Raw genomic sequence first — 112,807 nt, 5'->3', positions numbered from 1 at the left:
AGATCCTCACTGATGCCATGTCGGCGCATGGCCCGCCGACGCAGGCGGGCGGGGCTGCTCTTGGCCTGTACGCGCGTTACGTGTCGGTGCACGGCATCCGGTGGCACGGCACCGATGTTTGTGATGGTCATATGGTCGCCCATACCATGCAGCCAATTGGTTACCATCAGTTCCTGCAAGGTGTGCGCGTCACCATGCAGCCGCAGGTGCGTCCCCAGCGTCGGTACGCGGTTGTCATGGCCGGGGAAGCTCACGCCGACCCTGGTGGTGTTCAATGTCACCAGGGCCCGGTGCAGGCGCGCGTACAGCGCGCCAAGCAACTGATAGGGCGCAAGCTCCGGGTCGGGGCGAAGGTGCAGATCGAGATAATGCTGCATCGTTTCGCCTCAGTTCGACTCGCCGAATACGCCGCCGCGAATCAACGTGGCGATGACGAAATGCTGTTGGTCCACGCTCGGCACGTTGTCCTTGATCACCCAGGCATCGAGCAGGTTGTAGAAGTCCTGCTTGTCCTTCGGTTGTCGATAGGCTTTGCCTTGCGTAGTGACCGAGCCGTAGGGTTCGACGGCAATCGCGCCATTTTCCTCGACACCCGGGTACCACGTGTCGATGGTGCGCAGTGCATTGCCGATCTTCTGCGAGTGAATGGCTGCCACGGCTTTGTCGCCTTCGCCGACGGCGTAGAGCGTCTTGCTTTTGTCGCCGCGACCGCGATCGAGGATCAGCTCCTGCGAGGGGAACACTTCCTGCCCGGCGCCGATGCGGACGAAGGCGGTGACTTGCAGCAGCACATGTGTCTTGCCGGTCAGGCCGTCGGCGATGATCGCAGCCAGGGTGTTTAGGCTGTCGGCTGCATCATCGGGTGCGGACAATGTGCGGAGTGCATGGTCAAGCGCCTGGAAGGTCCACTGAGTCGCTGGACTACCGTCGCGCAGGTGGGCGACATGCACTTCCACCTGTTCTGCGCCGATGCGGTTACGCCAGAGAAAGCGGCCATTGGCGAGATTGGCCGCGTAGCGCCGTGCCAGCTCTCCGAAGCCATGCTGCTGGAGGTAGCCGCCGACGGTGGCGCGGAGTTTGTTGCGATAGTCGATCTTGTTGCACGCGGAAGGTTCGCCCGTGCCACCAAGCACGCGCAGGGTGAACTGCACTTTCAGCGTGTCCGCGTCCAGCGGGAGCGCGGCGACATCCACGGTCTGCAGGTTGGGGCTTTGAATGGCGGCGTCGAGTTTGGCGGGGTCGGATTGTTCCTTGCTCTTGTCCTTGAGCCGGTTGGAAATGGTGCCGCGCACCGATTTTGCGCGGATGCGCACCGGTTGCCAATCGTGAGCAGTCTTACGCGTAGGCCAACTGCCGGAGAAGAACAGCGCGTCGGACGGATCGAGTTTGCGCTCGAAGGCCAGGACGGATGCGGTCTTGAGGGTATCGTGAGCCATGATGGAATTCCTTGTCGTGCGTGTGGTCAATCGAAGTTGTGGGTGGTGGCGGGGCAATAATCGTTACGGCAGCGGTACAGGTCGGCAGCGGGTTGGCTATCGGCGTACCAGAGCAGGTGGTGCGGTGATTGCAGGCGGTGCGGGCTGATCCATTCGCCGACCGAGTACAGGCTCTCGACGAAGCGGAACGGGGTGGTGGCATCGCGCGCGTTGGCGACGCTGCCAGCGTCGTGCACGGCTCCGAGCGCGCCGTAGCCCACTGGGATGGGTACGATCCAGCCCTGGCCGGTGCGATCGTGTTGCCACTCGCCTTTGCCTGCCGCCGCATCCGGCACATGACGCCAGTTGATGCGTGACAGTGAAAGCCAGGCGTGCAGGCCGGTGGCCTCGGGCGTGTGCGCTTGCAGTTCGGCTAATCGCGTGCCGAGCAGATCGTCGCGTGCCACCAGCGCGAAGCCGGGCAACAGCCGCAGCCGCAGTTTGCGGAACAGCGTCTGCTGGTCGGACGGCGTGCCAGTAAAGGCGATGATCTGCGCTTGATGGCGTGGACGCTGCGGGTGCGGTGGCGGCAGCACGCTGCCCCCGGCGACGCGCATGCCGGCCAGCAAGTCGGTCACCACGGCCAGATCCGCAGCGTGGGTGGCCGGGTCGCTCAGCCAGCGTTTGCTGTGTACCGCGAACACCAGGCTCAGTTCCAGGTGGATGCGGCCTTCCTCGACAATGGCGGCGGTTGCACCGTCTTTGTTCACCGGGTTGCGGGTCAGGTGGAAGCTTTTGACGAAGCCGCCTTCGGTGACCTGCTCCTGATGGTCGTGGCAGATCACGCCGACCGCGTTGAAGGCCAGATCCAGCCCGGCGTCGATGGTCTTGCGTTCCAGCGCCCACATCAGGCCCAGGAATGCGGTGATCGACGGAAAGCCGTGGGTGAGCGGGCTTGAAACGGCATTGGCGTTCTGCACGCGCAGGTGCGGTACCACCACCAAGTGGTCGAAGGGCGGGCAACTGCTCATGCCGCACCTCCGGCCGGTGCGCGGCGCTGCATCGGCACGGGCCAGGCGGCATCGACGATGGTCAAACTTGCCCAATGTTGGTACTGGTCGTCGCCGAGGCCGACGATGCCGGCGGTGCGCAGTTGGTCGTTGAGCCAAGTGGCGAACTGTCCGGCGATTTCGTCTTGCCAATCACCGAGATGGTAGGTCTCCACGAAGTTGCGATCTTGCTGTTCCCACTCTGGATGCTGTGGATCGATGCGCATTGGCAGTTCCACGCGTTCGGCGTCCAGCCATAGTTGCTGCGAGAGTGGCAATACGCAGTCCGGGTTACGACTCCAGCCCGGTTCGAATCGCACGGCGGTCTCGGCGGCGAACAGTGCCAGTTTGTTGATCAAGTCGTTTTCCATGCCCTCGCGCTTTTGCCGAGTTGCATCGTTCTTTGGCGGATCGGTGGCGAGGAAATCGGCCAGCTTCTTGATCAGCGTCGGCACCTCATCGAAATAGGCGAAGCGATCCAGCGCCGAGTCCAGTTTGAGCAACGTGCGAGGACGCTCTTCTTGGGTCCAGCGCGGTGGCAGCGAGGCCAGCAGGTAGTTGATGCCACCGCGCTCGCTATTGAGCTGACTGATGTTCTGCGGCTTGGTGCCACCCAATTTGCGTGCGACCAGATTGCGGTAGTCGCGGTAGGTGCCGTCGAACGGGCGCCTGTCGCGGTATGCCTGGCGCGCCTGTTTGTTGCTTTCTCCAAAGATTTCCCCATGCACCGCGTGGGCCAAGCTGCTGGAAAACAGCGGTTGCAGCAGGTGGTAGTGGGTATCGTCTTGCGGCTCGTCGCCGATCAGCCAGTACACTTGTTTGGCGGCCTGGTGCGAGCTGGGTTGGGCATCGTGACGCACCAGATTGCAGAATGCCCCGATCCAGTCCGAGGCGACCTTGGTATTGTCATGCAGTGCCGCACGCAGATCTTCGTCGCCTTCCTGCATCCAGTCGAGCAGGCGCCGACCGTCGACTTCGAGTTTGAGTAGTTTGAACACGTCCAGCGCTGCGGCGTTGCCGACCACGTCTTCGGCATAGTCCGTGCCGAGCATGTGGGTGCCGATTTCCGTGTGCGTCTGTAAGCGGGCAGGGGCGACGTGTAGGCTGCTGCCGCGCGCGTCGGGGTGGGTCGCTTTGAGTACATGGGTCACGGCCTGGATCTGGCCGACCCGGCGAGCGGCATCCGACAGCCAGGTGGCGTAGTCGTACTTGGCGTCTGTGTCGCTATCGCCCTCATTGCCCTTCAGCTTGGCCTCGCGCCGCGCGTCGATAAACGCGGCGATGGCCGAGCGGAAACGCGCGGAGCGGCTGAGATGTTGCGGGTCTTCTGTCATGTGGAATCCTTTCGTTCGCTGGAGTGAACCTGCATGTAGAATCCCCACGGCAGCAAGCCACCGTGGGGTGTGTGGAGGGGTAATCCCCTCAATCGGCTCTTCTGAAAAAGTGTCGTGAGAGCACTTCCTGCATCCTTCTTTGCACAGCAGTCCTTTGTGCGTAGGTCCGGGGTCCAACCGGCTTTGCTGCTTCGGCCCGTCATCGTTCGCAGCGATGACGGGTTTTTTTAACCAGCTGTATGAGATTGTAAGTTCGAAAAATTGGCGCTGTTTTTTGATACTCTAGCTCAAGTTTGGGGAAATGCAAACTTAGCTGTTCACTGCCGCATAGGTAGCTCAGAAAAGCTGGATGAGCTAATAAGTTCGTCCTTTTACTGCCGTATAGGCAGCATGAGGGCACGGAAGCCCTTCTCATTCCTCCGACGTGAAGCCCAGTAGAGGGTGATACCCCCATTTCTTCCCGTGCTTGCACTCCTGCACGTTCACCGTCGCCAGCCGCTTGGCACAGTCCTGCAACGACAGGCCGAGCTGCTCGGCCTGCTCGGTGAGTAGCGTCATCAGGTCGAATTCGCCCCAGGGCGTGATGCCTGGGCCGGGTTCGAGTGCGAGCGGCGTGCATGCGCTGTGCTCCACTTTGGTGTATAGCCTGTCGCCGCGATGGCGATCACCGGCTTCGATGCGATGCAGGACCAGGCGCTCCTCGTCGTCGTCGGGCAGAAACACCAGGGTGTCTGTCGGCGTGGTGTCGTGCCGGAACGGCTGTTGTTGCGGCAGCACGCCGGTGAGCATGGCGTGCGGGTATTGCCACGCGCATGCCGCATCGAGCGAGAACGGCGGGGCGCTGCGCCGGGATGGCGGAGCGGCGTCGCGCGATTTGGGCAGCATGGCCTCGCTCAATCGTGCATGTTCCAGATCGCACAGGCGTTCTTGAGGATGCCAGGGTGGCTCCGGTGGTTGGATCCGGGGCAGGGCGGTGAGCACGCGGTACTCGTCCTCGCGCAGGAGTTTGCCGAGGCGATGGGTTTGCAGGCGGAAGCGTCCAGCACGCGTGCCGTCGGTGCCGTCCTGTTCGAACCCGGGTTTCACATAGGCCGGTGCGTCCTGGTTGAGCTTGCGGAAATGGCGCAGGTTGGTATCGAAGATCAGCATGTTCGCGGCGGTGCCAGGGGTGCGCCGGTGGCGTTGCACGCGACCACCCAACTGGATGAGCGAGCGTAGCGAAGAGGGTTCGGCGATGGCCCAGTCTGCATCCCAGTCGCGCCCGATCTCGCACACCGGAGAACCAAGTACAACGAACACATGCGCCTGCTCCGGATGTGCATCGAGCGCGGCGCGCACGCTGGGCAAGCGATACACCGCATCGGCTTGGCGGCGGTCGAACGCGGCATCGAGCAGGTGTTCGATTGCCGAGCGCACGAGCAGGGGAAAGCGCGCGTGGTAGACGCACAGATGGATGCGCAGGTCAGAGGGTGCGCCGAGTCGGTACAGTGCCTGTGCCACGTCGATCAGCGGCCCGATATTGGCCATGCGCACCAAGCCGAAGCTCACTCGCTTGCCGCTGACCGGGTCGGTTTGCGCGTGTGCATTGTGCAGGCGCTGGATCGCGTCGCGCACATGTGCTGCGAACTCGGCATGGATCTGCTCCGGTTGCCGCGCCTGGATCTGTAATTGAATCAGTTCGCCGCGTCGCAGTGGCTCCGTTGTGCGCAATTTGGCCGCACGCTTTGCGACGAATTGCGCGTGCTGCGCGGCGAATGTGTCGGCATCGATGCAGTGAGCGCTATACGCGCCGAATTCGTCGGTCCACAGGCAAGGCACCTCGATGCTTGCATCGGTGCGTCCGCCATCGACACCGCGATTGCGTCGGTAGTGCGCGCGTCCGGCGCGATAGGCGGCGAACATGCCTTCGACCAAGGCCGGTGGCAGCGTTGCCGAGGACAACAGCACACGCGTGCCGAGCAGGCCCGCCCAATGCACCAGCCGCGTCAGCGCGGGCAGGTCGTCGATGTCGTAGTCGTCCAGTTCGTCGAGAATCAGGTCGGCGCTCATCAGCCGCAGCATCGGCGCGATCTGGCGGCCGGCACGCAGCGATTCGGTGGCCGGCACCATGTGATCGACAGTGCAGACCAGCATCGGTGCCGATAGCAGTTTGCGCATCTGCGGGTCATGCAGGGCGCGCGACAGCAACGGATGGTCGGTCACGACGCCTTCGTAGAGGACGTGGCTGTCCTCTACGATCAGCGCTTGCGCCGAGGCCGAGCCGTCGGCGGTGGCTTTGCGTTTGTAGTGATCGAACAGCGGGCGGCTGGACGAGCCGCCGACGAGCATGGCCAGCGTGTCCTCGTCCAGGTGCAGGTCGCGCCGATAGCTGTCGCCGGTTTGTCGGGTGAGGGTGCGCAGGCCGAGCGCATAGGTCAGGCGCAGGCCCAGTTGCGGGTCGGCCAGTGCGTAGAGGATGCGCGCGTTGCCCAGGGTCTTGCCGCAGCCGGTGGAGGCCATGTTGACGATGAAGGCGCCGTGCTCGCGCGCGGACTCGCGCAGCGCCGTGGCCGCGTCGGCGGCCTTGTTCTGCCAGGCGAAGTGGGAGTCGGCGCTGCGCTTGCGCAGGCCGCGATGTTGCGCCAGCCGCGGCAGAAACCGCTCGAAGCCGGGCAGCGCGTGTGCGACCAATCCCGCGGTATGCGCGACGCCGAGCAGATGTTCCTCCAGTGACTGATTGCGGACGATCTCGCCGGCACGGTTGAAGGTGGTGTTGGCGGCAAGCGTGGCGTCTTTCTTTAGATCCGGTTCTTCGTCGCGATTCATCACCAGACGCGAATAGCTGTGGTCGGCCAGCATCAGGCTGAGCCGCGCCAGGTGCATGACGTAGGGATTGTCGAGCCAGCCTTCGGCGCGGCGCAGGCGTAGCGCGTCCAAGCGTTTGGCCAGCCGCGCCGCCTGTGCGCGCCAGGCTGGCGTGGCGACCGGCAATGGACCGGCGAGTGTCCAGTACGCGGCGATCCTGGCAGGTTCGGCTTGTACGCGGATTTCGTTCCAGTCGTGCTCGACCAGAGACAGCGGCCGTTCCATCCAGGTCGAGAAGGTCTGCTCCACGCGCCTGCCCAGCCAGTCCTGGTGGCTGTCCGTCTTGAAGGGCGCCAGCGGCAGGCGGTGATGGGTCAGGATCAGCCAGGCGACGGCGGCGGCCAGCGGCGGCAATGTGCGGAAGGGATGTCCGGGCTCTGCATCCAGGCCATCGCGGTGGTAGCGTCCTGCGGCTGTCCACGCGTGCGTATGATCGTGTTCGGGATCGGCCAACCGCCGCAACCAACCAGCATCGTCATCGTCGCCGACGAAGGCTTGGAACAGGCGCAAGGACACCCATTCGTGGCGGTAGAGGTTGCGTTCTTGCAACTTGCCACGCAGGCGCGCCTGGAACGCCAGGCTGGCTTTGCCGAGGTCGTGCAGCAATGCGGCCAATTGCGCCAACAGGCGAATGTCTTCGGCGCAGTGCCAGTCGTTTTCGTCTTCGCGGCGCAAGACATCGCGCGCGGTGCTGTTGGTGGGCACGGCGCCCTGTGGGTTGAACCGGCTGGCATCGCCGACCACCCACAGCAACTCGCTGTGGTCCAGGCCACGAATCCAATGACAGGCCACGGCGGTGTTCTTGCGTGCGGTGCGGCGCAGCAGTTTGCGCAAGGTGTCCAGACCGGCGCGGGTGATCGGCGTTTGCCAAGTGCGATCGCCACGCCGTTCGGCGAACTGGTCCAGGATGCGGCGGCTTTCTTTCAGTGCACGCTTGTCGCATTGGGAGACCAGCAGGATATTCATCGCGTGTGCTCGCGTTGCAGTGTCTGGGTCGCCAGTGCCACGTCCTTGAGTGTGTCGATCATGAAATCCAGGGATTCGCTGCGCGCGAGTGCTTCGATGCAGTGCTGCCGGAAGGTTTGCTCGTCCTCGCCACGCATGGCGGACAGGAACGCCTGCGGCAGGATGCTGGCATCCTTGACCAGATCGGCGGCATCGAACACCAGGCCTCCGCGCCGTGTCTTGCCATGCAGGACAGCAAGACCATGCGGCAGGCCCAGCACCCAGGTCGCGCTTGCCGCCAGCCCGTAGGCCAGGTAATTGCCGTGATCGAGAAAACGGTTGGCCGCGTCGCTGCCCGTCCCGCGTTTGGCACGGGTGAAGTCGCCATATCCCACGGTGTCCACCGCCAGTTTGAACAGTGCCTTGGTCAGGCGCGCCTCCTCGGTGAGCAGAGCGGTGTTGTCCTGCGCCAGTGCGATGGCGCTGGCGGTGCGTTCGAGCAATGTCTGCAAGCGCGCCAAGTCAGGCGCGAATCCGCCATCGTGCAATGCCCGTTGTTGCCATTGCGCGCCGATGCGGCGTGCACGTGCGTGCTGGAAGGCTTTGGCCGCGCTCAGGCGAAGCGCGTCATCGAACCAGAACCCGACCCATGCCTGCAGGTATTCGGTGGGGCGGTACTCGCTTTGTGGCGAGAACCAGGCGATCTCGACATCCATCTCGTTGGCGCAGAACAAGGGCGTGCCGCCGCCGCCGCAGAAGCCCACCAGCACGCCGGCCTTGGCGAGTTCGCGCATGGCCGCCTGGGTGATCGATGTGCCGGTTCCGAGCAACAGCGTCGTCGTATTGGCGATCGGGATGTTCCAGTACAACGAGCGCTTGCCCGCGTCGGTGACATATTCGACCCTGCCGCCATTGACCAGCACCCGGCAGTGTTGCAGGTAGTAAAGATTGGCGCGTTTGGAATGCAGGATCGTTTTCAGATCCGAAGGCGATAGATCGTCCATGTCGTCCCCTGCGGGCCTGAGAGTGGTTGCGATGTATCCGATGTGCAGCGGTTCGCCGTAATACTAGCCGTGATACGACCTGTTCGCGATCATTGTTTGTGAACAAAATACGGCCACAACCATCGCGTCTGTTACACGGCGATGCACTCAGGCCGATGAGCGGCTTACAGTGGCGAACAAAACCTCGTTGTTGGCTCATCTTAGATGCGCTCTTCTATGGCGACACGGGGCGGTCAAAATTGCGCGATAGTGTGTGGCATCCTGCCGCTCATGCGGGAAGAGGGTCGTGCCAGGGTTCACGCCGGTTTTTCCAGTGTTGGTATAAATCTGTCTACCGGATTGGAGATGGGCGCAGAAAAAGACACCTCTCGCCTGCGGCCCTGCGCTTTCTCCGCCGAGAAATCGTCTGTGACATCGTCGTGAGCGTGGTAGGCCGATGCTATGCTGACCACATTAAGACCAGCGACACACATCAATGAGGGGCAGCATGAATTGCGCTAGCAACGCAACAAACATACGCAGCATGATGCCGAAGGTAGCGGCGGTCGTTTCAACGGCGAAAGGGCCGGCGATATTGACGGCGGCCGAATTGCGTTTGTTTTCCGAGTTCGGGCGCGCGCGCGCGGTGCGTGCTGGTGAGGTGTTGTTCCGACGCGGCGATGGCGGCCGTAGCATGTTCGTCATCAGCAGTGGCGTGATCGACCTGGATTTAGGTGAAGATCTGTTGGTCAAGCATCTGGGGCATGGCGAGTTCTTCGGCGAATTGGCCATGCTGATCGGGAACCATATGCGCAGCGCCGATGCCATTGCCGTCAGCGATGGCGTTCTGGTGGAGTTGGATCACGAGCACTTCCAGCTTCTGGTGGAGCGCGATCCGGTCATCGTCGCCTATTTTCTCCGCCGTACCATCATGGACGTGGTGACGAGCGAGCAAACGCTGATTCGCCAGTTGCGCCGGCGCAACGATGAATTGGAAGCCACGCTGGATAACGTGTGCACCACCACCTATCAACTCAATCAGGCCGAAGAGCTGGTACGTACCGACGAACTGACAGGGCTGCACAACCGCCGTGGGCTGGTCGTGCGCATGCAGGAATGCTGCCGCGATAGTCGATCGCCCGGCCCGGGCCTGTTACTGATCAACTGCGATGGCTTCAAGGAAATCAACGCCGTCCACGGTCATGGCGTCGGCGACCGCGTGTTGCGGAATGTCGCCAACATCCTGCGCTCGGTGACGGGGCAGGGCGACATCGCCTGTCGTCTCGGTGACGACGAGTTCTGCTTGTTGGTGGCCAACGCGACCGTTGAGGACCTGCGCCGCATCGGCGAATTCGTGATCGCCACTGTGCAGAATCTGCTCGGTGTGCCGCATACGGTGCCGCAGATTTGTCCGGTGAGCATCGGCATCAGTCAGGTCGATCCGCATTCTGACTGGAACGATTGGTATGCCAACGCCGATGCGGCGCTTTACGAAGCCAAGCGCCAGGGCGGTAACCGTCTGTACTTGCAGGCATTGGTCTCGGCTGCCTGAACTGCCGGCATGAGCGCGCACTCAGCGAGTAGCGCGCAGTGCCGCGAGCCCCGCGAGCCGTCTGCGCCGGGTCGGGGCGCAGACGCATTCGGGCGCCGCTTCAGTGGAACGCGACGGCTTGCGCGTCGTCACGGTGGTGGATGCCCAGGCGGCCGACCATCTTCGCGCTGGCCGGGTTCAGTCCCTCCACCTGCACTTGCGCGCCGTGACGGCGGAACTTCAGTACCACTTTGTCCAGTGCGCCAATGGCGCTGATGTCCCACACATGCGCATGCGACAGGTCCAGGGTGACGCGCACTGGGGCGTGGGCGAAATCGAACGCATTGGCGAAGCCGGCGGAAGACGCGAAGAACAACTGGCCGCGGATGCGGTAGGTGTGGCCACCATCGGCGTCTTCGATTTTTTCGATATCGAGCATCCGCTCGACCTTGCGCGCGAAGAACAGTGCCGATAGCAAGACGCCGGTGAGCACGCCGCGCGCCAGGTCGTGGGTGGCCACGGTCACCGCGACGGTGCCCAGCATCACCACGCTGGAACTGGCCGGGTGCGTGCGCAGTTGCGCCAGCGAGCGCCAGCTGAAGGTGCCAATGGAGACCATGATCATCACCGCCACCAGGGCGGCCATCGGAATCCGCCGTACCCACGCCCCGGCGAACACCACCAGCAGCAACAACACACTACCGGCAACCAACGCGGACAGGCGTCCGCGCCCGCCGGATTTCACGTTGATCACCGATTGTCCGATCATCGCGCAGCCGGCCATGCCGCCGATCAGCCCGCTCATGAAGTTGGCTACGCCCTGGCCGATGCACTCGCGGTTCTTGTCGCTGGGCGTGTCGGTCATGTCGTCGACGATCTGCGCGGTCATCATCGATTCGAGCAGACCGACCACGGCCATCGTCGCCGACACCGGGAACACGATCTTCAGTGTCTCCAGCGTCCACGGCACGGCCGGCAGCAGAAAGGTCGGCAGACTGTCGGGCAATTGGCCCTTGTCGCCGACGGTGGGGACATGGATGCCGAAATACAGCGCAAGCCCGGTCAACAGCACGATGGTCACCAGTGGCGGCGGTAATGCCAGGGTGCGGGTCCAGCGATGGCCCAGCAGCAGCGCCGCCGTCCCGATTCCCGCCACCGGCAGCAGGGTCCAGGCCGCGAGACTGCCCGCGGTGAGCGCGGCGCCCAACAACAGCAGCCACAGGCCGATACCGGGGAAGCTACGCTGCGACAGCCACGGCAGGCCGTAGATCAGCAGCAATCCCAATGCGACCAGCGGATAGACCGGCACCGGCACGCCGATCAACTCGGGTAGCTGTGCCATGAAGATCAGGATCGCCAGCGCATTGACGAAGCCGGTGATGACCGAGCGCGAGACGAAGCGCATCAATGCGCCGAGTTTGAACAGTCCGGCGAGGATCTGCAGCACGCCGGTCAGCAGCGTCGCGGCCAGCAGATAGGGCAGGCCATGCTGCTTGACCAGGCCGACCATCAACAGCGCCATTGCGCCGGTGGCGGCGGAAATCATGCCCGGGCGCCCGCCAGCGAAGGCGATGGTCACGCAGATGCAGAACGCGGCATACAGCCCGACCTTGGGATCGACCCCGGCGATGATCGAGAACGCGATCGCCTCCGGAATCAGCGCCAAGGCCACGACCAAACCGGCGAGCACGTCGCCACGGAGATTGCCGCACCATTGCTGGCGCAGCGAAGGATACAGTTTCACGGTAAACACTCCTGACGCCGCCCCGGCGGCGGGACGACGCGATTCACGAAGGAAAGCCAGCAACTCGTGGCCCGCCGCAAGGGGCAAGCCGGTGTGGAGTGCGAGGGTCAGGGTGGCGTCATGGTGGGGCGCGAAGAACCGAACATGCGCACGGAAGATGCGCGGCGGCATAGTATAAAACACACACCCCGAGCGTGTTGCGCGAGCGCGATCACACCCCCGCGCACGATGCGCGCGGTGCCAACGGCGTGTCTGGCGCTCAGGCAGGCGCTGCCATTCCATGCTGCGGTGCAGCTTGCGCCAAAACAATGATGACCTATAACTATTATCGAAGCGAAGAGATCGTCGCTCCCCTCCCCCCGCGCTCTCTCCCCCACGTCACCTCCCCCGCAGGCATGTCCATGAGCAACTACCAAGACCGCTGGCAGACCGTCCAGGTCCAGATCGACGCAGGTATCGCCTGGGTCACGTTGAATCGTCCCGAAAAGCGCAACGCGATGAGTCCCACGCTCAATCGCGAGATGATCGACGTGCTGGAAACGCTTGAACTGGATAGCAGCGCCGAAGTGCTGGTGCTGACCGGTGCGGGTGAGTCGTGGTCGGCGGGCATGGATCTGAAGGAATACTTCCGCGAGACCGACGGCAAGGAAGAAATCGTGCAGGAGCGCATGCGCCGCGATTGCTCGCAATGGCAGTGGCGGCTACTGCGCTTCTACAGCAAGCCGACCATCGCGGCGGTCAACGGCTGGTGCTTCGGTGGCGCGTTCTCGCCACTTGTGGCCTGCGATCTGGCCATCGCGGCGGACGAAGCGGTGTTCGGGTTATCGGAAATCAACTGGGGCATTCCACCGGGCAACCTGGTGAGCAAGGCCGTCGCCGATACCATGGGCCACCGCAACGCGATGCTGTACATCATGACCGGCCGCACCTTCACCGGGACCGAGGCCGCGCAGATGGGGCTGGTCAATGCCAGCGTGCCGCGCGCGCAACTGCGTGCGGAGGTGACCAAGCTGGCGCAGGAGCTGCAACAGAAGAATCCGGTGGTGCTGCGCTTCGCCAAGCACGGTTTCAAGCGCTGCCGCGAGCTGACCTGGGAACAGAGCGAGGATTACCTGTACGCCAAGGTCGACCAGTCCAACCACCGCGACCCGGAGAAGGGCCGCCAGCAGGGCCTGAAGCAATTCCTCGACGATAAAACCATCAAGCCCGGTTTGCAGACCTACAAGCGCTGACCCTGGCCGCAACGCGGTGGCGTTCCGTCGCCGCGTTGCCCGTCACGATGCCGTTTCCTTAATTCCGGATGGTTTCGATGATCTCTGCACAGCACGATGTATCTGTCGCCCGCTATCGTCCGGTCGGGCTCAGCCATGCCGATACCGAGGTGCATCGCGATGCCAACGGCGTGCTGCGCATGCGTGCCCGCGAGCCGCTGGCGCCACTGCCGAGGCATCTGCTGCTGCGCTTGCAGCACTGGGCGCAACACACGCCCGAAACGACATTCGTGGCGCAGCGCGGCGAAGACGGACATTGGCGTGGCCTGAGCTATGCGCAGATGCTGGAGCGCACCCGCCGGATCGCGGCGCATCTGCTGGACATGGGGTTGTCGGCGCAGCGTCCGTTGGCGATCCTGTCCGGCAACGATCTGGAACATCTACAACTGGCGTTCGCGGCGATGTATGCCGGCATTCCGTATTGCCCGGTGTCCCCAGGTTACGCGTTGCTCTCGCGCGATTTCGCCAAGCTGCGGCATGTCGCGCAGGTGTTGCGGCCGGGGCTGTTGTTCGCCAGCGACGGCGCGGCATTCGCGACCGCCATCGCGGCCGTGTTCCCCACGGATGTGCCGGTGGTGTGCGTGCGCGGCAGGGTGAGTGACCGTGCGTGCGTGCGCTTCGAAGACATGCTGGCGCCACGCGCCTTGGATGCGGCCGATGCCGCATTCGCTGCCACCGGCCCGGACAGCATCGCCAAATTTCTGTTCACATCCGGCTCCACGTTGCTGCCGAAGGCGGTCATCACCACGCAACGCATGCTGTGCGCCAATCAGCAGATGTTGCTGCAGACGTTCCCGGTGCTGGGCGAAACACCGGTGTTGGTCGATTGGTTGCCGTGGAATCATACGTTCGGCGGCAGCCACAATATCGGCATTGCGGTGTACAACGGCGGCAGCTTCTACATCGACGATGGCAAGCCGACCCCGGCATTGTTCGCGCAGACCCTGCGCAACCTGCGCGAGATCGCGCCCACGGTGTATCTGAGCGTGCCGCGCGGCTGGGAACAGTTGGCGCAGGCGCTGGAACAGGATCCGGCGCTGCGCGAGACGTTCCTGTCGCGCATGCGGATGTTCTTCTTTGCCGCCGCGGCGTTGTCGCAGGATATTTGGGACCGTCTGGAGCGCATTGCCGAGGCGCATTGCGGTGAACGCATCCGCATGCTGGCCGGTCTGGGCATGACCGAGTGCGCGCCGTCGTGCACCTTCACCCATGGCACCAGCAACACGCCCGGCGAAGTCGGTGTGCCGGCGCCGGGCTGCGAGGTCAAGTTGGTGCCGGTGGGCGACAAGTTGGAAGCGCGCTTCCGTGGCCCGCACGTGATGCCCGGCTACTGGAACGCGCCGCAGCAGACGGCCGAGGTATTCGATGAAGAAGGCTTCTATTGCTCCGGCGATGCGCTCAAACCGATTGATCCGCAGCATCCCGAACGCGGCCTCTTGTTCGACGGGCGGCTGGCAGAGGACTTCAAACTATCCTCCGGCGTTTTCGTCAGTGTCGGTCCACTGCGCACGCGGGTGCTGATGGAAGCTGCCGCATACGTGCAGGATGTGGTGGTGACAGGGGCCGACCGTGGCGACATCGGGGTGTTGCTGTTCCCGCGACTGGACGCGCTACAGGCGCTGGCTGGATTGCCGTCAGCGGCGCAGGCGATGGAGATTCTGCAAGCCGCGCCGGTGCGTGCCTGGCTACAAAATCTGCTCGCGGTGCTCAACCGCAGTGCTACCGGTAACGCCAGCCGCATCGCGCGCGCGGCGTGGCTGGAACAGCCGCCGAATCTGGAAGCCGGTGAGATCACCGACAAGGGTTCGATCAACCAGCGCAACGTGTTGCGTAACCGCGCGGCGTTGGTAGAGCAGTTCTACGCCGGTGTTGCGCCAAGCGCGGTCGAGGCACCGCCGTGATGCGATAACGCGTTGGCCTGTGCGCCGGCGGTGCGAAATTGCCGCCAGCGCGGTGGTGGCACTACTCCACTGGCTTGGAGACTTGGGAGGGAATCATCGATGACGGTGTTTCATACGCGTGTTCACTGCACGCCGGACAGACGCGGTTTGAGCGTGTCCAAGCGCGTCGTTTCCAGCCCGACCGGCGCATTCGTGCGCGATGCACGTCGCCATGTCCGCGACGGCGTTTGCCCGGGCTCACCCTGACCCTGCGCTTCTGAGCCGCCACGGAGCAGTCCCATGCACGATCCACTGCCATCACCGACGCCGTATCGCCCGCTGTACGCCTGGTACGTGACCGTGTTGTTGTTGGCCTACACGCTGTCCTTCGTCGACCGGCTGCTGGTCCAGCCGATCAAACGCGATCTACTGCTGTCGGACGCGCAATTCAGCCTGGTCCACGGCCTTGCCTTCGCGGTGTTCTACACCTTGATCGGCGTGTTGCTGGGGCGCGTCGCCGACCGCCACAACCGGCGCAACCTGATCGTGCTGGGCATCGTGGTGTGGATCGTGGCGACGGCAGCCGGTGCCTACGTCACCAGTTTTTTCACCCTGTTCATGGCGCGGGTGTTCGTCGGTGTCGGCGAGGCGGCGCTGTCGCCGGCGGCGTACTCGATGCTGGCCGATTATTTCCCGCCGCCGCGGCGCGCGCGGGCGATGAGCGTATATACCTCCGGTGTCTTATCGGCTCGGCGACAGCGTTCATTGTCGGTGGCCTGGTGATCGCGGCGACCAGCAAGCAGAGCCTGGTCGTCTTACCGTCACTGGGCGGCTTCCGGCCGTGGCAGGTGGCGTTTATCCTGGTGGCGCTGCCCGGTCTGGCGGCAATCGCGTTGATGGCCACGGTGCGCGAACCACTGCGACGTGAGCAAGCCGTGGCGACGCCAAGCGCGCGTCCGAACCTGGCGCATCTGCGCGACAACGCGCGGATCTACATTGCGTTGTTTCTGGCCAACGGGGTGATCGCGATGATTACTTTCGGCATTACTGCCTGGCTACCGGCGACCTTCATCCGTCGGTGGGGATGGACGCCTGGTGAAATCGGTCCGGCGTATGGCGCGATCATCCTCACCTTCGGCATCGCCGGCATGTTGTTCAGCGGCTTCCTCAGTGATCGTTTGCTGGCGCGTGGATACCGCGGCATGGCGCTGCGCATTTCGCTGATCGGAGCGCTGTTGCTGAGCGTCAGCAGCGCGCTGTTCGCGTTCGCGTCAGGACCATGGATGGCGTTGGCGGCGATCGCGCTGACCACATTCTTGCTGGGCATGCCGGTGGCCTTGGCCCCGGCGATTCTGCAGGCGGTCACGCCGAACCGTTTGCGTGGCCAGGTCACTTCGATCTATCTGCTGTTGGTCAATCTGATTGGATTGGGACTGGGCCTTTATCTGGTGGCGTTGGGCACCGATTACGTGCTCGTCGACGAGCGTCAGGTTGGCTTGTCGCTGGGCGTGGTGTGCATGGTGGCGGCGCTGCTTGGCGCGCTCTGTGGTACGCGGCAGCACCTTACCGGGCGTTGCTGCGGCGTTTGGATCCGGAGTTGTGACGATGCGCGAGCGTATCCTTACAATGCACAGACGATGGCGTTGTTGGTCCGTGCCAGTGGAAGCTGCGTGCGGATGCGCCGCAGCGTTGTCGCAAGATTCCCTTTGCAGGAAGCCTCGTGCGCTTAAAACAGATTCCCGAGATCTCCAGCAGCGTGCTGTCCGCCGACGCGAACACGGCGGGCAGCGTGGATCAGCGCCGTCTGACCAGCCTGCTCGGTTACCGCATTACCCGCAGCGAATTGCAGATTCGGCGTCTGTTCCAGGAGTGCGTGCGTGGCTTCGATCTGAAGCCGGTGGAGTATTCGCTGTTGGTGCTGGTGGATGCCAATCCCGCCATTCACCAGCGGCAACTGGGCGAGGTGCTGAGCGTGTCGCCGCCGAACCTGGCCATCGTGGTTGCACGTCTGGTCAAACGGCGTTTGCTGCGCCAGGTGCGTGGACGTCAGGATCGACGCATGCAGCATCTGCATCTGACCGCGTCCGGCAGCGCGCTACTGGCGCAGGCCGAGGTCGAAGTGGTGCGGATGGAGCAGCAACTCGTCATGGCGCTTGGCACGAACCAGGCGCGTGCACTGTTGCGCGCGCTCGACCGGCTAGAGGCGCTCTAACCGCTACATGCGTGGCCGTTCCCGGCTTGCGCATGCCCTGTTGCTTTGCTGATTTGCGTGTTGTCGTCAGTGTGATGATGCCGTGCGTTGTCGTGCGATCACCGTGCTGCGCGGGCGTAGACGTTGGCGCGCGCCACCATTCCCCCGCTTCATGTCGTATTCCCTTTGCCTGGAGTACCTGTCCATGAATCGTTCTCGCATGCGTTTCCCGTTGCCTTCGCGCATTCGCCAGCGGCTGCTGTCCGTGCTGGCCCTGCTGTCCATGGTCTATGCAGCGCCAGCGTTGGCGCAATCCGTACCGCAGAGCGCCACGCTGCCGACGGGTCTGGATATCGGCGGTACCAGCTTCTTCGATGGCTTCACCAGTACCAAGCCGGGCTGGGCGGCGATTCAGTACCTGCGACGCTAAGACTTCGATGCGATCAAGGACGCGCACGGCGATGACGTACCGGTGTTCCGCGATCCGCACATCGGTTCATCGGTGTGGGTGACTCAGGTGGTCTACGTCAGTCAATATAAGCTGTTCGGCGGCGCGCTGGGCTTCAACGCGTTGGCCGCGCTGGTCGATCTGGATGCGTCTTTCGCACGCAACAGTCCGGTGGCCTTGCGCGCCAATGGGCTGGGTCTTGGCGACCTCACGATTGGCCCATATTTACAGATGGATCCGGTGATTCGCGATGGGCGCCCGGTATTTTCGCAACGTTTCGAGCTGGATGCACTGGCGCCCATCGGCAAATTCGATCAACACCGCGATATCAACCAGGGGTCGGGTTATTGATCGGTATTGCCGAGTTGGGCGTTCAGCATCCTGCCCACACCGCGCTGGGAGATCAGCGGACGTCTGAATTACATCTACAACTTCCGTGCGGACAAGGCATCGAACGTGCCGCAGTTCGGTGGTTTCGTCTTCCACAACGGCCAGGCGGGCGATGCGGCGTGGCTCAACTTCGCCAGCTCCGTGGAATTGGTGAAGGATCTGCACGTCGGTATCAATGGTTATTACCTGAAACAGCTACGCGACAACCGGACCAACGACATGCGTGTGGCCAATTTCTACATGCCGGTGCAGGTGAAGAATGCGCCCTCCGGCGATAACGTCAATTTTCAGTATGTCCATGTGTTCTGATGCCACACCGCGCATAGGAGTCAGGTTGCCATGCGTTGGCATGCCAATCTGGCTCGCCACCGCTGTCGTTCCGGACATCGGTGCCGATGCCGTGGGTCAGGGCACTGGCTTGATTGCCTCATCGGTGTGAGCCGGGCGTTTCTTCCAATCGATGAGAGCATATTCGATGAACAGTACCCACAGCGACGTGCTGGCATCGTCCACTAGTTGGAGTGGAAGGATCTTCAATGGCGAGTGGATCGCCGCCGAGGGCGGCACGCTCGAAGTGATCGAACCCGGCAGTGGCAAGCCGCTGCACCACACTGGTCACGCCAATGTGGCGGATGTGGCGGTGGCGGTGGCGCAGGCGCGTGTCGCGCAACGCCAATGGGCCGATCTCCCACCGCGCGAGCGCGCAGCGGTTTTTCACCGTGCCGGGCATTTGCTGCAGCAGCAAGCTGCGGTTGCGGCGGCGCTGATCGCGCGAGAAACCGGCGGTATTTTGCCCAAGGGCGAACACGAAGTGCGCGAAGCGATCCTGCTCTTTCAGCAGGCGGCGGCGATGCCGCTACAGGCGCAAGGTCAGTTACTGCCGAGTGTATCGGGGCGAATGAGCCTTGCCCGGCGCTTGCCCTTGGGCGTGGTGGCTGTGATTTCTCCGTTCAACTTCCCGTTGATTCTGTCGCTGCGCTCGGTTGCGCCGGCGTTGGCTGTCGGCAACGCGGTGATCCTCAAGCCCGATTCGCGCACACCGTATGCCGGTGGCTTCCTCATTGCCGAGATATTGCAGTTGGCGGGTTTGCCGAAAGGGCTGTTGCACGTGTTGCCGGGTGGCGCCGATGTGGGGCAGGCATTGATCGAGGCGCCGGGAGTGCAGATGATTGCCTTCACCGGCTCCACCGCCGTCGGCCGCCGCATCGGTGATGCTGGCCGGCAAGCATCTGAAGAAGGTTGCATTGGAACTGGGTGGTAAAAATTCGTTGATCGTGCTGGAAGATGCCGATCTCGACAACGCCGTCTCGGCGATTGCGTTCGGTGCTTACTTCCACCAGGGTCAGATCTGCATGGCGACCGGGCGTGTACTGGTCCAGCGCCGCATCGCCGTCGAACTGAACCGGCGCCTGGTCGAGAAAGCCCGACATCTGCCGGTGGGCGATCCGGCGACCGCGCATGTCGCGCTCGGGCCGCTGATCGATGCGCGTCAGTTGCAGCACGTCAAGGACGTGGTCGATGCGTCGGTCGCTGCCGCTGCGGTGCTGGAAGCGGGCGGGAACCACGATGGTTTGTTCTACGCGCCAACCGTGTTGTCGAATGTGCGGCCGGGCATGCGCGCGTTCGAGGAAGAGGTCTTTGGCTCGGTCGCCAATGTGATTGCCTTCGATACCGACGACGAAGCGGTTGCGTTAGCCAATCAGACCGACTATGGCCTGTCGGCCGGCATCCTCTCCGCTTCTGTCGGTCGTGCGATGGCACTGGGCGAACGCTTGAACACGGGCATGTTGCACATCAACGACCAGACCGTGGTCGATGAGGTCATCAATCCGTTTGGCGGCACTGGTGCTTCCGGCAATGGCACCAGCATGGGCGGTCCGGCCGATTGGAGCCAGTACACGCACTGGCAGTGGGTGACGATTCGCGACAGCACGCCACCGTATCCATTCTGACTCGGCGAGTCTGTGCTGCCGGCATCTGCGTCTGCAGCACAGGCATGTGATGGTGTGTGGATGCACTGATGCAAGTCGGTGCGGCGAGCTTTCGTATTGCAGTGCAAACGCTGGGTCATGGGCAGGACAATCGCTATCGCCCCGAATCGGAGCGCGGATGCTCGCAGACCATCCGCGTTTTCTCACATGCGTTTCTTTTGTTGCGCGCGCTGGCGCAATTGAATCGGCGAGCAGCCAGCGTGGCGGCTGAAACAGCGGCTGAAATAGGCGGCGTCGGCATAACCGAGCATGGCGGCGATTTGTTGCACGGTCATGGTCGTGTACACCAGGCTGCGCCGTGCCTCCAGCAGGATGCGCCGCTGCAACAACTGTAGTGCCGAGGCGCCTGCCAGGCGTCGGCACAGTGCATTGAGATGGCTGCTGCTCAGCCCCAATCGGTCGGCGTAGCGGGACAGCGGCCAATGTTCGCGGTAATGCGCGTCGATCAGTGCGGCGTAAGCACGGACATGGCGTGCGCCGCGGTCGGTGTCGCGTGCATCCGTCGGCGCGTGTGCCAACGCACCGCGCGCGGCCCACAACAGCGCCTGCGTCGCCAGCGCTTGCAGCATCGGCTCGCGTCCGGGGCGCTGTTGCGGGTACTCGGTTGCGATCGCGGCGAAGCAGGCATCCAGCATCGCGTGCTGCTCGCCGGCGATCAGGCACAACGGCTGTGCCAGCGTTTCGTCCAAGCTGGGCCATTGCGCCGCCAGGCGCTGCCACAGTGGCGCGGACAACGTCACGATATGACCGCGCACGTTGCGCTGGAAGCGGAAGCCATGCACGCACAGCGGCGGCAACAGCAGCAGACAGGGGCCGCGCAGACGTTGCGCAGTGCCGTCCAGATGCACCTCGGCGCTGCCGCGTTGCAGATAAAGCAATTGCAACAGGTCGTCGTGGCGATGTGGACGAATATGCCAATCGTGCAGATGGCTGCGCGTGGCGATGGATTCCCAGTGCAACAGGTCGGGAGTTTCGCGGTCGTCGGTTTCCCCGTACAGGCGAAACGCGGGCACAGCGGGCGATGGCGCGGTGACGGTGCGAGGCATCGTCGGAAAGTACAGGAATTGGTCGCGATGATCCATGTTCTTGTGGTGCCGGAGCGCAAATACTGGCAGACAGGCACAAACGCTGCGGAGCTCCCATGCGTACTCAAGTCGCGATCGTCGGCGCCGGTCCCGCTGGCTTGTTGCTTGGCCAGTTGTTGCATCGCCATGGCATCGACAACGTCATCCTCGAACGCCATACCCAGGAACATGTGCTCTCGCGGATCCGTGCCGGGGTGCTGGAGCAGGGAACCGCCGACCTGCTGTGCGCCGCCGGCGCCGGCGCGCGCATGCAGCGCGAAGGCATCATCCATCATGGTTTCGAGTTGGCGCTGGAGCAGCGCCGCGAACGCATCGAGCTGAGTGTGGCCACCGGTGGCCGTGCGGTGACCATCTACGGTCAGACCGAAGTCACCCGGGATCTGATGGAGGCACGGCAGGCCGTTGATGCGATCAGCGTCTACGAGGCGCAGGATGCGCAACTGCACGACATCACCGGGCCACGGCCGTGGCTGAGTTTTGTGCGGCATGGCGCTGCGCAGCGGCTGGATTGCGAATACGTGGTCGGCTGCGATGGTTTCCATGGCGTCAGTCGCCAGGCGATCCCCGCCGAGATTTTGAAGGTCTACGAACGGGTGTATCCATTCGGTTGGCTCGGGGTGTTTGCGGACACGCCGCCGGTTGCCGAGGAGTTGATCTATGCGCGCCATCGCAGGGGCTTCGCCCTGTGCAGCATGCGTTCGCACACGCGCTCGCGCTATTACGTGCAAGTCCCGTCGCAGGAGCGTGTGGAGAATTGGTCGGATGATCGTTTCTGGGACGAATTGCGGCGACGCTTGCCCGACGATGTCGCCCAGGCCATGGTCACCGGTCCCTCCTTGGAGAAGAGCATCGCACCGTTACGCAGTTTCGTCGCCGAACCGCTGCAATATGGGCGCCTGTTTCTGGCCGGCGATGCGGCGCATATCGTGCCGCCGACCGGCGCCAAGGGGCTGAATCTAGCTGCCGGCGATGTGGGCCTGCTGGCGCATCTGTTCGTGCAGGCGCAGCAGGAAAATAGCCCGGCACCATTGCAACGCTATTCCGAATTGGCGTTGCAGCGTATCTGGAAAGCCGAGCGCTTTTCCTGGTGGATGACCACGATGTTGCACCAGTTCCCTGACGAGGATGCCTTCACTCGACACCTGCACGATGCCGAACTGGATTATCTACTCGGCAGCGCCGCAGGCCGCGCCACCATTGCCGAAAACTACGCCGGCTTGCCGTTGACGGTGCCTGCTTAGCCCGCGCGTTTTGTATCCCGTGCATGACATGGTGTTGGTCATGCATGCGCTGTGGCCCGACACGATGCGATGCGCCTGCATCTCGCGCACGCTCACGGTTGCCGTACTCGATGGCCGGGATAGGTCTTGCAAATCGTGATTGTCGCAGAGCGTTTTTCTCGCGTGTCCGCAGATGGATGCGACGCAGAAATATGCGGCGCAGTAAGTTGCGTAAATGCGATGACCATTGCTGATATTTTGGTAATTGTGGCGTCTCTCCCATCGCAATAAAAAACTCAAAGAATTTTCCGCATTCATCCGGCGTCCTGCGCTTTTTGCTTGCGTACATTGCTACGCTGCGGCCGCGCCAGAGCTGCTCGTTGTCCGCACATCGTGGTGATCGCACAGCCAGCGCCTTATTGCCTATTTCCCTCCGGAGAGTTGCTCATGAAGATTCGCTTCCAGGTCTATCTGCTGGCTTTGCTGCTTGCGCTTCCCGCCGCATCCGCGTTCGCGCAGACAGCCGTCACCGCCAATCCAAATCACGAACAACTGCTGCAAGGCCGGGATTGGTGCACCACCGCCAACAAGCGTCTGGTCTACGATTTCTGGCGGATCGTGTTCGAGGCGGGACATACCGAGTACGCCCCGCAATACATGGCCAAGGATTACATCCAACACAATCCGAATGTCGCCAATGGGCGCGACGCGTTCCTGGCGTTTTTGACCTCTTTCGTGAAGCCGCAGCCGATCCAGCCACGGGTGCAGTTGCCGCTGGTGGCGATTCTGGCCGAAGGTGATTACGTGACTCTTGTGTCGGTGCGCACGCTGCCAGATCCCAAGGATGCGAGCAAGACCTATACGACGACCTGGTTCGACATGTTCCGCATCCAGAACGGCAAGATCCAGGAGCATTGGGACGCGGCGACCAAGTGATCTGCGCCTGATCCAGCGGTCATTCCACGGCGCCGTCCGCTGCGGCGGGCGGCGTCGGATTTTTGCATTTCAGTTTGCGCTTCAGAATGCGTCGGCGCGGTAGCCGGTGTCGATGCGGATGCGTCCACCGAGCGCACGCGAGACGCAGGCGCATAGCTTGCGGTTGTCGCGGTGCTGTTCGTCGCTGAGGAATACGTCGCGGTGATCCAACGGCGTGGTGCTGTCCAGGACGTCGACCAGGCACAGTCCGCATTCGCCACGCTGGCAGTCGGCCATCACTTCCACACCCGCCGCGCTCAGCGCGTCCAGCAGCGATTGGTGCGCGCCGACCTGCACGGTCTTGCCCAAGGTGGGGATCTCCACCTCGAATCCCTGCGCCGGTGCGCGCCCGCTGTTGCCGAAGGTTTCAAAGTGCAGACGCGCACGCGCGCGGCCATCTTCGCGCCAGCGCTGCCGCAGTTCGTCCAACAGCGGCAATGGCCCGCAGGCGTAGACATCCGCGCCACGCGGCCACTGTGCGATCTGCGTGCTTAGGTCGAGTCGGCCCAGGTGTTCGGGACAGAACACCTGTAAGCGTTCGCCCAGCAGTGATTGCAGCGGCTCCAGGTAGGCCATGGTGGCGCGGTTGCGTCCGGCATAGAGCAGTTGGAAGGGGAGCGGGCTGCGCGCCAGACGCTGCGCCATGCCCAGGATCGCGGTGATGCCGATGCCGCCGGCGATCAGCACGATGTGTGCGGCGTTCTCGTCCAGGGCGAACTGGTTGTTTGGTGCGCAGATCTCCACCGTGTCGCCCACCGCCAGCGCCCACATCGCCCGCGAGCCGCCACGGCTACCGACGACCGCGCGCACCGCGATGCGGTAATGTCCATCCGCCGTGGGTTCGCCCACCAGCGAGTAGGAGCGCACATCAACGGTGTCGCCGATGCGCACGCGCACGTCGATGTGGCTGCCGACAGTGAATCGCCGGCCGGCGCGACCGGGGTCGAGCACGATCTCGCGCACCTGCTCACAAGGCGTGGCAACGGCGACGATGCGGGCGGTATTCCATTGGGTGTCTTTGCGCATGGTGGATTCCGGTGATCGGGAAGGGAGGCGCAGGCGCTGCGTTGGCGGGGCGCGTCAGGCGCGTAGTCGGTACCGCAGCAATCCGCTGTCGGATACTTGACCGAGCGTCTCCTGCTCGTGCAGTGCGTCATGAAAGTTGCGTTGCGCCACTCGCGCGTGTTCGCGCATCAGGGCTTCGGCGCGCGCGCCCTGGCGGCGCTGGATCGCGTCCAGGACCTGGCGGTGCTGTTCTTGAGCGATGCGCAGAATCTGCGCGGCGTGGTTGCGGTTCAGCACGAAACTGTTGGCCGAGGCAAACGGCAGTTGCGAGATCCGTGCGCATTCGCGTCTGAGCAGCGAGCTGTCTGCCATCTCGATCAGCAGTGCATGCAAGCGTTCGTTGCAGCTCACGTAACGGGCGAAATCCTCTTCGCGCAGCGTTGTTGCCGACAGTGCCTGGTCGATCCGCACCAACACCGCTTGTGCCTGCGCCAGCAGTGCCGGATCCGCGCCGCGTTCGGCGGCCAGGCGTGCGGCCAGGCCTTCCAGCGTGCCGCGTAGTTCGATGGCATCGTCGACGTCGCGCTCGCCGAACGCCTGCACCGCATAGCCACCGCCGGGCAATGCGTGCACCAGGCCCTCCTCGGCCAGCCGTTGCAACGCCGCGCGCACTGGTGTGCGCGAAGCGCCCAGGCGTTCCACCAGGGCGACTTCGGACAGGCGTTCGCTTGCGGCCAGATCGCCGGACAGGATCAGTTCGCGCAGTGCGAGCAGGACGCGGGTGGTTTGCGCGGCGCTCGAGCGGAAGGGATGTGTGGTGGACATGGCGTGTCCTCGGTCTCTGGCCGTTTCAGCCGACCCTGCGCAGGTGCAGCTCATGCGCACGTTGCTCGGCGATGACCATGCGCTCGATGAGCCGCCGTGCCCACATCCCGCCGGCATCCACATTGAGGTTGTAGAACACGTGGTCCGGATGCGCGTCGATCGCACGCTGTTGTGCCTCCAGCACCACCTCATCCTCGCCGAACACGCCGGTGACGCTGTCGCGCAGGCGGGTGGTGATCGATTGCTCGTGCAGCGAGTGGTTGCGCATGAAGGACCAAAAATAGTGGCAGCTACGCTCGGTTTCCGGGGTGACGGTATTGAGCACGTAGCCATTGACGCCGCGCGAGCGGTCGCCCTGTGGCGCGCCGCTGCCGGCCACCGCCACGCCGACATCGATGGCGATGGTGCAGGGCGCCTCGAAGCGGATGATCTGCCAGCGGTCCACCTTGCCGCGGTAGCCGTGCGCATGCTGGAGCTGCCAAGCCCAGAACGGCGGCGGATCGATCTCCGACATCCAACGCGACACCACCACGCTGCGTTCGCCGTGGACCACGTCGAATGGCGCCTCGGCGACTTCATCCTGGCCGATGCTGGAGCCGTGCACGAAGGTTTCGTGGGTCAGGTCCATCAGGTTGTCCAGCACCAGCCGGTAGTCGCACTTGATCGTAATGGTGCGGCCATCGCCGGCCCAGCCGGGATCGTCGTTCCAGTGCAAGTCCGGCACCAGCGCCGGATCGGCCAGTGCGGCATCGCCAGGCCACACCCACACGTAGCGGTGCCGTTCCACCGTCGGGAAACGCCGCACGCAGGCGGCGGGATTGATGGTGTCCTGCGATGGCATGTGCACGCAGCGTCCGTTGGCATCGTAGGCCAGGCCGTGATAACCGCAGACCACGTCGTCGCCACGCAGCCGGCCCATCGACAGCGGCACCAATCGGTGCCAGCAGGCGTCTTCGAGCGCGGCGACGTGGCCGCTGCTGGTGCGGTACAGGACGATATCCAGGTTGCAGATTTTGCGCGCAAGCAGCGCGTGTTTGACTTCGTGGTCCCAGGCGATGGCGTACCACGCGTTGAGCGGAAATGCCGGAATGGGCTGACCCATGGCGAACTCCTTGGATTTGTATACAACAGGCGTGCGGGGGGCGTTGCGTGTTGTCTGCGTCCTGGCGGAAATGTGTGGCGGGCGCAGCACCGTCGCTGCAATGGACGGTAATCAATGTATACATCAACGACAGTGACCAGCCCAGGGGTGGGCGTGGAATTTTGTTCGTTTATCGAACTTTATATCCGATTATCGGATTGACCGCTGCCAAGTCGCATCCTACCGTGGGACCGGGATCGATCAGGAGCCGACGTCGTGGCAAGCCCTTTCCGGAGGTATTGGTGTGCCTGTCCGCAGCATCGGCGAGCCACCAGCGCTGGAGCGTGACGATGATCGACAAGACCTTGCACTCGTGCGCCGCCGCAGTGGCCGACATCCCCGACGGGGCGACGGTGATGATTGGTGGTTTCGGCACCGCCGGCATGCCCGATGCGCTGATCGATGCACTGATCGCGCAGGGCGCGCGCGACCTGACGATCGTCAACAACAATGCCGGCAACGGCGAGACTGGCCTGGCCGCGCTGATCAAGCATCGGCGTGTGCGCAAGATTGTCTGCTCGTTTCCGCGCCAGAGCGACTCGCAGCATTTCGACAGCGCTTACCGTGCCGGCGAACTGGAACTGGAGCTGGTGCCGCAGGGCAATCTGGCCGCGCGGATCCACGCCGCCGGCAATGGCCTGGGTGCGATCTTCACTCCGACCGGTTACGGCACCGCGTTGGCCGCCGGCAAGGAGACGCGCGAGATCGACGGCCGCCACTACGTGCTGGAGTATCCGATCCGCGCCGACTTCGCACTCATCAAAGCGCAGCGCGGCGACCGCTGGGGCAACTTGATCTACCGTAAGACCGCGCGCAACTTCGGCCCGCTGATGGCGATGGCGGCCGATTGCACCATCGCGCAGGTCGAGCGCGTGGTGGATCTGGGCGATCTGGATCCGGAGGCTGTGATTACCCCGAGCATCTTCGTGCAACGGCTGGTGGCGGTGGCGAACGCGCAGGAGCACGCATGCACGCAATGACCGGCTGTGGATTTGATCGCAATGCGCTGGCCGCGCGCATGGCACGCGATATCCCCGAAGGTGCCTACGTCAACCTGGGCATCGGCCTGCCGACGGCGGTGGCCAACTTCCTGCCAGCGGACAAGGACATTTTCCTGCACAGCGAGAACGGCGTGCTTGGCATGGGGCCAGCGCCGCCGCCAGGGCAGGAAGATCCGGAACTGATCAATGCGGGCAAACAGCCGGTGACGTTGCGGACCGGTGGCTGTTATTTCCATCACGCCGATTCGTTCGCGATGATGCGCAGTGGTCGCCTGGACGTGTGCGTGCTGGGGGCGTTTCAGGTCTCGGTGCATGGCGATCTGGCCAACTGGAGCACCGGCGAGGCCGATGCGATTCCCGCGGTTGGCGGTGCCATGGACCTGGCCATCGGCGCCAAGCAGGTCTACGTGATGATGGAACTGTTGAACAAGCGTGGGGAAAGCAAACTGGTGACCGAATGCAGCTATCCGTTGACCGGGCTGCGCTGCGTGTCGCGGGTGTATACCGATCTGGGCGTGTTCGCGCTCGGCCCGGACGGCGCCAGCGTGCTCGAACTGGTCGATGGCGTGAGTCTGGACGACCTGCGCCGGGTCACCGGGCTGGCGTTGCGTCTGGCTCCCTCCACGGTGGTCGCATGAGCGAGGCCTACATCATCGATGGCATCCGTACTCCGATCGGTCGCTATGGTGGCGCGTTGGCCGGCGTGCGCGCCGACGATCTTGGCGCGCTACCGTTGCAAGCGCTGCTGGCGCGGCAGCCGCAGTTGGATCCGGCCTGCATCGACGACGTGTACCTCGGCTGCGCCAACCAGGCCGGCGAGGACAATCGCAATGTCGCACGCATGAGCCTGCTGCTGGCCGGGCTGCCGTGCAGCGTGCCGGGCAGCACCGTCAACCGCCTGTGCGGCTCGGGGCTGGACGCCGTCGGCACGGTGGCGCGCGCGCTGCGCGCCGGTGAACTGGGCTTGGCAATCGCTGGCGGAGTCGAGTCGATGTCGCGTGCGCCATGGGTGATGGGCAAGGCCGACAGTGCTTTCGCCCGCAACCAGCAGATCGAGGACAGCACCATGGGCTGGCGTTTCGTCAACCCGCGCATGCGTGCGCGCTACGGCGTCGCGCTGATGGGCGAAACCGCCGAGAACGTGGCCGCGCGCCACAGGATCGACCGCCAAGACCAGGACGCGTTCGCGTTGCGCAGCCAGCAGCGTGCCGCCGCCGCGCAGGCGGCAGGTTTTTTCGACGGGGAGATCGTCGCGGTCGATGTGCCGGGTGCCAAGCGCGGCGAAACGGTCACGGTGGCGCGTGACCAGCATCCGCGCGCGGACACCACTGCCGACGCACTGGCCCGGCTCGCGCCGTTGTTCCGCCAGCCCGGCAGCGTCACCGCCGGCAACGCCTCGGGCATCAACGACGGGGCCGCCGCGTTGTTGTTGGCCACGCCGATGCGGGCCCGCGCACTGGGGCTGACGCCGCGTGCGCGCGTGCTCGGTTTCGCCAGCGCGGGCGTGGAGCCGGATTACATGGGGATGGGCCCGGTGCCGGCAATTCAGGCCTTGCTGGCACGGCTGGGCCTGCGCTTGGAGCAGTTCGACGCCATCGAACTGAACGAGGCCTTCGCCGCCCAGGCACTGGCCTGCACGCGCGCGCTGGGCCTGGATGACGCGGCGCCGCACGTCAACGCCAATGGCGGCGCCATCGCGCTCGGTCACCCGCTGGGCATGAGCGGCGCGCGCCTCGCACTGACCTTGCTGCGCCAGTTGGAGGCAAGCGGCGGCAAGCGTGGCCTGGCCGCCATGTGCGTCGGCGTCGGTCAGGGCGTGGCGCTGGCGATCGAGCGGTTGTAGCCGACGGCGCGTGCTGAGCTGCATGATCCACTTTCAGCCAACCGGCTCCGCCTGGAGCCAGCGAGACGACGATGACGATGCACGACGACGCTCCCATTGACCCCTTGCTCGGCTACCGTCGTCCGTACCCGGGCACGCAACCGGCTTATCGGCATCTCGCGTATGCCTCCACCGGTAGCCGTGGTCCGACCCGTGACCCGATTGCCATCGCGGTGACGCTGTCCGAGGCCACCGGCCCGACACTGGATCGGATCACCCTGGGCGCGCATGCCGCCGACCTCACCGCCGGCTTTCCGGGCGTGCCGCTGGGTGAGCGCATCCGCGTCGGTGGGCGTGTCCTGGACGAAAACGGCAAGCCGGTGTGCAACAGCGTGGTCGAAGTCTGGCAATGCAATGCGGCTGGCCGCTATCTGCACGATGGCGATCGTCACGATGCGCCGCTGGATCCTAACTTCACCGGCGCCGGTCAGGTGCTCACCGATGCGCACGGCCGCTACCGCTTCACCACCATCAAGCCGGGCGCGTATCCGTGGCGCAACCACTACAACGCCTGGCGTCCGGCACATATTCATTTCTCGCTGCATGGCGACGGCATCGGCCAGCGTCTGGTCACTCAGATGTACTTCCCTGGCGACCCACTGCTGGCCTACGACCCGATCTTCAACTGCGTGGACGACCCCAAAGCACGTGAGCGCATGGTGTCCACGTTCGATTGGGAACACGCTGCCAACGAACATGCGCTGGCTTACCGTTTCGACATCGTCCTGCGTGGACGCAAGCAGACCCCTTGGGAGTAAGCGCGATGAGTTTCCAGGCAACCCCCTCGCAGACGGTCGGCCCCTATTACCGGATCGGGCTGGAACCGCTGTACCGCACCGAGATCGCGCCAGCGCAGGCACAAGGTGCGCAGGTGGAGATCGCCGGTCGCGTGTTCGATGGCCTTGGCGCGCCGGTCGGCGACGCATTATTGGAGATCTGGCAGGCCGATGCCGCCGGCATCTACGACCATGCCGCCGATCCACGCCGTGGCGACCACGACCCCGCCTTCCATGGCTGGGGGCGGGTGCCGACCGACGCGCAGGGCCGTTTCGCCTTCCGCACGATCAAGCCCGGTCGTGTGCCCGGACCGAATGGGCCGCAGGCACCGCATTTGGTCGTGCTGGTGTTCATGCGCGGGCTGTTGCGCGCCGCACCCACACGCCTGTACTTCGGCGACGACGACCTGGACAGCGACGCGATCCTGGCGCAGGTGCCGGCCGAGCGCCGTGCTACGCTCATCGCGCAACCGCGCGCGCCGGGGCGCTACGCATGGGACGTGCACATGCAGGGCGAACGCGAAACGGTGTTCTTCTCCTACTGAGCAAGGCACGTAGCGGTTACTCTGCTGTCTGCCTCGCCATTGCCATTGCGCACGATCCGATGAGCGTTTCCGATTCGCTGTTGCGTCCGTTGTTCGGCGACCCCGCCGTCGATGCCCTGTTCGACGATCGCGCGCGTCTGCAAGCCATGCTCGATGTCGAGGCGGCGCTGGCGCGTGCGCAGGCGCGTTGCGGGGTAATTCCAATGAGTGCCGTGGCGCCCATCGTCGCCGCGTGCGAAGCCGGGCACTACGACATCGACAGCCTCGCCGCCGCCACCGCGCTGGCTGGCAATCCGGCCATTGCGTTGGTCAAGGCGCTCACCGCGCAGGTGGCCGCCACCGACACCGAGGCCGCACGCTGGGTGCATTGGGGCGCGACCAGCCAGGACATCATCGACAGCGGCGCGGTTCTGCAACTGCGCGCCGCGCTGGACCGAGTGCAAGCGCAACTGCATGCCTTGTGCACCGCGCTGGCGTCACTGGCGCAACGCGAGCGCGACACCGGCCTACCTGGGCGCACGCTGTTGCAACACGCCGTACCGGTCACGTTCGGACTGAAGGCGGCGGGTTGGCTGGATGCACTGCAACGCAGCCGTCGCCGCTTGCACGCACTGCGCGAGGATGCGCTGGTGCTGCAATTCGGCGGCGCCGCCGGCACCCTGGCGGCATTGCAGCAGTGTGGGTTGCAAGTGGCCGAGGCCTTGGCCCAGGAGCTGCGTTTGCCGCTGCCCGCACTCCCGTGGCATGCCGCGCGTGACCGTATCGGCGACATCGGCGCGGCGTTCGCGCTGCTGGCCGGTAGCCTGGGCAAGATCGGTCGCGATGTCGCCTTGTCGATGCAGTCCGAAGTGGCCGAGGCGTTCGAACCCGTGGCGGCGGGCAAGGGCGGTTCCTCGGCGATGCCGCACAAGCGCAACCCGGTCGGCTGCGTGGTGGCGATTGCCGCCGCCACGCGCGTGCCGGGCCTGCTGGCGACCCTGTTCGCGGCGCTGCCGCAGGAACATGAGCGCGCCGTCGGCGGCTGGCATGCCGAATGGGAAACCCTGCCGGAGATCGTGCGCTTGAGCGCCGGTAGCCTGGCCCAGGTGCGCGTGCTGATCGACGGTCTGCAACTGGATCGCACACGCATGGCCGCACACCTGGAAAGCCATGGCGGCCTGCTCTATGCCGAAGCGGTCGCGGTGAATCTAGCCGGACAGTTGGGCAAGGCCGCCGCGCATACGCTAGTGGAGACGGCGGTGCACCGCGCGCTGGAAACCCAACGACATCTGCGCACAGTGTTGGCCGAGGATCCGCAGGTCGCCGCGGTGCTGTCGCCGACGCACCTGGACGCCTTGTTCGCCGAGGACAGTTGGCGCGGCATGGCGGCGGTGTGGATCGAGCGCGTCCTCGCCGGGTAGGCGCCTGACTGAACCGGAGTGACGGCGTGATCCACACAGAAAGCCGGTTGGAGCGCGGCTCAGACGGGGAAGCGAAACTTGCCCGGGTGGCACAGGTCTTGGCTCAATCCGCGCCGAGTGGCGGCGTATACACTCCAACCTACATGGCAGGCTCTAGACTGCAGTTATCGCCTGATTGCGGCGTCACCCTCATCCTGCGAGCGTATCGCCCATGCCCATCCTCGAGCTGCCCGCGCATCGCCTGAATTACCGTATCGACGGCAGCGAAGGCCGTCCATGGCTGACCTTGTGCAATTCGCTCGGCACCGATCTGCACATGTGGGATGCGCAGATCACCGCGCTGGCGCCGCATTTTCGCGTCCTGCGTTACGATCGCCGTGGCCATGGCGCGTCGACGACGGCACCGGGGCCGTATCGCCTGCAGGATCTCGGCGGCGACGTCCTGGCGCTATGGGATGCCCTGTCGATCGAGCGCAGCCATTTCTGCGGTCTGTCGATTGGCGGGTTGACCGGGCAATGGCTGGGTGTGCATGCCGGCGAGCGCCTGCTCGGCCTGACGCTCTGCGCGACCGCCGCCAAGATCGACACTGCCGAGAGCTGGCAGGCACGCATCGAACAGGTGCGTGCACAGGGGCTGGCGTCGCTGCGCGAAGGCACTTGCACGCGCTGGTTCACCCCGGCCTTCGTCGCGTCCCAGCCGGCGACGGTCCAGACCATTCTGGATACCTGCCAGGCCACCGACGTGGAGGCCTACATCGCGTGCTGCCACGCGCTGGCCGAGGCCGATCTACGCGACCATCTGGGTGCCATCGAGGTGCCGGTGCTGGCGCTGGCCGGACACGACGACCCGGTGTGCCCGCCGGCTGAATTGCAGGCGATTGCCACGCAGGTCGCCAATGGCAGTTTCACTGAAGTGCATGGCCGACACCTGTGCAATCTGGAATCCCCGCACGCGTTCAACGACGCGCTGCTGCGCTTTCTGTTGCAGTAGCCGCGTGGCGCGTGTGCTTTTCCCTGTTGAGGAGCCTTACCGATGGACGAGAACGACCGCTACGCCGCCGGCCTGCGGGTGCGCCGCGCCGTGCTCGGCGACGCCCACGTGGATCGCGCGCTAGCCGCGCGCACGCCGTTTACCGAGGAATTCCAGGATTTCATCACACGCACCGCGTGGGGCACGGTGTGGACCCGCGAGGGATTACCACGGCACACCCGTTCGCTGTTGACTCTGGCGATGATGGTGGCGCGCGGCCACGACGAAGAATTCAAGCTGCATGTGCGCGCTGCGCGCAACAACGGTGTCAGCGCTGAGGAAATCAAGGAAGTACTGTTGCAGGCGGCGATCTACTGCGGTGTCCCCGCCGCCAACCATGCCTTCGCCCTGGCCGCACCGATTCTGGCCGAGCAGGCGGCCGAAGCCGCCGAGTGATCCATGCCGCTGGGCGTGTCGCGGCGCATGCGTGGTCAGTCGTGTTCCGGCTCCAGTATGCGGCGATGGATCAATCCAGCACCAGATGCAATTGCTGCGCAGCATGTTTCAGCGCAGGCAATACCTTGCTTTGCAGGTGGCTCAGCGTCATGCGCGCGACGGACGTGCCGACGTTGAGCGCGGCGACCACGCGTTGCTGACGGTTGCGCACCGGTACCGCCACCGAGCGCAGACCGATCTCCAGTTCCTGATCCACGATCGCATAGCCGTCGCGCTGCACGCGTTCGAGCAGCGTCTGGAACGGCGCACGCTTGGTGATGGTGCGCTCGGTGCGTGGACGCAGCGGATTGCGCTCCAGATAACTGTGCAGCGTGTCGGGCGGTTGCGCGGCGAGCAGCACCCGTCCCATCGAAGTGCAATACGCCGGTAGCCGACTCCCCGCACGCAATCCGATCGACATGAGCCGCACCGTCTCCGCGCGTGCCACGTACAACAGATCGTCGCCATCGAGCACGCCCAACGAGCAGGACTCGTGCAACGTGTCGCGCAGTGCATCGAGCACCGGCTGTGCCGCTACCGACAGTGCCGCAGTGGACACATGGCCGCTGCCGATCCCCAGCGCACGTGGCAGCAGCACATAACCGCGACCATGCACGCCGACATAGCCCAGCTTTTCCAGGGTGTACAACACCCGTCGCACCGCCGCGCGCGGGATGCCGGTGTCGACGCTGAGCTGGGCCATGCCGACATCGCGGCTGTGCTGAGCGAACGCGCTGAGCACCGCCAGGCCGCGCGCCAGCGAGGTCATGAAATTCGGGTCGCCTGCGCAGTCGCCGATGCGGCGCATCAGTTCCGCGGGCAGCCCGTGCTCCGGCGTTGTCGCTGACGGGCGGGTACGTGGGCTGCGGCGCACACGCGGTGGAGCTGGAGAATCGGACATGAAAAAGGCAACGACGCGAAGGCGTTGTCGCCGATGGTAGTGTCTGGATTGGGTAGCCTCAACATTCAACGGCAATGCTTGATGCCGAAAACGAGGAGCTTGTCCTGCCGCCCCTCGCCGAGCCGATTGCCGTCGAACAAGCGCAATATCATGGAAGTTCACCCGCCTGCGATTTGACCTGCCTTGGATAAAGCGCATACCAACGGCTCCAGCGCTTGACGCGAAAAAGGCAACGACGCGAAGGCGTTGTCGCCGATGGTAGTGTCTGGATTGGGTAGCCTCAACATTCAACGGCAATGCTTGATGCCGAAAACGAGGAGCTTGTCCTGCCGCCCCTCGCCGAGCCGATTGCCGTCGAACAAGCGCAATATCATGGAAGTTCACCCGCCTGCGATTTGACCTGCCTTGGATAAAGCGCATACCAACGGCTCCAGCGCTTGACGCGATAAGCCGCATGATGGCCTCTCGCGTTGTCTTTCTGAGCGCAGCTACACGTCCAGCCGCACCACCAGCTTGCCGAAGTTGCCGCCATTGAGCATGTCGATGAATGCCTGTGGTGCGTTTTCCAGTCCATCCACCACGTGTTCGCGGTAGCGCACGCGGCCCTCGGCCAGCCAGGTACCCATTTCGCGCAGGAATTCCGGATAGAGCATGACGAAGTCGCCGACGATGAAACCGCGCACGGTCAGGCGCTGACGCAGGATCTGGTTCATCAGTGCCGGTAGCCGGTCCGGGCCAGGCAGTAATGCGCCATCGGCGTTGTAGGTGGCGATGGTGCCGCACACCGGGATTCGCGCGAAGTCGTTCAACAGAGGTAGCACCGCGTCGAATACATGGCCGCCGACATTCTCGAAATACACGTCGACTCCGTTGGCGGCAGCGGTGCGCAACTGCGCGGCGAAATCCGCAGCGCGATGATCCAGGACTGTATCCATGCCCAATTCCTCGCGCAGATAACCGCATTTTTCTGCGCCACCGGCGATGGCGATCACCTTCGCGCCGCGCAGCTTGGCGATCTGCGCCACGCTGGCGCCGACCGGGCCGGTGGCGGCGGCGACGACAATGGTTTCACCCGGCTGGGGTTTGCCGATCTCGTGCAGGCCGGCATACGCGGTGAAGCCGGGCATGCCGTAGACACCAAGCGCGGTGCTGGGTGGCAGCGGCGACTGCGGATCGAGCTTGCGCCGCAGGCTGTCGCCTTCGGCAACCAAGTGCGTCTGCCAACCGCCATTTTGCACCAGCACAAGATCGCCCGGAGCGAACCCAGGCGCATGCGATTGGACAACTTCGGCCACGGTGCTGCCGACCATCGTCTCGCCCAGTTGCACTGGCGGCGCATACGACGGTGCCGCGCTCATGCGTCCACGCATGTAAGGGTCCAGCGATAGCCAGCGGTTGCGCAGCAACACCTGGCCGTGGCCTGGCGGCGCGAGCGGCACCTGCTCAAGGCGAAAATTTTCCGCACTCGGTGCGCCCTGCGGACGCGAAGCGAGCACGATGCGGGTGCTCAAGGGGGCCGCGCTCATGCGCTTTCCTCGCTGGCGGCGTTCAATTGTGCGATGTCCGTGGGCGACAGTTGCACGCGTGCGGCGGCGAGCAGGTCTTGCAGTTGCGTCAGGCTGGTGGCGCTGGCGATCGGTGCGGTGATGCTGGGGCGTGCGATCAACCAAGCCAGTGCCACCTGGGTTGGGGTGGCGGCATGCTTGCCGGCGAGGTCGTCGAGCGCCGCCAGGATGCGCAGGCCGCGTGCGTTGAGGTAGCGTGCGACCACGCTGGCGCCGCGCGCCTGGCTCTTGTCGGCGTCGGCGGCGTTGCGATATTTGCCGCTGAGAAAACCACTGGCCAGCGCGTAGTAGCACAACACACCCAGCCCGTGCTCGTGCGCCAGTGGTTCCAGTGCGGCCTCGTAGCCGGCGCGGTCGTACAGGTTGTACTCCGGTTGCAGCGTCTCGTAGCGCGGCAGATGGTATTGCGCCGAGATTTGCAGCGCCTCGGCCAAGCGTGCGGCGCTATAGTTGGATGCGCCGATTGCGCGCACTTTACCTTGCTCGATCAACCGCCCGAAAGCGGCCAGCGACGCTTCCAGCGGCACCGCATCGTCGTCGGCATGTGCCTGGTAGAGGTCGATGACGTCGGTCTGCAGACGTTGCAGGGAATCGTCCACTGCGGTGGCGATATTCTCGGCGGATAACCCTGGACGCTCGGCCCATTTGCCGACCTTGGTCGCGATCAGTACCTTGTCGCGCTTGCCGCTGCGTTTCAGCCATTGGCCGATGATGCTTTCCGATTCGCCGCCGCGATTGCCCGGCGCCCAGGCCGAGTAAATGTCGGCGGTGTCGATCAGATTGAACCCGGCATCGACGAAGGCATCGAGCAGGGCGAACGACGTCTTGGTGTCGGCACTCCAGCCGAACACGTTGCCGCCGAACGCAAGCGGTGCCGCATGTAGGCCGGAACGGCCGAGTTCGCGTGTGTGCCACATGGCGAAATCCTCCAGAGTGTGGACGGCGACAGGAGTGTCGTGGGTGCTTTCGGAGATGGGACAATCTTGGCAAGCATAACGTTCTGCCTGCGTGATCTGTGCGCGTTGCCGTCGGCGGTGACACGCATGCGTGCTAGGCTCGTGCGATCTTTCTGTGGATGCCTGTCATGACGCTTCGAACCTCGCTTGCCTGTGCCTGTACGTTGGCCGTTGCTGGCGCCCTGCTGACGCCCATGGCGCAAGCGCTCAAGTCCACTCACGGGGTGACATCGCCGGCAGCGGACGCGGCGCTGCGCGCGGCCATCGATGGTAGCTGGCGTGCTCCTGCCAACGTTGCGCGCGATGCGTATCGCCATCCCGACCAGACGCTGACGTTCTTCGGTATCAAGCCGACGCAGACAGTGATCGAAATCACTCCCGGTAACGGCTGGTATGCGGAGATCCTGGCACCGTATCTGCGCGAGCGCGGTCACTACATCGCTGCCGTGGTCGATCCGGCTGCGGTGCCGGAAGGGCGTCGCGACTATCAGCAGAAAGCGCGCAGCGGCCTGGAAGAGAAGTTCGCTGCCGCACCGGCGCAGTACGACCACGCCCACATCGTGGCGTATTCGCCGAGCGCTCCGGTGTTCGGCCCGCCAGGATCAGCGGACCTGGTGCTGACGTTCCGCAATGTGCACAACTGGCGCAAGGCCGGACAGGCCGAAGGCATGTTCAAGGCGTTCTACCAAGTACTCAAACCCGGCGGCGTGCTCGGTGTGGTTGAACATCGCGCCAAGGCCGACCTGCCAGCCGACGACAAGAGCGGCTACGTGGGGCAGGCGCAGGTGATCGCGATGGCTGAGGCAGCGGGTTTCGCACTGGTCGGCAAGAGTGAGATCAACGCCAATCCGCGCGATACCAAGGACTATCCAAATGGCGTGTGGACGCTGCCGCCGAGCAACCAGCACGATGCGGCCGATAATGCCAAGTATCAGGCGATCGGGGAGAGCGACCGGATGACCTTGAAATTCGTCAAGCGCTGATGCGGTCGTTGCACATGGCGGTATGCGCGCGTGGGGCACGCCCCGCGTCGCGCTGTGCGGCGCGGCTGTCGCGTGGTCCGCAGCGTCGATGCTGATTGCCTTCAACAAGCCGTTCAACGTGCTGTGCCAGTTCACCGACCGTAGCGAGCCGCGGCGGCGAACGCTGGCCGAATTCGGTTTACCTGGCGACGTGTATGCAGCGGGACGCCTGGATTACGACAGCGAAGGTCTGTTGTTGCTGACCGACGACGGCGCGCTCGCGCATCGTCTCACCGACCCGCAGCACAAACAGCCCAAGACCTATTGGGTGCAGGTGGAAGGCGTACCGCAGCCGGAGCAACTGCAACGCTTGGGCGATGGGGTGATGTTGAATGATGGGCCCACTGCGCCGGCCCAGGTCAGCCTGTTGGATGCCGCACCGGCGTTGTGGCCGCGCGATCCACCGGTGCGTTTCCGCAAGACTGTGCCCGATGCCTGGCTGCAGATCGTGCTGCGCGAGGGCCGCAACCGTCAGGTGCGGCGGATGACCGCTGCGGTTGGCTTACCGACCCTGCGCCTGGTGCGCGTGGCGATAGGAGGGCATCGGCTCGATGGTCTGGCGCCGGGGGCTTGGCGCGCGCTGTAGACGCGGCAGTCGATGCTGCTTGACCGGATCGCGCATGGATCGCTCGCATCGCAGTGCGTCGGTGGCGGCAATGTGCCGCACGCCATCGAATATACCGCCTCGCTGCGTATTAGAGCATATCCTCTATCCAACAACGGAAATTCCATACACATGATCGGAATTTCCGTATAACCTGTGGGCTAACGTGTCGTCTTGGTTACGCGCCAGGCAATGACCATGGCTGGCTATGGCCTTGCCGATTCATCGGCAGGTCAGCCGCTGGTGGCATCGGTCCATGACGTAAGATCGCAGACGTAGATGGGAAGCTAAGTCAAAATCAAAAGGAGAGGTCACGCGCGATGAGCCAGGACACCGACGATCACAGCGACAATCCCTATCGCCCGCGCAAATTCAAGGTGCGCGATCCGTTGCACGATGCGCAATTACTGCGCGATATGGCGATCATCAATGCGCAGCAGTGCGCCCGGCTGGGCCCACTGCCACCTGGCGGATTGCCGGTGCAACCCAAGCGCAAACCCGCGCCTTGGCCGTGCTTGCCTGCCGCCGCATCTGCGCCCATCCCCCCGAGGACGACCCGATGAAACTACACTACCTGGCCGCCACCGCCATCATGCCGCTGGCCTTGACCACTGCTGGGTGCTCCAAAGGCATCGATGTCGGCAATGAAGGCGCCACCGGGCACCTCAATCCACATCCAGTTAAACGCTACGAAGTGATTGCTACTTCACATGCACCCGGGCCGTGGGATTCGATCAAGGCGTATATCGAATACGACGTCATCAATGAAAAATGCGTGCCGATGATGTCGTTCGTTGGTGTGCGGAAAGTGCCTGGTACCGAGTTCGATGTTCCCATGACACAGGTGGACGATCACACATGGAAGGGATATTTCTACCGCGACCCCTTGCTAGATGAGGATTATTTCAAGCTTGGCGTGTGCCATTGGGATGTCACCAGCGTGGGCGTTAGTGCGACTGGTCAAGGAGTAGGTTTCAACTGGAGCGGCATGTTGAACCAGCTGTTGCGAGAAAGTCAGGAGACGACCTATTTCAAGAAGAGTGCATACGGCGATCAGTCTCTTGTTCAATATGACGCTCAGGAGCTAACGGAAGAAGACAATGAGGTGATTCAATATCCAAAGACTCATTTCTCAGTCACTATCGCTGTCAAGGAAGCCAGGCAATGAATGCTGCCGATCAAGCACGCGCCGACGCGGCCAATGACTCTTAAGCCCGGACAACTTCCTGGCCGAGCATCGTTTCAGCGAAGCGTCGCAACGCTGCGCGGACCACCAGAGTGCCTTCGAGCATTTCACCTGGGAGGTTGCTCACGAACGTGCCGAACGGTGGTGACTCTGGCGACTCCAGAGAATGTGCAAGCGCTCAAAGACGCGCATTACCTCGACGTCAGCCACGGCGCATCGTCACCCAATCCCCGCTGCCGGCCAAGCTTATGAGACCGTCACCCATCCAGGGCAGTGGTTCGGTCAGAGCGCGCCAGCCGCATCCACGCCACATCCTGCCGTGGACAAGCAACAGGCGCAGCAACACCAAGTGCCGCATTTGGTGCAGCCCCCACGCATGTACATGCACAACCTCCACAGCACACGCTCACCGAGCTCATAGGCAGGTCATGCAGTGGCGGCATCAGCCCCATGCAGTAAGATCGCAGGCGCAGTGGGGAGGCTTGCTCAAAATCAAAAGGAGAGGTCACGCGCGATGAGCCAGGAAACCGACGATCACAGCGACAACCCCTATCGCCCGCGCAAACTCAACGTGCGCGATCCGTTGCACGATCTGCAGCTCCTGCGCGATATTGCCGGCCAAGCTTATGAGACCGTCACCCATCCAGGGCAGTGGTTCGGTCAGAGCGCGCCAGCCGCATCCACGCCACATCCTGCCGTGGACAAGCAACAGGCGCAGCAACACCAAGTGCCGCATTTGGTGCAGCCCCCACGCATGTACATGCACAACCTCCACAGCACACGCTCACCGAGCTCATAGGCAGGTCATGCAGTGGCGGCATCAGCCCCATGCAGTAAGATCGCAGGCGCAGTGGGGAGGCTTGCTCAAAATCAAAAGGAGAGGTCACGCGCGATGAGCCAGGAAACCGACGATCACAGCGACAACCCCTATCGCCCGCGCAAACTCAACGTGCGCGATCCGTTGCACGATCTGCAGCTCCTGCGCGATATGGCGATCATCAATGCGCGGGTGCGCGCCGAGCTTGGGCCACTGCCACCTGGCGGATTGCCGGTGCAACCCAAGCGCAAACCCGCGTGGCCACCGCACCTGCCTGCCTGACGCCGCATCCACGCCCCATTCCCCCGAGGACGACCCGATGAAACTGCAACACCTTGCCGCCACCGCCCTCATGCCGCTTCATGCCGCTGGCCGGCCCTGACCGCTGCGGGCTGCTCCAAAGGCATCGATGTCGGCAATGACGGCGCTACCGGTCACCTCAATCCGCATCCGGTCAAACGCTACGAAGTCATCGCCACCTCCCATGCGCCGGGGTCGTGGGATTCGATCAAGGCATATATCGGGTATGACGTCATCAATGCGAAATGCGTCTGACCGCTGCGGGCTGCTCCAAAGGCATCGATGTCGGCAATGACGGCGCTACCGGTCACCTCAATCCGCATCCGGTCAAACGCTACGAAGTCATCGCCACCTCCCATGCGCCGGGGTCGTGGGATTCGATCAAGGCATATATCGGGTATGACGTCATCAATGCGAAATGCGTGCCACTGATCCCGTTCATTGGACAACGACACATGCCCAATACCGGACTCGATGTTCCCATGACACAGGTGGACGATCACACGTGGAAGGGGTATTTCTACCGGGACGCCTTGCTGGACGAGGACTACTTCAAGCTTGGCGTGTGCCACTGGGATGCGACCGGTGTTGGCATTTCTGCTATAGCCAAGGGAGTTAGGTTCAATTGGGGGGGGATGTTAGTGGAACTCCTGCGAGAAAGTCAGGAGACCTACTACTTCAATAAGAGCGTGTATGGAGATACTTCTTTTGCTCCCTATGGTGCTCCAACACTTGTAGCAGACGACGATGAGGTTGTTCAGCATCCAGATGCTCATTTCTCAGTCACCATCGCTGTCAAGGAAGCCAAGCAATGAAGCCTACTGATCAAGCACGCGCCGATGCGGCCAATGATTCATATTTCAATCGTCCACAAAGCGATGTTGATAGCACAAAACGTATATATCTAGATGATGCTAAATATACCGTCTTTGGCTACACGAAGGATCCTGTAACCGGTTTCCATGCAACCGCGTATCGAAGCGTGGAAGTACGCCACTGATCCCGTTCATTGGACAACGACACATGCCCAATACCGGACTCGATGTTCCCATGACACAGGTGGACGATCACACGTGGAAGGGGTATTTCTACCGGGACGCCTTGCTGGACGAGGACTACTTCAAGCTTGGCGTGTGCCACTGGGATGCGACCGGTGTTGGCATTTCTGCTATAGCCAAGGGAGTTAGGTTCAATTGGGGGGGGATGTTAGTGGAACTCCTGCGAGAAAGTCAGGAGACCTACTACTTCAATAAGAGCGTGTATGGAGATACTTCTTTTGCTCCCTATGGTGCTCCAACACTTGTAGCAGACGACGATGAGGTTGTTCAGCATCCAGATGCTCATTTCTCAGTCACCATCGCTGTCAAGGAAGCCAAGCAATGAAGCCTACTGATCAAGCACGCGCCGATGCGGCCAATGATTCATATTTCAATCGTCCACAAAGCGATGTTGATAGCACAAAACGTATATATCTAGATGATGCTAAATATACCGTCTTTGGCTACACGAAGGATCCTGTAACCGGTTTCCATGCAACCGCGTATCGAAGCGTGGAAGTACCACACAACATCATCATCGCCTACCGTGGCACCGACCCAGGTCTATTTACCGGCGAGACCAAGGCGGAAAAAGCGCAGCATGCGCTCACCACCCTCCAGGACATCGCCGTCGATGCCACGATGGTGCGCGACGCGGTCAATCCGCAAAAAGCCGCTGCCGACGCGTTCACGGCGCAGATGCTCGCCAAAGCAGCCAAGCAGGGCATTCCCAAAGACCACGTGACCGTCACTGGCCACTCTCTCGGCGGCGCATTGGCGCAGATCGAAGCGGCGGAATTCGGCCTGGCCGGCTCCACCTACAACGCTTACGTGGCGCAGATCGAAGCGGCGGAATTCGGCCTGGCCGGCTCCACCTACAACGCTTACGGCGCGGTGAGCCTGCGTCATCACGTGCCGGAGGGCGGCACGGCGGTGACCAATTACGTCCTGGCAGGTGATCCGGTGAGTGCGGCCAGTCGGCATTACGGAACGGTGGTGACTCTGGCGACGCCAGAAAATGTGCAAGCGCTCAAAGACGCGCACTACCTCGACGTCAGCCACGGCGCATCGTCACCTAATCCGCTGCGGGCGATGCGCATGGGCGATCACAGTGGTACACACTTCACTGGCCCGCAGAGCGTGCTGTCCCCGGAGAGGCTGGCGCAGCTCAGCCTGCGTCATCACGTGCCGGAGGGCGGCACGGCGGTGACCAATTACGTCCTGGCAGGTGATCCGGTGAGTGCGGCCAGTCGGCATTACGGAACGGTGGTGACTCTGGCGACGCCAGAAAATGTGCAAGCGCTCAAAGACGCGCACTACCTCGACGTCAGCCACGGCGCATCGTCACCTAATCCGCTGCGGGCGATGCGCATGGGCGATCACAGTGGTACACACTTCACTGGCCCGCAGAGCGTGCTGTCCCCGGAGAGGCTGGCGCAGCTCCAAGCAAGCCAACTACGCGCACAACAAGGCCGCCTTTGACCATGTTCGCCAGGACATACATCAGGACCGCGAGCTACTGAACATGGCCCTGAATCCTGGCGCCATGGCCCTGAATCCTGGCGCGACTGCCGCCATGGCGGCGAAGGCGGAAGCACTGGCGCTGCAGAGGCGTGCCGAACATGCCTACGCGGCCAATGGTCCCACCCACTGTCGAACGCGTCATCAGAACGCGTCATCAATGTGGCCGAACATGCTGCCGGCCAAGCTTACGAGACCGTCACCCATCCAGGGCAGTGGTTCGGTCAGAGCGCGCCAGCCGCATCCACGCCACATCCCGCCGTGGACAGGCAACAGGCGCAGCAACACCAAGCCCCGCATTTGGTGCAGCCCCCCGCGCATGTACATGCACCACCTCCACAGCACAGCACTGCTGCCCCGCAAAAACCGGCCAGCGTGGACATGCAGGAACAGGCGCGGATCGCGCAATTGCAGCAGCAGGAACAGCAAGCGCAGGCAGCGCGCGAGCAGCAACATCAGCTTGCGCAGCAACACGCGCAGTTGCACCGCCAAGCCATGGATGCGCAGCAACGCGAACACGACCAGCGCCACAGCCAAGACACCCGTTCGCATCAACACGAACAAACCGGCCAGCGTGGACATGCAGGAACAGGCGCGGATCGCGCAATTGCAGCAGCAGGAACAGCAAGCGCAGGCAGCGCGCGAGCAGCAACATCAGCTTGCGCAGCAACACGCGCAGTTGCACCGCCAAGCCATGGATGCGCAGCAACGCGAACACGACCAGCGCCACAGCCAAGACACCCGTTCGCATCAACACGAACAGCACCAAGCCGCCGAGCGAGCCGATGTTGCACACCCCGCCAGTGGCGCACGCACCACAGCTCCCGCTGATGACGGCACATCCCCTGGAGCCTGGCGACCGCAGCGTCGCCGTGCAGTCCTTGCAACAACACTTGCAGACCATCGGCGCCACCGACCGCGATGGCAACGCCATCCAGGACGACAAGCACTACGGCCCCCGCACCCAACAGGCGGTGGAAAACTTCCAGCGTTGGGCTGGCCGCGAGCCAACCGGCATCGCCGACCCAGGCACGCTCGAAGCACTGCAAACGCNGCCGAGCGCCCGAACCCGCCTCGCCCCGACCTCGCCACTGCGCAGCAGCAGGCAGCATCAAAAGCGCTGGAACCCTACAGCAGCCCCAATTAAAGCGCTGGAACCCTACAGCAGCCCCAATTCCCCCCCCGCTGCACGCGCTCTACGCACAGACCAAGGCCACCCTGGAGGAAAAGGGCATTCCGATGTCCGAGGAACGCCTGCATCAGGTCGTCGGCAAGATGGCGATCTACGATATGACACCAGCAGGGAAAAACGATTTCGTGGTCAAGGGCGATATTTTCGAGGGCTGCGATATCGATGTCTGCTATAAGCACTTCACGCTGGACCTGCGCGAGCCAGCCCCATCGGTGCAGTCCACGCTGCAGCAGGTGCAGAACCAGCAGCAGGTACAGGAAGCAGAAGAGTTGACGGCCATGCGGCAGCAGCCAAAATACGAGCATTCGTATGGCCGATAGCCAGACCGATGGCATGAGCGCCACCGCACGCGATACACGCAAACGTGGAATTGTTCGATAAGCCAAAGACGGCCGAATGGCAGGAGCACGAGCAGGCACGGATCGTGCAATTGCAGTAGGAACAGCAAGCGCAGGTAGCGCACGAGCAGCAGCATTACCTCACGCAAGCAACACCACCAGTTCACCACCATGCCAAGGGCGCGCGGCAATGCGAGCAGGAGCAGTGCGATAGCCAGGGCACCGTTTCCACACCCGCAGCACCAGCGCCAAGCCGAGTACCTGCGCGAAAACTACTCCCGCAGTCCATGCCAGGGCCACAGGTGCGTACCGGATTGAACAACCCGATTGGTCTTGCTCCGCAGACCGTCACCTCCTCCATCGAAATGGCGCTTGTATCGCTGAACATTCTCAGCAGCCCGATGCTGTGGGCGCGTCGATCACTCGTAGGTAGGCGTGGTGGATGACCGCGGAGGTCGTCGCGCGTTTTGTCAGCACCAGCCGTGCGCACAAAAACGCGATTCAGTGGTGGCACCCGGTCGCGGCGTCGTGTCTGGCTGCGGCCGGGCGATGTCGCGACGCGACTGCTATTGTTCGGTGGCGTCCTGTGCGGTCCTGCTACGGCGCACGCGGCGTGTGGCCGATGTGCTGCGGCCCGCACCGCTGTTGCTATTGCTGCGCTTGCTGGTCTCGATGCGCTGTGCCTTGCCCTCGATGGGCGCGGTTTTGTCGCGCTGGCGCTTGCGATAGAGGGCGTAACCGATCAGGCCCACGCCCACCGCTGCCGCCGCAATCGCTAATGCCGGATTGCGGCGCACTGCATTGCGTGCTGCCTTGCCGCCGGTCTTCACCGCGCCCAGTGCCGCGCCTGTCTTGATTGCGCCGATGGTCATACCCGAGTGCAACCACTTGTTCGCCTGCGGGCCGAGATGCTTGAGACTATCTCCGGCATGGCTGGCCAGGTCCAGAGCGCGGTCGGTGATGATGGTCAGCTTGCTCATGGGCGTTCCTACGTGCAGGAAGGAAGAGAGCTAGTCTCCCTCGCATAGCGTATACAGCACGTTAGCGCTGTAACCCCGATGCGGCTGCGCGCTGAAGATCGTTGCGCGCAAGCAACATGCGCTAGAAGCGGCGCAGGACGTGTCGTGCGTTGCTGTCGGGCGGGTGCGCCCAGCGACGCCTTGGTTTTGTCAGCGACGCTAGGTGCCGCGCGGTTTGGCGCGGTGGCTGGCGGTGGCGGTCCAGGGGTCATCGGGCCACGGATGGCGTGGATAGCGGCCCTTCATTTCTTTCTTCACTTCCGGGTAGGTGTTGGACCAGAAGTTGCGCAAGTCCTGGGTGACTTGCAGTGGACGTCCACCGGGCGAGAGCAGGTGCAGCACCAGTGGCACGCGGCCATCGGCGATGCGGGGGGTGTCGGTCAGTCCGAACAGTTCCTGCAGTTTGACCGCCAGTACCGGCGGTTGTGGTTGGCCGGCGTGGTCCAGCGCGTAGTCGATGCGCCGCTCCATGCCCGATGGCACCGCGATGCGCACGGGGGCGTGGCGGTCGATGGCTTGGCGTCGGTCCCACGGCAACCGTGTTTTCAATGCCTCGGCGAGTGCGTCCTCGCCGAGTGCGTCGAGCCGGGTCTTGCCGACGAAGGCCGGACGCAGCCAGTCCTCCAGGCTGTCCAGCAGCGCTGTATCGCGCAGATCCGGCAGGTCCAGTTCCGGCATCCATGTCCGCAGTCCGATCACGCGCGCACGCCATTGCCGCACGTCCTCGCTCCACGGCAATGCTTGCAGGCCCAGCTCGCGCACTGCTTCGGTCAGTGCGGTCGCCGCATGCGCCGGGTCGACGCGACCGGCAGGGCGGCTGTCGAGCACGATGCGGTCGAAGCGGCTTTCGCGCAGCGCGCTCAGCGCACGCCGTTCGGCATCCCAGCGCACCACGTCCTGTTGCACGAAGCGCTGCGGAAATTGCGCACGTAGGGCGTTCTCGTCCACTGGCGCGGCGCGCAGCAGCAAGGCGTCCTTGGCCTCGTGGCGCAGTTCGGTGGCGACCAGCCAGGGTTCGCCGCGCAGGTCGCTGTGTTCGAACAAGCGCGCGCTGCGCCCGTTGGCCAGCAGGTAGCGCAACGGATCATGCGGGTGACGCACGCCGATACGGTCGGGGAAGGCATGGGCGAGCAGGTCGCCGAGCACGTGCGCGTCCACGCTCTCCGGCGCAACGGCACTGTTACGTAAACGTCGCCGCCATTGCGCGGCGGCGGCATCGATTGCGGCCAGACCACCACGGTGGGCATCGTGCGGCACGCGTCCGCGACGGAATGCGGCCAGCGCGCGCCAACGCGCGGCCAGCGCATCGCCACTCTGGCGTAGCGGGTCGCGTGCCTCGATCAGTGCGGCTAGATCGCAGGCCAACGCTTGCGTGCGCGCATCCGTGTCGGCCAACAGCATCGCCGCCAGCCGTGGATGCGTGCCGAGTGCCAGCATGCGTCGGCCATTGGCGGTGATGAGCTGGTTTGCGTCGAGCGCGCCGAGCCGTTGCAGTAATTCGCGTGCGGCAGCGGCGAGTGCGCCGGTTGGCGGTGGATCGACGAAGCGCAGGCCGTCGCTGCCCCAGGCGGCCAGTTCCAGCGCCAGGCCGGCCAGTTCCACTTGCAGGATTTCCGCGCGCCGTTGTGCCTCCAGGCGCTGCGATTGCGGCCACAGCCGATACGCCCAGCCACTGGCAACGCGACCGGCGCGGCCAGCACGTTGGTCGGCGGAAGCCTGCGCGATCGTGGTCACGTCCAGGCGCGAGAAACCGCTGTTGGGATCGTAATGCGGTTCGCGCGCCAGCCCCGCGTCGATCACCACGCGCACGCCGGGCAGGGTGACCGAGGATTCGGCCACGTTGGTCGCCAGTACCACGCGTCGCCGGCCATGCGGATCGGCTTGCAGAACCTTGCTCTGCTGCTCCACCGGCAACTCACCGTGCAGGGGTAGTACGTCCACGCTGTTCGCTGCTCCCGCGTGGAGCGCAGGGTGCGCGGTGTCGTGTGCTGACGGGGAAGCGCCCGGATGCGTCGCGATGGCGTCCGCGGTGTTGCCCGTTGCAATCCCACCCGCTTCCAGCGCCGCGTGTACCCGCGCGATCTCGCGTTGCCCTGGCAGGAATACCAGCACATCGCCGGGATGCTGCTGCAGTGCGTGGTCGATGGCGCGGCGCGTTTGTGCTTCCAGCGATTCCTCGCGCCGTGCCGGGAAATGCGCGATCTCCACCGGGAAACTGCGCCCGGCGCTGGACAGTCGCGGCGCGTCGAGGAACTGCGCTAGGCGTTCGCCGTCCAGTGTCGCCGACATCACCACGATGCGCAGGTCCTCGCGCACTTGCGCCTGCACGTCCAGCGCCAGCGCCAGACCCAGGTCCGCGGCCAGGTGGCGTTCGTGGAATTCGTCGAACAGCAGCGCGCCGATGCCTTCGATCAGCGGATCGTCCTGCAGCATGCGGGTCAGGATGCCTTCGGTGACGACCTCGATGCGGGTGCGTGCGGAGACCTTGTTCTCGAAGCGGATGCGGTAGCCCACGGTCTCGCCGGGGGCCTCGCCGCGCTGTCGGGCCATGAATGTGGCGGCGCTGCGCGCGGCGACCCGGCGCGGTTCCAGCATCACGATGCGACGGCCCTGCAGCCATGGCGCATCCAGCAAGGCCGGTGGCACCTGGGTGGTCTTGCCGGCGCCGGGCGGGGCCTCCAGCACCAGGCGCGGGTGGGCGGCGAGGCTGTCGCGGATCTGCGGCAGGAGTGGATCGATCGGAAACACGGTGGACGTCATCGGCCAAGGATACGGGGCGGGCGCGTCGCTGTAGAGCGGCAGTGCCGGCCTGGCCCTTACAATCGTTCGCTTTCCTGCTTGCTCTTCCGCGTATCCGCATGACCTTGATCGATATCGGCGCCAATCTTACTCATGACTCCTTCGATCGCGACCGCGACGCGGTGCTGCAGCGTGCCCGCGCCGCTGGTGTCGCGCAGATGGTGGTCACTGGCGCCAGCCGCGAACACTCGCCGCTGGCCTTGCAACTCGCGCAGCAGCATCCCGGCCTGCTCTACGCCACTGCCGGCGTGCACCCGCACCACGCGCTGGAATACACCGCCGAGTGCGATGCCGAGCTACGCGCGCTGCATACCCATGCCGAGGTAGTGGCGGTGGGCGAATGCGGCTTGGATTATTTCCGCGATTTTGCTCCACGCCCGGCGCAGCACCGCGCCTTCGAGCGGCAACTGCAACTGGCCGCCGACATCGGCAAGCCGCTGTTCCTGCATCAACGCGATGCGCATGCCGATTTCCTGGCGTTGATGCGGCAGTTCGATGGCAGGCTCGGTCCGGCGGTGGTGCACTGCTTCACCGGCACGCGCGAGGAATTGTTCGATTATCTTGACCGCGATTGGTACATCGGTATCACCGGCTGGCTGTGCGACGAGCGCCGTGGCGCGCACTTGCGCGAATTGGTCAGGCACATTCCCGCTGCACGGTTGATGATCGAAACCGATGCGCCTTACCTGCTGCCGCGCACGCTCAAGCCGACACCGAAAGACCGACGCAACGAGCCGGCGTTCCTGGCACATATCGTTGAGGAGTTGGCCCGCGACCGTGGCGAGGACGTGGCGACCACCGCGATGACCAGTACCGCAGCGGCGCGGGCGTTTTTCCGTTTGCCTGGCGTGGCGTGAGTCGCCCTCTGGGGCACAACGGGATTTCCAATTCCCGCTGTTGTGCAGGCTGGCAGTTGTAGGAGCGGCGGGTATCTAGGATGGTTGCATGCGCCGTGCTGACGCTCGGATGCGATTGGCTGGCAACGCCAGTGCAACGCAGCGTCTAGGGTGCAGATAGGGTGGCCTGATACGCCTGTAGATGGCAGTAAGCGGCCATCAGCAGTGGCGCAGCGTGACCGGCGTTGCGAGCACGCGCCAACATATCGCCGACGATGTGCTGTGCTTCCACTTGGTGTCCTGCTTCCAGATCGCGCAGCATCGAGGCTTTCATCGGCGAGCCGGGCCGGGTCAACAAGTGCAGTGCGTTGGCCTGCGCCGCGTCGGGGATCGGCTCGCCGGCGGTGTCGGCGACGGCCACGCACTCGGCGTACAGCCCGCATAGCAGTGCCACGCCGTCATCGCTGGCGACGATCCCCCCGATCGGTGCGCGCATCAGGCAGGTCGCTGCGGCGAGCGCGGTCAGGAACGTGTACTTGATCCATTGTTCCTGTGCGATCCGTGGTGTGGCCAGGTGATCCAGTCCGGCCTGCGTGCAGGCGGCGGCGAAGGCGCGCACACGCGGGCTGTCACTGCCGCGTCCATCGCGCTCGCCGAAGGTGAGCGATGCTGGTTTGGCCAGATGCTGTACCGTGCCATCGCGGTCGAGCACGGCATTGATGAAGCACAGTCCACCCAGCACATGTTCGGCGCCGAAGCGGGCGTCCAGCAGTGGGTAGTGGCGCAGGCCATTGAGGATCGGCAGCACGCAGGTATCCGGGTGCAGCGCTGGCGCGACTGCCTCCAGTGCGCTGTCCAAGTCGTAGGCCTTGCAACTGAGCAACAGCAGATCGAACGGCCGCGCATCGGCAACCGACACCAACGTGTCGGCGGTGAGTGTGGTCACCGCGATCGTTGCGTCGCCATGCGGACTGCGGATGCGCAAACCGTTGCCGCGCAATTGCGCCGCACGCGCTGGCCGCACCAAGAAGCTGACATCGACGCCCGCTTGTGCGAGGCGTCCACCAAAGTAACCGCCGGTCGCGCCGGCGCCGAGGATCAGGATGCGCATGCGGTCTTGTTCGCCACTGTCAGCTGCGCAACCCGACCCCGCGTCGTAGCAGCCACAGCGCCAGTGCCGCCAGTGCCGCGACGAAGCCCAGCATCAGCGTATAGGCCACCCACAGTGGTACGTCGCTGGTGCCAAGCAGGCCATAGCGGAAGGCGTTGACCATGTAGAAGATCGGGTTGGCGTGGGTGGCGGCCTCGGCCCAGCCCGGCAGCAGCTTGGTCGAGTAGAACACGCCGCCAAGGTAGGTCATGGGAGTCAGGATGAAGGTCGGGACGATCGCCACGTCGTCGAACTTCTTCGCGTACACCGCGTTGATGAAGCCAGCCAGGGAGAAGATGATCGCGCCGAGCAGGAATGTGCTCAATGTCACCAGCGGATGCGGAATGTGTAGCTGCGTGAAGCACATGGCGATGATCAGCACGATGACCCCGACCATCAGCCCGCGCAGGACCGCACCAGCGACGTAGCCCCACAAGATCACCCAGTTGGGCATCGGGCTGACCAGTAGTTCCTCGACATGGCGACCGAACTTGGCGCCGAAGAACGAGGAACTGATATTGCCGTAACTGTTCTGGATCACGCTCATCATCACCAGGCCGGGCACGATGAACTGCATGTAGCTGTAGCCGCCCATCTCGCCGATGCGTGAACCGATCAAACCACCGAAGATCATGAAGTACAGGGTCATGGTGATCGCCGGTGGCACCAGGGTCTGGCCCCAGATGCGCAGAATGCGCTTGACCTCGCGGCGCACGATGGTCAGCAGGGCGACCCAGTTGCGTTGCGCGGGGGTGGGATCGGAGAAGTGTTGCGGGGATGTGGGAGGCGTGGTCATGGTCGTCGCCGTGTGGTCAGGAGGAGGCGGGCGGTTGCGGCGCGGCGGTATTGCCCGATCCGGTGTTGCGGTGTTCGCCGGTGAGGCGGACGAACAGTTCTTCCAGACGGTTGCTCTTGGTGCGCATGGATCGCACGCGGATGCCAGCATCGTCGAGTGTGGCGAACACCCGGTTGAGGTCCATCGCGCGTGGCATGTCCAGGTCCAGGGTGTGCGCGTCCTGCGCCAACAGGGTGGTGCCTTCGATGCTCGGCAACTGCATCGGCAATTGGCCATCGATGTCCAGCAGGAAACCTTCCACGTCCAGTTTGGCCAGCAATGCGCGCATCGGGCCTTGTTCGACGATGTGGCCGCGGTCGATGATCGCCAGATTGCGGCACAGATTTTCCGCTTCTTCCAGGTAATGCGTGGTCAGGATGATGGTGGTGCCCGCCGCGTTGATCTCACGTAAAACACGCCACATGTCGCGGCGGATTTCGATGTCCACGCCAGCGGTGGGTTCATCGAGGATCAGCAGGCGTGGTCGGGTCATCATCGCGCGGGCGATCATCAGGCGCCGCTTCATGCCCCCGGACAGCGTGCGGCTCATCACCTGCGCTTTTTCCCAAAGGTACGCGCGGCGCAGTTCCGTCTCGGCCAGTTGTTCGGCCTCGGCGCGCGGCATGCCGTAGAAACCGGCGTAGTTGACCAGGATGTCGAATGGTTTTTCGAACAGGTTGAAGTTGATTTCCTGCGGCACCAGGCCGATCAGGCGCATGGCGGCGCTGCGCTGGGTACTCAGGTCGGTGCCGAACACCTCGACCTGACCGGCGCTGAGGTTGACCAGCGAGCTGATGATGCCGATCAGGGTGGATTTGCCGGCGCCGTTGGGGCCAAGCAGGGCGAAAAAGTCGCCGGGCATCACGTCCAGCGACACGCCGCGCAATGCTTGCACGCCGTTGTCGTAGGTCTTGCGCAGGTCGCGTACCCGCAGTGCGGGCGTGGGGGAATGCGAGGGCAGAGGGGATGCGGGAGTCAAAGTAGGCCTTCGCGCCGCGTCGACGGCGCTGGAGAAGTGCAGCGGCTATTATAGAAGACCGCGTGGCGTCGCCCACGGCCATAGACTGTTGCAACGACGTGCCTGCCCAATTCCCGCTGAAGTTGGTCGATCGCCGCATGCTGGCGCCATCCGTCGGCCATTACCGTTTCGTTCGCGACGACGGAGAGCCGTTGCCGTTCCTGCCTGGCCAATTTGTGCAGGTGCATTTTCAGTATGCCGACGGCACCGCCACCAAGCGCAGCTATTCTCTGGCCACTCGCCACGACCCGGCGCAGGCCGCCGATGCGACGGTGGAGATCGCGGTGAGCTTTGTCGCTGGCGGCGCGGCCACCGCCTTGTTCGAGGCGCTGGAAATCGGTGGTCAGGTGGTGGCGAGCGGCCCCTTTGGGCGTTTCTGTTTGCAGCCGGAGGAGACCAACCGCCGTTACCTGTTGATTGCCACCGGTACCGGCGTCACGCCGTATCGCTCGATGCTGCCGTTGCTGGAGAAGGCGATGGCCGAACGCGGCGTGGAGGTGGTGCTAAAAGTCGCCGGGCATCACGTCCAGCGACACGCCGCGCAATGCTTGCACGCCGTTGTCGTAGGTCTTGCGCAGGTCGCGTACCCGCAGTGCGGGCGTGGGGGAATGCGAGGGCAGAGGGGATGCGGGAGTCAAAGTAGGCCTTCGCGCCGCGTCGACGGCGCTGGAGAAGTGCAGCGGCTATTATAGAAGACCGCGTGGCGTCGCCCACGGCCATAGACTGTTGCAACGACGTGCCTGCCCAATTCCCGCTGAAGTTGGTCGATCGCCGCATGCTGGCGCCATCCGTCGGCCATTACCGTTTCGTTCGCGACGACGGAGAGCCGTTGCCGTTCCTGCCTGGCCAATTTGTGCAGGTGCATTTTCAGTATGCCGACGGCACCGCCACCAAGCGCAGCTATTCTCTGGCCACTCGCCACGACCCGGCGCAGGCCGCCGATGCGACGGTGGAGATCGCGGTGAGCTTTGTCGCTGGCGGCGCGGCCACCGCCTTGTTCGAGGCGCTGGAAATCGGTGGTCAGGTGGTGGCGAGCGGCCCCTTTGGGCGTTTCTGTTTGCAGCCGGAGGAGACCAACCGCCGTTACCTGTTGATTGCCACCGGTACCGGCGTCACGCCGTATCGCTCGATGCTGCCGTTGCTGGAGAAGGCGATGGCCGAACGCGGCGTGGAGGTGGTGCTGCTGCTGGGCGCACGGACACCGGACGAATTGCTGTATGGCGATGAGTTCCGTGCCTTTGCCGACGCGCATCCGCGTTTCCGCTTCGTGCCGTGTTTTTCGCGCGAATTGCCGCAAGCGCCGCATGCCGATGTACGCCATGGGTATGTACAGCAATGGTTGTCGGAATTTGCACCGCAGGCCGAGGGCGATATTGCGTATCTATGCGGCAACCCGAACATGGTCGATGCCTGCTTCGAGGCGTTGAAAGACGCTGGCCTGCCGGTGCAGCACATTCGCCGCGAGAAGTACGTCAGCAGTAATTGAGTATGTCGCCGCCGCATGGCGGCCCACCGTCGTCGCTGTTCCGTCCCGCTGGCCATTGCGCAGCAACGAGGTCATGCTCCAGGATGGCACCCCGCGCGGCATGACCTCAAGGATGCGACCCATGCGATACCGTTCCACGCCGTTGGCGATCATGGCGGCCACCCTTTTGCTGGCCGCTTGCCAGGCCAATCCGGCGCCGGCGCCGGCACCGCAGACGCCGGGACGCAGCTACGGCGTGCTGCGCTTCCATCCTTGCACATTGACCAGTCCGCTTGCGGCCAACAACGTCGAAGCGCAGTGCACGCGCATGCCGGTGGCGGAGAATCCGGCCGCACCGAACGGGCGCAAGATCGCGCTCAACATCGCCTGGTTGCCGGTGACCGGGCAGGGCAGCAGCGACCCGGACCCGGTGTTCTTCCTGGCCGGCGGCCCGGGTCAGGCTGCCACTCAGGTTGCCAGCATTGTCGATCTGGCATTGCACGAAACGCGTAAGCGCCGCGATGTGTTCCTGATCGATCAGCGCGGCACCGGGCAGTCCAATCCGTTGACCTGCCTCGGCGCGGACGGTAAGACCTTGCCGCCGGCCGACTCGGTGCGCGCGCCCAGCCCTGCAGAAGTACTCGATGACGCCAGGCGTTGCGCGCAATCGCTCAAGGGGCGCGCCGACCCGCGTCACTACACCACCACTCAGGCGATTGCCGATCTGGATGCGGTGCGCGCAGCGCTGGGCGTGGACAAGATCAATCTCATCGGGGGCTCCTACGGCACCCGTGTCGCTCAGCAGTACGCGCGTGGCTATGCGGCGCACGTGCGCAGCGTGGTACTCGATGGCGTGGTGCCGAACGATCTGGTGGTCGGCGGCGAATTCGCCACGACCTTCGAAGATGCGATCACCCTGCAGGCGCAGCAGTGCAAGGCCACGCCGGCGTGCGCCAAACGCTTCCCGGTCGATACGCGCATGCAGTTGCGCACGGTGGTGGAGCGGCTGCGGCAGACGCCGGTGGCGGTGGATTATCGCGACCCGGCCAGTGGTCAGAGTACGCACGATCAGGTCACTGCCGATACCGTCACCAGCCTGGCGTTTTCCTTTTCCTATGCGCCGCAAACCTCCGCGTTGCTGCCGCTGACCCTGGACGAGGCCGCCCATGGTCGCTATGCGCCGTTGATGTCCCTGGCACGGATGATGGACTTGCAGATGCAGGATCAAATGAACCGTGGCATGCAGTGGTCGGTGATCTGCGCCGAAGACGCCGACCGTTACCGCGCACCGGCACGGCACGACACCCTGCTCGGGCCGGAGGTGGCGCGGATGTTTTTCGCCGCCTGCCCGGCCTGGCCGACGGGCACCCGCCCCGCCGATTTCACCGCGCCGTTGAACTCCGACCTGCCGGTGTTGCTGACCTCGGGCGAGCTGGATCCGGTGACCCCGCCGCGCTATGCCGAGCGCGTGCTGCGCGATCTGCCCAACGGCCGCCATCTGCTGCTGCGCGGACAGGGGCACGGCACCATGACCCTGGGGTGCATGCCCAAGTTATTGGGTCGGTTCTTCGAAACCGCCGATGCCAAGCACCTCGAGGCCAGTTGCCTGGATGCGATGCGTGGCGTGCCTGCCTTCACTTCATTCAATGGATGGGAACCATGAGCTGGGCATCGTTAGACCGGGAGAGCTGTGCATGATTCTTGTCGACAACGTGCATAAGGCATTCAAGACCAAGGCCGGTCGCGTGCAGGCGGTGCGGGGGGTCAGCTTCGAGGCCGCAGATGGCCAGATCACCGGCTTGCTCGGTCCCAACGGCGCCGGCAAGACCACCACTTTGCGCATGCTCTATACGCTGATGGCCCCCGACCAGGGCCAGGTGCGCGTGGATGGCATCGACGTCGCCGAAGATCCGTTGGCGGTGCGGCGTGCGCTGGGCGTGCTGCCAGACGCGCGCGGTGTGTACAAGCGTTTGACCGCGCGCGAGAACATCGCCTACTTCGGCGAACTGCATGGTTTGTCGGCGGCGCGGATTGCCGAGCGCACCCGGTTGTTGTCGGCGGCGCTGGACATGGACGATATCCTCGACCGGCAGACCGAAGGCTTCAGCCAGGGCCAGCGCACCAAGACCGCGATTGCGCGCGCGCTGGTCCACGATCCGCGCAATGTGATCCTCGACGAACCCACCAACGGCCTGGACGTCATGACGACCCGTGCGCTGCGCGGTTTCCTGCGCGGACTGCGCGCGCAAGGACGCTGCGTGATCTTTTCCAGCCACATCATGCAGGAGGTGGCGGCGCTGTGCGATCGCATCGTCATCGTCGCCAACGGCACGGTGGTGGCCGCGGGCACCGCTGAGGAGCTGCGTGCGCTGACCGGCGAAGACAATCTGGAAGACGCCTTCGTCAAGGCGATCGGCGGCGACGAAGGATTGCACGCATGAGCCTGCTCCACACCGTATTCACCGTGATGCGCAAGGAACTGCGCGACCTCTCGCGCGATCGCCGCACTCTGGCGCTGGCGTTGTTGGTCGGCCCGCTGCTCTATCCGGCGCTGATTCTAGGAATGGGGGCGTTGGCCGAGAGCCGGGTCCGCACCCAGATCGACAAACCGCTGGACATTCCGGTCATCGGCCGTGAGCGCGCGCCGAATTTGGTGGCGTTCCTCGCCATGCAGGGATTGCATGCGGTCGCACCCCCGAAGGACCTGAGCGCAGCGATCCGCAGTCAAACCGTGGATCTGGCGTTGAAGATCGACGAGGACTACCCGAACGCCTGGCACCAGGGACACCCGGCGCTGGTGGAGATCATCAAGGACAGCACCCGCCGCGATGCCGATATCCCGACCACCCGGGTGCAGGCGGCGCTTGGCATGTACAGCCAACAGGTCGGCGCGCTGCGGCTGATGGCGCGCGGGATCGATGCGCAGGTCGCGCGACCGCTGGACGTGGCTGTCCAGGATCTGGCCACGCCCGAAGCCAAGCGTGCGGCATTGCTGGCGATGCTGCTGCCAGTGCTGCTGACCATCACCTCGTTCATCGGTGGTGCTCACTTGATTCTCGACGCCACCGCTGGCGAGCGCGAGCGACAGTCGCTGGAGCCGTTGCTGGCTACGCCGGCCTCGCGCAGCGCCATCGTCAGCGGCAAGATCGCCGCCGCCTGCCTGGTCGGTTTGGTCTCGCTGCTGCTGACCCTGCTCGCGTTCAAGCTCAGCGCGCAAGTCGCCAGTGGCATCGGCCAGCAACTCAACGTCAGTGTCGTGGCGATGTTGCAGATGCTGTTCGTGCTGTTGCCGATGTTGTTCATCGGGACCTCGCTGCTGATCGTGCTGGCCGCAGCCGCCAAGAGCATGAAGGAGGCGCAGAGCCACATGACCTGGCTGATGCTGCTGCCGATGCTGCCCGGTTACGCGCTGATGGCGTATCCGCTGAAAACCATGCCATGGCAGTTCGCGGTGCCGTTTTTGGCGCAGAACCAGATGCTGCTGAAGATCATCCGCCGCGAGCCGATCGACCCGCAGATCTGGGCGGTGTATCTGATCGCCGGTTTCGGCTTGGCCGCACTGTTATGGTTGGCTGCGGTGCGCCGTTACCGCCAGGAGCAGTTGGCGATTGCCGGATAGCAACGGCTGGCGGATGCGGCCTGCCTGCTGAGGTGCTGCGTGCCCTGGACGCGGTCGTGCGCTCTCCATGCCTTGGCGTCGTTGGCGGGTGTGCTCGGCATCGATTGTCCGGGCACGACTCGATGGCGCGTCGCGTTGGCTTGGAGTGGCGAACAAAACCTCGCCAGTCGCTATCGGCTGGGGGCGGACAGTGCGCAGGAACCGCCGTGTATACGGGGCCGAGCACTGCCCGCGCAGGTCCGGCGGCGATGCCGTTTTTACTCTTAACCGCCGGGGTTGAAGGCCAGTGTGCGTCGCGTGGTGATCGGTGCGCTGACCGGCTCGAAGCGCCAGCGCTTGGTCGCGCTCAACGCCTCGTGGTCGAACACATGCCCGGGGGTGGAACGCAACACGCGCGCGTTGGTGACCGCGCCGTCGGTGCCGACGGTAATCTCCACCAACACTTCGCCGGCGATGGCCGAGCGCAGTGCTTCTGGCGGATAACGAGGTGCCGGAGTACTGATCGGACGCAACGCCTGCACGCTGGCTGTGGATGCGGCGGGTGTCGGCGCTGGAGCCGGCGTCGCGGCTCGTTGCTGCGCGGCCGGTTGCGGCGCGGCAGCCGTGGTGCTGGGCGCGAGCTGGGGTGGTGTTTCCTGGCGCGCGCTTTCGCGGCGTGCGGCCTCCTGTTGCGCGGCCATCTGTTGCGAGGCCTGTGCCTGGCTGGTTTGCGGTTGCGCCTGTTTCTGTTGCTCGCTGGCCAGTTTGGTTTTCTGTTCGGCCGCTTTCTTGGCTTTTACGGCTTCTTCCTGGCTACGCTGTGCCACGGTCTGCATGCCTTTGCTCACGCCCTGCTTGAGCCGTGGCAAGGCCGGTGCCTGGCTGTCTATCTTCTCGATCAAACCGATGAGGCGCTGGGCTTCCGGGAAATCCTCGCGGTTGATGCTCTGTTCGGCGGCGATCAAGGTGTACGGCATGAGATCGGTCAGCGCGCTCTTCACCCCGGCATCGTCCGGCTGCTTGTCGCGGAGTGCCAAGTAGTATTCGACGGCATTGTTGCCGGCTGGCGTATACATGCGGTTCTGGCGTAGCGCCTCGCTGGCCGAAGCGCGCAATTGCTCGGTGTCCATCGATTGCACGTTGCCCGGGACCGCGGGCGTCGTCGGCACACTTGCTGCGGCGGTGGCCGGTGTGGCGTCGGGTGCGGCCTTTTCTTGTTCGGAACACGCAGCTAGCGTGGCCAGCAGCAGGGTCGCGACGATCTGGCGCGTCCTGGCGAATGTAGTGTCGTGCGGCATGCTTTTCTCTGATCCCCGGTGATGACGATGTCGCGATGCGGATGGTGTTGCTGGCGTATTTGCGACGGCATCCCCGTTCCCCTTGCCGTCACTTTTCTTGTTCGGAACACGCAGCTAGCGTGGCCAGCAGCAGGGTCGCGACGATCTGGCGCGTCCTGGCGAATGTAGTGTCGTGCGGCATGCTTTTCTCTGATCCCCGGTGATGACGATGTCGCGATGCGGATGGTGTTGCTGGCGTATTTGCGACGGCATCCCCGTTCCCCTTGCCGTCAGCGCACTGCGTGAGTCAATCTAGCATCCGTTGGTATTGCATGCGTGCCAGTCCTCGTCGGATGGAGGAAAAAGCGTGACCCTGGGCACGCTGGTCAGTGCGCTGGTTTCGCTGGCGAGGCCATCAGCCGGTCGGTCCAGGCGATGCCGATCGCTGACAGAATAAAGATGCCATGGATGATGGTCTGCCACAGAACTCCGTCGTGGGTCAGTGTCGCGCAGCTTTTCAGATCCACTGTCGCCGCGGCGCTCGCCAATTGGTCCGGTGAACACAGCGGCATACCGCCGAGCGCGCCGACGGCGATGAAGGTCTTGAGCAGGTGGATCGAGGAGATGCCGATGATCGACAGCGCGAGTTTCACTTTCAGCACGCTGGCGTTGACGTGGCTCAGCCATTCCGGCTGGTCGGGATGGCCTTCCAGGCGCAGCCGCGAGACAAAGGTTTCGTAGCCGCCGACGATCACCATCACCAGCAGGTTGGAGATCATCACCACATCAATCAGGCCAAGCACGATCAGCATGATTTGCTGCTCGCTCAGGCCCGGCGCTTCGTGGATCAGGTGCCATAGTTCTTTGCCGAATAGAAAAACGTACACGCCCTGGGCCACGATCAATCCCAGATAGAGCGGCAATTGCAGCCAGCGCGAGGCGAAGATCAGGCTGGACAGTGGAGTCAGGCGAGGGTGCGGGCGCTGGAGCGTCATGGGTCGGAATGTCGCATTGCGTCAAACAGCCAGGGTAACCGTCCTGCGCCAATGCTGCCAAGCGCAGGCGGCCGCTACACTGCCAGTTCCTCTCCAAGACAGGACTGAGCTCATGATCGATCTGTATTACTGGCCGACGCCCAACGGGCACAAGATCACCCTGTTCCTTGAGGAGGTCGGGCTCGATTACACGCTCAAGCCGGTCAACATCGGCGCTGGCGAGCAGTTCCAACCGGCGTTTCTGGCGATCTCGCCGAACAACAAGATACCGGCTATCGTCGATCACGCGCCGGCCGATGGCGGCGCGCCGCAGCACGTGTTCGAGTCCGGTGCGATCTTGCTGTATCTGGCCGAGAAGACCGGCCGTTTTCTGCCGAGCGATTCGCGTCAACGCAGCGTCGCGCTGGAATGGTTGTTCTGGCAGATGGCCGGTCTCGGCCCGATGACCGGGCAAATGGGCCATTTCAACGTCTATGCGCCGGAAAAGATCGGCTATGCGATCGAGCGCTATGGCAACGAGGTACGGCGTCTGCACGGTGTGCTCGACACGCGTCTGGCGCACAGCGCGTATCTGGCCGGCGAGGAATACGGCATCGCCGACATGGCGAGCTATCCGTGGATCGAGGTGTACAGCGGGTTGATGCCGGACTATGCCGCGTTCCCGCACCTGCAACGTTGGCACGATGCGATTGCCGCGCGTCCGGCCACGCAGCGCGCCTATGCGTTGAAGGAGCGGGTCAATCCGAACGCCGGCAAGCCGCTGAGCGAGGCCGAGCGCAAGCACTTGTTCGGCCAGCGCTGAGCCGTCGCGCTTCTCAAATGCGCTGCGCACGCGCATCATTCTCGCGCTTGCTGCTCCATCAGGAACCTTCATGCGCTCTCTGTTCGCCGCCCTTGTCCTCGTGCTTGCCATGTCTGTCGTCCCCGCACATGCCGAAAAACTGACCCTGGAGGCCATCACCGGCAGCAAGCCGTTGTCCGGGCCAACGCTGATGAAGCCCAAAGTGGCGCCGGATGGCTCGCGGGTGACCTTCCTGCGCGGCAAGGACAGCAACCGCAACCAGCTTGACCTGTGGGAGTACGACATCGCCAGCGGCCAGACCCGCCTGCTGGTCGATTCCAAGCTGGTGTTACCCGGCACCGAGACCCTGAGCGACGAAGAAAAAGCGCGGCGCGAGCGCCAGCGCATCGCGGCCTACACTGGCATCGTCGAGTATCAGTGGGCGCCGGATGCGCACGCGCTGCTGTTCCCGCTGGGCGGCGAACTGTATCTGTACGACTTGTCCAAGACCGGCAGCGCGGCGGTGCGCAAGCTGACCCATGGCGAAGGTTTCGCCACCGATCCGAAGATTTCGCCCAAGGGCGGCTACGTGAGCTTCGTGCGTGGACGCAATCTGTGGGTGATCGATCTGGCTAGCGGTCAGCAATCTGCGCTGACCCACGACGGCAGTGAGATCATCGGCAATGGTGTGGCCGAGTTCGTCGCCGACGAGGAAATGGATCGCCACACTGGCTACTGGTGGGCGCCGGATGACTCGGCGATTGCTTTCGCGCGCATCGACGAAACCGATGTGCCGGTGCAGAAGCGTCAGGAGGTCTACGCCGACCACAGCGATGTGGTGCAACAGCGCTATCCACAGGCTGGGCAGCCCAACGTCAAGATCAAGCTGGGCGTGATCGCGCCGCACGCGGACGCTCAGCCGCAGTGGGTCGACCTGGGCAAGAACCCGGATATCTACCTGGCGCGGGTGGACTGGCGCGATCCGCAACGGCTGACTTTCCAGCGCCAGTCGCGTGACCAGAAGCGACTGGAATTAATCGAAGCCACGCTGGCTAACGGCAAGCAGCGCGTATTGGTCACGGAGACCAGCAAGACCTGGGTGCCGCTCACCAACGATCTGTACTTCCTCAGGGACGGGCGCTTCATCTGGGGGTCCGAGCGCAGTGGTTATGAACACCTGTACCTGGCCTCGGCAGATGGCCGCAGCTTGCATCCCCTGACGCAGGGCGAATGGGTCGTGGACGAATTGCTCGCAGTGGACGAGAACGCAGGCAAGGTCTATTTCTCGGCCACCAAGGAGTCGCCAACCCAGACCAATATCTATGCGGTACCGCTGTCTGGTGGCGCGATCCAAAGATTGTCCCAGCCCGACGGCACCCATGCGGCCAGCTTCGCCACCAACGCCAGCGTTTACGTCGATCATTGGTCCAACACCACCACGCCGCCGCAGATCGCGCTGTTTCGCGCCAGTGGCGAAAAAATCGCCACGCTCCTGGTCAACGATCTGGCCGATCCGCAGCATCCCTATGCCAAGTACCGCGATGCGCAGCGCCCAGTCGAGTTCGGCAGCCTGACCGCCGCCGATGGCAAAACGCTGCTGCATTACCGGCTTATCAAGCCGATCAATTTCGATCCTGGCAAGCGCTATCCGGTCGTGGTTTACGTCTACGGCGGTCCGGCGACACAGACCGTGCTCGATAGTTGGCCTGGACGCGGCGATGCACTGTTTGACCAGTATCTAGCCCAGCACGGCTACGTGGTGTTCTCGCTCGACAATCGCGGCACGCCACGCCGTGGCCGCGACTTCGGTGGCGCACTGTATGCGCGTCAGGGCACGGTGGAAGTGGACGACCAACTGCGCGGGATTGCCTGGTTGAAGGCGCAGCCATGGGCGGATGCGGCGCGTATCGGTGTGTACGGCTGGTCCAACGGTGGCTATATGACGCTGATGCTGCTGGCCAAACACAGCCAGGCCTACGCGTGCGGTGTGGCGGGTGCGCCGGTCACCGATTGGGCGTTGTACGACAGCCACTACACCGAGCGCTACATGAACCTGCCGGCAGCCAATCCGGACGGCTACCGCGACGGTCGCGTGGCCGCGCACCTGGATGGCCTGACCTCGCCATTGCTGCTGATTCACGGGATGGCCGATGACAACGTGTTGTTTGCCAATTCCACTTCGCTGATGAGCGAGTTGCAAAAGCGCGGCAAGCTGTTCGAGCTGATGACCTATCCCGGTGCCAAGCACGGTCTATCCGGTACCAATGCCTTGCATCGCTACCGCACCACCGAGGCGTTTCTGGCGCGCTGTCTGAAACCTTGAGCTCACACACGCGAGGTTGTCGGCGCGGCGCGGTCGGCCAGGATCACGATGTCCACGTAACCGAGAGCGATCCCGCAGCGGATGTCGCCGTGTCGGTTGAGGCCGGCGTCTGCCAGCGAGGGCAGGGCGGATGGCATAGGCAGGCGCAACGTCCGCTTGCTGCCATCCACCTGCTGCCCTGTTTCAGTCAACCCGCGATGCCATCGGCTTCATTGCCCGGTGTGGGGTGGCGTTGCCGGTTTGCTTGCGCCTGGCGGTACCCAGATCGCCATTCCGGCGGCGTGTTTCTGTGTCGTCGGGATGCCGATGCCCAGGCCGCCGCCGACGTGTCCGCCATAGCTGCCGCCGCCGAGCGAGACGCCGCCGCCGGAGCGTTGCGAACTCACACCCATCAGCACCACGCCGTTGGCACCGAGTTTGGCCGCCTCCTGTTTGAGTCGCGCCAGCGCCGCGTCGGTCTGGCCCTGGGTCCCGAAGCCTGCCGCGCTGGAGGCTTCCAATTGGGCGATATCGACCGCGCCCGCTGGCGGGGTCGAATAAATCTGCACCAGGGCCGGGTCGATGGCTGGACGCGCCGCACCGACCATCACTTTGGAAGAACTGGCGCAGCCGGCCAGCGCGAACAGCAGGGCCAGCGGCAACAACGGACGCACGTGCATGGCATTACCTCCGTGGGCGGATCACCACGCGATCATAGGCGGGCCGAGTGAATCGCGCCGAACCCGTCGTCGTTCACTGTGATGTGTGTGTCGGCCATGCCTTGCCAGGTGTGGTCTTGAAAGGTTTGCCGCAGATGCTATGGTCGCGGTCAGTGTGCTTGTGGAGCCTGGCATGGGTGTGATCAGTCTGTTGTGGGGCATCGTGGCGTTGCTGTGGATGATCCTGGCCTTCTTGCCCTTGCTGGGCTGGGGGAATTGGTTTGTGATTCCGTTCGCGGCGGTCGGGGCGGTCATCGCGGCGGTCGGCCTGCTCTTCACCCAGGCGCCGAACCGTGGCCGCGCCAAGGCCGGCCTGTTACTCAATGGGCTGGCGATGGTGGTCGGCGTGATCCGCCTGAGCCTGGGGGGCGGGGTGATCTGATCCGTTGTGTGTGCGAGGTGCTTTGCCGTCGTGCCGCGTGCGCCATCGGCCGCAGTCACATGCCGCAGTCGATGGCGGGCCGACTCGCATGCACGCCGATGCTGGCGAGGTGTGTCTGGTAGTGCCGGGCCACTTCCGCCATGCTCCGTATCCGTTCTCCAGGAATCTGCCCGTGGCGCATCCCCACTATCGCCCTCGGCGCATGCGCCGCGATGCGTTCTCGCGTCGTCTGATGCGCGAACACACCTTGACCGTCGACGACCTGATCTGGCCGGTGTTCGTACATGAACTACCCGGTCGCGCACCGATTGCCGCCATGCCCGGGGTGGAACGGTTGTCGATCCAGGCGTTGCTGCAGGAGGCCGAACTGGCGCTGGAGCTGGGGATTCCGGTGATCGATCTGTTCCCGGTGATCGACCCGGCCAGCAAGCGTCTGGATGCGGCCGAGGCATGGAACCCCGACGGCCTGGCACAGCGCGCGGTGCGGGCGCTGAAAGCCCGCTTTCCGGAGCTTGGGGTGATGACCGACGTGGCGCTGGATCCGTACACCACCCACGGCCAGGACGGCATCATCGACGCGCGTGGCTATGTGCTCAACGACGTCACTGTCGAGGCGCTGGTCCAACAGGCGTTGTCGCATGCGCAGGCTGGCGCGGACATCGTCTCGCCCTCGGACATGATGGACGGTCGCATCGGTGCGATCCGCCGCGCGCTGGATGCCGATGCGCAGCTGCACGTGCGCATCATGGCCTATTCGGCCAAGTACGCCTCGGCTTTTTATGGCCCGTTCCGCGAGGCGGTCGGCAGCGCCGGCAACCTCGGCAAGGCCGACAAGACCACCTACCAGATGGACCCGGCCAACGGCGACGAGGCGCTGCGTGAGATCGCGCTGGACCTGGAGGAAGGCGCGGACATGGTGATGGTCAAGCCGGGCATGCCCTATCTGGATGTGGTGCGGCGGGTGAAGGACACCTTCCGGGTGCCGACCTTCGCCTATCAGGTCAGTGGCGAGTACGCGATGCTCAAGGCGGCGGCCGGCAACGGTTGGCTGGACGAGCGCGCCTGTGTGTTGGAATCGCTGATGGCGTTCAAGCGCGCCGGCGCCGACGGCGTGCTGACCTATTTCGCACCGCAGGTGGCGCGCTGGCTGCGCGAGACCCGCTGAGGTCTGGTGACGGTGTGGTGGTGTATCGAAACCGCCACACCTCGGCGATGGGGTAGCCTGCGCTGACCTGACAGCGCGCTGGTCTGGATCACGGCGCTGTGGCGGTGGATTGCGCAGTCACCGCGATCACGGCAGGGTCAATGTGATCGGATTGGCCTTCATGCTCGCACTCAGCGACGGGAACGGATCCAGCTTGGTCATGGCGATCAGGTCGTTGATCGAGACCACTTCGCACTGGATGCTGCTGTCGTTCACGCACAGGTAGGCGGCCGCGCCCACGTCCGGCACGTAGACCGCTTTCCACACCGCGTCCGGTACCTGCACGTTGTCGTTGCCGATGCCGCTGCGGGTGCCGCTGTCGAACACGGGTCCGGTCACCACGTAGATTTCGCCGCGCTGCGTGGCCAGCTGTCGTACCTGTTCTTCAATCCGCGCCCATTCGCCGGTGTTGAGCACGTGGTTCTGCGGCACCACATTGGCCATCGAGAACGTTTCCTTTTCCGAGCTTATGGTGGAGGCATCGCCCGCCGGCGTCATGTGGCCGCGGTCGTAGCCGGAATTGGTGTAGTCCGAGCTCCTGGAGCGATCCGCGACGGGGATGGCGGTTTCCTCGTGGAAGCTACCGACTCGACCGATCTGCTCGGCGCCGGCGACTTGTTGGTCGGTCAGGTGCTCGGCCGAGTACAGCGGGCCCTTGGTCACCCCGGAGGCGAACAGGACATACTCGGTGTGGCATACCTCGGTAGTGCGTGCGCTGATCGACGCGTCCACCGTCGGTGCCTGGCCGTCGGCATAGAGCGCGGGGCAACCGGTGGCGGCGTTCGCCGCATGCGCCGCGAACAGCGCCAGCAACACGGCACAACTGCGCAGGGAAACGGACATACGCAACCTCGCTTTCGTTTCATAAGAAGTGAGGGGAAGAAAGTGAACGGGATGGGTGACGCTTTGGCGACAGTTTGATGTGATCGGAAAAGTTTTCCATCACGATTGTTTGCTGACGAAATTCATAAATGAGTTGTCGAATTCGATAAGCATTCTCATTTAAAATGCCCGATCTTTCTCCGTTCCGCTTTGCGCCGTGATCAAGAGGTTGCTGTTCCAATTGCATTGGCTGCTCGGTATCAGTGCCGGGGTGGTGCTATCGGTCATGGGGCTGAGTGGGGCAACGCTCGCGTTCGAGGATGAGATCGTGCGCTTGGTCAATCCGCCGTTGGCTGCCACGGCGGCGCGGTATGCGGCCGGCGAACAGCCGCTGCCGTTGTCGGAATTGGCGCGGCGGCTGGATCTGGACGGCGCGCATCGGACCAACCGGTTACTGGTCGATCCCACCGGCACGCGCCCGTCGAACCTACGCCTGCCTGGGTACCAGGGCGGACGGATGTACTTCGATCCCTACACCGGCGCGGTCGTGGCGGCGCCGCGTCTGAGCGGCTTCTTCGCGTTCGTGGAGAACCTGCATCGACGCTTGGCCGCTGGCGAGCGCGGCAAGGCCGTCACCGGTGCTTGCGTCATCGCGTTGTGCTTTTTTTGCCTGTCCGGCCTGTACCTGCGCTGGCCGCGGCGTTGGTGGAACTGGCGCGCATGGTGGGTGGTGGAGTGGACGCGGCAGGGGCGCAGTTTTTTGTGGAGCCTGCACTCGGTGGCCGGCACCTGGTGTCTGGTGATGTATCTGATGACGGCGGCGACCGGATTGTACTGGTCCTACGATTGGTACCGACAGGGACTGGTGGCGATGCTGGGGGGCGAGCTGGCATCCAAGGAGGGCGATGATGGCGGTTCGCCGCCGGTGATCGACTATGCGCGGTTGCAGGCCGCGCTGAATACGCTGCCGGCCGCGCATCGCGCCTATCTGGACGTGCGCCTGCCCAGCCGTCGCGCGCAACCGGTGATCGCGCGTTACCTGTCACCGGATCCGGCACATAGCCGGGCCTATGACAGCGTGGAGATCGATCCGTCCAGTGGCTTGATCGAGCGCCGCCAGGACTACCGGCAGCAACCGCTGGGACGACAACTGCTGACCAGCATGTTTGCGCTGCATACCGGCAGTTTCTTCGGCCTGCCGGGCCGGTTGGCGATGCTGCTGTCGAGCCTGTGCATGACCCTGTTCTTCATCACCGGCTGGATGTTGTACCTGGACCGACGCCGCAAACAGCGTGCGTTGCGCAGCGTACGCGGTGATCTGGCAGTGCCGTCGGCAACGGGCTCCGGTGACTGGCTGGTGGGTTTCGCCAGTCAGAGCGGTTTCGCCGAACGCCTGGCCTGGGAAGCGGCGAGCCACCTGCAGGCCGCTGGTCTGGTGGTACAGGTGCGCGCGTTGGCGCAGTTGGATGCGGCGCAGTTGCGCACGCGGCAGCGCGCGTTGTTCGTGGTCAGCACGTTCGGTGACGGCCAGGCGCCGGATGCGGCGCGCGGCTTTGCCAAGCGCGTGCTGCGTCAGGTTCAGGCCCTGCCTGAGTTGCGCTATGCGGTATTGGCGCTGGGTGATCGTCACTACCCGCAGTTCTGCGGATTCGCGCGGCAACTGGAGCAATGGCTGGACGCGCAGGGTGCACAGGCACTGTTCCCGACGCTGGAGGTGGATCGCGCCGACCCGCAGGCACTGGCGCAGTGGCAGCGGCAGCTGTCCGATCTCACCGGGCGGGCGATGGCGACGCCAGCGTTACAGGCGCCGGAGCCGTTGGACTGGCGTCTGGTCGAGCGGCGCTTGCTCAATCCTGGCAGTGCCGGGGCGCCGCTGTGGTGGATCGTCCTGGCCCCGCCAGCGTCGGCGCACTGGCAGGCCGGCGACATTCTGGAAGTGCAGCCTTGCCATGCCGAGCACGCGGTGCGTGCCTGGCTCGCCGCGCAGGCGCTGGACGCGGACGCACTGGTGCAAGCCGACGGCATATCGCGACCGCTGTGGCAGGCGCTGGCCGATCGCGTGCTGTCGCCGCCGGTGGCGCCGACGCAGGCATTGCAGGATTGGTTCCAGACACTGCCGCGGTTGCCGTTACGCGAGTATTCGATTGCCTCGACTCTGGCCGATGGCGTGTTGCAGCTGGTGGTGCGGCTGCATCTGTGCGATGACGGTTGTGTCGGCCTGGGGTCGGGCTGGTTGTGTCTGCATGCGCCGGCGAATGCGCTGCTGCGGGCACGGATACGCGCCAATCCCGGTTTCCGTCGCCAGGGCGCTGTGCCGATGCTGTTGATCGGCAACGGTACCGGCATCGCCGGCTTACGCAGCTTGTTGCGCGAGGCCGAACAGGCCGGTGTGCATGGGCATTGGTTGCTGTTCGGCGAACGCAATGCGGCGCACGATGCGTTGTTCGCCGATGAACTGCAGGCATGGCAGGCCAGTGGTCATCTGCAACGTCTGGAGTTGGTGTTTTCGCGCGACCAAGCGGGCAAGCAGTATGTGCAGGATCGCTTGCGTGAGGCGGCCGGAGCGGTGCGCGACTGGATCGCGCGCGGTGCCACCGTGTATGTCTGCGGCAGTCTGGACGGCATGGCGTGTGGCGTGGAGGCCGCCTTGCACGAGATCCTGGGCGAGGACGCCCTCGACGCGCTGAGCACGGCCGGCCGCTATCGGCGCGACGTGTACTGAGCCGGCTGGCGTGGTCGTGCCGGCGTGGTGTTGCTGGTCTGAGCAACCGCTGTGCATGCAATCAGGTCAGCGATGCGCGATGCCACGCCGGCTATCGCTGCCTCGCATGCCGATGGCATGGCCAGGCGCGATGGCGTTCAGCGATTAGCCACGACGCGATCGCCGCTCAACGGGTTTCCATGCAGTCGCCGCTGCCGCTGACACGTGGGGTTTTCATCCGATACACGTCGCGTTTGCCGGCCTTCGGCGCACGCGCGCTGCCGCTCAGCAGCAGTTCGCCTGGTTTGGAGGCGTCCAGCACGGCACCAGCGGTGTGGCCATCGGCGCTGTTGAACGACAGCGCCAGGGGTTGCGGTGACGCATAGCGTCCGTCGGCGCATTGCGCGAGCAGCACCTGGCTGCCCTGGCCCTCGCGTGCGCGGGTAAACAGCAGCGCGCGGCCATCGCCCAGCCAGGCTGCATCGGTCTCGTCGTCGGCGCTGTTGACCCCGGCCAGCGCGTGCGGGTGCGCGAACGTCTGGCCGTCCAGGCGTGCGACGAACAGGTCCATGCCGCCTGCACCGCCGTGCCCTGTGCTGGCGAACAAGAGCCGCGTTCCGTCCAGCGAGAGCGTCGGTGCGCGTTCGTCGCCGCGCGAATTCACTGCCGGCCCCAGATTTTGCGGGGCACCATAGCGGCCGTCGGCCAGCACCGGCGCGCGATACAGATCGCTGCCGCCATATCCACCGGGACGCTCGGAGGCGAAATACAGCCATCGCCCGTCGGCGCTGAAAAATGGATCGGTCTCGGCGCTGGCCGAATTCACCGGTGGCGGCAGCGGCTGTGGCTCGCTCCAGCGACCGTCGCGCAGCACGGCCTGCCAGAGATCGCCGCCGCCAGGGCCGCCGGCACGGTCAGGGCTGGCCCAGACGATGTGCTGGCCATTCGCCGCGACGCTGGCGCGGGTCTCCTCGGCGACGGTGGAGACCACGCCCATGCCTTCCATGCCGAATTCGGAAAGCGCGAACGCCGACGGTGCGCAGAGTAAACTCGCCGCCAGCGCGAGCGGCAAAGCATGGGTCCGCATGTGCAATTCCGTGAAATGTCGCCTCCAGTCTAAAACAACCAACGAGCGTTCCATGTCCAACTCCCGCTTTGCCGTGTTCGGTCACCCTGTCGCCCACTCGCTGTCGCCACGTATCCACGCCGCGTTCGCCAAGCAGACCGGCATCGCCATGCAGTACGAGGCGCTCGACGCTTCTCTGGAGGGGTTCGCGTCGGCGCTGGCCGCGTTCGTCGCCGAGGGGGGAGTCGGTGCCAATGTGACCGTGCCGCTGAAGGAAGCCGCGTTCGCGATCAGCGCCGTTCGCAGCGAGCGCGCGCAACGCGCCGGTGCGGTCAACACGCTCAGTTACCGTGACGGGCAATGGCACGGCGACAACACCGATGGCGCCGGCCTGGTCCGCGACCTGACCGGGCGGCACGGCCTGGACCTGCGTGGCCGCCGTGCCCTGTTGATCGGCGCCGGCGGTGCCGCGCGCGGCGTGGCGCCGGCGCTGCTGGAGGCCGGGGTGCAGCGATTGGTGGTGGTCAACCGCTCGCCAGAACGCGCCGACGCCCTGATCGATGCGCTGGGCGAACCGGCCCGCGCGACCTCGCGCTATTGGGACGACCTGCGCGAGCTGGGCGATTTCGAATTGATCCTCAATGCCACCACCATCGGTCGCGATCCGACGGTGGGATTCACCCTGCCGTTGTCGTTGGTCAACAGCATGACCCTGGCGGTGGACTTGAACTACGGCGAAGTCGCCATTCCGTTTCTGGCCTGGGCGCGCGCGGCACAGTGCCGCGATACCGTGGATGGCCTGGGCATGTTGGTGGAACAGGCGGCGGAGAGTTTCGCGGGTTGGCATGGCGTGCGTCCGCAGACCGATCCGGTGTATGCCGCGCTGCGCGAACGCGAAGCCGTGCTGGTCAGTGCCAATTGAGCGTTTTGTTGCTGCGACGGCGATGACCGATACACCTGCGCCGTCGGCACCGCGCGCGCCTGTGCCATCCCCGCGTCAGCTCACCGAGCCGGTCAAGCTGGCCATCCGCGATGCCTACGCCAAGCTGCAGGCCAATACGCCCGGATTCCGCGTGCGCCGTGCGCAGAGTCAGATGATCGGCGTGGTATCGCGCGCGCTGGGGACCTCGGGTGGCGTGGGCGTGGCCGAGGCACCCACCGGCGTCGGCAAGAGCTTGGGCTACTTGACCGCCGGCGTGCCAATCGCGCTGGCGAGCAAGAAGAAGCTGGTCATCAGTACCGGCACGGTGGCCCTGCAGGCGCAGTTGGTGGAGCGCGACATCCCGGCGTTCCTCAAGGCCACCGGCCTGGAGGCCACGGTGGCGTTGGCCAAGGGGCGCACCCGCTACCTGTGCCCGCGCAACGTGGCCGAGCTGCACGGCGAGGTGGCGCAGGACAGCATGTTCGAGGACCAGGCGCCGCTGTACGACCGCCCGCCCAGTCCCGCCGAGGCCGAGCAGGCACGTGCGCTGGCGAAGGCTTATGCCGAGAGAACCTGGAATGGCGATCTGGATGCTGTGCCGGAGCCGATTGCGCCCGCGTTACGCGCGCGCATCACCACCAATGCGGCCGGGTGTGCCGGGCGCCGTTGTTCGTTCGCGGCGCAGTGCCCGGTGCTGAAGGCGCGCAGCGAGGTACGCGACGCGCAGATCGTGGTAACCAACCATGCGCTGTTGTTGTCGGCGCTGGCGCTGGGTGACAGCGACAACGGCCAGCCGTTGATCGCGCCGCCGTCGGACATGTTGTTGGTGTTGGACGAAGGCCATCACATCGGCAGTGTCGCCATCGATCAAGGGGCCGCCAGTCTGCCGCTGGACGAGATGACGCAGCGCACCGGGCGTTTGCAGGCGTTGATCGCCGCGGCGTATCGGCTTGCCGACAAGGACACCATTGGCAAGCAGTTGCCGAATGAGGCGATCGAGCTGGCGGCGCAAGTGGTCAAGGGGCTGAAGGCGTTCCGTGCCGAGATCGAACGCGTGTGGGTGCCGGAGCCTGGCGAAGACGCGCCGATGTGGCGCGCGCCCAACGGACGCCTGCCACAGGACTGGATGCAGTTGATCGACGCGCAGGCGCAGGACACCGCCGCGTTGTTGAACTGGGTGCAGGCCGCGCACCAGATGGCGGTCAAGTCCAAGCAGGAGGACGCGGCCAAGGAACGCCTGCAGCGGAATCTGGGCATGGCCCTGGAGATGGTCGAGCAGCAGTACGCCTTATGGCTGGGCTGGCGCCGCGAGGACCAGGAAGGCCAGCCGCCGATGGCGCGCTGGATCACCGCCTCGCGCGATGCCGACCTGATTTGTCATTGCTCGCCGGTGTCGGCCGCGCAGGTGTTGCGCTCGCTGTTGTGGAGCGAAGTGGATGCGGCGGTACTGACCTCGGCCACGCTCACCGGCGGCGGGGATTTTCAGGCCCTGGCGATCGATAACGGCCTGCCCGACCACGCCGAAATGGTGTCGCTGTCCTCACCGTTCGACTTGCCCAATCAGGCCGAATTGATCGTGCCCGCGTTTCCCGTGGCGCCGGACGATCGCGATGGCCATCCGCGCGAAGTGGCGCGCTACCTGGTGCGTGAATTGGATTGGGGTAAAGGCTCCATCGTGTTGTTCACCTCGCGCTGGAAGATGCTCAAGGTCGCCGACCTGTTGCCCATCGCCCAGCGCAATCGCGTGCTGGTGCAGGGCGAAGGCTCCAAATCGCAGATGATTGCCGAGCACCTGCGCCGTATCGGTGCCGGCGAAGGGTCGGTGCTGTTCGGGCTGCATTCCTTCGGCGAGGGCCTGGACCTGCCTGGCGAAGCGTGCACCACCGTGGTCATCACTCAGGTGCCGTTCGCCGTGCCGACCGATCCGCAAACCGCCACCCTCGGCGAATGGTTCGAAAGCCGTGGTCTCAACGCCTTCAACCTGATCGCGGTGCCGCATGCGCTGCGCACCCTCACCCAGTTCGCCGGCCGCCTGATCCGTACCTCCAGCGACCATGGTCGCGTCATCATTCTCGATTCGCGGCTACTGACCAAACGCTATGGCAAACGCATCATCGATGCACTGCCGCCATTCAAGCGGGTGATCGGCAGATAACGCCGGGACCGGCATCGGTGGCGGCTCCAGGTAGCGTCGGCAGGTCGGCAGGAATCTGGCGACAGCTTCCGGCACCAGATCAAATCGACATCCGGTGTTGCAGCCGAGTGTGTTGCCGCTTCGCGCAAGGTTGTTCGAGTTGCCCCGAGTTGTTTGACCGTGCGGTAGGTGGCGCCGCGGCGTCTACATTTTGATGTCAATGCGCGTCGTCGCAGTGGTCGTCATGGAGCGCTTCTTGCTGCAATCCACGGCGCATTACGCATTTCGAGGACGATTTTCATCACGTTGTGGCGTATGGATTGAACGTGTTGATAGCAGCGATTGCAACGAACGAATTCTCTGCATGCGATGCCGCTGGGATGCTGCAGTTCCCTCAACGCGAGCCGATGCCATGCGCACTGTCCCTTTGCTGATGTTCGTCTTGCTGTCGCAATCCCTGATCGTTCCGACGGGAGCTGCGCAGTCCACGCTCACTCGCGATAACGGCGCGCCGGTGGGCGACAACCAGAATTCGCAGACCGCCGGTCCCAATGGCCCGACCTTGCTACAGGATGTGCAACTGATTCAGAAATTGCAGCGCTTCGACCGCGAGCGCATCCCCGAACGTGTGGTGCATGCGCGTGGCACCGGCGTGCGTGGCATTTTTACTTCCACAGCCGATATCTCCGACCTGAGCAAGGCCAAGGTCTTCGTACCGGGCGAAATCACCCCCGTGTTCGTGCGTTTTTCCTCGGTGGTGCATGGCAATCATTCGCCGGAAACCATGCGCGATCCGCACGGTTTCGCCACCAAGTTCTACACCCGCGAGGGTAACTGGGACCTGGTGGGGAACAATTTCCCGACATTTTTCATCCGCGATGCGATCAAGTTCCCGGACATGGTGCATGCATTCAAACCCGATCCACGCACCAATCTTGACGACGACGCGCGCCGTTTCGATTTCTTCTCGCACGTACCCGAGGCCACGCGCACGCTGACGCTGCTGTACTCCAACGAAGGCACGCCTGCCGGTTACCGTTTCATGGATGGCAACAGCGTGCATGCCTACAAACTTGTCAATGCACAAGGCCAGGTGCATTACGTCAAGTTCCATTGGAAATCGCTGCAGGGCATCCGCAATCTCGATCCCAAGCAGGTCGTCGCGATGCAGGGCAAGGACTACAGCCATTTGACTCACGATCTGGTGAACGCGATTGCGCATGGCGATTATCCAAAGTGGGATCTGTACATCCAGGTGCTCAAGCCGGAAGACCTGGCTAATTTCGATTTCGACCCGCTGGATGCGACCAAGATCTGGCCCGGTGTGCCCGAGCGCAAGATCGGCCAGTTGGTCTTGAACAAGAACGTGGAGAATTTCTTCCAGGAAACCGAGCAGGTTGCGATGGCGCCGGCCAATCTGGTGCCCGGTATCGAACCTTCTGAAGATCGGTTGCTACAAGGGCGCTTGTTTTCCTATGCCGATACCCAGTTGTACCGGATCGGCACCAATGGTTTGAGCCTGCCGGTGAACCGGCCGCGCGTGCCGGTGAACAACGGCAATCAGGATGGCGCGATGAACGGCGGCAGCACCGTCGGCGCTGTGAACTACGAGCCGAGCCGGCTCGCTCCGCGCCCGCAGGATCCCAATGCCCGCTACAGCCAACTGCCCCTCTCCGGCACGACACAACAGGCCAAGATTACCCGCGAACAGAATTTCAAGCAGGCCGGCGACCTGTTCCGCAGCTATAGCAAGAAAGAGCAACAGGATCTGATCCAGAGCTTCGGCGAATCGCTGGCCGCAACCGACGATGCCAGCAAGCACATCATGCTGTCGTTCCTGTACAAGGCCGACCCGGCCTATGGCACGGGAGTGGCGCGTGTTGCCAAGGGCGATCTGGCGCGGGTCAAGCAGCTGGCCGCGCAGTTGCAGGATTGAGCATTCACCACGCAGCGCGGCGGGTCCTGCTGGTCTGCGCGCTGCGTATTTTCACCGAGATGGAGACAGAATATGCGCCGTTTTGCTGTTTTTCTCGCCAGCATGATCGCCGTGGCGACCGCCACCGCCGCACCTGCTGCGCCTGTGTCGAAGGATCCCGCCAAGATCCAGGCGCAACTGCGTGATTATTTCTTCGATGCCGCACGCGAAGGCCGCCAGGACATGCTGGCCGAATTCATCCATGCCCACTACGACCTCAATACCCGCGACGACAAGGGGTATACCGCGCTGATTCTGGCCGCCTACCACGGCCATCAGGCGGCGGTGGAGCAGTTGCTGCGCGCTGGTGCCGACCCGTGCGCACAAGACAAGCGCGGCAACACCGCACTGATGGGCGCGATCTTCAAGGGCGAACTGACGATTGCCAAGCGCCTGATGCAAGCCGACTGTGCGCCCGACCAGCGCAACAACGCTGGACAGACCGCGGCGATGTACGCAGCGTTGTTCCAGCGCACCGAGGTGCTGAAGGAACTCGCCGCCAAGGGCGCCGACCTACAGGCAAAGGACGCGCAAGGCAACGATGTGGCCAAACTGCAACGCGGCCAATTCGCACCGTTACCGGCACGCTGAGCGAAAGCACGCTATCGCCGGCGCACACGATGCGCAGGTGGCCGGCGTTGCCCTTGGCCCTTGAGCACTGTTGCGACGTGGCATCGCCCCTCCCGGATCGGCGAAAATACCGGCGTGGCCGGTTCCAACGGCCCGCGTCGTCGCTGTCTGCGCTGTCGCTCGCCTCCGCATGCCATGCTGGGGTGTGTACAGCGCCGCGGTGCGTTGTCCATGCCAGTATTGTGCTGGCCTTTGCCACGGTTCGCCGTCGCCCACCCCGGATCTGTCTTGAACACCACCGCCCCTGTTTCCACCGACGACCTGCCCTTGTCCGAGCGCTTGCGCATCACCCTGGAATTGCTCGACGCCATCGAGGCCGACCGCACGCTCCTCGACTCACTGCCCGAAGCCGAGCGCGTGCGCCTGCATCAGGCGGTGGCCAAGGTCTTCCATCCCGAACCCAAGACGCGGCGCAAATTGCTCAAACAACAGGCGCGCGAACGCCACCAGGAAAAAGTGCGCAAGGCCGAGGCGTTACTGGACCAAACCGGTATCCGTGCATTGCGCCGCAAGCCCGTGTTCAGTACGCCCAACTATTTCCCACCGCAATCGCCCGCTGCGCTGAGTTGCGTGCAGGTTGGTGCCGAAGAGTCGGCGACGCAGTCACCCGAATTGCGTCACTGCTACGTGTGCAAGCAGAAGTTCACCCAATTGCATCATTTCTACGACCAGATGTGTCCGCCCTGCGCCGAGATGAATTACTTCAAGCGCACCGAAACGGCCGATCTGCGCGGACGCGTGGCACTGTTGACCGGTGGACGGGTCAAGATCGGTTATCAGGCCGGATTGAAACTGCTGCGTGCCGGTGCCGAGTTGATCGTGACCACGCGTTTCCCGCGCGATTCGGCTACGCGTTATGCGCAAGAGCCGGATTTCGCCGAGTGGGGACATCGGCTGCAGGTGTTTGGCTTGGACTTGCGCCACACGCCCAGCGTGGAAGCGTTTTGTAGCCACTTGCTCGCCACCCGTACGCGTCTGGATTTCATCATCAACAATGCGTGCCAGACGGTGCGTCGACCGCCACAGTTCTATGCGCACATGATGGCGGGCGAAACCGCCGCGCTGCACGAATTGCCCGAGCAGGTGCGTCGGTTGATCGGCAGTTACGAAGGTTTGCGTGGCCCGGAACTGCTGCCGGCGGCGTCAGCGACCACGCTGCCGGCCGGTGCAGGGCAGCGTCTCGGTGGGACTGATGGTTTATTGCATGCCGCAGCGTTATCGCAGATGCCACTGCTTGCCGACGATCTGCTCGGCCAACAGCATGTGTTTCCGGAAGGGCGGCTGGACCAGGATTTGCAGCAGGTGGATTTGCGTGGACGTAATTCCTGGCGTCTGCTCTTGGCCGAGGTGTCGTCGGTAGAACTGCTGGAGACACAGTTGGTCAACGCGATTGCACCGTTCGTGATCAATGCGCGGCTCAAGCCACTGCTGCTGCGCACGCCCGAGCACGATAAGCACATTGTCAACGTGTCGGCGATGGAGGGGCAGTTCTATCGCAACTTCAAGACCACCCGGCATCCGCACACCAACATGGCCAAGGCTGCGTTGAACATGATGACCCGCACGTCGGCGGCGGACTATCACAACGACGGCATCCACATGAACAGCGTGGACACCGGCTGGGTCACCGACGAGGATCCGGCAGAAATTGCCGCGCGCAAAGTACGCGAGGAGCGCTTCCATCCCCCATTGGACATCGTCGATGGTGCGGCGCGCATCGTCGATCCGATCATCCACGGCTTCAACACCGGCGAGCACGTGTGGGGCCAGTTTCTCAAGGACTACGCGCCGACCGATTGGTGACGTTCCGGTCTGCCGATGACGTGAAACTCTGCCTCCGCCTCGTGCAGGAAGCCGATGCTCTGTTCTTCCGAAAAGCGCTTGTTTCAGAAAAATGCTTCTTCACGTCCAAGCTTTCGTCTCGCTAGAAAGTAGCATCTACAAATCCGGCTGCTACACAGCACCGATGTGATGGATGGACGTCGGTTTGGCAACGGATGCTGACACCGTTGCCAGACTTCCATTTGCAGTATCTTGCGTCTCAGAAATCAAATGACGCGACTGCTTCCCCATGTGTCCACACGACGTGATTGCGGAGCTTTGCACTTGAAAATTGAGCGTAAGCGATCCGCATTCACGCCGCTGATCTTGGATTAGTCCAGTGGACTGTTCAAGTCCACGTACTGGAGTTGGAAATAATCCAAATCTACATCGCCACTAATTCCAGGAACATTTCCCTTGCTGCTGTAATGCCAACCCGACCAGGTTTTACCAGCATCTTTCCACGCCTTCGGGATTCTAGATTGATCCACATTCCAGTGGGCAACCCATGATGAATATTGACTAAAATCATGCTTGTCTCCAGCTACATGTTCGTCCAAAAATGCTGGTGGACAATAAATCAGTGGTTTATTGCCACCAAGAATGCTCTCGCCCTCGATCAACTGAAGTAATGCATAAAGATTATCGGCCATGAGCGCTGGCGATACATCTTTATTTCTATTAAGCGCCACATTGATTGAAAGATACTCGGCAGATGCGTCGAATCCGTTTCCCTTAAGCACGGAGACGATATTGTCTCGCTGCTCTTGAGGGAGAAGCTGTTTTCGCAGATATTGCAACACATGATCAACCGCTCGCTGGAGGCACAGATGCAGGCGCATGTGGGCCATGCGCCGCATGAACGTGCAGGCGGCAACGTGCGCAATGGCAAAAGCCGCAAGACGGTGCAAAGCGCGGTGGGCGACTTGCAGATTGAGACCCCGCGCGACCGCTCGTGCACGTTCGCTCCACAGTGGGTGAAGAAGCGCCAAGTGCGACTGGCGGGGATAGAGGAGAAGATTCTGGCGTTGTATGCGCGCGGCATGACCACACGCGACATCGAGTCGGCGCTGGTGGACTTGTATGGGGTGGAGATATCGCATGCCTTGATCGCGCAGATGACCGACGCGGTGCTGGAGGAGGCGCGGGCCTGGCAATCGCGACCGCTGGAGACGATCTATCCGATCGTGTGGTTGGACGGGATCGTGGTGAAGGTGCAGGAGGAGAAGATTCTGGCGTTGTATGCGCGCGGCATGACCACACGCGACATCGAGTCGGCGCTGGTGGACTTGTATGGGGTGGAGATATCGCATGCCTTGATCGCGCAGATGACCGACGCGGTGCTGGAGGAGGCGCGGGCCTGGCAATCGCGACCGCTGGAGACGATCTATCCGATCGTGTGGTTGGACGGGATCGTGGTGAAGGTGCAGCACAACAAGCAGGTCATCAACAAGGCCGCGCACGTGGTGCTGGGGGTCAACTTGCGGGGGGAGAAGGAGGTGCTTGGTCTGTGGTTGGCTGAGCACAAGGGGGCCAAATTCTGGCTGTCCGTGTTGACCGAACTACGTCATCGCGGCGTGCCACAGATCCGCAAGGTGGTCTACACCACCAATGCCATCGAATCGTTGAACATGGTCATGCGCAAACTTACCCGCAACCGGCGTATTTTTCCCAACGACGATGCCGCGCTCAAATCGTTGTTTTTGGCCGTGCGCGAGGCCTCGAAGAACTGGAGATCGATCCATCACTGGAAACCGGCTCTGCAAAGCTTCCAGGTGATGTTCGGCGAAGACCGCGTACCAATGAGGGGGCTATGAAAAACCCAGTTACACAGTTGGTTTGACAGCCCCTCTGATGCTGACGCCGTTGCTTACTTCAATCTGCAGGATGCCGTGCTCCTCAGAAAGTAATTGCATTTTTTACTTGAGCTCAAGTTGCTTGAGCTGCTACTGTGGTCGGCTAATTTTGCTACTGCGAACATTCTATGGACAGACTACGTGAGCTTGCCCAACACAAGATCTTCATGCGGATCGTTATAAAAAGGCGCAAGCAAAATCCGTGAAACGACAGGGATTTCTCCATAAAGAGAAATATTTAAAAAATTCATTCCACTCTTACAGCCGGGATGCCTTCCGTGTTAGAAACACCTCCCATCTCGGATATTGACTTGTTTTCAGAAGCTTGTCTGTCCGAACCTTATAACAGCTATGAAATATTGCGAGCCCTCGGGCCTGTCGTGTTCTTGTCTTGCTGTAATGCCTTTGCGCTCACCCGTTACCAAGTGGCAAAGCAGGCCCTTGAGGATCATGACGTATTTTCAACAGCGAAAGGGGTGACACTCAATGCCCTGATGGATTCCCACCAGATCGGCGTCACCATACAGGCCAGTGACCCGCCAGAGCATGATCGGTTACGAAAGGTCCTGCATTCGGCACTTATGACGGAGAGGCTGGCAATATTAGAGGCAAAAATCGATGTGATTGCCGATCAGACAGTCAAAAGCCTTGTCCAACAAGAACAGTTCGATGCCATTCCGGATCTGGCGCGAGCCGTTACCCAGAATGCGATCTATGATCTTCTCGGCCTTCCGCAAACCGGTAGACATAGGCTGGCAGGTTTCACAGATGCGCACTTCAATGCCTATGGTCCGCTCAACGATACGATCGAGACGGCCGCCAGGGAGCGAGTCAATAACGGATTGGCGGCGATGCAAAAAGGGCAATCCCTCCTCGGCTATTTCATCAGCAGGCTCGAATCGGGCAGCGTCGGCGCGGCGATAAAAAATAATGCCACTCAAGGTATTATTACCGATTTCGAGGCCGATAAACTACTTTCGACGCTTATCATTGCAAGCGTCGATACTACCTACGGTACATTCGATCGGTAACGCAATTTATTGCTTGGCAACGCATGATGACCAATGGGAAATGTTACGTGCCAACCCTTCACTAGTCCCGGCTGCCTACAATGAGGCACTTCGCTTCGATTCTCCGTCGCAGATCATAACGCGTACTACGAAACGGGCCTTTGTGGTAGATGGCTATAGCCTTCCAGCCGACGCGAAGGTCGCGATACTCTTTGGGTCCGCGAACCATGATGAAACCGTTTTCAATAACAGTCGAGATTTTCGTATCGACCGTCCCATGTCACGCACGCTCAGTTTCGGCAGCGGCGTCCATGCCTGCATCGGTCAAAGACTGGCGAGACGGTTAGGTCGTGCGGTGATCGCTGCATTGGTGAGGCAGGCAAAGCGAATAGTCTTATCGGGAACTCCTGAGCGACAACTCAATAGCGTTTTGCGCGGCTTTTCAAAGTTGCCGATCAAGATGATTTGTGTTGATGACATTATTCCTTCTCCCGCCTGTCCACTCCCAATCGAGCTGGCGGCATCATGAAAGAGTCCACCCGATTGAAATGCGAATTGGAACCAGATTCCGTCATGGCGATGGATAGATATTTCGAGCGATGGTATCTCTTTCATCGCTCGAAACGTCCGCCGGAAGAGGATCAATTCTGGTCAGCGCTTCCTGACCGTGGCTTTATACTGAATTCTATACGGGTCGGCTTGCGCAGCATGGGAGAGGGGCCGAATATTTTGCTGGTCCATGGCATAAGTGGCAGGGGTAGCCAATTTGCCTCGATTGCTCGTGCGCTTGCGGAATCAGGGTGGCGCACCTTAATGATCGATTTTTCCGATGAGGGTAATGACGAAAGTTACAAGATTTCGATAAACGATGTCGTTGCTGCTTTCGCAGAAATCATCCGCAGAGAGGGGGCGCTGCATGGTGTTGTGGCCCATTCGCTTGGAAATCTTTGGATTTGGTATGCGATAGCTCGCGGATTGCGCATCAATCATTTTGTTGCAATATCGGGTGTCTTTCGTGCTTCTATGGTATTTGAGTATTTTCAGCGCATGAATCGCTTGAGCGATAAAGAGATGAACACTCTCAAGGTTATGCTGAATGCTCATGAAGGTGGTGATGTTCTGACGATGCAGGATCCGTCATTCATTATCACGCAGATGCCACGACCAAAGCGTGGCCTAATCATTCATGGCCGAGATGACAGAGTGGTTGGTTTTGCTGAGGGGCAAGCCTATGCGGCCGCCTGGCGGGAAGCGGATTATATGGAAATTCCAGGAACTTCACATGCCAATATTTTGAAGGTACCAAACGTTGTGACCGCAGTGAAAAACTTCTTCGCTTCTTCCTCCGAGCAAAAAACGGAAAATTCCCATGATAAATCCATCTGAACTAATTTTGAGCAAATTTGAGATGCCATGCCATCTAACTAGTGAGTGGCTCGTAACTGCGGGCGGCCACCGGTTCCGGGTCGATGTATGCCTCAACCCTGAAAGCTCTTATGCTAATGTTATAGTACTACCAATCGGCGTTACAGCAGATCCCTTATTGCCGATGATCCGGCAACTGCGTCGATGGTCATCCGTGTATGTAATATACAGCCGATTCGTTTTGGATAGTGCGACGAGCACTCTGACTGGCGAGGCTATCGACGCATCCTCTCATGCGCGCGATATCATTACGCTTATGGAGCACTTTGCTCTATCTCGTGCCGGGCTGCTCGGATACTGCACTGGTGCTTTGATCGCGGTACGTGCTGCCTTGTTGCTGGAAAATCGATTTTCTGCGCTAGTGTGCTGCAACGGGGCCTTCGAGACCAGTCGTCGCACGGACTACGAACGCGAATTCGATGATCTCATCAAAAGCTGTGCGGGACGACCCCGAGTTGCCTCGACCGTAAGAGATATCCTCGCTGCGAAAGTCGATGTTAATCAAGAGTTTTATCAGCACACGAGCATCGCGTTACGTGATGCTGAAACATTCTACAAATATGTAATGTGCGTGCATGCTGTCTATGCCGAAGGTTTGTCGGGCTTGTGTAATTCCGTAGATACGCCAACGCTCTTGATCGCCAGCGCTGAAGATAAGATCGCTTCTCCGCAAAGTTCCGACTTGCCTCTTGCATTTCTCAGTCAGGCCGAAAAGCTCATTCTCGATGGCGAAGACCATTATTTGCCGTGCCGTCCAGGCACCCCGGCCCTTATCACAATGGATAATTTCCTGCGGTTACAGGCAGAAAAGCCGTTAACCGAGGCAATGACATGACTGAAATTATTGACGCATTGAAACGCGCATCTATCGATACAGGGCGCGATGGTTGCATGCGGATCGTGGAACACTCGTTGAGCGAGGATGCTGTCATGGCGGCACATCGCTTGTCTGCTGCATTTGCCGTAAGCTCCAAAGATGTATTGACGGCAGCGACGACTGCACTTCTATATCGTTATACTCACGTTGAACGTTTGGAAATTCAGGTGGAAATCTCGGCGAAAGATCCCGACAAGCCCATCGTTCCGGCTTTGTTGGTCTATCAAATAGAGCAACCTGGCCAGCAACACTTTTCTGTTCTGCTTGAACATCTGAGTGCCACCAATGGCAGATATACAGCCCAGGATGCACTCACACCCGTCATTACACATGTGTTCGATAGTTTTGAGGTGGCATCGCTCGACATGGCGAGCTGCTTTCTCAAAATCATCTTTTCCGACACATCCAAGTCAAGTGTGATGCGTCTTTGTTATCGTAATGATTATTTGCCGCGCGCAGTGGCAGATCGTTTTGCCGCTCATTTATCACACTTGCTTGAAATGATTGTGGAGCAGCCGCATCGCACGATTGACGAGCTCTATTATGTTCCAGACACGGACCTGAAAGTGCTCGTTGAATCGGGTTTCGGTCCATGTCGGTTGTATCCCATCGTGCCTGTCATTGACCTCATTGCGCGTCATGCAGCAGATGAGACATCTCGGGCAGTGGCCGTGCAGGACGACCAAACGCAGCTGACATACGGCACCTTGTGGAGCAGAGCAGGTGCAATAGCACACAGCCTGATAGGATTAGGATTGCCTGCAGGCAGCCGCGTTGGTGTGTTGATGGAGCGCTCACCAGACTGGGTTGCCGTGATCATCGGTATTTTTCGGGCAAACATGGTCTATGTACCTTTAAGTATGCGCAATCCACCCGCACGCAATGCTTATATCGTTGCCGATTGTTCAGTAACAGTCGTTCTGTACGAAAGCTCAAATCATGCATGTCTGGACAATATCCATTGTCCTGTCGTCAACCTCCATCAAATGACGGTCTCGACTGGCATCGAGAATATCACCCTGCCGGAAGTCTGCCTTGATGACGATGCCTACGTTATTTATACGTCAGGAAGTACAGGTCATCCCAAAGGTGTTCGCATTACCCATGGCTCGCTGTCGGAGCATATTTTTGCTGCTCGGGAGGCATTCGGACTGCAGCAATGTGCACCAAGGATAGGACAATTTACCGAAGCAGCCTTCGATTTTTCCTTGCTCGAAATCTTCATGAGCCTATGTCATGGTGGCGCTATTTATATTCATCCGCGATCTGAATTACTTTCGATGGTCGAGTATTTCGCAATGCTGGATAGGCATCAGATGAATGTTATTTGTCTGCCGACAGCAGTTTGGCATGAATGGGCGCCGAAAATCGCAGCTGCACCGAATTGCCTGCCAAGCACGTTGCACACCGCTATTGTTGGTGGAGAAGCAGCAAATGCCAGCCAATTCTATCCAGGCGGGTCTGTAGAATCTTTGCGCCTCTTTAATATATATGGTACGACAGAAACGACAATTTTAATGTCAGCCTATGCTTGCGATTTCAACGACCGTGCGAAGCGACATGTACCCATAGGCCGCTCCCTGCCCAATGTCCGGACCTATTTGCTCGACAAAATGATGATGCCAGTTGCTGCTGGTATCGTTGGTGAGCTTTGCATCGGTGGGCCAATCGTGTCGCCTGGCTATATAGGCAGGGAGGATCTCAATACGACTCGCTTTTCAATTCTTAATCTGCCAGGAATAGTCGAGGATGAGCGGATATACAGAACGGGTGACTTGGCGTTTTCCGACGATGATGGCAATTTCGTCTTTGTAGGACGTCATGACGACCAAATCAAGATTAATGGCGTCCGGATCGGTCTGAACGAGATCGAGATGTGCCTGAGCGCTTGCGAGGATGTACGCCAGGCTGTCGTGACGTGGAACAGCATGAACGGGACCGATGGGGTTCTTGTGATGCATCTACTGATGCGAGAAAGCCCCCATAGGCATGAACCTGCCGCGCTTGAACGCATTACGTCGTATCTGAAGGAGCATTTGCAGCCAGCAATGGTCCCGCGCCATTATACCTTGATTGATGAGTTTCCTCTTAATGCTAACGGTAAAATTGATCGTGCAAAGCTTCATGCTCTTCCGATCTTTGCCACGCAAATACAATCGGTAGAGTTGCCGCAAGATCCTATGAAGAAAAAATTATGGGAAATTTGGCACAAAATCATGCCGGATTATCCACTGAAATCGGTAGACGATGATCTTTTTGCTATGGGGGCATCGTCACTGAGACTGGCCATCTTCTTTGTGGAGATCTCGAATGCTTTAGATATCGATATCGACATTCACGCTTTGGCCGGTCGCAACACTGTGACTGGGATTGCACGGCATATTCACAATGCTGTTTAAATGTGCTGACACGACTGCCAGGCAGATTTTCTGCCCGAACCAGTTGGGAGCCTCTCAAACCCAGCCACTCCCTATGTGACCGAGAAGGCATGGTCCTTATCTTGTATTGCCATGATCACACCAGGCAGTGCACTGAAGTTCGACGCGTTCGCACAGGTGTAAAGACCCGATGAAATCCTGCACCGGTGTTACTTCTCGAAGAAGACACCGATCAGCGAAGCGATGGACGAGGAGCAGATCAAGCGTTGGACAGCTCGGCGCAGGTGAGGCCGGAACTGGCCGAGCCGATCCATGCACTGATCGAGGTCGAGCCATCGTTCGGTGAACGAACGGTGGCTGGATTGCTTGGGATGAGCAAGAACAGGGTATAGCGGATCTTCCAGCTCAAGGGCTGGCATGCGCGCAAGTGCGGTGTTGGCCATCGTCCCCGGATCCAGGCCCTTGCTCGCTCGACATCCTCGCACTGCGCCGAGTGTTGGACCGCGACAACCTGACAGCGGAACTGGCCGTGGACTGGGTCGAGAGCCTGTTCGGCAAAGCGGCCCCGATGCGCGATTGATGCAGTGCAGCAGGTCGAAACTGAATGGCGCGAGGGTTCATTCACGTGAAATCCACAGTCGTGACCGCACATTCACGCACAGGCGGTAGCGCGGCGGCGCCTATCGTCATGGTCCAGACCATCTTTAGATTGCCAGAGGAATTCCTGATGAAGCGACTGACTACCTTGATGATGCTGACCCTGTTCTGTGCGGGCCTGCTGAGCGGCTGCAACACTGTCGCCGGTGCCGGTAAGGATATGCAGAAGGCGGGCGAGAAGGTGGAGGACAAGGCTCAGGATTGCAGTGCGGGCAAGTGCTGAGTGCCTCGGTCATGCGCGGCGGCAGACTGTCGCGCACGACCGGCATGCGATTCCGTGCGGTTACCATGCCGCTTCCCATGATCAAGTAAAGGGGTGAATTTTATGAAGCGTATGTTTGCGTTGATGATGTTGGCGATCTTCTCGGCGGGCCTGCTGTCGGCTTGCAACACCGTTGCCGGTGCCGGCAAGGACGTGCAGAAGGCTGGCGAGAAAGTAGAAGACGCTGCTTCCAAGAAGAACTGAGCGACTTGCTCAACCATGAAAACGGGCCGGCTTGCCGGCCCGTTTTTTTGTCATGACCCATCCACCGGCGTGGCGACCACGGCCACACGCGATGCGCATGTCGTGATGGCGTTGCGATTGAATCGGCCATGTGCCGGAACGTAGGCGTGCGCTGCGGTTAAACTCGTCGGGTTTTCCTCGGCCTTTCATTCCGCATGACCACCCGCGTTCTCACCGGCATCACCACTTCCGGCACGCCGCATTTGGGCAACTACGTCGGCGCGATCCGTCCTGCGCTGCAGGCTAGTCGGCGTCCTGGCATCGAGAGTTTCTTTTTTCTTGCCGACCTGCACAGTCTCATCAAGGCGCAGGACCCGATGCGTACCCAGCGTTCGACGCTGGAGATCGCCGCCACCTGGCTGGCCGCGGGCCTGGATCCGGCCCAGGTATGGTTCTATCGCCAGTCGGACGTGCCGGAGACCAATGAGCTGACCTGGTTCCTGACGTGCGTTGCCGGCAAGGGCATCCTCAACCGTGCGCATGCCTACAAGGCCGCGGTCGACAAGAACCGCGCCGATGGCGAGGACGAGGATGCCGGCGTGACGGCGGGCTTGTTCATGTATCCGGTGTTGATGGCCGCCGACATCCTGCTGTTCAAGGCGCAGCAAGTCCCGGTGGGCCGCGACCAGATCCAGCACATCGAGATGGCGCGCGATTTTGCCCAGCGCTTCAACCATGTTTATGGTCGCGACCATTTCATCTTGCCCGAGGCCCTGATCGACGAGCAGGTGGCGACGTTGCCGGGACTGGACGGGCGCAAGATGAGCAAGAGCTACGACAACACCATCGCGTTGTTCGCGCCGCGCGAGGAACTGAAGAAGCGCGTGTTCGCCATCGTGACCGATTCCCGTGCGCCTGGCGTGCGGAAAGACACCGAGGGTTCGGCGTTGTTCCAGTTGTATCAGGCTTTTGCCACGGTTGAGGAGACTGCGGCGTTCGCGCAGGCCTTCGCCGACGGTATCGGCTGGGGCGAGGCCAAGCAGCAACTGTTCGAGCGCATTGATGGCGAGATCGCACCAATGCGCGAGCGCTATGACGCGCTGATGGCGCGTCCGGAGGTGATCGAAGCGACATTGCGCGACAACGCGCAGCGCTTGCGCGAGCGTTACGCCACGCCGTTCCTGGCCGAATTGCGGCATGCGGTGGGATTGCGCGATTTATCCCAGCGCGACGCCGTATCGAACGCGACTGCCACAAAACAGACGCTACCGAGTTTCAAGCAGTACCGCGAAGGCGACGGCCAGTTCTATTTCAAGTTGCTCGATGGCGAGGGTGCGTTGTTGTTGCACAGTACCGGCTTTGCTTCGCCGCGCGATGCGGGGCAGACCATCGCCGCACTCAAGCAGGTCACCCAGGCCGCTGCGTTGCAGGCGATGCCGCTGGTCCTGGGGGCACCCGCAGAAACGGTCATGAGTGCGTTGCAGCGTCTGCGTGAGGCGGACTGAGCGCGGCGGCTGTCTGGTAGCGGAGTCGGTCCCGATGCGGAAATCGGATCGGGGCTGAAGCTGCGCCTTCAGGCGTGTTTGTGCTGCGTTGGCTTGAGCTGCCAATGCCTTCCATACGGCCTAAAATGCGTCTTTCGCACAGCCGCTGCCTGATGCCATGCCAAGCGATCCCAGCATTCATCTCGTCGATACCGGTTTTCAGCGCGCGCAGTTCGATGCGGCTTATCTGATGGTGGAGCAGGGGCGTGGAGCTTTCGTCGATTGCGGCACCAGTCATGCCGTGCCGGTGTTGCTGCACGCGCTGGAGTGCGCGGGCCTGGCGCCGGACGCGGTGGACTGGCTGATTCTCACCCATGTGCATCTGGATCATGCCGGTGGCGCTGGCGCGCTGCTGCAGCAACTGCCGAATGCGCGCCTGCTTGTACATCCGCGCGGCGCCTCGCACATGGTCAATCCGGCGCGGCTGATCGCGGGCGCCACGGCGGTGTATGGCGAAGAGGAGATGGCGCGCAGTTATGGCCGCATCGTGCCGGTGCCAGCCGAGCGCGTGGTCGTTGCCGAAGAGGGCCATCGGTTGCGGTTGGGTGCGCGCGAATTGCTGTGTATCGATACTCCTGGCCATGCCCGCCATCATCTGTGTGTGTGGGATGCGCGCAGCCGCAGTTGGTTCACCGGCGATACCTTCGGGCTGTCCTACCGAGAGCTGGACAGTGCGCGCGGCGCGTTCGCGATTCCGACGTCCTCGCCGGTACAGTTCGAGCCGGACGCCATGCGCGCCTCGATCCAGCGCATGCTCGACTACGCGCCGCAGACCCTGTATCTGACGCACTACGGCCCGGTGGAAGGTGCGGCGACGTTGGCGGCGGAGCTGTTCGAGCAACTCGATGCGATGGTCGCGATTGCGCGCGTCTGCGATGGCCGTTCCGATCGTCATCGTTGTCTGGTTGCCGCGTTGACCGCGTTATACCTGGAGCGCGCACGCTTGCACGGTTGCGCGCTGGACGATGCCGGGGTGGAGCGCGTGCTGCACATGGACATCGAACTCAATGCGCAGGGCTTGGCTTGTTGGTTGGATCGTTCCGCAGGTTGAGTGGCGCCATGCGCGCTGTGCGGACGAGGATTTCACCGCGCTCTGTCTGTTGGCGCCGTCACGTTTTACACTGTGCTGCCTACTCGTCGTCAGGTCGTGATCGTGAACCCGATGCGCATGTTGCTGCTGTCCGCCGCTCTGTTCATGGGAGGTGCCGCACAGGCAGCCAACGATGCATCTGTTGCAGAGGGCGGCAGTGAAACAGATGCTTCGGAAAGGTATGGAGTGCCATTGGCTTATGAGTCGGAGAAGTGCGACGGACCCGTCCCGCTAGGTTAGAGAGCCATCGCCTCTGGCGATCTTCGTTGTAGGTGGCTTCCCTGCTGCTTGCCGCTCGGCACGGCATCACTTCACCCCTGGCGAGAACCGGACTGACTAGGATCCTCGCCCTCGCCGAAGAGCCGCGTCACCGGCTCAGGCGGTGGTGGAAATCAGACCGCCCACGATGCCCTGGTTGAGCAGATCGCCGACGATGGGGCCGGTCAGGTTTGGATTTTCTTTGAGCGCGGACGACAGTGCCGGGGGCAACGTGTTGTCGGCGGTGAAGACGCCGGATGCGTTATAGATGCCGGGTGTCGACGGGGGGTTGCCGATACCATCCAGAATGCCCTGGGAATAGGACTGATCCGCCTGATTCTGATCGATGTTGGGCGAGGTGCCGTCGGCCGAACCAGCACGGACGATGGTATTGAACAGACCGGCCGCCGTATAGGTGAGGCCCTGGTCGGCAGGCGAGGAAGTGCCGAGGCTAAGGATCAACGCCGCATCCGATGACAGCGAGACGGCCTGTTGCACTGCAGAAGTGTCATTGCTTGCTTGGACAGTGTTGCCGAACGGGTTCGTTGTCGGGATGGCGAATGGGTTTGGTGCGCTACCGATCGACTGCAGTGAAGCATCAATGCTGGTCATGGTAGTTCCAAAATGAAGGGTGTAGTGCTGGAATACGCCTGTGATAATGAATAGATTATTAATTTAAGGCCGGTGGGTCGGTCGACACGGCGAGGGCGAGGGCTGGGGTGAGGAAGGTGCCGGTCTGGCATCGTCGTCAGCCCGGTCCAGCGCTCTTGTGACGCTGGCCTGCGGCCTGTGATGGACTTCAAGAAGTCGACTGCGAAGTTATCCGAGGTGTGTTGAGACAAGGTCAGTCACGCAAGTTCGGCGCGCGCCAATATGGCGTGCCGTCGGGGTCGGGTTGGCCGTCAGCGCTACGTCAGATGCGTCGTGCGGCTTGACTTGGCGATGGCCAGGACAGCATCACGCGACATCGTCCCAGCCATTGCCGGTGACCAACGCATCTCGTGTCAACGTGCGTCGGCACACGCCCTAGAATCCGAGGTCATCCTCCTCGTCCATGTCGTGCGCGTATGTCATCTTTTTTGTTCGTTTCGATTGCCCCTGCCCGCGCGCGGTGTTGCGTGGCGGTTGGTCTGTGGTGCACGTTCTGGCCGCTGCGGTGGTGATCGCGGTGGCGGGGACTGGCCGATGAGCGTTGCCGAGCACGACCTGCGGCGCGGTTTATGGATGACTGCTGGGGCCTTTGCGCTATGGGGCGTCGCGCCGTTGTACTGGCATCTGCTCAAGGCGGTGCCGTCTGCGCACATCATCGCTCACCGCATCGTGTGGAGCGCCGTGCTGGTGGTGGCCTGGTTGCTGTACAGCGCACGCCTGCAGTGGTGGCGGCGCATCGCCGCGCAGCCGCACGCGTTGGTCACGCTGGCGTTGAGCAGTGTGGCGATCGCCTTTAATTGGGGCTTGTACATCTGGGCGATCAATGCCGGGTATGTGATCGAGGCCAGCCTGGGATATTTCATCAATCCGCTGTTCAACGTGCTACTCGGCGTGGTGGTGCTGCATGAACGCTTGCGTCGGCTGCAATGGCTCGCGGTCGCGTGTGCAGCGCTCGGTGTGGCCTGGCTCACGATCGATGCAGGCGCGCCGCCGTGGGTCGCGCTGGGTTTGGCCAGCTCGTTCGCACTGTACGGCCTGCTGCGCAAGTTGGTGCACGTGGATGCGGTGGCTGGATTGGGCGTGGAAAGCGTGTATCTGTTTCTGCCGGCGCTGGGCTTCGTGCTCTGGGGCGAGGCGGGTCACGGCGGCGGGTTTTTGGGCGCCTGGGGCTGGCGTGACGACGTGCTGCTGATGTGCGGTGGCGCGGTCACCGCGGCGCCGTTGATCGGTTTCGCTTACGGGGTGCGGCGGATTCCGTTGTCGTTGGTTGGATTGCTGCAGTACATCTCGCCAAGTTTGCAGTTGCTGCTGGGTGTTTGCTTCTTCGGTGAGCCGTTCGATGCCGGCAGGGCACTGGGTTTTGCCGCGATCTGGATCGGGCTGCTGCTGTTCGCTGGCGAGAGTGTGTGGCGTTCGGGGATCGGGCGCCGCCGCGGCGCGGCATAGCGGGGCGATACAGCACTCAGCCTCGGGTGGTGTTCACTGTCGGGATGAGGGTGAATTGTTGGCTAGCGTCCAGGCGTGGCGGCAGCGGCTGCGGGCAGTGACCGTCGTGGCGTGGCGCCGGTAGTTCGGCGAACCAGTCTTCTACGGTGGGTGCCAGCAGATCCAGCCGCATCGGCAGGCTCAGGTGATTCTCCCCGTGCATCTCCAGGTAGTGCGCGCGTGGCGCGTCCAGCGCCAGCAATCGGCCGTGCGCCACCGGGATATGTTGGTCGGCGCTGCCGTGCAGCAGCAGCACGCAAGCGGTTGTGCTGCGTGCTGCGGTGGTGACATCGACTTGATCCAGGTTCAGCGCCAGGCGTTGATTGGCGCTGGCGATCACCGCGTCCAAGTTTTGATCGCCATAGCGCCACCGTGCCAGATCCATCGCGGCGCTCGCCATCCAGCCACGCGGGTGGCTGGCGAGCATGTGCGGGATCATGTCGCGGATACCGCGTCCGGCATTGGCGAAGGATTCCAGCGCCACCACGCCGTCGACCGCGTTGCCGAGCTTTTGCGCGGCGAACAATGCGGTGGCCGCGCCGTAGGACACGCCGAACAGGTAGACCGGCCCCTGTACTTCGCCGCGCACGCGTAGTGCGCGGATCACCGCGACCACGTCATCGGATTCGCGGGTGCCGTAGCCAGCCGGCCCGCCGCCGGAACGACCGTGGTTGCGCAGGTCGATGCTGATGCTGCGATAGCCGGCCTGAGCCAGGTCCAGCGACCACGGCAGCAGCGAATCGCCGTCCATCATCCAGCCGTGCAACAGCACCACGGTGCCGCGCGGTACCGGATGAATCCCGGGCGGCGGTGTGGCGACGTCCATCGCGAAGTCGGCGTGTTCGTGGCCGTTGGCGTCGCGAGCGGCGTGTTCGTAGCGGTAGCGCATACGGTAATCGCCTGGGTCGATCGCGCGCCAGAAGATCGGGATACCGCCCGGCACCACCACGTGTCCACTGCGGTTGGGCAGGGTCGCCAGCAGGCTTTGGATCCGCTCCTCGTCCATCAATGGTGATACGCCACCGGGTGCGACCAGACGGTCGCTCAACGAGGTGGAGGAGCAGGCGCCCAGGCACACGCTGGCGCACAGGACAAGCAACAGGCACAGGCGCGAGGACATGGCGGTAACGGAGATGGAAACAAATGGTCGCGCAGGCTACTCCCTGGGAGGGGCGCTGCTCTACCGTGTTTTCATGACCAAAAGATGACGCGTCAGTCCCCATTGGGCCAGGCTGCGAGCGCGCTCTTGGAATCTGCGCCGGGTCGCAGCACATCCAGGGAAGTGGTGATCGGCAGCCGCGCGGCGCACAGGGCCGGGAAACGGGTCGCCGACCGGGTCAATGCCCAGTGGGTATTCAGGTTGGTCCGTGGCAGCATGGCCGTTGATCGGATTGCTGCGTTTGGCTGAGCGCTGATGTCACGACGGCCCTACAATACCCCCACAGGGGTGGGTGCCGTGTTCGATTGGTGTTAGCGGAGGACCAGGTAATGGTGCGTAGCGCATTGGGAACCCTACTGGACCTGGAGGCGGATATCGACGCCGTCGCCAGAGTGGCCGATGGCGAGGCCGCGTGCTGTGGGCTGTGGGCTGACCTGCCGGTCATCGACATCGACATACCCCAGTTCAGCTCCCTGAAAATGGCCCGGCGCATTGAGCGTCAGCAGTTACCGGTACGTGTGTCCATGGTTACTGCCTTGCATGGAAGCGGCGCGGCTGGCGCTTCTGAAGGGGATACTACGATCCCATGTGGGTTTGCTCTTGGAGCTCGTCTGGTGGTTTGCGCATGATTCCGCATCTCGGTTTTGGTCCGGAGGACGACGGTACTTCTGTCTCTGCGCGCTTTGACATCATGTCCTTCGCGACCATCAATCGCTATGGCGTGCCGCTGGCGTTGCTGTTGTTGATCGGGATCAGTGCCGCGCTGCTGTTTGGGAGTCAGTGCTTGCTTGCCGATGCCGCTTCTGTAGAGCACAGCAACCAGGTCGTTGCCGGGATCAATGTGCTGCAATTCAATCTCAGCGATTGCGACGCCAAGTTGCGCGGTTTCCTGCTGCCGGGTGACAACAAGGATGTGGTCGATTTTCAGCGTTGCGAGCAGTCCCTGCCGTCGCATCTACAACAACTCTCCACCTTGCTGCGGGATAATCCGGCGCAATCGTCGCGACTGCGTTTGATTCAGGCGCAGATCCGCGAACGCATGCAGATCAGTGAGCATGCGATCGCGCGCCTTCAGCTCAATGACGCGACGATGCGGCCGGAGATGGAGCGCATTCGCCAGGCCTACGCGCTGTCCCAGGCCGCAGGTCGCAATGCCGATGCAATGCTGCACAGCGAGCGCGACTTGCTCGCCAAACGCATGCGGGCCACTGCCGATAGCGCCGGCATCCTGCGTCTTTTGGCCTTCGGTGGTATCCCAGGCGTGTGCGTGCTTACGCTCTGCTTGTATATGCTGCTGCGTCGCGAAATCATCGGTCGCCGGACTCAGGCCGAGCGCCTTGGGCATCATGCCAATGCGCTGCTGGTGGGCACAGTCCAGCAAATGCAGCGTACAGAACAGGACCTGCGCACGCTCAACCGCTGCAGTCGCGGGCTACAGAGTTGCGTGCAGCAAGATGAAGCGGTCGAGGTCGCACGCCAGGCGCTTGAGCGCCTGCTCGGTTCGGCTGGGTGCGGCGTGTACTGCACCGATGCTGCTGGCGAGCAGGTGGTGTGCGTCGCCCACTGGGGGATGGAGACGGCATGTGCGCCATCGATGTCGCTGGAGCGTTGCGAGAGTCTATGTCGGCACGCGACCCAGGTGATGCAGCCCGGTGCAGCGTCGCTGTGCGCACAAACCACCGATGCCATTTGCGAACCCGCACAAGCGCTTTACGGCGCCTGTGTGCCGATGATCGTGCAGGACGAACGGCTGGGGATGATCCATCTCTCCAGTCCCGACCTTGCCGTGCTGGAGCGGCTGAACCTGGTCGAGGTGGTGGCCGAGCAACTGGCGATGGCGCTGCATAATCTGCATTTGCGTCAGCGCCTGCGCACGCAGTCGATTCGTGATCCGCTGACCGGGCTGTATAACCGACGCTATCTGGAGGAGTCGCTGCTGCGCGAACTATCGCGCTGTGCGCGCCGCGATTTGCCGTTGGCACTGATGATGTTGGATCTGGACCATTTCAAGGCGCTCAACGACCGTTTGGGCCATGCTGGCGGCGACGCGTTGCTGGCTGCTTTCGGCCAGTTGCTTGCGGGAATGGTGCGACCGGAAGATATCGCCTGCCGTTATGGTGGCGAGGAGTTCACGGTGATTCTCCCGGGTGCCTCGGCAGACGTTGCGCAACGCCGCGCCGAGCAAATTCGCGTGGCGGTCGAGCAGCTGCAGGTACAGCATCAGGGGCAAACGCTGCCACCGATCACGGTGTCGATTGGCGTAGCGGCTTATCCGGACCATGGCAGTACCGGCGAGGAATTGCTGCGCTGCGCCGACGCTGCGCTTTACGCTGGCAAGCGTAATGGCCGCAATCGAGTCGCTTCGGCTGTGACCGAGCTGAGCGTGAACGACGATTGCCAACTCGCGTCATCGTAAGGCGTTATCCCGCGTTGTCCGGCTATGTCCGCTCGGGTGTTGCCGTTGGCTTGGCCGCTGCCGCGCCGCGCACCATGCTCGCCAATACATCGTCCCGGCGTATCCAGGCATGGAACAGTGCCGCGCACAGATGTCCCAACACCGTGGCGAACAACAGATAACCCAGCCAGCCATGCGCGCAACGTAGCTCCGCGTACAGCACCGGGTTGTGCGAGGTGATCGCGGGCAGGTGTACGCCCGCCCACAGCACGATTGGATAGCCGCCAGCCGAGAGCATCGCCCAGCCCAACAGCGGCATCGCCAGCATCAGCGCATACAGCAAGCCGTGCGAGGCATGCGCGGCGATTTTTTGCCAGTGCGGCAGGTCGGCCGGTAGCGGCGGCGGGCGGTGCCGCAGACGGTTGCCCAGGCGCACCAGCGCCAGCAGTCCGATGGCGATGCCCAGTGGACGGTGCAGGTCCAGCAGCCAGGGGCGTTGCGACACCGAGGCAACCATGCCGACGCCGACGAACAGCATGGTCAGGATCATCGCCGCCATCAGCCAATGCAGCACGCGCGCGGTCAGGTTGAAGTGCCCGGATCGGTTGCTCGGATTCATTGTGCAGTTCCTTGTTGGCCGATGGCATCCGGCGCCTGGCCGCGTGCGATCTCGCGCTCGCGGCGGTTGAACGATTGTGCATAGACCGCCGAACGTGCGGCCAGAATCGGGTCGTCGGAGCCGGCGATGCCGTGCGGCAGGATCAGCGGGTCGTAGTTGAGGTCGCGGCATGGGCCGCTGGCCTGTGGTTCGGCATGGTCGAGCACCAGGGTGCCAGCGACCACATGTTGCCGCGTCGGTGGCCAGGGGCGGGACGGATCCTCGATTGGATCGCCGGGCGCGGCCACGGTAAGTACCAAGTCCCAGCGCAGCGGGCCGCGCTCCAGCCGCGTCTGTAGATCCTCGCTGAGAAAATTCGCATCGGCCTGCGCGCGCTGCGCCGCCGACAACGGCATGAACGGCGTGTGCGGGCGCATCGACCAGCGCACGTAGCGGCTGCTGCCATCGGCGGCGGTGAAACGGAACGCGTTGACGCCGTTGTACTCGGTATTGGCCCAACTGTTCGACCATGGCGCGGTCCTGGCCCATTCCTGGAACATATGTGCTTCCGGATAGCGCTGCAGGAACGCGGCCATCTTCGCTGGATCCGGTTTGCCGGTCGCCGGATCTGGCGTTGACGCCTGGAGCTGCGCCATGAAGCCTTCTGGCGTGGCGACCACGAAGAATGGAAAGTTGTTCATCGCCATGCGCCATTCCTGGCCGTCGTCGCTGCGCAACTGCAGGGCCATGCTGCGCACGCGTGCCTGGCCGTCGGCGCCGTGCGGATCGCTGCCGCCGATCGACAGGCGGCCCAGCACCGGCACCGAGGCCTGGGCGAACACCCGAGCTTCGGACAATGCCTGACCTTGGCCGTTACTCTCGAAGTGGCCGCTGACGCAGACCCCCTTGCTGTGCGCGCGGCGGAAGCCGGGATGCGCTGGACCACCGGCTTGGAGGGCGTCGGTCATGTGCTGGGCGGTCAGCCGTTGCGGCCCGCCGAGCCAGCCCGCGCTCCAGGCGAAGGCGGCGGCCAGAGCAACGGCGATTGCGGCGATGCCGGCCAGTGCCAGCCAGGGACGTGGCGGTGACGAGGTCGGATCGGGCTGGGACATGTGCAGCTCCTGTGGCGATGGGGTGTGACGTGGCTGGATGGCGCAACGACGTTGTGTCGCAGTGGTGCCGGTGACAAGGTCATACCAGCGGCGAGGCGGCATTCGCGCTCTGTTTTACACCGATTCGAACGGGTGCATGGCGACAATTGCCGCATCCATGCCGAGGCCTGTATTCGCCGCATGATGGATTCCCTGCCATCGTGTTGCGGTACGCCGACACAACGCGCTTGGCGCATATCGCCCGAGTCATTGTCTTGCTGGTGACGTGGCGGCCTGTTCACGCCGCTGTGCGGATCGGCATCAGCGCGGCGTCGGGTTGGATGTCATCCTCAGCAGCAGGCTAGAGCAACGGTGGCGGTTGCTTCGTTCGAGTCGGCATCGGTCGTCGTTTCTGGTCGACGTCCCTACTGTCGGGCGTCGGTGGGTGTTCTGCCAGCATTAGCGAGAGCGCGGCCTTTGCCATCATGTGCGCGCTGATCGGTGCGGTGATGAACAAGAACACGGTAATCAACAATTCGCGTGGCTGCGGGTCTTGCCCCAGGAACAGGTGATAGCCCACCGAGGCCAGCAGAATGCAGCCCACGCCCAGCGTGCTGGCCATGGTCGGCGCGTGCAGGCGCTTGAAGAAGTCCGATAGTCTCACCAGTCCCAGCGCACCGAGCAGGATGAAAGAGCAGCCGACGATCAGCAGCAACGCCAGGGTGAGATGCAGCAATGCGTTCATTCGACGATGTCCCGACGCAGCACGTATTTGCTCAACACCACGGTACTGCCGAAGCCGAGCATGGCGATGATCAACGCCGCCTCGAAATACACCGGCGAATCCAGGTACATGCCCCATAACATCACTTCGGCGATTGCGCTGATCGAGAGCGTATCCAGCGCCAGGATGCGGTCGGGCAGGGTCGGGCCGCGCAGCAGCCGCCACAACGCCAGCAGCATCGCCAGGGCGACCATGTGCATGCACACCACGATGGTGGTGTCGATGAAGATGTCGTGGGTCATGGGAAGATCTCCATCAATGGCGCTTCGTAACGTGTCTTGATTTGCTGGATCAGGCGCTCGGCATCGTCCAGGTGCAGCACATGCACCAGCAAATATTTGCGGTCCTGCGACAACGCTGCCGAGACCGTACCTGGGGTCAGGGTGATCATGCTGGTCAGTGCGGCGATACCATGGATGTTGGCGATATCCAGCGGCACCCAGACGAAGCCGGGGCGGATTCGTGTCTGCGGTCCTAGCACTTGCAGCGCGACCATCACGTTGGAGCGCACGATGTCCCAGGCCGCCACGCACAGCATCTTCGGCAGCGGACGCAGCGTGCCGATGCGGGCGAACTCGCGGTCCAGGCGCGCGGCGAACAGCGGCACCGCCACGCCGAGTCCACCGCCAAGCAAGAGTTGGCCTGGGCTGAGACTGTCGCTCATCAGCAGCCAGAACGCGGTGATGGTGAGACTCAGCGGCCAGGAGGGGAACAGCCGGCGCGACCAGGAGGAACGGACCATCTCAGGGCTCCCGCAGCACTGGCGCCGTGGCGCGCAACTGGGTGACATACGCGGATGGATACAACACCTGCGCGGCGATGGCATCGGTGTAGCGCAGCAGTGGTTCGGCTGCCAACGTCATGGTCATGCCGTAGCCGAGCAGCAACAGGGTGGCGGCGACTTCCAGCCGCCGTGCCGCTACCGTGTGCGTGACCGGCGGTGGCAATGCGGCAGTGTCGTGATCGACCGTGTTCTGGTGACCGGGTACGTGCCAGAACAGTCGCACGCCGCTGCGGGTCAGCCCGATGATGACCATCAGGCTGCTGAGCAACACCGTGCTCCACACCGGGCCAGTGAGCGCCGCTGGCGTGTCGCCGAGCAGCGCGACCTTGGCCAGGAAACCGGACAGTGGCGGCAGCCCAGCCACCGAGATCGCCGCGATCAGAAACAGCAGTCCTGACAGCGTTTTCTGCGGCAGCGGGGCGATGTGGTTGTTGCGCTCGCCTGCACCGCCGCGTCGGCCCGGGATCAGTTCGGCGATCATGAACAGTGCGGCGGCCACGAAACTGCTGTGCGCCAGGTAATACAGGCCCGCGCTGAGCATGCCGGGCCGCTGCAACGCGAAGGCGACAAACAACGTCGCCGCCGACACGATCACCAGGTAGCCGATCAGCACCCGCAGGCGCACCGCCGCCAGCACGCCGAGAGCACCCAGCAGCAGCGTGGTCAGGCCCAGCCACAGTAGCCAGTCGCCGCCGTAGCCATGCAGCGTCGACGACTGGCTGCCGAGCATCAGCGTACTGACGCGCAACATCGTATACAGGCCGACCTTGGTCATGATCACGCATAGCGCCGCGACGGCGGTCGGCGCTCGCGCATAGGTTTCCGGCAACCACAGATATAACGGTAGCAACGCGGCCTTGGCGCAGAACACCAGCAGCAACAGGCCGAGTGCGGCCTTGATCAGCGCCAGGTTCTGCGGTGGCGCCTGCGCCACGCGCTGCGACAACTCGGCCATGTTCAGCGAGCCGAGCAGTGCGTACAGCAAGCCCAGCGCGATCAGGAACACGGTGGAGCAGGTGACGTTGAACACCACGTAATGAAACCCCGCACGCAGGCGCAGGCCGCGACCGCCACTGAGCAGCAGCCCGTAGGAAGCGATCAACATCACCTCGAAGAATACGAACAGATTGAAGACATCGCCGGTCAGGAATGCGCCGTTCAGGCCGACCAACTGGAACTGGAACAGCGCATGGAAATGCGGCGCACGCCGATCCCAACCCGCGCAGGCGTGCAGCAGGCAAGCGGCGGCGAGCAAGGTGGTGGTCGCCAGCATCCATGCCGATAGCCGGTCGGCCATCAGCACGATGCCCAGCCGCGCGGGCCAGTCGCCCAGCAGATAGGCGTGGACGTGACCATCGCCCACCTGCGCGCACAGCGCGGTCACGGCTGCGGCCAGTGCCGCCATCGCCGTCCACGCCAGCAGGCGCTGCAACCTGCGAGCTGCGCGACGTTGCTCCAGCAACAACGACAACCCGGCACCGAGCAATGGAATCAGGATCGGCAGAATCAGCACATGGCTCATGGCGCATCCTCCGCGTCATGATCCGCGCGCGCATCGACATGGTCGCTGTGGTTGTCGCTGCGATTGCGCAGTGCCAGCACGATACTCACGGCCGTCATCGCGAAGGCGATCACGATCGCGGTCAACACCAATGCCTGCGGCAGCGGATCGGCATGCTCGGCCAGGGTCGGCGCGATGCCGTCGCGCAGCAGCGGCGCTTTGCCCTGCACCAGCCGTCCACCAGCGAAGATCAGCAGGTTGGTGGCGTAGGACAGCACGGTCATGCCCAGGATCACATCGAAGCTGCGCGCGCGCAGTAGCAGATACACGCCTACCGCCGTCAGCACGCCGATCGCGCTCGCCAAGGCCAGTTCCATCAGTGCATTTCCCCGGTGATGGCCGAGCGTCGGGTCGGGTCGATGCGCCCGCGCTGCGCCTCGCGTGTGCGTGAGGGCATGATCGTGCCCAGCATCGACAGGGTCAGCATGGTGCCGCCGAACACCACCAGGAAGACGCCGGTGTCGAACCCCAGCGCACTGGTCAACGACACCTCGCCGATCAATGGCAGCGTCAGGTCGAGGTGGCCGCTGGTCAACAATGGCGCGCCGAACAACAGTGCGCCCATGCCGCTGAGCGCGGCCAGCAACAAACCCAGCGCGATGCAGCGGATGTAGTCCAAGCCGAAGCGCGACTCCACCGAAGCGGCGCCCTGGATCACGTACTGCATCAGCAGCGGCACCGCCAGCACCAGCCCGGCGATAAACCCGCCACCGGGCGCATTGTGTCCGCGCAGAAACAAAAAGATCGACACGGTGAGGGTGAGCGGGAACAGCAATTGGGTCAGATCCGCTGGCACCGGCAGCGTGATCGGTGGGCCGGGCATGATCGTTTCGGGCATCATCCGCACACCTCGCAACAGCGCGTGCACCACCAGCGCGGCAATCGCGAACACGCTGATTTCGCCGAAGGTATCCAAACCGCGGAAATCCACCAGAATCACGTTGACCACGTTGCGTCCATACGCCTGTGGCAGCGCGCGTTGCAGTAGTTCGCCGGCCATGCTCGACGTTGGGCGGGTCATCGCCGCATACGCCAGCAAGGCCATGCCGACACCGGCGGCGATTGCCAATGCCGCATCGCGTCGCCGCGGCCAGCGCCGTGGTTCCGCAGGCGACACAGTAGGCAAGTAGTGCAGCCCCAGCAGCATCAACACTAGCGTGACCATTTCCACCAGCAATTGGGTCAGCGCCAGATCCGGTGCGGACAGGAACACGAAGACCAGGCTCACGCCCAGTCCGCTGCCACCGATGGCCACCACGGCCAGCAGGCGCTGGCGGTACAGGCGCAGCGTGGTGAATGCGCTGCCGACGATCAACAACCACAGCGCCCAGCCCAGCGGCGGCATCGGCTGCGGTGGCGGCCACGACGGCCATGACGGCGCCGTCGCGACGAACGGCGCCGCCGCGACCACCACGGCGGCCAACAGCAAGCAACGCAGGCTGCGTTGCAGGCGGCCATTGACGAGCAGCCGGGTCGCCCGCGCGGCCAGGCCGAACAATGTCTGCACATGCCAATGGAACAGGCGTTTGCCCAGCGAACGGCGCACCTCGGTGTATAGCGCCGTCAGCCGGCGCAGGCTGAAGTACAGTGCCACCCCGCCGATCACGCCGGTCAGGCTCATCGCCAGCGGCGCGTTCCAGCCGTGCCACAGCGCCAGGCTGTAGTCGGGCAGGGCGTCGCCGAGGATCGCGCTGGCGGCGCTGCGCAACACCGGTGCCACGGTCAGCGTTGGCACGGTGCCGACCGCCACGCAGACCAACACCAGGATTTCCACCGGAATCTTCATCCAGCGCGGCGGCTCGTGCGGCATCGTCTGCAGCTCGCGTGGCCCTTCGCCGAAGAACGTCTCGTAGACGAAGCGCAGGCTGTAGGCCACGCCGAACACGCCGGCCAGCAGTGCTGCGCTGGCGATGAACACACGCATCGCCGTCGGTCCGTTGGTGCCCAGCGCCTCGGCGAAGAACATTTCCTTGGACAAAAACCCGTTGAGCAGCGGGATACCGGCCATCGCCAGCGCGGCGATGATCGCCAGCGTGCTGGTGATCGGCATCCAGCGGCGCAACCCGCCGAGCCGACGCATGTCGCGGGTGTGGGTCTCGTGGTCGATGATGCCGGCGGCCATGAACAACGAGGCTTTGAAGACGGCGTGATTGAGCATGTGGAAGACGCCAGCGACCACCGCCATCGGCGTGGATAGCCCGAACAACATGGTGATCAAGCCCAGATGCGAGATTGTCGAATACGCCAGCACGCCTTTCAGATCGTGCTGGAAGATCGCTAACCAGGCTCCGGTCAGCAGGGTGATCGCGCCGATGCCGCTGACCGTGTAGAAGAACAACGGGCTGCCGGCCAGCGCCGGATGCAGTCGCGCCAGCAGGAAGACGCCGGCCTTGACCATCGTCGCCGAATGCAGATACGCCGACACCGGCGTTGGTGCGGCCATCGCCTGCGGCAGCCAAAAATGCAGCGGGAACTGCGCGCTCTTGCTGAAGATGCCGAGCAGGATCAACCCCAGCGCCCACGGATACAGCGCGCTGGCGCGGATCGTCTCGCCAGCGGCGAGCACCGCGTCGAGCTGATAACTGCCGACGATGCGACCGAGCAGCAGCACGCCGCCGAGCAACGCCAGGCCACCGCCGCCGGTGATCACCAGGGCCATGCGCGCGCCGTCGCGCGCGTCCTTGCGCTGCGACCAGAAGCCGATCAGCAAGAACGAACTGATGCTGGTCAGTTCCCAGAACACCATCAGCAGCAACAAATTGCCGGCCAGCACCATGCCCAGCATCGCACCCATGAAGAACAGCAGGCAGGCATAGAAACGCGCCGCGTTCTCGCGCGCACTCAGGTAGTAGTGCGCATACATCACCACCAGTGCGCCGATCGCCAGCACCAAGCCAGCGAACATCCAGGCCAGGCCATCGAGCCGCAGTGAAAACTGCAGCCCGATCTGCGGCAGCCAGGCGTGATCGCTGCGGACGATGCCGCCTTGCAGGACGGTCGCGCTCAACGTGCCCAGCAACACCAGGCCGGCCAGTGGCGCGATCGCCGCGACCCAGGCCAGCACAGCGCGTGTCCGATGGCGCAGGGCGGCCACGCTGACCGCCATCAGGAACGGCAAGGCCAACAGGAGGATGAGGATGGGCATCATGCAGGGAATACGCGATTCGCGTGCAGAGATCCGAGTGTAACAGGCAGGTTGTGGCGCTGGCCGAGGGTGGCGTGGCGCGCATGCACGCACATCGACGCTCTGACCCGCAGCAGGCGATGCGTCTGCGCGTGCTGCGCCACAGGAAATTGGGCATGGTGGCGTGCGCTGGTTATGCTGTGGCGATGATCGATGCGCCTGTTTCCGCTGTCCCCATGCAACACCCTGCCACGTCGCCGGGTATCGCGCTGCTGTTCGGCGGGAGTGGTCAAATCGGCGAACCGCTGTTGCAAGGGTTGCTCGCCGCCGGTTGGCAGGTGCATGCCTACTCGCGCACCGCCCAGCCGGCCCGGCCCGGCCTGCATTGGCATTCTGGCGAGCTGGGGACGTTGTCGATGCCACCGTCGCCGGTCGATGTCGTCTTCAGTTGCGGGCCGCTGGATGCGTTCGCGGATTGGTATCGGCGCGTGCCGATGCAGGCGCCGCGCGTGGTCGCGTTCGGCTCCACCAGCCTGGAGGTCAAGCGCGATTCGCTGGATACCGCCGAACGCGATGTTGCCCGACGCTTGCGCGAGGCCGAAGCGACGCTGTTTGCGGTGGCCGCCGAACGCGGCGCCGCTGCGACAGTGTTACGACCGACCCTGGTCTACGGTGCTGGTCGCGACCGTACCTTGAGCGCGATTGCGGCGCTGGCGCGGCGCAGCGGTTGCTTCGTACTGCCGCGCAGTGCCTGTGGCCTGCGGCAGCCGGTGCATGTGCAGGATCTGGCCGATGCGGCGCTGGCGGTACTGGCGTCTGCGGCCACACATGGCAAAAGCTATGCGCTGGGCGGCGGCGAGACACTGCGTTATCGCGACATGGTGCGCCGCGTGCTGGCCGTGTTGCAGCCACCGGCACGGTTGCTGCTGTTGCCGCATGCCGTGTTCGCGCTGCTGTTGGCGTTGGCGCATGCCTGCGGTCGCTTGCGTGGCATGAATCGCGCGGCCTTGCAGCGCATGCGCGAGGATCTGGTCTTCGATCTGGCGCCTGCGCTGCGCGATTTCGGCTACGCGCCGCGCGTGTTCGCCCCGGATGCGGCCATGCTCGGCGTGACGCCCGCAGACGCCGTGCCTCAGTAGCGCCAGTGCATGTGCCGGTACAGCTTGGCCAGCACCCAGGCCGGGCCGATCAGCAGATACACGAGATCGGTGAAAAAACTGGGCCGCTGGCCTTCCAGTGTGTGGCCGAAGTACTGCGCGATCCACGCGAGCACGAAGACCGCCAGTGCCACCCAACGCAATCCCTGCAGCCCCAGGTGTGCTTCCAGCAGCCGGCACAGACAGCCACAGAAAAAGAAGACGGCGAGCATGCCGTAGCCCAGTGGTCGCGACAGCCGGTTGTAGTACATCCACGCGGCGAACATGCCCAGCGCCGCCCACACGCCGCTTTGGAACCAGCTAGCGCCGACCGGGATGCACCACAGCAGCGCCACGACCGACCACAGGATCGCCGGCACCGCGATCACGTGGATACGCTGGTTGACGGTGTTGCGGTGAGCGTCGGAATAGTGGGCGAAGTATCGGTCGATCGGGCGCGCGTAGACGGTGGTTTCCATCTTTCCTCCGAGTCACCGAATCAGCATAGCGTCATCGACGCCGCGATGCGCAGACAGCTCCCTGTGGCGTGGCTGCGTGCGAGCGATGAGAACGCTGCGTGGGTTGGCGAAGTGTCGCAGAGCGGCGTGTTGTCCGCAGCAGTGTGTTGGAGCCAGCGCCGATCCGGTGGTTGCAAAGCTCGGGAACGAAGAAGCGCAGGCGATAGCGAAATCATCGTCGGTTTCGGGTCGATCCGCTCATGCGGTGGAGGATACGCCGCATTGCCGCATCCGCATGCCGCCTCGTCCAAGCGCCGGCATCTGGCGCAGGGCGATGCGTTTCAATCGACCGAAATGCCGGCCAGCCGCTGCAGTGCCTCGGCGTATTTGCTTCGGGTGCGCTCGATCACTTCCTGCGGCAGGCGCGGGCCGGGCGCGGTCTTGCCCCAGTCCAGCGTTTCCAGGTAATCGCGCACGAACTGTTTGTCGTAGCTCGGCGGGCTACTGCCAACGTCGTATTCGTCGGCGGGCCAATAACGCGAGGAGTCCGGAGTCAGCATCTCGTCCATGATGTACAGGCGGCCATCGAGGTCGGTGCCGAATTCGAACTTGGTGTCCGCCAGCAGGATGCCGCGCTCGGCGGCGAAGTCGGCGGCGAAGCGGTAGATGCGCAACGTGGCGTCACGCACGCGCTCGGCCAGCTCGGCGCCCACGGTCTTGACCATGGCATCGAAGTCGATGTTTTCGTCGTGGTCGCCGACGGCGGCCTTGGTCGAGGGGGTGAAGATCGGTTCGGCCAGTTTCTCGGCCTGGCGCAGGCCATCGGGTAGCTCGATCCCGCTGACCTTGCCGGTGCGCTGGTAGTCCTTCCAGCCGCTGCCGATCAGATAGCCGCGGGCGATGGCTTCCACCGGCACCGGCTTGAGCTTGCGGGTCACCACCGCGCGTTTGGCGTACAGCGCGGTGTCCACGCCCTCGGGCAGCACCGCGGCGACATCGATGCCGGTGAGATGGTTGGGCATCAGGTGTTCGGTCTTCTTGAACCAGAAGTTGGACACCTGGCAGAGCATCTCGCCCTTGCCGGGAATCGGGTCGGGCAGCACCACGTCGAAGGCGGACAAGCGGTCGGTGGCGACCATCAGCAGGTAGTCGCCGGCCGGGACGTTGGCGGGCAGGCGTTCGCGCGGCAGATCGAACACGTCGCGGACCTTGCCGCGGTGACGCAACGGCAGGCCAGGCAGATCGGATTGCAACAGCGTGGTGGACACAGGCGCTCCTACGGACTTCGCAATGGCGACCGTCCCAGGGACCCGGCGGGCCCGCGGCGGACGGCGGGCCGCGTAGTGTACGGCTGGAAAGCCCTACTGTGCCGTAAAATATACGTCCCTATCCGCCGAGCCCGCCCTTGTCCAAGCCCTGGTACGGAAAATTGCTCGGCGCCATCGCCGCCGCCTTGCTGCTGCGGCCAACGCCCGTGCTTGGCGCGTTCATCGGGCTGCTGATCGGACATGCTTTCGACGCGGACTGGTTCAAGCTATCCCAGCGCGAAGATCCGTATCGCGAACTGGGCCTCACACGCGATGCGACCGACGCGGAAATCGAACTTGCCTATCGCCGGCTGATGTCTCAATACCATCCCGACAAAGTCGCTAACGCCAGCCCAGAGTTGCGCGCGCGCGCCGAGAAAAAGGCCAGCCAGCTCAACACGGCTTACGACCGTATTCGCCTCCTGCGCAAACGCTGAGATCCCGCCATGTCCGATTGCATCATTGCCCCGTCCATCCTGTCCGCCGATTTCGCCCGTCTTGGCGAGGAAGTGGATGCGGTGCTGCGCGCCGGCGCCGACTGGATCCATTTCGATGTGATGGATAACCACTACGTGCCGAATCTGACCATCGGCCCGATGGTATGCCGGGCGCTGCGCAAGCACGGGGTGAGCGCACCGATCGACGTGCATCTGATGGTGGAGCCGGTGGATCGGCTGATTCCCGATTTCGCCGAGGCCGGTGCCAGCCTCATCAGCTTCCATCCCGAGGCCAGCCGTCATGTCCATCGCAGCATCCAACTGATCAAGTCGCACGGCTGCCAAGTCGGGTTGGCAATCAACCCCGCCACCCCGTTGGAGATTCTCGACTGGGTGTTGGACGATGTGGATCTGGTGCTGGTGATGTCGGTCAACCCGGGCTTTGGCGGGCAGGCATTCATCCCCTCGGCGCTGGACAAGCTGCGCTCCATCCGCACCTGCATCGACGCCAGTCGCAAGCCGATCCGGCTGCAAGTCGATGGTGGGATCAAGCCGGACAACATCGCCGCGGCCGCGGCCGCCGGTGCCGATACCTTCGTCGCAGGGTCGGCGATCTTCAACGCGCCGGATTACGCCGAGGTCATCGCGCGCATGCGCGCGGCGGTGGCGGCGCGCTGAGATGGCGGTGATGCAGATCCGCCCGGCGCTGGCCGCCGATGCCGCGCTGATGCTGCGGATGATTCGCGACCTGGCCCGCTACGAGCGGGCCGAGGACGCGGTGCAAACCGACGAGGCCGGCCTGCGCGCCAGTTTGTTCGGTCCCGGTGCGCGTGCGCATGCGTTGATCTGCGAAGTCGATACCCAGCCGGTCGGTTATGCGGTGTATTTCTACAATTATTCCACCTGGCTCGGACGCAACGGCCTGTATCTGGAAGATCTGTACGTGGATCCCGCGCACCGTGGTCTAGGTGCCGGCAAGGCGTTGTTGCGGCATTTGGCGCGGCAGGCGGTGGCCGAAGGTTGCGGTCGTTTCGAGTGGTCGGTGCTGGACTGGAACCAACCGGCAATCGACTTCTACGCAGCAGCAGGCGCGCAGGCGCAGGACGAATGGACGGTGTACCGCTTGCAGGGCGAGGCACTGAGCAAGTTCGCCGCCGGTTAAGCGCCGTTGCTGTGCGAGCTGCAAAAAGCAGCGAGGTAGAAAAAGCAGGAACCGCACAGTTGCCTGTGCGGTTCCTCTGGAAATATTTGGAGGCTGATCCTGCCTCCATCCGTCGTCCCTGCTATGGCCTTCTATGTTCCGGATCGTCGGTGACGCGGGTATGACAGTGCGCGGCGCGGTGTCGTATCGATTCGCGATCCGTGTCATGCCGTGTCGGCGAAGCACGCGCGATGGTCCGCGCAGGCTGTGCATGGCGGCAGCGCATCGGTCCTGGTTTTCAGGCGGCGAAGCCAGCTTTGCGCACCGCGCCGATGTCCGCGAACGGACTGCGGACGCGGTTCCCTGCACCCGATCCGCCTGCGTCGCTGTGGCTAAACCGCCAGATGTGCCTGCCGTCGCACAATCGACTGTGCCGTCTGCAACCGTTGCCAGTCGCCGCAGTTGCGGTAAAGTAGTGACCGTGTTCAGCCTGACGACCCCGCGTTCCTTCACTTCGGCTCGCCGTGCGTGGCGATGGTGGCCTGCAGCCGTCGTCCGTCCCGTTATCGCGTCCCGGAAGGAAAGCCGTCTTGATCACCCGCGAGCAGTTCCAGCACTACGCCGCTGAAGGCCACACCCGTATCCCCGTCGTCCGCGAAGTGCTGTCCGATCTGGACACGCCATTGTCGGTCTACCTCAAGCTCGCCGACGCCCCGCATACCTATCTGTTCGAATCGGTCGAAGGTGGCGAGCGTTTTGGCCGTTATTCGATCATCGGCCTGCCGGCGCGCCGCGTCTACACCTTCCGTGGCCACACGTTGGAGGTGCGCGACCACGGCAGCCTGGTCGAGCAACGCGAGGTCGCCGATCCGCTCGCCGAGGTCGAGGCGCTGCGCGCCCAACACATGGTGCCCAGGATCGACGGCGTGCCGGGCTTCACCGGCGGCCTGGTGGGGTGGTTCGGTTTCGAATGCATTGGCTATATCGAGCCGCGCCTGGCGGGCGACGTTGCTCACGACGAATTGGACACGCCGGATATTCTGCTCATGCTGTCCGAAGAGGTCGCGGTTTTCGACAACCTCAAGGGCCGCCTGTACCTGATCGTGCACGTCGATCCATCCGCTGCCGATGCCTGGGAGCAGGCGCAAACGCGGCTGGACACGCTCACCGCCACGCTGCGTCAGCCCGGTGCGGGCTATCCCGCACCGTTGGCGCGCGACGTCCTCGACGAGAGCGATTTCGTCTCCGGCTTCACCCGCGAAGGCTTCATCGCCGCGGTGGAGAAGTCCAAGGACTACATTCGTGCCGGCGACATCTTCCAGGTCGTGCTGAGCCAGCGCCTGAGCGTGCCGTTCAAGACGCGTCCGTTGGACGTGTACCGCGCGCTGCGCGCGTTGAACCCGTCGCCCTACATGTATTTCATCGATGTTGGCGATACCCAGGTGGTCGGTTCCTCGCCGGAGATTCTGGTGCGTCTGGAGGCCGGGCAGGTCACCGTGCGCCCGATCGCCGGCACGCGTCGGCGCGGCAAGACCGTGGAAGAAGACCTCGCGCTGGAAGCGGAACTGCTCGCCGACCCCAAGGAGCGCGCCGAGCATCTGATGTTGATCGACCTGGGCCGCAACGACGCCGGTCGCGTCTCGCAGGCGGGGAGCGTGGCGGTCGGCGAGCGCTTCGTGATCGAGCGCTACAGCCACGTCATGCACATCGTCAGCGAAGTCACCGGCACGCTGTTGCCGGGGCTCAGTTACGCCGACGTGCTACGCGCGACCTTCCCCGCCGGCACCGTCAGCGGCGCGCCGAAGATCCGTGCGCTGGAGGTCATCCGTGAATTGGAGCCGATCAAGCGCAACGTGTACGCCGGCAGCATCGGCTACCTTGGCTGGCATGGCGATGCCGACACCGCCATCGCCATCCGCACGGCGGTGATCAAGCATGGCCGCCTGCACGTGCAGGCCGGTGCCGGCATCGTCTACGACTCCGATCCGCAAGCCGAATGGGACGAGACGATGAGCAAGGGCCGCGCGTTGTTCCGCGCGGTGGCCGAGGCGGCGAAGGGGCTCTAATGGACAGGACATTCAGTGAGCGACTGGGTTTCAAGGAACCGAGAACCTTGGCTCAGGTCGAAGAGATGGACGCTGCCCTTCGGAATGGGCTTTGGAATGTTCTCTATTCGACTTTTTTTGATACAGCGCATAATGATGGCCACGAACATGTGTCGAGACTTATTTGGCAACTCTATTTCAAGAAGCCAATCGACTCGCGTCCGAGTGAAAGAGGTATGTTTGATGGTCAATATCGGGCTGATTTTGATGAGGTTAGGGCGTGTTTCTTTGGTTGGGAATGGAATGAAGTCTATGATTTCGTCGAGTTCATGGTTGGCCTGAGTAGAAAACTTGGTCTGACAAAAGACCCATCCCGCTTCATCAAAATGCTGAAGTACGTGCTTGAAACGGAGTGCTCTGGATATCGTCTTCTCGGTGACATCTTCGTTCCAATCGTTGATCCTCACGAACTCGATGAAGTCAACAAGGCGCTGTCAGATTCATTTTCCGAGTCTCAAAAACACATTGCCTCCGCACTTCAGTTGATGGCGGATCGAAACAATCCGGACTATCGGAACTCGATCAAGGAATCCATTTGCGCTGTCGAAGCCGCGGCTCGGATCGTTTCTGGGAAGCCTGATGCGACGCTTGGTGATGCACTCAAGCATTTGGAGCGATCTGGGGCGCTACATGCTGCTCTCAAAGGCGCATTTTCGCAGCTCTACGGATATACGAGCGATGCCGACGGCATTCGCCATGCCTTGATGGGTGAATCCAACATCACGCAAGCCGACGCCCGCTATTTTCTGATGACATGCAGTGCATTCGTGAATTTACTTAAGACAAAGAAGGCCAGCTGATGCTGTTGATGCTCGACAACTACGACAGCTTCACCTACAACCTCGTGCAGTACTTGCAGGCGCTCGGTGCCGAGGTCAAGGTGGTGCGCAACGATGCGCTCAGCGTGGACGAGATCGAGCGCTTGGCGCCCGAGCGCATCGTCATCTCGCCCGGTCCATGCACGCCGAACGAGGCCGGGGTGTCGCTGCAATTGATCGAACGGCTCGGCCAGCACACGCCGATCCTGGGCGTGTGCCTGGGGCACCAGAGCATCGGTCAGGTCTACGGCGGGCAGGTGGTGCGCGCCGGCACCATCATGCACGGCAAGACCTCGCGCATCCGCCACCAGGGGCTGGGCGTGTTCGCCGGTCTGCCCGATGGCTACGAGGCCACCCGCTACCACTCGCTGGTGGTGGAGAAGACCACGTTGCCGCAGTGCCTGGAAATCACCGCCTGGACCGAACACGCCGATGGCAGCATGGAAGAAATCATGGGCCTGCGTCATCGTCAGTTCCCGGTCGAGGGCGTGCAGTTCCATCCCGAGTCCATCCTCACCGAGCATGGTCACGCCTTGTTGAAGAATTTCCTGGAGCGTTGAGTCGCCGCGCCGGCATCGCGTTCCTTTTCGTCACCGCCGGATGCCTAACGATGCAAGATCCCGCCGAAACCTTCCATTTCTACGAACCGGCCCATGGCCATGGGCTGCCGCACGATCCGTTCAACGCGATTGTCGGACCACGGCCGATCGGTTGGATCGGTTCGCGCAGCGCTGACGGCGTCGCCAATCTGGCGCCTTACAGTTTTTTCAATGCCTTCAACTACGTTCCGCCGATTGTCGGCTTCGCCAGCATCGGCTGGAAGGACAGTGTCCGCAACATCGAGGCCAGCGGTGAATTCACCTGGAACCTGGTCACGCGCCCGTTGGCCGAGGCGATGAACGCCAGTTCCGCGGCGGTCGCGCCGGAGGTCGATGAATTCGCTCTGGCGGGGCTGGCCGTCGCGCCGTCGCGCTTGGTCGGCGCGCCACGGGTCGCTGCAAGTCCGGTGAGTTTCGAATGCCGGCTCAGCCAGTTGCTGCCGCTGCAGACTGCGCGTGGCGAACCGATTCAAACGTGGCTGGTGCTCGGCGAAGTGGTCGGCGTGCACATCGCGCGCAGCGCATTGCACGATGGGCTTTACGATCCGGCCGCAGTGGCGACCCTGCTGCGTGCCGGTGGACCGGCCGATTACTTCGAGGTGCTCGCGCAAGGGCGGTTGCGCCTGGAGCGACCCGCTCGCCCGGCTTGACCCCATTGGCGGCCCTTTTCCCTCTTTAGGACAGCGACAGATCTTTCTTCTATGACCATCACCCCTCAACAAGCGCTGCAACGGACCATCGAGCACCGCGAAATCTTCCATGACGAGATGGTCGGGCTGATGCGGCAGATCATGCGGGGCGAGGTGTCGCCGGCGATCACGGCGGCCATCCTGACCGGGCTGCGGGTGAAGAAGGAGACGGTTGGCGAGATTGCCGGTGCGGCACAGGTGATGCGCGAGTTCTCGCGCACGGTGAGCGTCGCCGACCGCCGCCACATGGTCGACATTGTCGGCACGGGCGGTGACGGTTCGCACACCTTCAACATCTCCACTTGCGCGATGTTCGTCGCCGCCGCGGCCGGGGCCAAAGTGGCCAAGCACGGCAATCGCAGCGTCTCTTCCAAATCCGGCAGTGCCGATGTGCTGGAAGCGCTGGGCGCGGCGATCGAGCTGCAACCGGACCAGGTGGCGCAGGCGTTGCAGGCCACCGGCATCGGTTTCATGTATGCGCCGGTGCATCATCCGGCGATGAAGGTGGTGGCGCCGGTACGCCGCGAGATGGGCGTGCGTACCATCTTCAACATCCTCGGCCCGCTGACCAATCCGGCCGGTGCGCCGAACATCCTGATGGGGGTGTTTCATGCGGATCTGGTCGGCATCCAGGCGCGTGTGCTGCACGAACTGGGGGCCGAGCGCGCGCTGGTGGTGTGGGGCCGAGATGGCATGGACGAACTATCGTTGGGAGCCGGCACGCTGGTCGGCGAGTTGCGCGATGGTCAGGTGTGCGAATACGAACTGCATCCGGAGGATTTCGGTATCGCCATGTCGGCCAGCCGTAACCTCAAGGTGGCCGATGCCGCCGAATCGATGGCGATGCTGCGTGGCGTGCTCGATAACGTGCCCGGCCCGGCGCTGGACATCGTCGTCTTCAATGCCGGGGCGGCGTTGTACGTGGCTGGTGTGGCCGCCGATATCGCCAGCGGTATCGCGCTGGCCCGTGCCGCCATCGCCGATGGTCGTGCGCGGGCCAAGCTGCAGGCGTATGTGGCGTGCACGCGCACAATCCTGGCGATCCGCGAGCCGTGACCGGATGCGCGCGGCTTGCGTCGATATGCACGGCGTTCGCAACCGTTTGGGATCCTTGCAGCACGCACGATAGCCAGCGCCCGCCCGCCTCGGCTGTGTCTGATCCGCGTTCATTGACCTACCGTTACCTTCAGCATTGCCGATAATGCCCCCTCCACAGGATCCCAACGCATGAGCGACATTCTCCGTACCATCCTCGCGCGCAAGACCGAAGAGATCGCCGAACGCAGCGCGCGCGTGCCGTTGACCGAGCTGGTCGCGCGCGCGGAGGCGATGCCGTCCACGCGTGGGTTCGCGCGCGCGCTGCAGGCCGCCATCGCCAACGGCGACCCGGCGGTGATCGCCGAGGTCAAGAAGGCCAGCCCGTCCAAGGGCGTGATCCGGCCCGACTTCCATCCGGCCGATATCGCAGTCAGCTACCAATTCGGTGGTGCCGCCTGCTTGTCGGTGCTGACCGATGAGGATTTCTTCCAGGGGCACGATCGCTATCTGCAGCAGGCGCGCGAGGCATGCACCCTGCCGGTGTTGCGAAAAGACTTCACCATCGACCCGTATCAGGTCTACGAGGCCCGTGTGCTCGGTGCCGACTGCATTCTGCTGATCGTCGCCGCCCTGGACGACCTGCAACTGGCCGAATTGTCGTCGTTGGCGCTGCACCTGGGC

At 63.2% G+C, this 112,807-nt stretch carries 105 protein-coding genes and 6 pseudogenes (2 of these 111 only partly in view); 69 read left to right on the top strand and 42 right to left on the bottom strand.

Annotation, left to right across the window (positions count from 1 at the left end):
- The 6 genes from cas6f to cas1f all read right to left on the bottom strand — a co-directional run.
- A protein-coding gene (gene cas6f, locus XANALMUS060_RS06965) for a type I-F CRISPR-associated endoribonuclease Cas6/Csy4 (protein WP_045737744.1) crosses the window boundary here: on the bottom strand, positions 1–377 show its 5' portion. 190 nt of this gene lie to the left of the window's left edge; only the first 377 of its 567 coding nucleotides appear in the window; the start codon lies at positions 375–377; its stop codon lies beyond the left edge, outside the window.
- A 9-nt stretch (positions 378–386) separates the two neighbouring features.
- Positions 387–1,436 carry a type I-F CRISPR-associated protein Csy3 gene (gene csy3, locus XANALMUS060_RS06960; protein ID WP_045737743.1) on the bottom strand — a complete coding sequence of 350 codons (1,050 nt, stop codon included), beginning with the start codon at positions 1,434–1,436 and terminating at the stop codon, positions 387–389.
- Positions 1,437–1,462: 26 nt separating this feature from the next.
- Positions 1,463–2,446, bottom strand: coding sequence for a type I-F CRISPR-associated protein Csy2 (csy2, locus tag XANALMUS060_RS06955; protein ID WP_045737742.1), 984 nt, complete (start codon positions 2,444–2,446; stop codon positions 1,463–1,465).
- A complete protein-coding gene (gene csy1 / locus XANALMUS060_RS06950) occupies positions 2,443–3,798 on the bottom strand; it encodes a type I-F CRISPR-associated protein Csy1 (RefSeq protein WP_045737741.1) in 1,356 nt (451 codons plus the stop codon). Before csy1 ends, csy2 begins: the two co-directional genes overlap by 4 nt.
- Before the next feature lie 411 nt (positions 3,799–4,209).
- Positions 4,210–7,608, bottom strand: coding sequence for a type I-F CRISPR-associated helicase Cas3f (cas3f, locus tag XANALMUS060_RS06945; protein WP_045737740.1), 3,399 nt, complete (start codon positions 7,606–7,608; stop codon positions 4,210–4,212).
- Entirely contained in the window at positions 7,605–8,591 is a 987-nt protein-coding gene (cas1f, locus tag XANALMUS060_RS06940; protein WP_045737739.1) for a type I-F CRISPR-associated endonuclease Cas1f, read from the bottom strand. Before cas1f ends, cas3f begins: the two co-directional genes overlap by 4 nt.
- Before the next feature lie 523 nt (positions 8,592–9,114).
- Between cas1f and XANALMUS060_RS06935 the strand changes: the two genes are divergently transcribed.
- Positions 9,115–10,122, top strand: a complete 1,008-nt coding sequence (locus tag XANALMUS060_RS06935) for a GGDEF domain-containing protein (protein WP_235430392.1) — start codon at positions 9,115–9,117, stop codon at positions 10,120–10,122.
- Between the two features lie 100 nt (positions 10,123–10,222).
- Here the strand turns inward: XANALMUS060_RS06935 and XANALMUS060_RS06930 are convergent, their stop codons facing one another.
- Positions 10,223–11,845, bottom strand: a complete 1,623-nt coding sequence (locus tag XANALMUS060_RS06930) for a SulP family inorganic anion transporter (protein WP_045737804.1) — start codon at positions 11,843–11,845, stop codon at positions 10,223–10,225.
- A gap of 401 nt (positions 11,846–12,246) precedes the next feature.
- Between XANALMUS060_RS06930 and XANALMUS060_RS06925 the strand changes: the two genes are divergently transcribed.
- Together XANALMUS060_RS06925 and XANALMUS060_RS06920 are read left to right on the top strand one after the other, a co-directional pair.
- A complete protein-coding gene (locus XANALMUS060_RS06925; RefSeq protein WP_045737737.1) occupies positions 12,247–13,077 on the top strand; it encodes a p-hydroxycinnamoyl CoA hydratase/lyase in 831 nt (276 codons plus the stop codon).
- A gap of 77 nt (positions 13,078–13,154) precedes the next feature.
- On the top strand, positions 13,155–15,017 hold the full coding sequence (locus XANALMUS060_RS06920) for a feruloyl-CoA synthase (protein WP_045737736.1): 1,863 nt from the start codon (positions 13,155–13,157) through the stop codon (positions 15,015–15,017).
- Between the two features lie 122 nt (positions 15,018–15,139).
- Here the strand turns inward: XANALMUS060_RS06920 and XANALMUS060_RS20500 are convergent, their stop codons facing one another.
- Positions 15,140–15,298, bottom strand: a complete 159-nt coding sequence (locus XANALMUS060_RS20500; RefSeq protein ID WP_161795384.1) for a hypothetical protein — start codon at positions 15,296–15,298, stop codon at positions 15,140–15,142.
- Between XANALMUS060_RS20500 and XANALMUS060_RS22630 the strand changes: the two genes are divergently transcribed.
- The 5 genes and pseudogenes from XANALMUS060_RS22630 (at position 15,297) to XANALMUS060_RS06900 (ending at position 19,977) form a co-directional block, all read left to right on the top strand.
- The gene (locus XANALMUS060_RS22630) at positions 15,297–15,779 is read left to right on the top strand and encodes an MFS transporter (RefSeq protein WP_255352356.1); all 483 of its coding nucleotides are present in this window, start codon (positions 15,297–15,299) and stop codon (positions 15,777–15,779) included. The two genes, XANALMUS060_RS20500 and XANALMUS060_RS22630, sit on opposite strands and share 2 nt — an antisense overlap.
- Complete coding sequence (locus XANALMUS060_RS06915; protein ID WP_255352355.1) at positions 15,776–16,726, top strand: MFS transporter; 951 nt, start codon at positions 15,776–15,778, stop codon at positions 16,724–16,726. The genes XANALMUS060_RS22630 and XANALMUS060_RS06915 overlap by 4 nt, the downstream gene beginning before the upstream one ends.
- Positions 16,727–16,740: 14 nt before the next feature.
- On the top strand, positions 16,741–17,208 hold the full coding sequence (locus tag XANALMUS060_RS06910) for a MarR family transcriptional regulator (protein ID WP_082064967.1): 468 nt from the start codon (positions 16,741–16,743) through the stop codon (positions 17,206–17,208).
- A 262-nt stretch (positions 17,209–17,470) separates the two neighbouring features.
- Positions 17,471–18,334 (top strand): annotated as a pseudogene (locus XANALMUS060_RS06905) (transporter).
- Positions 18,335–18,500: 166 nt separating this feature from the next.
- A pseudogene (locus tag XANALMUS060_RS06900) lies at positions 18,501–19,977 on the top strand (benzaldehyde dehydrogenase).
- Positions 19,978–20,159: 182 nt separating this feature from the next.
- Here XANALMUS060_RS06900 and XANALMUS060_RS06895 read toward each other — a convergent pair.
- Positions 20,160–21,062, bottom strand: coding sequence for a helix-turn-helix domain-containing protein (locus XANALMUS060_RS06895; RefSeq protein WP_045737802.1), 903 nt, complete (start codon positions 21,060–21,062; stop codon positions 20,160–20,162).
- A 95-nt stretch (positions 21,063–21,157) separates the two neighbouring features.
- Between XANALMUS060_RS06895 and pobA the strand changes: the two genes are divergently transcribed.
- Both pobA and XANALMUS060_RS06885 read left to right on the top strand, forming a co-directional pair.
- Positions 21,158–22,342, top strand: a complete 1,185-nt coding sequence (gene pobA / locus XANALMUS060_RS06890; protein WP_045737735.1) for a 4-hydroxybenzoate 3-monooxygenase — start codon at positions 21,158–21,160, stop codon at positions 22,340–22,342.
- 426 nt (positions 22,343–22,768) lie between these two features.
- On the top strand, positions 22,769–23,257 hold the full coding sequence (locus XANALMUS060_RS06885; protein WP_045737734.1) for a nuclear transport factor 2 family protein: 489 nt from the start codon (positions 22,769–22,771) through the stop codon (positions 23,255–23,257).
- Between the two features lie 81 nt (positions 23,258–23,338).
- Here XANALMUS060_RS06885 and XANALMUS060_RS06880 read toward each other — a convergent pair whose 3' ends face one another.
- Genes XANALMUS060_RS06880 through XANALMUS060_RS06870 form a run of 3 tightly spaced genes read right to left on the bottom strand, consistent with a single transcriptional unit; the run spans position 23,339 to position 26,228 of the window.
- On the bottom strand, positions 23,339–24,322 hold the full coding sequence (locus XANALMUS060_RS06880) for a PDR/VanB family oxidoreductase (protein WP_045737733.1): 984 nt from the start codon (positions 24,320–24,322) through the stop codon (positions 23,339–23,341).
- A gap of 54 nt (positions 24,323–24,376) precedes the next feature.
- Positions 24,377–25,126, bottom strand: coding sequence for a GntR family transcriptional regulator (locus XANALMUS060_RS06875; protein ID WP_045737732.1), 750 nt, complete (start codon positions 25,124–25,126; stop codon positions 24,377–24,379).
- Positions 25,127–25,151: 25 nt separating this feature from the next.
- Positions 25,152–26,228 (bottom strand): aromatic ring-hydroxylating dioxygenase subunit alpha, encoded by a 1,077-nt coding sequence (locus XANALMUS060_RS06870; protein WP_045737731.1) that lies wholly within the window; start codon positions 26,226–26,228, stop codon positions 25,152–25,154.
- Positions 26,229–26,557: 329 nt separating this feature from the next.
- Between XANALMUS060_RS06870 and XANALMUS060_RS06865 the strand changes: the two genes are divergently transcribed.
- The 8 genes from XANALMUS060_RS06865 (at position 26,558) to pcaC (ending at position 33,297) form a co-directional block, all read left to right on the top strand.
- The gene (locus tag XANALMUS060_RS06865; RefSeq protein ID WP_045728720.1) at positions 26,558–27,247 is read left to right on the top strand and encodes a 3-oxoacid CoA-transferase subunit A; all 690 of its coding nucleotides are present in this window, start codon (positions 26,558–26,560) and stop codon (positions 27,245–27,247) included.
- Positions 27,244–27,906 carry a 3-oxoacid CoA-transferase subunit B gene (locus tag XANALMUS060_RS06860; RefSeq protein WP_045737730.1) on the top strand — a complete coding sequence of 221 codons (663 nt, stop codon included), beginning with the start codon at positions 27,244–27,246 and terminating at the stop codon, positions 27,904–27,906. The genes XANALMUS060_RS06865 and XANALMUS060_RS06860 overlap by 4 nt, the downstream gene beginning before the upstream one ends.
- Complete coding sequence (gene pcaF, locus XANALMUS060_RS06855) at positions 27,903–29,111, top strand: 3-oxoadipyl-CoA thiolase (RefSeq protein WP_045737729.1); 1,209 nt, start codon at positions 27,903–27,905, stop codon at positions 29,109–29,111. The genes XANALMUS060_RS06860 and pcaF overlap by 4 nt, the downstream gene beginning before the upstream one ends.
- 77 nt (positions 29,112–29,188) lie before the next feature.
- Positions 29,189–29,908 (top strand): protocatechuate 3,4-dioxygenase subunit beta, encoded by a 720-nt coding sequence (gene pcaH / locus XANALMUS060_RS06850; RefSeq protein ID WP_045737728.1) that lies wholly within the window; start codon positions 29,189–29,191, stop codon positions 29,906–29,908.
- A gap of 5 nt (positions 29,909–29,913) precedes the next feature.
- Positions 29,914–30,471: a protocatechuate 3,4-dioxygenase subunit alpha gene (pcaG, locus tag XANALMUS060_RS06845; protein WP_045737727.1), complete on the top strand. Its 558-nt coding sequence runs from the start codon at positions 29,914–29,916 to the stop codon at positions 30,469–30,471.
- 59 nt (positions 30,472–30,530) lie between these two features.
- On the top strand, positions 30,531–31,871 hold the full coding sequence (locus XANALMUS060_RS06840; RefSeq protein ID WP_045737726.1) for a 3-carboxy-cis,cis-muconate cycloisomerase: 1,341 nt from the start codon (positions 30,531–30,533) through the stop codon (positions 31,869–31,871).
- A 211-nt stretch (positions 31,872–32,082) separates the two neighbouring features.
- Positions 32,083–32,862, top strand: a complete 780-nt coding sequence (gene pcaD, locus XANALMUS060_RS06835; protein WP_045737725.1) for a 3-oxoadipate enol-lactonase — start codon at positions 32,083–32,085, stop codon at positions 32,860–32,862.
- A 42-nt stretch (positions 32,863–32,904) separates the two neighbouring features.
- Positions 32,905–33,297: a 4-carboxymuconolactone decarboxylase gene (pcaC, locus tag XANALMUS060_RS06830; protein ID WP_045728714.1), complete on the top strand. Its 393-nt coding sequence runs from the start codon at positions 32,905–32,907 to the stop codon at positions 33,295–33,297.
- A 70-nt stretch (positions 33,298–33,367) separates the two neighbouring features.
- On the opposite strand, the gene XANALMUS060_RS06825 is transcribed toward pcaC, so the two are convergent.
- The 3 genes from XANALMUS060_RS06825 to XANALMUS060_RS06815 form a co-directional block, all read right to left on the bottom strand.
- A complete protein-coding gene (locus tag XANALMUS060_RS06825; protein WP_082064959.1) occupies positions 33,368–34,237 on the bottom strand; it encodes an IclR family transcriptional regulator C-terminal domain-containing protein in 870 nt (289 codons plus the stop codon).
- A gap of 488 nt (positions 34,238–34,725) precedes the next feature.
- Positions 34,726–35,763, bottom strand: coding sequence for an NADP-dependent oxidoreductase (locus tag XANALMUS060_RS06820; RefSeq protein WP_045737723.1), 1,038 nt, complete (start codon positions 35,761–35,763; stop codon positions 34,726–34,728).
- Positions 35,760–36,719, bottom strand: a complete 960-nt coding sequence (locus XANALMUS060_RS06815) for an aldo/keto reductase (RefSeq protein WP_045737722.1) — start codon at positions 36,717–36,719, stop codon at positions 35,760–35,762. The genes XANALMUS060_RS06820 and XANALMUS060_RS06815 overlap by 4 nt, the downstream gene beginning before the upstream one ends.
- Positions 36,720–36,886: 167 nt before the next feature.
- Between XANALMUS060_RS06815 and XANALMUS060_RS06810 the strand changes: the two genes are divergently transcribed.
- From XANALMUS060_RS06810 to XANALMUS060_RS06770, 10 genes and pseudogenes are all read left to right on the top strand, one after another.
- Complete coding sequence (locus XANALMUS060_RS06810; RefSeq protein ID WP_045737721.1) at positions 36,887–37,741, top strand: class I SAM-dependent methyltransferase; 855 nt, start codon at positions 36,887–36,889, stop codon at positions 37,739–37,741.
- Positions 37,742–37,829: 88 nt separating this feature from the next.
- Positions 37,830–38,366, top strand: coding sequence for a pseudouridine synthase (locus XANALMUS060_RS06805; RefSeq protein ID WP_045737801.1), 537 nt, complete (start codon positions 37,830–37,832; stop codon positions 38,364–38,366).
- 338 nt (positions 38,367–38,704) lie between these two features.
- On the top strand, positions 38,705–38,947 hold the full coding sequence (locus XANALMUS060_RS21865) for a hypothetical protein (protein WP_045737720.1): 243 nt from the start codon (positions 38,705–38,707) through the stop codon (positions 38,945–38,947).
- On the top strand, positions 38,944–39,552 hold the full coding sequence (locus XANALMUS060_RS21180; RefSeq protein ID WP_235430390.1) for a hypothetical protein: 609 nt from the start codon (positions 38,944–38,946) through the stop codon (positions 39,550–39,552). The genes XANALMUS060_RS21865 and XANALMUS060_RS21180 overlap by 4 nt, the downstream gene beginning before the upstream one ends.
- A 532-nt stretch (positions 39,553–40,084) precedes the next feature.
- Entirely contained in the window at positions 40,085–40,369 is a 285-nt protein-coding gene (locus tag XANALMUS060_RS20955) for a hypothetical protein (protein WP_045737719.1), read from the top strand.
- Between the two features lie 93 nt (positions 40,370–40,462).
- Positions 40,463–40,642: pseudogene (locus tag XANALMUS060_RS21860) on the top strand (hypothetical protein); the annotation flags it as partial.
- 290 nt (positions 40,643–40,932) lie between these two features.
- Complete coding sequence (locus tag XANALMUS060_RS06780) at positions 40,933–41,502, top strand: hypothetical protein (protein ID WP_235430388.1); 570 nt, start codon at positions 40,933–40,935, stop codon at positions 41,500–41,502.
- Positions 41,499–41,687, top strand: a complete 189-nt coding sequence (locus XANALMUS060_RS19705) for a hypothetical protein (protein WP_152640419.1) — start codon at positions 41,499–41,501, stop codon at positions 41,685–41,687. Before XANALMUS060_RS06780 ends, XANALMUS060_RS19705 begins: the two co-directional genes overlap by 4 nt.
- A gap of 23 nt (positions 41,688–41,710) precedes the next feature.
- Positions 41,711–42,070, top strand: coding sequence for a hypothetical protein (locus tag XANALMUS060_RS06775; protein ID WP_235430386.1), 360 nt, complete (start codon positions 41,711–41,713; stop codon positions 42,068–42,070).
- A 167-nt stretch (positions 42,071–42,237) separates the two neighbouring features.
- Complete coding sequence (locus XANALMUS060_RS06770) at positions 42,238–43,206, top strand: hypothetical protein (protein WP_052688113.1); 969 nt, start codon at positions 42,238–42,240, stop codon at positions 43,204–43,206.
- A 183-nt stretch (positions 43,207–43,389) separates the two neighbouring features.
- Here the strand turns inward: XANALMUS060_RS06770 and XANALMUS060_RS20495 are convergent, their stop codons facing one another.
- Positions 43,390–43,827 (bottom strand): hypothetical protein, encoded by a 438-nt coding sequence (locus tag XANALMUS060_RS20495; protein WP_045737717.1) that lies wholly within the window; start codon positions 43,825–43,827, stop codon positions 43,390–43,392.
- A 657-nt stretch (positions 43,828–44,484) separates the two neighbouring features.
- Here XANALMUS060_RS20495 and XANALMUS060_RS21855 point away from each other — a divergent pair.
- Positions 44,485–44,757, top strand: coding sequence for a hypothetical protein (locus XANALMUS060_RS21855; protein WP_045737716.1), 273 nt, complete (start codon positions 44,485–44,487; stop codon positions 44,755–44,757).
- Positions 44,758–45,341: 584 nt separating this feature from the next.
- Here XANALMUS060_RS21855 and XANALMUS060_RS06755 read toward each other — a convergent pair.
- Entirely contained in the window at positions 45,342–45,755 is a 414-nt protein-coding gene (locus tag XANALMUS060_RS06755) for a hypothetical protein (RefSeq protein ID WP_045737715.1), read from the bottom strand.
- Between the two features lie 198 nt (positions 45,756–45,953).
- Complete coding sequence (gene hrpB / locus XANALMUS060_RS06750) at positions 45,954–48,554, bottom strand: ATP-dependent helicase HrpB (RefSeq protein ID WP_045737714.1); 2,601 nt, start codon at positions 48,552–48,554, stop codon at positions 45,954–45,956.
- Positions 48,555–48,652: 98 nt separating this feature from the next.
- Here hrpB and XANALMUS060_RS06745 point away from each other — a divergent pair, with 98 nt between their 5' ends.
- Entirely contained in the window at positions 48,653–49,450 is a 798-nt protein-coding gene (locus XANALMUS060_RS06745; RefSeq protein WP_045737713.1) for a TatD family hydrolase, read from the top strand.
- Between the two features lie 145 nt (positions 49,451–49,595).
- Here the strand turns inward: XANALMUS060_RS06745 and panE are convergent, their stop codons facing one another.
- The 3 genes from panE to XANALMUS060_RS06730 are packed head-to-tail and all read right to left on the bottom strand — an operon-like array spanning position 49,596 to position 52,375.
- Positions 49,596–50,540: a 2-dehydropantoate 2-reductase gene (gene panE / locus XANALMUS060_RS06740; protein ID WP_045737712.1), complete on the bottom strand. Its 945-nt coding sequence runs from the start codon at positions 50,538–50,540 to the stop codon at positions 49,596–49,598.
- A 19-nt stretch (positions 50,541–50,559) separates the two neighbouring features.
- Entirely contained in the window at positions 50,560–51,375 is an 816-nt protein-coding gene (locus tag XANALMUS060_RS06735) for an ABC transporter permease (RefSeq protein ID WP_045737711.1), read from the bottom strand.
- Positions 51,376–51,391: 16 nt separating this feature from the next.
- Positions 51,392–52,375 (bottom strand): ABC transporter ATP-binding protein, encoded by a 984-nt coding sequence (locus XANALMUS060_RS06730; RefSeq protein ID WP_045737796.1) that lies wholly within the window; start codon positions 52,373–52,375, stop codon positions 51,392–51,394.
- Positions 52,376–52,530: 155 nt separating this feature from the next.
- Here XANALMUS060_RS06730 and XANALMUS060_RS06725 point away from each other — a divergent pair.
- Positions 52,531–52,938 (top strand): annotated as a pseudogene (locus XANALMUS060_RS06725) (FAD-binding oxidoreductase); the annotation flags it as partial.
- Here the strand turns inward: XANALMUS060_RS06725 and XANALMUS060_RS21850 are convergent.
- Positions 52,939–53,070, bottom strand: a pseudogene (locus XANALMUS060_RS21850) (ABC transporter ATP-binding protein); the annotation flags it as partial. It lies immediately after the preceding pseudogene.
- A gap of 137 nt (positions 53,071–53,207) precedes the next feature.
- On the opposite strand from XANALMUS060_RS21850, the gene XANALMUS060_RS06720 reads away from it, so the two are divergent.
- The 4 genes from XANALMUS060_RS06720 (at position 53,208) to XANALMUS060_RS06705 (ending at position 57,516) form a co-directional block, all read left to right on the top strand.
- Entirely contained in the window at positions 53,208–53,918 is a 711-nt protein-coding gene (locus tag XANALMUS060_RS06720; protein WP_045737794.1) for an FAD-binding oxidoreductase, read from the top strand.
- Between the two features lie 121 nt (positions 53,919–54,039).
- Positions 54,040–55,560, top strand: a complete 1,521-nt coding sequence (locus XANALMUS060_RS06715) for an alpha/beta hydrolase (protein WP_045737710.1) — start codon at positions 54,040–54,042, stop codon at positions 55,558–55,560.
- A 31-nt stretch (positions 55,561–55,591) separates the two neighbouring features.
- On the top strand, positions 55,592–56,338 hold the full coding sequence (locus tag XANALMUS060_RS06710; RefSeq protein ID WP_045737709.1) for an ATP-binding cassette domain-containing protein: 747 nt from the start codon (positions 55,592–55,594) through the stop codon (positions 56,336–56,338).
- Complete coding sequence (locus tag XANALMUS060_RS06705) at positions 56,326–57,516, top strand: ABC transporter permease (RefSeq protein WP_152640417.1); 1,191 nt, start codon at positions 56,326–56,328, stop codon at positions 57,514–57,516. The genes XANALMUS060_RS06710 and XANALMUS060_RS06705 overlap by 13 nt, the downstream gene beginning before the upstream one ends.
- 263 nt (positions 57,517–57,779) lie before the next feature.
- On the opposite strand, the gene XANALMUS060_RS06700 is transcribed toward XANALMUS060_RS06705, so the two are convergent.
- Positions 57,780–58,793, bottom strand: a complete 1,014-nt coding sequence (locus XANALMUS060_RS06700; protein WP_045737707.1) for an energy transducer TonB — start codon at positions 58,791–58,793, stop codon at positions 57,780–57,782.
- Between the two features lie 365 nt (positions 58,794–59,158).
- Positions 59,159–59,767, bottom strand: coding sequence for a TIGR00645 family protein (locus tag XANALMUS060_RS06695; protein WP_045737706.1), 609 nt, complete (start codon positions 59,765–59,767; stop codon positions 59,159–59,161).
- A 112-nt stretch (positions 59,768–59,879) separates the two neighbouring features.
- On the opposite strand from XANALMUS060_RS06695, the gene XANALMUS060_RS06690 reads away from it, so the two are divergent.
- Together XANALMUS060_RS06690 and XANALMUS060_RS06685 are read left to right on the top strand one after the other, a co-directional pair.
- The gene (locus tag XANALMUS060_RS06690) at positions 59,880–60,569 is read left to right on the top strand and encodes a glutathione binding-like protein (RefSeq protein WP_045737705.1); all 690 of its coding nucleotides are present in this window, start codon (positions 59,880–59,882) and stop codon (positions 60,567–60,569) included.
- 70 nt (positions 60,570–60,639) lie between these two features.
- Positions 60,640–62,871, top strand: coding sequence for a S9 family peptidase (locus XANALMUS060_RS06685; protein WP_045737704.1), 2,232 nt, complete (start codon positions 60,640–60,642; stop codon positions 62,869–62,871).
- Between the two features lie 2 nt (positions 62,872–62,873).
- Here XANALMUS060_RS06685 and XANALMUS060_RS22625 read toward each other — a convergent pair whose 3' ends face one another.
- Both XANALMUS060_RS22625 and XANALMUS060_RS06680 read right to left on the bottom strand, forming a co-directional pair.
- Positions 62,874–63,008 carry a hypothetical protein gene (locus tag XANALMUS060_RS22625; protein ID WP_255352353.1) on the bottom strand — a complete coding sequence of 45 codons (135 nt, stop codon included), beginning with the start codon at positions 63,006–63,008 and terminating at the stop codon, positions 62,874–62,876.
- 72 nt (positions 63,009–63,080) lie between these two features.
- Complete coding sequence (locus XANALMUS060_RS06680; protein WP_045737703.1) at positions 63,081–63,530, bottom strand: hypothetical protein; 450 nt, start codon at positions 63,528–63,530, stop codon at positions 63,081–63,083.
- 172 nt (positions 63,531–63,702) lie between these two features.
- On the opposite strand from XANALMUS060_RS06680, the gene XANALMUS060_RS06675 reads away from it, so the two are divergent.
- Positions 63,703–63,951: a hypothetical protein gene (locus XANALMUS060_RS06675; RefSeq protein ID WP_045737793.1), complete on the top strand. Its 249-nt coding sequence runs from the start codon at positions 63,703–63,705 to the stop codon at positions 63,949–63,951.
- 172 nt (positions 63,952–64,123) lie between these two features.
- Positions 64,124–65,116: a porphobilinogen synthase gene (hemB, locus tag XANALMUS060_RS06670; protein ID WP_045737792.1), complete on the top strand. Its 993-nt coding sequence runs from the start codon at positions 64,124–64,126 to the stop codon at positions 65,114–65,116.
- 126 nt (positions 65,117–65,242) lie between these two features.
- Here the strand turns inward: hemB and XANALMUS060_RS06665 are convergent, their stop codons facing one another.
- Entirely contained in the window at positions 65,243–65,998 is a 756-nt protein-coding gene (locus tag XANALMUS060_RS06665; RefSeq protein WP_045737702.1) for a DNA/RNA non-specific endonuclease, read from the bottom strand.
- Between the two features lie 196 nt (positions 65,999–66,194).
- Between XANALMUS060_RS06665 and XANALMUS060_RS06660 the strand changes: the two genes are divergently transcribed.
- Positions 66,195–68,699 carry a sulfite reductase flavoprotein subunit alpha gene (locus tag XANALMUS060_RS06660; RefSeq protein ID WP_045737701.1) on the top strand — a complete coding sequence of 835 codons (2,505 nt, stop codon included), beginning with the start codon at positions 66,195–66,197 and terminating at the stop codon, positions 68,697–68,699.
- Positions 68,700–68,865: 166 nt separating this feature from the next.
- Here the strand turns inward: XANALMUS060_RS06660 and XANALMUS060_RS06655 are convergent, their stop codons facing one another.
- Positions 68,866–69,765, bottom strand: coding sequence for a PD40 domain-containing protein (locus XANALMUS060_RS06655; RefSeq protein WP_045737700.1), 900 nt, complete (start codon positions 69,763–69,765; stop codon positions 68,866–68,868).
- 52 nt (positions 69,766–69,817) lie between these two features.
- Between XANALMUS060_RS06655 and aroE the strand changes: the two genes are divergently transcribed.
- The 5 genes from aroE to XANALMUS060_RS06630 all read left to right on the top strand — a co-directional run bounded on the left by aroE (position 69,818) and on the right by XANALMUS060_RS06630 (position 77,208).
- On the top strand, positions 69,818–70,666 hold the full coding sequence (gene aroE, locus XANALMUS060_RS06650) for a shikimate dehydrogenase (RefSeq protein WP_045737699.1): 849 nt from the start codon (positions 69,818–69,820) through the stop codon (positions 70,664–70,666).
- 22 nt (positions 70,667–70,688) lie between these two features.
- Complete coding sequence (gene dinG, locus XANALMUS060_RS06645) at positions 70,689–72,821, top strand: ATP-dependent DNA helicase DinG (RefSeq protein WP_045737698.1); 2,133 nt, start codon at positions 70,689–70,691, stop codon at positions 72,819–72,821.
- Positions 72,822–73,233: 412 nt separating this feature from the next.
- Positions 73,234–74,736, top strand: a complete 1,503-nt coding sequence (gene katB / locus XANALMUS060_RS06640) for a catalase KatB (RefSeq protein WP_235430394.1) — start codon at positions 73,234–73,236, stop codon at positions 74,734–74,736.
- A 72-nt stretch (positions 74,737–74,808) separates the two neighbouring features.
- Complete coding sequence (locus XANALMUS060_RS06635) at positions 74,809–75,366, top strand: ankyrin repeat domain-containing protein (RefSeq protein ID WP_045737696.1); 558 nt, start codon at positions 74,809–74,811, stop codon at positions 75,364–75,366.
- A 267-nt stretch (positions 75,367–75,633) separates the two neighbouring features.
- Entirely contained in the window at positions 75,634–77,208 is a 1,575-nt protein-coding gene (locus XANALMUS060_RS06630) for an SDR family oxidoreductase (protein WP_045737695.1), read from the top strand.
- A 350-nt stretch (positions 77,209–77,558) separates the two neighbouring features.
- Here XANALMUS060_RS06630 and XANALMUS060_RS18385 read toward each other — a convergent pair whose 3' ends face one another.
- On the bottom strand, positions 77,559–78,068 hold the full coding sequence (locus tag XANALMUS060_RS18385) for a glycoside hydrolase family 25 protein (RefSeq protein ID WP_235430385.1): 510 nt from the start codon (positions 78,066–78,068) through the stop codon (positions 77,559–77,561).
- Here XANALMUS060_RS18385 and XANALMUS060_RS06625 point away from each other — a divergent pair.
- The 6 genes from XANALMUS060_RS06625 (at position 77,979) to XANALMUS060_RS18375 (ending at position 84,793) form a co-directional block, all read left to right on the top strand.
- Positions 77,979–79,043: a transposase gene (locus XANALMUS060_RS06625; protein WP_152640416.1), complete on the top strand. Its 1,065-nt coding sequence runs from the start codon at positions 77,979–77,981 to the stop codon at positions 79,041–79,043. The two genes, XANALMUS060_RS18385 and XANALMUS060_RS06625, sit on opposite strands and share 90 nt — an antisense overlap.
- A 317-nt stretch (positions 79,044–79,360) precedes the next feature.
- On the top strand, positions 79,361–80,113 hold the full coding sequence (locus tag XANALMUS060_RS19695) for a cytochrome P450 (protein ID WP_152640415.1): 753 nt from the start codon (positions 79,361–79,363) through the stop codon (positions 80,111–80,113).
- A gap of 40 nt (positions 80,114–80,153) precedes the next feature.
- On the top strand, positions 80,154–80,621 hold the full coding sequence (locus tag XANALMUS060_RS18380) for a cytochrome P450 (protein ID WP_235430383.1): 468 nt from the start codon (positions 80,154–80,156) through the stop codon (positions 80,619–80,621).
- On the top strand, positions 80,618–81,478 hold the full coding sequence (locus XANALMUS060_RS06615; RefSeq protein WP_152640414.1) for an alpha/beta fold hydrolase: 861 nt from the start codon (positions 80,618–80,620) through the stop codon (positions 81,476–81,478). Before XANALMUS060_RS18380 ends, XANALMUS060_RS06615 begins: the two co-directional genes overlap by 4 nt.
- The gene (locus XANALMUS060_RS23000; protein ID WP_343122969.1) at positions 81,462–82,352 is read left to right on the top strand and encodes an alpha/beta hydrolase; all 891 of its coding nucleotides are present in this window, start codon (positions 81,462–81,464) and stop codon (positions 82,350–82,352) included. Before XANALMUS060_RS06615 ends, XANALMUS060_RS23000 begins: the two co-directional genes overlap by 17 nt.
- Positions 82,349–84,793, top strand: coding sequence for a non-ribosomal peptide synthetase (locus XANALMUS060_RS18375; RefSeq protein WP_082064954.1), 2,445 nt, complete (start codon positions 82,349–82,351; stop codon positions 84,791–84,793). The genes XANALMUS060_RS23000 and XANALMUS060_RS18375 overlap by 4 nt, the downstream gene beginning before the upstream one ends.
- 188 nt (positions 84,794–84,981) lie before the next feature.
- On the opposite strand, the gene XANALMUS060_RS20485 is transcribed toward XANALMUS060_RS18375, so the two are convergent.
- The gene (locus tag XANALMUS060_RS20485) at positions 84,982–85,215 is read right to left on the bottom strand and encodes a hypothetical protein (protein WP_161795381.1); all 234 of its coding nucleotides are present in this window, start codon (positions 85,213–85,215) and stop codon (positions 84,982–84,984) included.
- Between the two features lie 23 nt (positions 85,216–85,238).
- Between XANALMUS060_RS20485 and XANALMUS060_RS19690 the strand changes: the two are divergent.
- The 5 genes and pseudogenes from XANALMUS060_RS19690 to XANALMUS060_RS06580 all read left to right on the top strand — a co-directional run.
- Positions 85,239–85,352 (top strand): annotated as a pseudogene (locus tag XANALMUS060_RS19690) (arginase); the annotation flags it as partial.
- A gap of 147 nt (positions 85,353–85,499) precedes the next feature.
- Positions 85,500–85,652, top strand: a complete 153-nt coding sequence (locus tag XANALMUS060_RS06595) for an entericidin A/B family lipoprotein (RefSeq protein WP_012914816.1) — start codon at positions 85,500–85,502, stop codon at positions 85,650–85,652.
- A gap of 102 nt (positions 85,653–85,754) precedes the next feature.
- Positions 85,755–85,895 (top strand): entericidin A/B family lipoprotein, encoded by a 141-nt coding sequence (locus XANALMUS060_RS06590; protein WP_045726655.1) that lies wholly within the window; start codon positions 85,755–85,757, stop codon positions 85,893–85,895.
- Positions 85,896–86,089: 194 nt separating this feature from the next.
- Complete coding sequence (locus XANALMUS060_RS06585; RefSeq protein WP_045737689.1) at positions 86,090–87,379, top strand: tryptophan--tRNA ligase; 1,290 nt, start codon at positions 86,090–86,092, stop codon at positions 87,377–87,379.
- A 157-nt stretch (positions 87,380–87,536) separates the two neighbouring features.
- Positions 87,537–88,469 carry an MBL fold metallo-hydrolase gene (locus XANALMUS060_RS06580; protein WP_045737688.1) on the top strand — a complete coding sequence of 311 codons (933 nt, stop codon included), beginning with the start codon at positions 87,537–87,539 and terminating at the stop codon, positions 88,467–88,469.
- A gap of 414 nt (positions 88,470–88,883) precedes the next feature.
- Here the strand turns inward: XANALMUS060_RS06580 and XANALMUS060_RS06575 are convergent, their stop codons facing one another.
- Positions 88,884–89,378 carry a hypothetical protein gene (locus tag XANALMUS060_RS06575; protein ID WP_045737687.1) on the bottom strand — a complete coding sequence of 165 codons (495 nt, stop codon included), beginning with the start codon at positions 89,376–89,378 and terminating at the stop codon, positions 88,884–88,886.
- Positions 89,379–89,951: 573 nt separating this feature from the next.
- Between XANALMUS060_RS06575 and rarD the strand changes: the two genes are divergently transcribed.
- Positions 89,952–90,863 (top strand): EamA family transporter RarD, encoded by a 912-nt coding sequence (rarD, locus tag XANALMUS060_RS06570; protein ID WP_045737686.1) that lies wholly within the window; start codon positions 89,952–89,954, stop codon positions 90,861–90,863.
- Between the two features lie 16 nt (positions 90,864–90,879).
- Here rarD and XANALMUS060_RS06565 read toward each other — a convergent pair whose 3' ends face one another.
- On the bottom strand, positions 90,880–92,022 hold the full coding sequence (locus tag XANALMUS060_RS06565; RefSeq protein WP_045737685.1) for an alpha/beta fold hydrolase: 1,143 nt from the start codon (positions 92,020–92,022) through the stop codon (positions 90,880–90,882).
- A gap of 347 nt (positions 92,023–92,369) precedes the next feature.
- On the opposite strand from XANALMUS060_RS06565, the gene XANALMUS060_RS06560 reads away from it, so the two are divergent.
- Complete coding sequence (locus tag XANALMUS060_RS06560; protein ID WP_255352352.1) at positions 92,370–92,690, top strand: response regulator; 321 nt, start codon at positions 92,370–92,372, stop codon at positions 92,688–92,690.
- On the top strand, positions 92,687–94,477 hold the full coding sequence (locus XANALMUS060_RS06555) for a GGDEF domain-containing protein (RefSeq protein WP_235430379.1): 1,791 nt from the start codon (positions 92,687–92,689) through the stop codon (positions 94,475–94,477). Before XANALMUS060_RS06560 ends, XANALMUS060_RS06555 begins: the two co-directional genes overlap by 4 nt.
- A gap of 22 nt (positions 94,478–94,499) precedes the next feature.
- Here XANALMUS060_RS06555 and XANALMUS060_RS06550 read toward each other — a convergent pair whose 3' ends face one another.
- The 8 genes from XANALMUS060_RS06550 to XANALMUS060_RS06515 form a co-directional block, all read right to left on the bottom strand.
- The gene (locus tag XANALMUS060_RS06550; RefSeq protein WP_045737684.1) at positions 94,500–95,075 is read right to left on the bottom strand and encodes a cytochrome b; all 576 of its coding nucleotides are present in this window, start codon (positions 95,073–95,075) and stop codon (positions 94,500–94,502) included.
- Entirely contained in the window at positions 95,072–96,166 is a 1,095-nt protein-coding gene (locus XANALMUS060_RS06545; RefSeq protein ID WP_045737683.1) for a catalase family peroxidase, read from the bottom strand. The genes XANALMUS060_RS06550 and XANALMUS060_RS06545 overlap by 4 nt, the downstream gene beginning before the upstream one ends.
- Before the next feature lie 340 nt (positions 96,167–96,506).
- Positions 96,507–96,890, bottom strand: coding sequence for a Na+/H+ antiporter subunit G (locus XANALMUS060_RS06540; protein ID WP_045737682.1), 384 nt, complete (start codon positions 96,888–96,890; stop codon positions 96,507–96,509).
- Positions 96,887–97,171, bottom strand: a complete 285-nt coding sequence (locus XANALMUS060_RS06535; protein WP_045737681.1) for a K+/H+ antiporter subunit F — start codon at positions 97,169–97,171, stop codon at positions 96,887–96,889. The genes XANALMUS060_RS06540 and XANALMUS060_RS06535 overlap by 4 nt, the downstream gene beginning before the upstream one ends.
- The gene (locus XANALMUS060_RS06530) at positions 97,168–97,671 is read right to left on the bottom strand and encodes a Na+/H+ antiporter subunit E (protein ID WP_045737680.1); all 504 of its coding nucleotides are present in this window, start codon (positions 97,669–97,671) and stop codon (positions 97,168–97,170) included. The genes XANALMUS060_RS06535 and XANALMUS060_RS06530 overlap by 4 nt, the downstream gene beginning before the upstream one ends.
- 1 nt (position 97,672) lies before the next feature.
- A complete protein-coding gene (locus XANALMUS060_RS06525) occupies positions 97,673–99,235 on the bottom strand; it encodes a monovalent cation/H+ antiporter subunit D (protein ID WP_045737679.1) in 1,563 nt (520 codons plus the stop codon).
- Positions 99,232–99,591 carry a Na+/H+ antiporter subunit C gene (locus XANALMUS060_RS06520; RefSeq protein WP_045737678.1) on the bottom strand — a complete coding sequence of 120 codons (360 nt, stop codon included), beginning with the start codon at positions 99,589–99,591 and terminating at the stop codon, positions 99,232–99,234. Before XANALMUS060_RS06520 ends, XANALMUS060_RS06525 begins: the two co-directional genes overlap by 4 nt.
- On the bottom strand, positions 99,591–102,419 hold the full coding sequence (locus XANALMUS060_RS06515) for a monovalent cation/H+ antiporter subunit A (RefSeq protein ID WP_045737788.1): 2,829 nt from the start codon (positions 102,417–102,419) through the stop codon (positions 99,591–99,593). Before XANALMUS060_RS06515 ends, XANALMUS060_RS06520 begins: the two co-directional genes overlap by 1 nt.
- Before the next feature lie 215 nt (positions 102,420–102,634).
- On the opposite strand from XANALMUS060_RS06515, the gene XANALMUS060_RS06510 reads away from it, so the two are divergent.
- Positions 102,635–103,537, top strand: coding sequence for an NAD-dependent epimerase/dehydratase family protein (locus tag XANALMUS060_RS06510; RefSeq protein ID WP_045737787.1), 903 nt, complete (start codon positions 102,635–102,637; stop codon positions 103,535–103,537).
- Here XANALMUS060_RS06510 and XANALMUS060_RS06505 read toward each other — a convergent pair.
- A complete protein-coding gene (locus XANALMUS060_RS06505; protein WP_045737677.1) occupies positions 103,531–104,013 on the bottom strand; it encodes an Mpo1-like protein in 483 nt (160 codons plus the stop codon). The genes XANALMUS060_RS06510 and XANALMUS060_RS06505 overlap by 7 nt on opposite strands.
- 320 nt (positions 104,014–104,333) lie before the next feature.
- On the bottom strand, positions 104,334–105,260 hold the full coding sequence (locus tag XANALMUS060_RS06500; protein ID WP_045737676.1) for a phosphoribosylaminoimidazolesuccinocarboxamide synthase: 927 nt from the start codon (positions 105,258–105,260) through the stop codon (positions 104,334–104,336).
- Positions 105,261–105,397: 137 nt separating this feature from the next.
- Between XANALMUS060_RS06500 and XANALMUS060_RS06495 the strand changes: the two genes are divergently transcribed.
- The 9 genes from XANALMUS060_RS06495 to trpC form a co-directional block, all read left to right on the top strand.
- A complete protein-coding gene (locus XANALMUS060_RS06495; RefSeq protein WP_045726670.1) occupies positions 105,398–105,736 on the top strand; it encodes a DnaJ domain-containing protein in 339 nt (112 codons plus the stop codon).
- A gap of 9 nt (positions 105,737–105,745) precedes the next feature.
- Entirely contained in the window at positions 105,746–106,414 is a 669-nt protein-coding gene (rpe, locus tag XANALMUS060_RS06490; RefSeq protein WP_045737675.1) for a ribulose-phosphate 3-epimerase, read from the top strand.
- Between the two features lies 1 nt (position 106,415).
- Positions 106,416–106,898: a GNAT family N-acetyltransferase gene (locus XANALMUS060_RS06485; RefSeq protein WP_045737674.1), complete on the top strand. Its 483-nt coding sequence runs from the start codon at positions 106,416–106,418 to the stop codon at positions 106,896–106,898.
- Between the two features lie 569 nt (positions 106,899–107,467).
- The gene (trpE, locus tag XANALMUS060_RS06475; protein WP_045737672.1) at positions 107,468–108,943 is read left to right on the top strand and encodes an anthranilate synthase component I; all 1,476 of its coding nucleotides are present in this window, start codon (positions 107,468–107,470) and stop codon (positions 108,941–108,943) included.
- Positions 108,874–109,782, top strand: a complete 909-nt coding sequence (locus XANALMUS060_RS06470; RefSeq protein ID WP_343122968.1) for a hypothetical protein — start codon at positions 108,874–108,876, stop codon at positions 109,780–109,782. The genes trpE and XANALMUS060_RS06470 overlap by 70 nt, the downstream gene beginning before the upstream one ends.
- The gene (locus XANALMUS060_RS06465) at positions 109,782–110,360 is read left to right on the top strand and encodes an aminodeoxychorismate/anthranilate synthase component II (protein ID WP_045737670.1); all 579 of its coding nucleotides are present in this window, start codon (positions 109,782–109,784) and stop codon (positions 110,358–110,360) included. The genes XANALMUS060_RS06470 and XANALMUS060_RS06465 overlap by 1 nt, the downstream gene beginning before the upstream one ends.
- Positions 110,361–110,410: 50 nt before the next feature.
- Positions 110,411–111,049: a flavin reductase family protein gene (locus XANALMUS060_RS06460; RefSeq protein WP_045726675.1), complete on the top strand. Its 639-nt coding sequence runs from the start codon at positions 110,411–110,413 to the stop codon at positions 111,047–111,049.
- A 51-nt stretch (positions 111,050–111,100) separates the two neighbouring features.
- Positions 111,101–112,144, top strand: a complete 1,044-nt coding sequence (trpD, locus tag XANALMUS060_RS06455) for an anthranilate phosphoribosyltransferase (protein WP_045737669.1) — start codon at positions 111,101–111,103, stop codon at positions 112,142–112,144.
- Positions 112,145–112,315: 171 nt separating this feature from the next.
- Positions 112,316–112,807, top strand: the 5' portion of a protein-coding gene (gene trpC / locus XANALMUS060_RS06450) for an indole-3-glycerol phosphate synthase TrpC (protein ID WP_045737668.1). It continues 303 nt past the right edge of the window; only the first 492 of its 795 coding nucleotides appear in the window; its start codon is at positions 112,316–112,318; the stop codon falls past the right edge of the window.

The sequence above is a fragment of the Xanthomonas sp. MUS 060 genome (genome assembly GCF_000963215.1).
In the GTDB taxonomy this organism is placed as follows: domain Bacteria; phylum Pseudomonadota; class Gammaproteobacteria; order Xanthomonadales; family Xanthomonadaceae; genus Xanthomonas_A.
The sequence above is the reverse complement of the archived record's forward strand: the minus strand, read 5'-3'. Positions and strand labels throughout refer to the sequence as shown.

Bases quoted from the DNA above. Each gene is read 5' to 3' on its own strand.
- csy3 (WP_045737743.1), bottom strand. From the start codon at position 1,436: ATGGCTCACGATACCCTCAAGACCGCATCCGTCCTGGCCTTCGAGCGC.
- csy2 (WP_045737742.1), bottom strand. From the start codon at position 2,446: ATGAGCAGTTGCCCGCCCTTCGACCACTTGGTGGTGGTACCGCACCTG.
- csy1 (WP_045737741.1), bottom strand. From the start codon at position 3,798: ATGACAGAAGACCCGCAACATCTCAGCCGCTCCGCGCGTTTCCGCTCG.
- cas3f (WP_045737740.1), bottom strand. From the start codon at position 7,608: ATGAATATCCTGCTGGTCTCCCAATGCGACAAGCGTGCACTGAAAGAA.
- cas1f (WP_045737739.1), bottom strand. From the start codon at position 8,591: ATGGACGATCTATCGCCTTCGGATCTGAAAACGATCCTGCATTCCAAA.
- XANALMUS060_RS06935 (WP_235430392.1), top strand. From the start codon at position 9,115: ATGATGCCGAAGGTAGCGGCGGTCGTTTCAACGGCGAAAGGGCCGGCG.
- XANALMUS060_RS06925 (WP_045737737.1), top strand. From the start codon at position 12,247: ATGAGCAACTACCAAGACCGCTGGCAGACCGTCCAGGTCCAGATCGAC.
- XANALMUS060_RS06920 (WP_045737736.1), top strand. From the start codon at position 13,155: ATGATCTCTGCACAGCACGATGTATCTGTCGCCCGCTATCGTCCGGTC.
- XANALMUS060_RS22630 (WP_255352356.1), top strand. From the start codon at position 15,297: ATGCACGATCCACTGCCATCACCGACGCCGTATCGCCCGCTGTACGCC.
- XANALMUS060_RS20500 (WP_161795384.1), bottom strand. From the start codon at position 15,298: ATGGGACTGCTCCGTGGCGGCTCAGAAGCGCAGGGTCAGGGTGAGCCC.
- XANALMUS060_RS06895 (WP_045737802.1), bottom strand. From the start codon at position 21,062: ATGCCTCGCACCGTCACCGCGCCATCGCCCGCTGTGCCCGCGTTTCGC.
- pobA (WP_045737735.1), top strand. From the start codon at position 21,158: ATGCGTACTCAAGTCGCGATCGTCGGCGCCGGTCCCGCTGGCTTGTTG.
- XANALMUS060_RS06885 (WP_045737734.1), top strand. From the start codon at position 22,769: ATGAAGATTCGCTTCCAGGTCTATCTGCTGGCTTTGCTGCTTGCGCTT.
- XANALMUS060_RS06880 (WP_045737733.1), bottom strand. From the start codon at position 24,322: ATGCGCAAAGACACCCAATGGAATACCGCCCGCATCGTCGCCGTTGCC.
- XANALMUS060_RS06875 (WP_045737732.1), bottom strand. From the start codon at position 25,126: ATGTCCACCACACATCCCTTCCGCTCGAGCGCCGCGCAAACCACCCGC.
- XANALMUS060_RS06870 (WP_045737731.1), bottom strand. From the start codon at position 26,228: ATGGGTCAGCCCATTCCGGCATTTCCGCTCAACGCGTGGTACGCCATC.
- XANALMUS060_RS06865 (WP_045728720.1), top strand. From the start codon at position 26,558: ATGATCGACAAGACCTTGCACTCGTGCGCCGCCGCAGTGGCCGACATC.
- XANALMUS060_RS06860 (WP_045737730.1), top strand. From the start codon at position 27,244: ATGACCGGCTGTGGATTTGATCGCAATGCGCTGGCCGCGCGCATGGCA.
- pcaF (WP_045737729.1), top strand. From the start codon at position 27,903: ATGAGCGAGGCCTACATCATCGATGGCATCCGTACTCCGATCGGTCGC.
- pcaH (WP_045737728.1), top strand. From the start codon at position 29,189: ATGCACGACGACGCTCCCATTGACCCCTTGCTCGGCTACCGTCGTCCG.
- pcaG (WP_045737727.1), top strand. From the start codon at position 29,914: ATGAGTTTCCAGGCAACCCCCTCGCAGACGGTCGGCCCCTATTACCGG.
- XANALMUS060_RS06840 (WP_045737726.1), top strand. From the start codon at position 30,531: ATGAGCGTTTCCGATTCGCTGTTGCGTCCGTTGTTCGGCGACCCCGCC.
- pcaD (WP_045737725.1), top strand. From the start codon at position 32,083: ATGCCCATCCTCGAGCTGCCCGCGCATCGCCTGAATTACCGTATCGAC.
- pcaC (WP_045728714.1), top strand. From the start codon at position 32,905: ATGGACGAGAACGACCGCTACGCCGCCGGCCTGCGGGTGCGCCGCGCC.
- XANALMUS060_RS06825 (WP_082064959.1), bottom strand. From the start codon at position 34,237: ATGTCCGATTCTCCAGCTCCACCGCGTGTGCGCCGCAGCCCACGTACC.
- XANALMUS060_RS06820 (WP_045737723.1), bottom strand. From the start codon at position 35,763: ATGAGCGCGGCCCCCTTGAGCACCCGCATCGTGCTCGCTTCGCGTCCG.
- XANALMUS060_RS06815 (WP_045737722.1), bottom strand. From the start codon at position 36,719: ATGTGGCACACACGCGAACTCGGCCGTTCCGGCCTACATGCGGCACCG.
- XANALMUS060_RS06810 (WP_045737721.1), top strand. From the start codon at position 36,887: ATGACGCTTCGAACCTCGCTTGCCTGTGCCTGTACGTTGGCCGTTGCT.
- XANALMUS060_RS06805 (WP_045737801.1), top strand. From the start codon at position 37,830: ATGCTGATTGCCTTCAACAAGCCGTTCAACGTGCTGTGCCAGTTCACC.
- XANALMUS060_RS21865 (WP_045737720.1), top strand. From the start codon at position 38,705: ATGAGCCAGGACACCGACGATCACAGCGACAATCCCTATCGCCCGCGC.
- XANALMUS060_RS21180 (WP_235430390.1), top strand. From the start codon at position 38,944: ATGAAACTACACTACCTGGCCGCCACCGCCATCATGCCGCTGGCCTTG.
- XANALMUS060_RS20955 (WP_045737719.1), top strand. From the start codon at position 40,085: ATGAGCCAGGAAACCGACGATCACAGCGACAACCCCTATCGCCCGCGC.
- XANALMUS060_RS06780 (WP_235430388.1), top strand. From the start codon at position 40,933: ATGCGTCTGACCGCTGCGGGCTGCTCCAAAGGCATCGATGTCGGCAAT.
- XANALMUS060_RS19705 (WP_152640419.1), top strand. From the start codon at position 41,499: ATGAAGCCTACTGATCAAGCACGCGCCGATGCGGCCAATGATTCATAT.
- XANALMUS060_RS06775 (WP_235430386.1), top strand. From the start codon at position 41,711: ATGCCCAATACCGGACTCGATGTTCCCATGACACAGGTGGACGATCAC.
- XANALMUS060_RS20495 (WP_045737717.1), bottom strand. From the start codon at position 43,827: ATGTCCACGCTGGCCGGTTTGTTCGTGTTGATGCGAACGGGTGTCTTG.
- XANALMUS060_RS21855 (WP_045737716.1), top strand. From the start codon at position 44,485: ATGTCCGAGGAACGCCTGCATCAGGTCGTCGGCAAGATGGCGATCTAC.
- XANALMUS060_RS06755 (WP_045737715.1), bottom strand. From the start codon at position 45,755: ATGAGCAAGCTGACCATCATCACCGACCGCGCTCTGGACCTGGCCAGC.
- hrpB (WP_045737714.1), bottom strand. From the start codon at position 48,554: ATGACGTCCACCGTGTTTCCGATCGATCCACTCCTGCCGCAGATCCGC.
- XANALMUS060_RS06745 (WP_045737713.1), top strand. From the start codon at position 48,653: ATGACCTTGATCGATATCGGCGCCAATCTTACTCATGACTCCTTCGAT.
- panE (WP_045737712.1), bottom strand. From the start codon at position 50,540: ATGCGCATCCTGATCCTCGGCGCCGGCGCGACCGGCGGTTACTTTGGT.
- XANALMUS060_RS06735 (WP_045737711.1), bottom strand. From the start codon at position 51,375: ATGACCACGCCTCCCACATCCCCGCAACACTTCTCCGATCCCACCCCC.
- XANALMUS060_RS06720 (WP_045737794.1), top strand. From the start codon at position 53,208: ATGCTGGCGCCATCCGTCGGCCATTACCGTTTCGTTCGCGACGACGGA.
- XANALMUS060_RS06715 (WP_045737710.1), top strand. From the start codon at position 54,040: ATGCGATACCGTTCCACGCCGTTGGCGATCATGGCGGCCACCCTTTTG.
- XANALMUS060_RS06710 (WP_045737709.1), top strand. From the start codon at position 55,592: ATGATTCTTGTCGACAACGTGCATAAGGCATTCAAGACCAAGGCCGGT.
- XANALMUS060_RS06700 (WP_045737707.1), bottom strand. From the start codon at position 58,793: ATGCCGCACGACACTACATTCGCCAGGACGCGCCAGATCGTCGCGACC.
- XANALMUS060_RS06695 (WP_045737706.1), bottom strand. From the start codon at position 59,767: ATGACGCTCCAGCGCCCGCACCCTCGCCTGACTCCACTGTCCAGCCTG.
- XANALMUS060_RS06690 (WP_045737705.1), top strand. From the start codon at position 59,880: ATGATCGATCTGTATTACTGGCCGACGCCCAACGGGCACAAGATCACC.
- XANALMUS060_RS06685 (WP_045737704.1), top strand. From the start codon at position 60,640: ATGCGCTCTCTGTTCGCCGCCCTTGTCCTCGTGCTTGCCATGTCTGTC.
- XANALMUS060_RS22625 (WP_255352353.1), bottom strand. From the start codon at position 63,008: ATGCCATCCGCCCTGCCCTCGCTGGCAGACGCCGGCCTCAACCGACAC.
- XANALMUS060_RS06680 (WP_045737703.1), bottom strand. From the start codon at position 63,530: ATGCACGTGCGTCCGTTGTTGCCGCTGGCCCTGCTGTTCGCGCTGGCC.
- XANALMUS060_RS06675 (WP_045737793.1), top strand. From the start codon at position 63,703: ATGGGTGTGATCAGTCTGTTGTGGGGCATCGTGGCGTTGCTGTGGATG.
- XANALMUS060_RS06665 (WP_045737702.1), bottom strand. From the start codon at position 65,998: ATGTCCGTTTCCCTGCGCAGTTGTGCCGTGTTGCTGGCGCTGTTCGCG.
- XANALMUS060_RS06655 (WP_045737700.1), bottom strand. From the start codon at position 69,765: ATGCGGACCCATGCTTTGCCGCTCGCGCTGGCGGCGAGTTTACTCTGC.
- aroE (WP_045737699.1), top strand. From the start codon at position 69,818: ATGTCCAACTCCCGCTTTGCCGTGTTCGGTCACCCTGTCGCCCACTCG.
- dinG (WP_045737698.1), top strand. From the start codon at position 70,689: ATGACCGATACACCTGCGCCGTCGGCACCGCGCGCGCCTGTGCCATCC.
- katB (WP_235430394.1), top strand. From the start codon at position 73,234: ATGTTCGTCTTGCTGTCGCAATCCCTGATCGTTCCGACGGGAGCTGCG.
- XANALMUS060_RS06635 (WP_045737696.1), top strand. From the start codon at position 74,809: ATGCGCCGTTTTGCTGTTTTTCTCGCCAGCATGATCGCCGTGGCGACC.
- XANALMUS060_RS18385 (WP_235430385.1), bottom strand. From the start codon at position 78,068: ATGCGCCTGCATCTGTGCCTCCAGCGAGCGGTTGATCATGTGTTGCAA.
- XANALMUS060_RS18380 (WP_235430383.1), top strand. From the start codon at position 80,154: ATGTTACGTGCCAACCCTTCACTAGTCCCGGCTGCCTACAATGAGGCA.
- XANALMUS060_RS06615 (WP_152640414.1), top strand. From the start codon at position 80,618: ATGAAAGAGTCCACCCGATTGAAATGCGAATTGGAACCAGATTCCGTC.
- XANALMUS060_RS23000 (WP_343122969.1), top strand. From the start codon at position 81,462: ATGATAAATCCATCTGAACTAATTTTGAGCAAATTTGAGATGCCATGC.
- XANALMUS060_RS18375 (WP_082064954.1), top strand. From the start codon at position 82,349: ATGACTGAAATTATTGACGCATTGAAACGCGCATCTATCGATACAGGG.
- XANALMUS060_RS20485 (WP_161795381.1), bottom strand. From the start codon at position 85,215: ATGGCCAACACCGCACTTGCGCGCATGCCAGCCCTTGAGCTGGAAGAT.
- XANALMUS060_RS06595 (WP_012914816.1), top strand. From the start codon at position 85,500: ATGAAGCGACTGACTACCTTGATGATGCTGACCCTGTTCTGTGCGGGC.
- XANALMUS060_RS06590 (WP_045726655.1), top strand. From the start codon at position 85,755: ATGAAGCGTATGTTTGCGTTGATGATGTTGGCGATCTTCTCGGCGGGC.
- XANALMUS060_RS06585 (WP_045737689.1), top strand. From the start codon at position 86,090: ATGACCACCCGCGTTCTCACCGGCATCACCACTTCCGGCACGCCGCAT.
- XANALMUS060_RS06580 (WP_045737688.1), top strand. From the start codon at position 87,537: ATGCCAAGCGATCCCAGCATTCATCTCGTCGATACCGGTTTTCAGCGC.
- XANALMUS060_RS06575 (WP_045737687.1), bottom strand. From the start codon at position 89,378: ATGACCAGCATTGATGCTTCACTGCAGTCGATCGGTAGCGCACCAAAC.
- rarD (WP_045737686.1), top strand. From the start codon at position 89,952: ATGAGCGTTGCCGAGCACGACCTGCGGCGCGGTTTATGGATGACTGCT.
- XANALMUS060_RS06565 (WP_045737685.1), bottom strand. From the start codon at position 92,022: ATGTCCTCGCGCCTGTGCCTGTTGCTTGTCCTGTGCGCCAGCGTGTGC.
- XANALMUS060_RS06555 (WP_235430379.1), top strand. From the start codon at position 92,687: ATGATTCCGCATCTCGGTTTTGGTCCGGAGGACGACGGTACTTCTGTC.
- XANALMUS060_RS06550 (WP_045737684.1), bottom strand. From the start codon at position 95,075: ATGAATCCGAGCAACCGATCCGGGCACTTCAACCTGACCGCGCGCGTG.
- XANALMUS060_RS06545 (WP_045737683.1), bottom strand. From the start codon at position 96,166: ATGTCCCAGCCCGATCCGACCTCGTCACCGCCACGTCCCTGGCTGGCA.
- XANALMUS060_RS06540 (WP_045737682.1), bottom strand. From the start codon at position 96,890: ATGAACGCATTGCTGCATCTCACCCTGGCGTTGCTGCTGATCGTCGGC.
- XANALMUS060_RS06535 (WP_045737681.1), bottom strand. From the start codon at position 97,171: ATGACCCACGACATCTTCATCGACACCACCATCGTGGTGTGCATGCAC.
- XANALMUS060_RS06530 (WP_045737680.1), bottom strand. From the start codon at position 97,671: ATGGTCCGTTCCTCCTGGTCGCGCCGGCTGTTCCCCTCCTGGCCGCTG.
- XANALMUS060_RS06525 (WP_045737679.1), bottom strand. From the start codon at position 99,235: ATGAGCCATGTGCTGATTCTGCCGATCCTGATTCCATTGCTCGGTGCC.
- XANALMUS060_RS06520 (WP_045737678.1), bottom strand. From the start codon at position 99,591: ATGGAACTGGCCTTGGCGAGCGCGATCGGCGTGCTGACGGCGGTAGGC.
- XANALMUS060_RS06515 (WP_045737788.1), bottom strand. From the start codon at position 102,419: ATGCCCATCCTCATCCTCCTGTTGGCCTTGCCGTTCCTGATGGCGGTC.
- XANALMUS060_RS06510 (WP_045737787.1), top strand. From the start codon at position 102,635: ATGCAACACCCTGCCACGTCGCCGGGTATCGCGCTGCTGTTCGGCGGG.
- XANALMUS060_RS06505 (WP_045737677.1), bottom strand. From the start codon at position 104,013: ATGGAAACCACCGTCTACGCGCGCCCGATCGACCGATACTTCGCCCAC.
- rpe (WP_045737675.1), top strand. From the start codon at position 105,746: ATGTCCGATTGCATCATTGCCCCGTCCATCCTGTCCGCCGATTTCGCC.
- XANALMUS060_RS06485 (WP_045737674.1), top strand. From the start codon at position 106,416: ATGGCGGTGATGCAGATCCGCCCGGCGCTGGCCGCCGATGCCGCGCTG.
- XANALMUS060_RS06470 (WP_343122968.1), top strand. From the start codon at position 108,874: ATGGGACGAGACGATGAGCAAGGGCCGCGCGTTGTTCCGCGCGGTGGC.
- XANALMUS060_RS06465 (WP_045737670.1), top strand. From the start codon at position 109,782: ATGCTGTTGATGCTCGACAACTACGACAGCTTCACCTACAACCTCGTG.
- XANALMUS060_RS06460 (WP_045726675.1), top strand. From the start codon at position 110,411: ATGCAAGATCCCGCCGAAACCTTCCATTTCTACGAACCGGCCCATGGC.
- trpD (WP_045737669.1), top strand. From the start codon at position 111,101: ATGACCATCACCCCTCAACAAGCGCTGCAACGGACCATCGAGCACCGC.